Source organism: Streptomyces sp. NPDC059866, from assembly GCF_042731325.1.
Taxonomy (GTDB): domain Bacteria; phylum Actinomycetota; class Actinomycetes; order Streptomycetales; family Streptomycetaceae; genus Streptomyces; species Streptomyces flavusporus.
On record NZ_JBHWJT010000013.1, the window covers coordinates 1 to 111,454 of the forward strand.

Sequence of the window (111,454 nt, forward strand, 5' to 3'; positions counted from 1 at the left end):
CGTGCCTGGCCCCAGCCCACCCGCACCGGCACCCAAGCCATCCTCATCACAAGACCCCAACCCACAGGCCCGTAATGCAACGGCATTGGCCCTAGGGTGTGTCCGGCTCGGCGACCTCGTCTACGTCGCAGCCGGCCACTTCGGCGGCGCGGCTTCTGTTGCTCGACTCGATGTCGACGGTGAGCTTGTCGCGGCCGGGCACTTCGAGGAACCAGGTCTCCTGCTTGACGGTGCCGCCCGTCCGGTTCTCGAAGGTGACGTCGACGGCGAAGGTGGCGGTGCTCGCGTTGGGGTTGGTGATCTCGACCCTGGAGTACGGGGCCTTGCCGGTGACGCACTTGACCGGCTTCACCGAGGCGTTCTGCAGTGTCTCGCCGGAGCCCGAGGAGCCGGAGGGGCCGGTGTTGTCGTCACCGTAGGAGTCGTTGTAGCCGCTGCTGCCGGACGTACCGCCGTAGTCGTCATCGTCGTCGTCCGTGCCCGACCAGGTACCTCCACCGGACGTCGACGACGAACTGTCGTGGTCCTGGCTGGAGCTGCTGCAACCGCCCCCTCCCCCGCCGTCGCCGCCACTGCCGTTGCCGTGGCCGCGTCCCGTCGAGAAACCGGTCAGCGTCAGGACCACCAACGCCGCCATCGCCGTGAGTTTGAGTGTGCGCCCCCGAAGATCCATGCCGTCACGCTACTGGATCTTCTGTCACGGCCATGTCACCGCCTGGCGACCGTCGCGCACCCGCTGTAGCGTCGGGTGTGAGCACGGTGAAGACCGGTTGCTCGCCCGAGCGACGGCCGCCGTCAGGAACCCTTCCGTGCGCCTGGTACGACGGCCGTCCCGCGGCACTAGGCGGTGCGGGCCGTGCCCGTGCCCTTCTCCGCGTCCAGCGCGTACACGCAGCGGTCCTTGCTGCACGCGTACACGATGCCGTCCTTGACGACCGGGGAGCCGGTGATCTCGCCGCCGGTGGCGAGTTTCCAGCGCAGTCGGCCGTCGTCGGCCTTCAGGGTGTACAGCAGGTGGTCGGTGGAGCCGAAGTGGATACGTCCCTCGGCGACCGACGGTGCGCCCACGATGTCGCCGCCCGCCTGGAACCGCCACTTGGGGGTGCCGGTGACCGCGTCCAGCGTGTACAGGCCGGTGCCGCTGCCGACGTGGACGTGACCGGCGGCCACCAGGACCGGTTCGACGGACGCCCGCGACTCGGTGGCGATACGCCAGCGGTCGCGGCCGTCGGTGGCGTCGAGGGCGTACACCGTGCCGAGGTAGTCGGCGAGGTAGACGCCGCCCCCGGTGACCGCGGGGCCGGGCGCGAAGGCGGGCGGGGAGAGGAAGACCGCGGGGGCCTCGAAGTGCCAGCGCACGTGCCCGCCGGCCACGTCGACGGCGAGGACGCGGGTGCCCGCGGACACGTACACGTATCCGTCGGATGCGGGGGCGACACGGACCGGTACGCCGCCGCAGGAGGCCGCGTCGCCGATCGGGTACGACCAGCGCTCGTCGCCGGTGCGGGCGTCCAGGGCGCGCAGCCGGGCGTCCTGCCAGACGTACACCGTGCCGTCGTGCAGGGCCGGCCCGGCCTCCGGGGACTCGAAGTCGCTCTGGCAGCCGGTGATCTCCCACAGCTTCTGGCCGCTGGCGGCCTCCCAGGCCTGCACGCCCCCGCCGCGGGTGCCGGTGACGACGGTGCCGCGGTCGGCCTTCAGGGAGTACACCCAGGCGTCCGTCGACAGCCGCCACAGGTCGGCGCCCTCGCGGGCGTCCAGGGCGAAGAGGGTGGGGCCGTCGGAGGCGTGGATCCGTCCGTCGGCGACCGCCATCGACCAGGCCACGTCCCGGGTCTTGAAGCGGCGCCGGCCGGTGGCCACGTCCAGGGCGTGCACCTCGAAGGAGGTGACGTAGACGAGGTCGTCGGCGACGGCCGGGGTGCCCCAGACGTCGTTGGACATACGGAACCGCCAGGGGCGCCAGCCGGCCGGGTTCTCCGGGGGTGCGGGCTGCGGCGCCGGTACGGCAGGGCCTACGGCAGGGTCTGCGCCGTTGACGCCGGGGCGGGGCTTGGCCCAGGACGCGGCCAGGCCCGCCTCGGGCGGGGGCGCCTTGACGGCGGCGGCACGGGCGTCGGCGACACGCGGGCCGGGGCCGATGGGCACCGCGGCGCCGGCCAGCCGTACGGGGCCGCTGTCGGGGGCGCCGACCGGGGCGGACACGGGTGCCGCGGGCGCGGGCGCCGGGACGACGGGGGCGTGGGGCGGCGGGGGCGGCACGGCGTGCGGCCGGCCGGAGCTGCGGCCCGAGCCGGAGGCGGGTTTGACAGGGGGGCGGCCGCCGCGGCGGGACTCGATCAGGCCGACGGCCTTGTCGGGCAGCCACGCCGACGCCGTACCGCTGTCGTCGTTGCCGGAGCCGAACAGGTGCGGGGCGAGCTGGGCCTGGAGGTCGGCGGGGGTGGGGCGGGCCGAGGGGTCCATCTGCATACAGGACTCGATCAGCGGGCGCAGCTCGTCCGGCAGGCCCTCCAGGTCGGGGCCCTCGCGCAGCAGCATGAAGACGGTCTCGACCGGGTTGGCGCCGTGGAAGGGCGGATGTCCGGTGGCGGCGAAGACGAGGGTGGAGCCGAGCGAGAAGACGTCGCTGGCGCCGGTGACGGAGCGGGAGTCCTTGGCCTGCTCGGGCGACATGTAGGCGGGGGTGCCCACGGCGACGTTCGTCATCGTCAGACGGGTGTTCGAGACGCCGGAGGCGATACCGAAGTCGATCACCCGGGGGCCGTCCTCGACGACGAGCACGTTGGAGGGCTTCAGGTCCCGGTGGACGAGCCCGGCGCCGTGGATGGACTGGAGGGCCTCCGCGACGCCCGCCGCCAGCCAGCGCACCGCCTGGGCCGGCATCGGCCCGCAGTCGTTCACTATCTCCTCGAGCGAGGGCGCGGGAACGTACGCGGTGGCCAGCCACGGCACGGCCGCACGCGGGTCGGCGTCGACCACGGCCGCCGTGTAGAAGCCGGACACCGCGCGGGCCGCCTCGACCTCGCGCGTGAAACGGACGCGGAACAGCTGGTCCTCGGCGAGCTCCGTCCGGACGGTCTTGATCGCCACGCGCCGGCCGGACGCCGAGCGCGCGAGATAGACCAGCCCCATACCGCCGGCACCCAGCCGTCCCAGCACCTCGAACGGCCCGATCCGCCGCGGATCGTGCTGCGTCAGCTGATCCACCACTTGCCTGCCACCTCCCCGTACGAGCCGCGTCACCCACATATGTACGCGACCGCGTGCAGCGTCTCACCACCGCACCGCCGTGGCGGCACGCACCCCGATTCTTCCTGTCCGGGCCACAGGTTGCGAACCCGGCGACATATCGGGTGTCTCGCCTTATAGCGCTACAAAAAGGTGCACGTCAGCGCTGTAGCACCGCGAACGAGGCCCCCTGGTCGTCCGAGGCCACGCCCACCCTTCCGTACGAAGTGTCGAACGGTCCCGCCTGGATACGCCCGCCGAGCCGGTTCACCGTCCCGAGTGCGGCATCGCAGTCCTCCACCCCGAAGTGGACCAGAAAGTGCGGCGGCATCTCGGCCGGGAAGACCTCGGTGAGCGGGGTGCGCCCGAAGTCCGGCTCGGCGTCCGTCCCGAACATGGCCTCGGTGAACAGGCCCCCGTAGAAGACACCCGCGGCCTCGGGGTCGCGGGCGTACAGCTCGACCCGGGCGAAACTGCCGGGCTCGTGGCGCTGCCCGAACCCCTGGTGCGTCCCCGGCTGCCACAGACCGAAGACCGCACCTTCGGGGTCGGCGGCGAGCGCGGCGACGCCCAGTTCGCCGACCGGGATCGGTGCGGTGACGATCTGGCCGTCGGCCGCCAGGATCCGCCGGCACAGAGCCTCGGCGTCCGGCGTCGCGAAGGACACCGTCCAGACCGTGGGCAGGCGGCCGTCCGGCTTGTGCGCGAGCCCGGCGACGGGCTCGCCGTCGTGGTACGCCCACACGGTCCCGCCGTACGACTCCTCGAAGGTCCACCCGAAGAGCTCACCGTAGAACCGTTTTCCCGCCTCGACGTCGGGGAGCTGTGCGTCCACCCAACAGGGGACGCCCTCCGCGTACGCCGCTTCACGCACAGATGCCCCATTTTCAGCCATGCTGTCAAGCTAACGTCCCTCGGCGCACCCTGCCCACCAGCCACACCACCCCCATTTCCCCCGTGCACCCCATTTGCAGTCGGCCGAATCGCGCCCCGATCACGCCTCGGTAAGCTGACGACATGACAGGACAAGTGCGTACCGTCGACGGCCGCGTGGCCGGTCGGCGTGGGCAGGCGACCCGGCAGAAGCTGCTCGACTGCCTCAGCGAGATGCTCAGCTCCTCCCCCTACCGGGACGTCAAAGTCATCGATGTCGCCAGGAAGGCGGGCACTTCGCCCGCAACCTTCTACCAGTACTTCCCGGACGTCGAGGGCGCCGTCCTGGAGATCGCCGAGGAAATGGCCGCCGAGGGCGCCGGATTGACGGAGCTGCTGGCGGGCCGTTCGTGGACCGGCAAGGCCGGCTGGCAGACGGCCCAGGAACTCGTCGACGGTTTCCTGGAGTTCTGGCGGAAGAACGACGCGATCCTGCGCGTCGTCGACCTCGGTGCGGCCGAGGGCGACAAACGGTTCTACAAGATCCGCATGAAGATCCTGAACTCGGTCAACAACTCCCTGGTCGACGCGGTCGCCGAGTTGCAGTCCAAGGGCCGGGTCGACAAGGACGTGAACCCTGCGGCGATGGCCGGTTCGATCGTCGCGATGCTCGCGGCGGTCGCCTCGCACCAGAAGGGCTTCCAGTCCTGGGGTGTCAAACAGGCCGAACTCAAACCGAACCTTGCACTGTTGGTGCACCTGGGCATCACCGGCCGGAAACCGAGCAAGTAGCCCGGAGCAACGGAAGACGCTTTTACCAATCCCAAGTCCTGTCAGGCGGGCGGTGGTTCACCCAAGTGGACCACCGCCCGCCATGTTGTTCGCGGCCACCCTCCCGTCGAACAGCTCCGCCGCGTCGGCGGCGTGCGCGCGCAGCCGGTGGACGGGTCCGAAGAGCAGCTCGTCGCCGGCGGCGCGCTTGAAGTACAGGTGCGCGTCGTGCTCCCAGGTGAAGCCGAGGCCGCCGTGCAGCTGGATTCCCTCGGCCGCGGCGGTGCGCAGCGCCTGGAGGGCCTGGGCGAGGGCGAGCCCGCCGACGACCTCACCGCGACCGGCCGCCCAGGCCGCGTAGTACGCCGCCGAGCGGGCCGCCTGCACCTGGACGTACACGTCGGCCAGGCGGTGCTTGACCGCCTGGAACGAGCCGATGGCCCGCCCGAACTGCACCCGCTGCACGACATGTCCGACGGTCCGCTCCAGGGCGCGGTCGGCCGCCCCGACGGCCTCGGCGGCGAGGACGGCGGCGGCGGTGTTCCCCACGGCGGCGAGGGCGTCGAGGCCATCGGCCTCTTCCTCGCCGAGCAACTCGGCGGATACGTCCCGAAGTTGCAGTCGTCCCTGCGGCCGGGTCGCGTCCAGGGCGGTCTGCCGTACGCGGACCAGCCCGGCGGCATCCCCCGGCACCAGGAACAACAGGGTCCGCGAACGGGCGAACCCCCCGGCGTGCGCGGCCACCACGAGCAGATCCGCACTGTGCCCGTCCAGCACCTGACCGACCTCCCCGTACAACCGCCAGCCGCCCCCGCCCCGCCGCGCCTGCACGCCGCCCGCCCGGCCGCCGCCCGCCCAGTCGCCCCGGTTGGTGCCGGTCAGCGCGAGGGCGGTGGCCAGTGCCCCGGGTACGGCGAGGGCGGCGGTGAGGCGGCCGGAGGTGATGCGGGGCAGCAGGCCGGCGCGCTGGCCGTCCGTGCCGAGGGCCAGCAGGAGGGGGGCGGCGAGGACGGCCGTGGCGAGGAGGGGGGAGGGGGCGAGCGCCCGGCCGGTCTCCTCGGCGGCGAGGGCGAGCTCGGTCGCCGAGCAGCCGACCCCGCCGTAGGCCTCGGGCAGCGCGAGGCCGGGCAGGCCGAGGCGGGCGGCGAGGTCGGTCCAGAGGCGGGGGTCGTGTCCGGCCGGGGTGTCGAGGGCCGCCCGCAGCTGCTCGGGGCCGCAGGTGTGGCGGAGCAGGTCACGGAGGGTGCGGCGGATCTCGTCCTGTTCGGGGGTGAAGCTGGCGTCCATGGGTGGGGCCTCCCTGATCTGACGGTGCGTCATATTAGGGCGGCGGGACGAGGATGCCCAGGCCTGCCGGGGGGACAGCTATCTGATGTACCGTCAGATCCATGCGTACCCGGAGAGTCGCCGTGGTGGGCGTGTCCCTGTCCTCCTGCGGCCGTGTGGACCAGGCAACCCCGTACACCCTGCACGCCCAGGCCGCCCGCCGGGCCCTCGCCGACGCGGGTCTGGACCGCGCGTTGGTCGACGGCTTCGCCTCCGCGGGCACGGGCACGCTCGCGCCCGTGGAGGTGGCCGACTACCTGGGCCTGCGCCCGACCTGGGTCGACTCCACCTCGGTCGGCGGCTCCACCTGGGAGGTCATGGCGGCCCACGCGGCCGACGCGATCGCCGCCGGTCACGCGAACGCGGTGCTGCTCGCCTACGGCTCGACGGCCCGCGCCGACATCAGGGCGGGCCGCCGCACCGGCACCCTCTCCTTCGGCGCCCGCGGTCCGCTCCAGTTCGAGGTGCCCTACGGCCACACCCTGATCGCCAAGTACGCCATGGCCGCCCGCCGCCACATGATCGAACACGGCACGACCATCGAGCAGTTGGCCGAGGTCGCCGTCCAGGCGCGGGCGAACGCCGCCCTCAACCCCGAGGCCATGTTCCGGGACCCGATCACGGTCGACGACGTCCTGTCCGGCCCGCTGATCGCCGACCCCTTCACCAAGCTCCACTGCTGCATCCGCTCCGACGGCGGCGCGGCGGTGCTGCTGGCCGCCGAGGAGTACGTACGGGACTGCCGCACGGCTCCGGTGTGGATCCTCGGCACCGGTGAGCACGTCTCGCACGCCGCCCTGTCCGAGTGGCCCGACTTCACCGTGTCCCCGGCGGCCGTGAGCGGGCGGCTGGCCTTCGAGCGGGCCGGGGTGCGCGCGGAGGAGGTCGACTTCGCGGAGATCTACGACGCGTTCACGTACATGACCCTGGTGACGCTGGAGGACCTCGGCTTCTGCGGGAAGGGCGAGGGCGGGGCGTTCGTGGAGAAGGGGCGGCTCAGGGTCGAGGGCGGGGAACTGCCGGTGAACACCGACGGGGGCGGTCTGTCGGCCCAGCATCCCGGGATGCGCGGGCTGTTCCTGCTGGTGGAGGCGGTGCGGCAGTTGCGGGGGGAGGCAGGCGAGCGCCAGGTCCGTGCCAGGGACGGAGGGCTGCCCCGGCTGGGGGTGGCCTCGGGGACGGGGGGCTGGTTCTGCTCCTCGGGGACGGTGGTTCTGGGACGTGAGTGAGCCGGTCCTGCGTGGGCACGTCCCGGCCCGCGGCTGAAATCCGTCCCGTGTCGACTCACCGGCTGCGCATCCCGGAATACGGGACGGCCCGCGGCATGCTGACACGGACAAGCGGAATCCGCGGACCTGGAGCACTCGAAGGAGAGCGAACATGGCACTGTCCCGTGAGGAACGCGAGCAGTTTCTGGCCGAGCCGCACATCGCCGCGCTCGCGGTGAACGGGGAGGCGGGAAGGGCACCGCTGACCGTGCCGATCTGGTACCAGTACGCACCCGGTGGCGACGTGTGGATCATGACCGGGCTCGACTCCCGCAAGCACCAGCTGATCAAGGCGGCCGGCCGCTTCACCCTGATGGTCGACCGCGTCGAACCCACCATCCGCTACGTCTCCGTCGAGGGCCCGGTCGTCGACACGACCTCCGCGACCGTCGAGCAGCTCCGGGAGCTCTCCGCCCGCTATCTCCCGGCCGAGAAGGTCGACGGCTATGTCGAGTTCGCGCTGAAGAACCACGGCGAGAACGTCATCATCCGCATGCGGCCCGAGCGGTGGGTCTCCTCGGACCTCGGAACGGTGTAGGGGTCCACTCCGTGGGTGCTCCGTCGGCGCGGGGATACTCGGCCCATGGAACCGGATCTTCATGAGCTGCTGAGGTCGCTGCGGGTGTGGGACCCGGAGGTCACCGAGCTGCCGCCGTTCGACCCCGCCACCGCACCCGCCGAACCCCTCCCCCTGTTCACCGGCTGGTTCGCGCAGGCGGTGGCGGCGGGCCAGCCCGAGCCGCACACCATGTCCCTGGCCACGGCGGACGAGGAGGGCCGGCCGGACGTACGCATCGTGATGCTGCATGGCGCCGACGCCCACGGCTGGTCCTTCGCCACGCATGTCACCAGCCGCAAGGGCGGCCACCTCACCGCCCGCCCGTACGCGGCCCTGGGCTTCTACTGGCCCCTCCAGGGACGTCAGATCCGTGTCCGGGGCCCGGTGACGACCGCCCCCGCCGAGGAGGGCCAGGCGGACCTGCACGCCCGCTCCACCGGAGCGCTGGCAGCCGCGCTCACCGGGCACCAGAGCGAACCCCTCGGCTCCCTCCAGGAACTCGCCCTCGCCTCCGAGGCGGCCTGGACCCGGGCGCAGGACGACCCTGACACCCCGGCGCCGACCTGGACGCTCTACCGCCTCCGGCCGGACGAGGTGGAGTTCTTCCAGGGCGACGCCCGACGACGCCACGTACGGCTGGCCTACCGGCGTACGGAGGACGGCTGGAGCCGTCAGCTGCTGTGGCCGTGATCCTCGGTGGAACGCCGGCCGAAGCCCGCGGTCACGGCTCCACCGCCGGGTCGGTCGCCAGACGGCCGTGCAGGTGCACGTCCCGGAACGTGTCGCGCCGCCCGGCCTCCCACATCGCGCCCCGCAGGGTCCCCTCGTACGGGAACCCGCACCGCTCGGCGATACGGCAGGAGGCGTCGTGCCCCAGGGCATGGCCCAGCTCCAGGCGGTGCAGGCCCAGGTCCGTCAGGGCCCAGTGGGCGGCCAGGGTGAGGGCGCGGGTGGCGACCCGGTGGCCGCGGGCCTCGGGGAGGATCCAGTAGCCGACACGGGCGACGCGGAAGACGTGGTCGATCTCGTTGACGCCGATATGGCCCAGGGTCGTGCCCGTGGCGGCGTCCGTGACGCGGAACGACGCGCTCGTGCCGTTCGCCCAGTTCTCCGCCTTGGCCCGGAGGGAGGCGCGGGCGTCGTCGAGGTCCGTGATCGGTTTCAGGGGGGTGTTCCAGCGCTGGAAGTCCGGGTCGGACAGCCCGCGCAGCCAGGTCCCGGCATCGGCGTCGGAGCGGGGGTCCCAGCGGCACAGGCGCAGACCGTGGCCGTTCAGCTCGGGGAAGGGGCGGGCGACTGAGGACTGGGCACGTATGAGGGACATCGGCCCATTCAATCCCGTCGGCCCTGTCGGCTCACCCGGAATCACGGCGGACTCCGGAACACCGGCACACCCTCCCGGAACGCGACCGTCAGCTCCATCCCGGCCCGCAGCTCGCCCTCCGCGCAGTCGACGACCTCCGTCATCATCCGCGGCCCCTCGGCGAGGTCGACGACCGCGGCGACATACGGCGTGCGCTCCCCGAAGGGCGGCAGGTCGTTGCGGTGGACGACGGACCAGGTGTAGAGCGTGCCGCGGCCACTCGCTTCCTGCCAGGTCACGTCCTCGCTCCAGCAGTACGGGCAGAACTCCCGGGGGTAGTGGTGCGCCCGCCCGCACGCCCCGCACCGCCGCACCAGCAGCCGCCCTTGCGCGGCCGCGTCCCAGTACGTCCGGGTGAAGGCGTCGGTCTCCGGGACGTCGTACCTCATCCAAAGAGTCCCAACGCGCTGTCCAAGGACCAGGTCTGCCACGACATCCCGAACAGAGCCACCAGCGAGATCAGCGCCATCATCAGGTTCTGCCCCTGCTCGGCCCAGTCGTGGATCATGAGCGTGAAGTAGAGGGCGTTGAGGAGCAGCCCGCCGACGAGGGCGAGCGGGGTCAGGAATCCGGCGATCAGTCCGAGCCCCAGGGCGAGTTCCGCATACACGACGACGTACGCCATCACCCGTGGCCGGGGCGCGACGACGAGCTCGAATCCCGAACGCACGGCGTTCCAGCGGTGCTTGGCGGCGACGTCCGCAGCCCAGGCGATCCCGGTGCCCCGCTCGAACCAGCCCTTCCTGTCCTTGTGCCGCCAGCTCTCCAGCCACCACAGCCCGAGCCCGATCCGCAGCACGGCCAGCCACTGCGCACCGCTGAGCCAGATCGTGTCCATGGACCTGACGGTACGTCAGATGCCTCGGAGGCGGAAGCCCGGAAGCAGGCCCGCACGCCTCCCCCGCACGCAACCGCTCGCCCTGCGCCACAAGCCTCACCACTCCTCCCCACCCGTGATCGATCCGCAACCAATTCCGGTCTTGACCGAGACCCATCAACCCGGCATCTGATTACGCTCCGAGACATGCCCGACTCCACCGCGCCCGCGCAGGCCACGACAGATCCCCGCCCCGTCTACGTCATCGGCGGCGGCCCCGGCGGACTCGCCGCCGCCCACGCACTGCGCGCCCAGGGCATACGCGCGGTCGTCCTGGAGAAGTCCGATCAGGTCGGCGCATCCTGGCGGGGGCACTACGACCGGCTGCACCTGCACACCACCCGGCGGCTGTCCGCCCTGCCGGGGCTGCCGATGCCGCGCCGGTTCGGACGGTGGGTGTCCCGGGACGACGTGGTGCGGTATCTGGAGAAGTACGCCGAGCACCACGAACTCGAGATCGTGACCGGCGTCGAGGTCTCCCGCGTCGACCGCACACCCGACGGCACCGGCTGGCTGCTGCACGCCACCGGCGGCCGCGAACTGACCGGCGGCGCGGTGGTGGTGGCCACCGGCTACAACCACACGCCCCGCGTCCCCGACTGGCCGGGCCGCGACACCTACACCGGCGAGTTCCTGCACGCCTCTGCCTACCGCAACCCCGAGCCCCACACCGGCCGCGACGTCCTGGTCGTCGGCATCGGCAACACCGGCGCCGAGATCGCCGTCGACCTAGTCGAGGGCGGGGCGAAACGGGTACGGCTGTCCGTGCGCACGGCGCCGCACATCGTCCGCCGCTCCACCGCCGGCTGGGCCGCCCAGTACACCGGCGTCCTGGTGCGCCGGCTGCCGGTCGGCCTGGTCGACCGGCTCGCTCGCCCACTGGCCAAGGTCAGCGTGCCGGACCTCTCCGCCCACGGCCTGCCCCGCCCCGACACCGGCCTGTACAGCCGGGTCACCGAGGGCGCGGTACCCGTCCAGGACGTCGGCCTCATCGACGCGGTGCGCCAGGGCAAGGTCGAGATCGTCGCCGCCGTGGAGGCCTTCGAGGAGGATGAGGTGCTCCTCGCCGACGGCAGCCGAATCGGCCCGGACGCCGTCATCGCGGCCACCGGCTACGTCCGCGCGCTGGAGCCCCTCGTCGGCCACCTCGGCGTCCTCGACCACCGGGGCAGACCCGTCGTGCACGGCGCCCGCACCCCGAAGAACGCCCCCGACCTCTACTTCAGCGGCTACACCAACCCCATCAGCGGGATGCTCCGCGAGCTGGCGATCGACGCGGAGAAGATCGCCCGGACCATCGCCAAGAGAGGCGCCGGACGGGTGTCCCGCCTCCCTGGGTGACCACACCGGTCACGATTGCCGCCTGCACGCCTGTTCCTGACATTGCGTCAGTTCAGTAATCTGACAGTGCGTCAGTTAGTTGTTGCTGGTGGCTGTCACACAGGAGCGGGCGGACCGATGCTTGGATCAACCCACGGCACTCTCACCACCGACTCCCGCCGGGCCCGGGCCATCGCCTGCGGTGAGCAGCGGCCCGGCCCCGCCGTGCACGGCCGTCCGGCCGACGTGGACGACCTCGATGTCAGCGGCCGTCCGCTGTACGCCGACGTCCCCGATCTGGACCGCTTCTTCCGCCCCGAGTCCGTCGCCGTGATCGGCGCCTCGGACGCCGACGGGCGTCCGAACACCGGCATCACACGGCAGTTGGTCGCATGGGCCGGGCGGGTCGGGGCGCGACTGCACCCCGTGCACCCCACCCGCGAGTCCGTCTTCGGCATACCGTGTGCTCCTTCCGTCGCCGACCTGCCCGAGCAGGTGGATCTCGCCGTACTGCTGGTCGCCGACCCCCTTCCCGTGATCGAGGAACTCGCCGAGGCCAAGGCGCGGTTCGCGGTGGCCTTCGCCTCCGGGTTCGCGGAGACCGGTGCGGAGGGCGCGGCCGCGCAGGACCGGCTCGCCGCCGCCGTCCGGCGGTCGGGGATGCGGCTGCTGGGGCCGAACACCAACCTCAACGCGTTCGAGGAGTTCCGCGACGACCTGGACGGGCCGGCGATCGCCCTGATCACCCAGTCCGGGCACCAGGGCCGTCCCGTCTTCGCCCTGCAGGAGCTCGGCGTCCGTCTGTCCCACTGGGCGCCGACCGGCAACGAGGCCGACCTGGAGGCCGCCGACTTCCTCTCCTACTTCGCCGAACAACCGGAGGTCGGCGCCATCGCCGCCTACGTGGAGGGCCTGAAGGACGGCCGCTCCTTCCTGCTGGCCGCCGACCGGGCCGCCCGGCGCGGGGTGCCGGTCGTCGCGGTCAAGGTGGGCCGCACCGAGACCGGTTCCCGTACGGCCGCCTCACACACCGGCAAGCTGACCGGCGCGGACGCGGTGGTGGACGCGGCGATGCGGCAGTACGGGGTGATCCGGGTCGACGGGCTCGACGAGCTGCAGGACACCGCCGCTCTGCTGGCCCGCGCCCGCCCGCCGCGCGCCGACGGTGTCGTCGTCTATTCGATCTCGGGCGGCACGGGCGCGCACGTCGCCGACCTGGCGGTGTCGGCGGGGCTGCGGCTGCCGGTGCTCTCCGAGGCCAGGCAGTCCGAGCTGCACCAGTGGATACCGGAGTACCTCAGCGTGGCCAACCCGGTCGACAACGGCGGTCACCCGGTGGGCGACTGGCGCGGGCGGAAGATCATCGACGCGATCCTGGACGACCCCGAGGTCGGGGTGCTGATCTGTCCGATCACCGGGCCCTTCCCGCCCTTGAGCGACCGGCTCGTGCGGGACCTGGTGGACGCGGCCGAGCGGACGGACAAGCTGGTGTGCGTGGTGTGGGGGTCGCCGGTCGGCACCGAACCGGCGTACCGCGAGGTGCTGCTGGGCTCCTCGCGGGTGGCCACCTTCCGCACCGTCGGCAACTGTCTCACCGCCGTCCGCGCCCACCTCGCCCACCACCGCTTCGCCCGTGACTACCGCTCCCCCTTCGACGAGGCGCCGCGCACCCCCTCGCCCTCCTTCCGCAAGGCGCGGGAACTGATGCGGCCCGGGCAGCGCTTGAGCGAGCATGCGGCCAAGCAGCTGCTGCGGGCGTACGGGATCCGGGTGCCGCGCGAGCAGCTGGTGACCAGCGCGGCGGCGGCCGTCCGGGCGGCGGGGCTGGTGGGCTACCCCGTGGTGATGAAGGCGTCCGGCGCGCAGCTCGCCCACAAGACGGAGCTCGGCCTGGTGAAAATCGGGCTGACCTCCGCCGCCCAGGTCCGCGACGCCTATCGCGAGCTGACCGACATCGCCCGCTACGAGGGCGTCTCGCTGGACGGCGTCCTGGTGTGCCAGATGGTCGAGCAGGGCGTCGAGATGGTCGTCGGCGTCACCCACGACGACCTGTTCGGGCCGACCGTGACCGTCGGGCTCGGCGGTGTGCTCGTGGAGGTGCTGCGGGACGCGACGGTGCGCGTGCCGCCGTTCGGCGAGGACCAGGCGCGGGACATGCTCGGCGACCTGCGCGGGCGGGCCCTGCTGGACGGGGTGCGGGGGCGGCCGCCGGCCGATGTCGACGCGCTCGTCGAGGTGATCCTGCGGGTGCAGCGCATGGCGCTGGAACTCGGGGACGAGCTGGCCGAGTTGGACATCAACCCGCTGATGGTGCTGCCCCGCGGGCAGGGTGCGGTGGCGCTGGACGCGTTGGTGGTGTGCCGCTGACATGGGTGCCGCTGAGATGAACATGCCTGATTTCCCCCGTACAGACGTGAATCCTGCGGAGAATCCGGTGCCGCCGGAAATTTCCGCTGAGTCATTGATACTGCACGCCACTGACAATCAGGTCTGCCGCATCACCCTCAATCGCCCCGAAGCCCTCAACGCCATCACCCCTGACCAGCGCGAACACCTCATCCGACGGTTCTCCGAAGCCTCCGCGGACCCGGACGTACGGGCCGTGGTGATCACGGGCACGGGACGCGGATTCTGCGCGGGCGCGGACCTGCGCAGGGCAGCCGCGGCCGGTGAACCGGTCGTCGGTGACGTGGCCCGTACGATCCGGCTCGGCGCCCAGCGCCTGATCGCCGCCGTCCTCGACTGCGAGAAGCCGGTGATCGCCGCGGTGAACGGCACGGCGGCGGGCATCGGCGCACATCTCGCGTTCGCCTGCGACCTTGTCCTCGCGGCCGAATCGGCCCGGTTCATCGAGGTGTTCGTACGCCGGGGACTCGTACCGGACGGCGGCGGCGCCTATCTCCTCCCCCGTCTGATCGGCCCGCAACGGGCGAAGGAGCTGCTGTTCTTCGGCGACGCGCTCACCGCGGCCGACGCCGAGCGCCTCGGGCTCGTCAACCGTGTCGTCCCGGACGGGGAGCTGGACAAGACGGCCCGCGAGTGGGCGGCCCGCCTCGCCACCGGCCCGACCCGCACCCTCGCCCTGACCAAGCAGCTCGTCAACGCCTCCCTCGACAGCGACCGCGCCACCGCCTTCGCCGCGGAGGCGGCCGCACAGGAGATCAACATGACGACCGAGGACGCCCAGGAAGGCGTGGCGAGCTTCGTGGAGCGCAGGAGTGCGGAGTTCAGGGGCCGTTGAGTCGGTCCCGCGCCAGGATCCACAGCTCCCCCGCGTCGGGGTCGCCGAACAGCACGAACAGCTCGGGCTCGTCTTCCGTGCCGCCGATCGTCCAGTACGTCCGCTGCCCGCACCTTCCGTCGAGGAGTACGACGACACCGTCCCGTTCCTCGGGGCCGTGCCCGGCGTAAGGGTCGTTGCGCCCCTCCCGGTCGAGGGTCCAGGTGCCGGCGCCGTTGCACCTGTCGTAGTCCCAGTCCCGGTCCCAGCCCCGGTCCCAGCCCCGGTCCCAGCCCCAGGACTCGGCGGGCAGCTCCGTGAGTTCGGCCCGGCCATCAGCGCGCAGGGTGAGGACCGCGCCGTCGTCGCCGCGCCAGATGCCGGTGAGCTGCCGGGCAGAGAGCGTCGGAGGTTCGTACTCCTTGATGAGCCCGGCGGCGGTGGCCACCGCGGCGCCGCCGAGGACCAGTACGCACAGCCCGACGGTCGCGCACGCCGAGCGGAACCACATCCCGAAGACCCCCCGCGTCCGCCCCTCGATCCGCGCACGCCGGCGGACACGGGCGACGGCGAGGAGGGGAAGCAGGCCGAACGCGGCCAGGAGTCCGGCGAACCGGAGCAGCCCCGAGAAGGGGCTCAGGCCCGTGAGCACGGCCGCCCACACCGCGCCGAGCAGGGCCACGGACGCGAGCCGCCACAGCCATTCCGGGCCGCGCGCCTGCCGTGCGGCCACGCGCGCGAGGTTGAGCGCCGGCATGGTGAACAGGACCGCGTACAGCGTCGCCAGGAGAGGCAGCACGATCATCGGCAGCAGCACGAAGAGCGCGGCGAGGCCGCCGCCCAGTCCCCTGCCGTAATCGTCGTCGTCGAGGGTCCCCACCCACCAGATCACCCAGAGCACCGGAACCTGCAGCGCGGCCGCTGCGGCCGCCGCGTGCACCTCGGCCCAGTCCCAGGTCAGCCCCGCGCGCGCGAGCCGCTGCCGTCCTTCTCCCCACCCCATGCGCGCAGGGTACGCGGGGTCCTTCGCGCCCCTGCACGACCCTTCCTATCTGACGCTTCGTCAGTTTCAATGGTGAGCGTGATGGGACAAGCAGGCATGGCCGAAGCCGCCGTCCGCTACCTCCGGGCGGCCGGGGCGGCGGCGCCCGTGGAGCCGTTGCCGCGGCCCGAGCTCCGCTGTGTCGGCGAGGACGAGCGCGCGCCGGTCGGGCAGGCCGAGTTCCGGCAGGTGCTCGGGAACTTCGCGACGGGCGTGGCCGTTGTCACCGCACCCGCCGCCGACGGCGAGTCCGGCCCCGCCGGCTTCGCCTGCCAGTCCTTCTCCTCCCTGTCCCTCGACCCGCCCCTCGTCGCCTTCATGGTCGGCCGTACGTCGACGACCTGGCCCCGCATCGCCCGCGCCGGCGTCTTCTGCGTCAACGTCCTGGCGGACCACCAGGGCGAGCTGTGCCGCGGCTTCGCGGTCAGCGGCGCGGACAAGTTCGCGGGCGTCGCCCACGACGCCGCGCCCGCGTCCGGCTCACCGCGCCTCGCGGGCACGCTCGCGTGGATCGACTGCACGATCCACGCGGTGCACACGGGCGGCGACCACCTGATCGTGGTGGGCCGGGTGGACGCGCTGGGGACGGGCGACGAGGACGGCCGCCCCTTGCTGTTCCACAAGGGGCGCTTCCTCTAACCGCCACCACCGCTCAAGCCACCGCCGGCACCGCAGTCGGCCGCCGCCTGATCACCAGCGACATCAGCGCCGCCGCCGCGCACAGCGCTCCGGACGCGACCCAGACCATGTCGTACGACCCGAAGACGTCCCGCGCCACACCGCCGAGGAAGGCCACGAGCGCCGCGCCGACCTGGTGGGAGGCGAGGACCCAGCCGAAGACGATCGCGCTGTCGTCGCCGTACTGCTCGCGGCACAGCGCCACGGTGGGCGGGACGGTGGCGACCCAGTCCAGGCCGTAGAAGACGATGAAGAACAGCATCGGGGGGTGGACGCTCGGTGCGAGCAGCATGGGGAGGAACAGCAGCGAGATGCCGCGCAGGGCGTAGTAGACCGCGAGCAGGCGGCGTGCGTCGAAGCGGTCGGTGAACCAGCCCGAGGCCACCGTGCCGACCACGTCGAACACCCCGATGACCGCGAGCAGCGAGGCCGCCGTGGTGACGGGCATGTGCGCGTCGTGGGCGGCCGGCACGAAGTGGGTCTGGATCAGGCCGTTGGTGGAGGCGCCGCAGATCGCGAAGGTGCCGGCGAGCAGCCAGAACGGGCCGGTGCGGGCCGCCTCCAGCAGCACGGTGACCGCACGGCGTGCGGCGCCCGGCACGGGCGCCGGCTTGGGCACGAACTCCTTCGCCCCGTACGGCTTCAGGCCCACGTCGGCCGGGTGGTCGCGCAGCAGCAGCCAGACGAAGGGGACGACCGCGAGGGCCGCCAGGGCCACCGTCACCGCGGCCGGGCGCCAGTCGTGCGTCTCGACCATCCAGGACAGCACCGGCAGGAAGATCAGCTGGCCGGAGGCCGAGGCGGCGGTGAGGATGCCGGTGACCAGGCCGCGCCGCTCGGTGAACCAGCGGTTGGTGACCGTCGCCGCGAACGCCAGCGCCATCGAGCCGGACCCCAGCCCGACCAGCAGGCCCCAGCACAGCAGCAGCTGCCAGGCGGCCGTCATCCACACCGTCAGCCCCGAGCCGAGCGCGATCACGGTCAGCGCCACGGCGACGACCCGCCGGATGCCGAAGCGGTCCATCAGCGCGGCCGCGAAGGGGGCGGTGAGCCCGTACAGCGCGAGGTTGATCGAGACCGCGGCGCCGATCGTGCCGCGCGACCAGCCGAACTCCTGGTTCAGCGGGCCGATGAGCAGGCCGGGCAGGGAACGGAAGGCGGCCGCGCCGATGATGGTCACAAAGGTGACGGCGGCGACGAACCAGGCACGGTGCAGTGACATTTTGCGGCTCCGCCGCGGGCGCCGCTTCTTGCTGGTCCCGGATTCCTCTACGGCTGTGGTGGCGTCGGTTGTCTGGGTCACGCCATAGAGCATCCGGTCTGCGATCACCCCGATCGAGTGGCCCGAAGGACAGCATTCGCTAGGATCGGGCCATGGCCATCGAGCGGCACACCGAGCAGCCCCCCGGGGAGGACTTCCGCCCGCACCGCGTCGTCGTCCTCGCCATGGACGGCGCGCTGCCCTTCGAGCTGGGCATTCCGCACCGCATCTTCGGACGCCCCAAGGACGCCGCGGGGCGCCATCTGTACGAGGTCGTCACCTGCTCGATCCGGCCGCCGGGCCCGGTCCGGACGGACGCCGACTTCGACATCACGGTCGCGAACGGCCCGGAGACCCTGGCCACCGCCGACACGGTGATCGTCCCGGCGTCGTACGAACTCGGCCCGGTCTTCGAGCAGGGCGTGCTCACCCCCGAGCTGGCCGCCGCGCTCGCGCACATCCGCCCCGGCACCCGGCTCGCCTCCATCTGCACCGGCGTCTACGTCCTCGCCGCCGCCGGCCTCCTCGACGGCCGGCCCGCCACCACCCACTGGTCCGACGCCGAGCGCCTCCAACGTCTGTTCCCGCAGATCAGGGTGGACGCCAACGTCCTGTACGTCGACAACGGCGACGTCCTGACCTCCGCGGGCGTCGCGGCCGGTGTCGACCTGTGCCTGCACATCGTGCGCCGCGACCACGGCACCGCCGTCGCCAACGACGTGGCCCGCCGCACAGTCGTACCGCCGCACCGCGAGGGCGGCCAGGCGCAGTTCATCCAGCGCCCGGTGCCGGAGCCCCAGCTGGCCACCACGACCACGGCCCGCGCCTGGGCCCTGGGCCGTCTCCACGAGCCGATCCAGTTGCGCGACATGGCGGACCAGGAGTCCATGTCGGTCCGCACCTTCACCCGCCGCTTCCGCGAGGAGGTCGGCATCAGCCCGGGCCAGTGGCTCACCCAGCAGCGGGTGGAACGCGCCCGGCATCTGCTGGAGTCCACCGACCTCTCCGTCGACCAGGTCGCCCGGGACGCCGGCTTCGGCACGGCCCAGTCGATGCGGCAGCACCTACAGGCGGCGCTCGGGGTCACCCCCTCCAGCTACCGGCGCACCTTCCGCGCCGGCAGCGACGGCGTCAACGGGCAGGTCTCCAGCGGCACTTGAGCGGTCCCGCCGGACCTCTCCCCACCAGCCGAGCGCCGTCAGCAGCAGGGTCAGCAGCACGCCGGCCAGGATGGCCGTGGACGGCGCCACCAGCTGGAGCAGGCCGCCGGCGAGGGAACCGGTCGCCGCGTACCCGGCGCCCGCGGCCGCGTACATCACGGAGTAGCCCGCGGCCACGGCACCCGGTGGCACGGCCTCGCGCAGGGACAGGTTGCGGGTGATCAGCGCGCCCGACTGAAGCGTGCCCGCCAGCACGAGGGCGACCGCGATCCCGGCCGCCCCCGGTATCAGTGCGGCGAGGGTCACGAAGACCGACATGCCGCACATCAGCACCACGCTGCGCGCCCGGAGCCGCCCCGGCCACGGCCGGAGGCCGTACAGGAACGCGCCGACCGCCGCTCCCACCGCCAGCCCCGCCAGCATCGGCCCGGACCAGCCGACACCGATGCCGCGCTGCTCCAGCAGGGCGGGCAGGGTGAGTTCGGCCAAGCCGAGCAGTGTGAGACTGGCCGCGCCCGTGACGTACACCGGCCAGGCGCGTATCAAGACCCTGAACCGCCCTGCCTCCCCACCCTGCTCCCCCTTGCCCCAGCCGGCCGGCAGCAGCCAGTGGCCCGCGATCGAAGACGCCATCAGGGCGGCCCCGAGGAGCAGCGGCACCCGGGGCGCCACCCCGAGGGCGAGGCCGGCGACCGCGACCGGGGAGACGGCCCACACACCCGACATCAGCATCGACTCGGCGGACAGCGCCTGCGCCACGGCACGCTCCGGGACCAGCGAGGTCAGCAGCGCCCGCTGCCCGCCGGCCGCAGCGGCGGGAGCCGCACCGGCCAGGAACGCGAACGCCCCCAGCACGACGGGGTGTGCCCCGGCCAGCACCCCGAGCCCCGCGAACCCCACCGCCCCGCCCGCGAGTCCGAAGGCCAGGTGCCGACGGCCGCGCGCCGGGTCCAGCCGCATTCCGAGCACCGGCGCCCCGATGATCTCGCCGAGCACATAGGCCGCTGCGAGCGCCGCCCCCAGCGAATAGCCACCGGGCCGCTCCCGCACCAGGAACACCAGGGCCAACGGCGCCATGGCGACCGGCAGACGGGAGGCGACGGCGGTGCAGGCCCAGATCAGGACCTGCTTGGAGGCGACGTCTCGATAGGTCATGCGTCGACGCTAAGGGCTGGGACCGACAGCGCCCCAGGAGTTTTCCGGCGCCTGTGGAAAACCTCTGGCATGTTCAGAACATCAGCACTCCCCGAGCCACCTTCCCCGCCTCCGCATCCGCCGCCGCCCGCTCGAACTCCTCAACGGGATAGGTCTGCGTCACCAGTTCGTCGAGCAGCAGCCGCCCGTCCCGGTACAACTCGGCGTACAGCGCGATGTCCCGCTGCGGACGCGAGGACCCGTAACGGCACCCCAGGATCGACTTGTCCAGGAACATGGACGCCACGACGAAGGACGCCTCCGCCCCGGCCGGCGGCATACCGAGCAGGACCGCCTGCCCATGCCGGTCCAGCAGACCGACGGCCTGCCGGACGAGCTCCACCCGCCCGACGCACTCGAAGACGTGGTCCGCCCCGGTGGGCAGCAGCTCCCGCACCCCCTCCGTCGAGGTCAGGAACTCGGTCGCCCCGAACTGCCGCGCCACCGCCTCCTTGGCCGGATTGGCATCGACGGCGACGATCCGCAGCGCACCCGCGATCCGCGCCCCTTGAAGCACATTGAGTCCGATCCCACCGGTCCCGATCACGACCACGCTGTCCCCGCGGTCCACCTTCGCCCGGTTGAGCACGGCCCCGACCCCGGTCAGCACCCCGCACCCGATGAGCGCGGCCGAAGGCATGGAGATGTCCTTCGGAATACGCACCACCTGCACGGCCTTGACCACGGTCCGCTCGGCGAACGCCGAGTTGCACGCGAACTGGAAGACAGGACGCCCACCTTGGGTGAACGGCTGCCCGGGCCGGCCGATCGCCCGCCGGCACATGGTCGGCCGCCCCCGGTCACAATCCGCGCACGTACCGCAGTTGGCAAGCGTGGACAGAGCCACATGATCCCCGGCCGAGACATGTGTGACCCCGTCCCCCACCGCGTCCACCACCCCCGCACCCTCATGTCCCAGCACCACAGGAACCGGGAAAGGTATGGTCCCGTCCACCACGGACAGATCGCTGTGGCACAGCCCGGCCGCCGAGACCGCGACCCGCACCTCACCGGGTCCGGGATCCCGTACCTCCAGATCGTCCACGACCTCGACCCGCTGCCCGTCGAACACCACGCCCCGCATCACACCGCCCCCTCAGCCCTTCGGTTCCTTCGGCAGGCCGAGCGCGCGCTCGGCGATGATCGTGCGCTGGATCTGGTCCGAGCCGCCGTAGATGGTGTCGGCCCGGGAGAACAGGAACAGGTGCTGCATCGCGTCGAGTTCGTACGGCGCCGAGTCCGACCAGTCCGCCGGGCCCACCCCGGCCGCCGCACCCCGCACCTGCATCGCCAGCTCCCCGAGCCGCTGGTGCCAGCCGCTCCACAGCAGCTTGGCCACGCTCGACGCGCCCGGGTCCGCCGAACCGCCCAGTGTCCGCAGGGCGTTCCACCGCATCGTCCGCAGCTCCGCCCACTGCCGCACGAGCCGCTCCCGTACGACCGGATCGGCCACCGCACCCGAGGCGAGGGCGGCCCGCACCACCCGCCCCAGCTCCTCGGCGAACCCGATCTGCTGGGCCAGCGTCGAGACCCCGCGTTCGAACCCGAGCAGGCTCATCGCGACCCGCCAGCCGCCGCCCTCGCCGCCGACGACATGTTCCACGCGCGCGTGCGCCCCGTCGAAGAACACCTCGTTGAAGTCGCTCGTGCCGGTCATCTGGCGGATCGGGCGGACCTCGATCCGGCCCGGCTGGTCCATGGGCACCAGCAGGAAACTGAGCCCGTGGTGGCGTCGCGAGCCGGGTTCGGTGCGGGCCAGCACGAAGCACCAGTCCGCCTCGTGGGCGAGCGAGGTCCAGATCTTCTGGCCGGTGATCCGGTACGACGTGCCGCCCGGCTCGCGTACGGCCGTCGTGCGCACGCCGGCCAGGTCCGAGCCGGCGTCCGGCTCGCTGTAGCCCTGGCACCACAGTTCGTCCCCGGCGGCGACCGGGGGGAGGAAGCGGGCCTTCTGCTCCTCGGTGCCGTGGGCGATGAGGGTGGGGGCGAGGAGGTTCTCGCCGATGTGGCCGGAGCGCGGCGGTGCGGGCGAGCGGGCGTACTCCTCGGCCCAGGCGACCTGTTGGGTGAGGGTGGCGGTGCGGTTGCCGTAACCGGGTTCGGGCCAGCCGAGGCCTATCCAACCCGCCTTGCCGAGGGTGCGTTCCCAGGTACGGCGGTCCGGGGCGCCGTCGGCATGGGCGGCGAGCCATTCTCGCGCCTCGGCTCGAAATGCCTCGTCCTCTGCCGTGAATCCAAAGTCCACGGGGTCTCCTCTCAGCATGGGGTGCGTCCAGCGACCCCAGGGGCGCGGGGCTGTGACATATGCGGCTCTGCCGTGGGGGCCCGACCGGCCCCAACGAACCCGCAGCCGCCGTACGACGCATCCCCCGGGCTACTGGGCGTTCGGCCGGCCCCCCTCTCGCGCCGCCCTCTCCATCCCCGCCAACTGCGACAGCATCGGCATCGGATCCACCCCCACCGTCCCCGGCAGGAAGTCCGCGATCCGTTCCGGCGTCCAGGAACCCTCGGCGTACGCGGCGCGCAGCTCCCTCGGCTGGGCCCAGACGGCGATCTTCGGGCCGGCGATCGTGTACACCTGCCCGGTGATGCCGGCCTCCCGCGCCCGCTCCGACAGCAGATAGGCCACGAGCGCGGCAACGTCCTCCGGCTCGCCGATCTCCGCCAGTTCCATCGGCACGTTCGCCGACATCCGCGTACGGGCCACGGGCGCCACGGCATTCGCGGTCACCCCGTACTTGTGCAGGCCGAGCGCGGCGCTCCGCACCAGCGAGATGATTCCGCCCTTGGCCGCGCTGTAGTTGGCCTGCGAGACGGACCCCTGATGGTTGCCGCTGGTGAAGCCGATCAGGGTCCCCGACCGCTGTGTGCGCATCACCGCCGAGGCCGCCCGGAACACCGTGAACGTCCCTTTGAGGTGGGTGGCGACGACCGGGTCCCACTCCTCCTCGGTCATGTTGAACAGCATCCGCTCGCGCAGGATCCCGGCGACGCAGACGACACCGTCGAGCCGTCCGTACGACGACAGCGCCGCGTCGACCACCCGCTGACCACCGGCCATCGTGGAGATGTCGTCGGCCACCGCGATCGCCTCCCCGCCCGCCGCCTCGATCTCCTTGACCACGGCCTCGGCGACCTCGCTGGTCGGAAAGGCCCCGTCGACGGCCACCCCGTAGTCGTTGACGACGACGCGCGCTCCCTCGGCGGCCGCCGCGCGCGCGACCGCCCGCCCGATGCCCCGTCCGGCCCCGGTCACGGCGACGACCTTGCCGGCCAAGAAGTTCCCCACGCCCGGCCCCTTCCCGCAGTTTCTGACGACCCGTTAGATTTTTGTCCTGCCAGACGCCTGGAGACAAGCCCCGGGGAGGGCTCATGTCACTGCCGGTCGAGTTCCACGACATCGCGGGGCGCGTGAACAACTGGGGCCGCTGGGGGGCGGACGACGAGCGGGGGACGCTCAACCTGATCACCGACGAGGTCGTCCGCGCGGCCGCCGCCGAGGTCCGCACGGGACGCCGCGTCCCCCTCGCCCTGCCCCTGCAACAGGACGGCGTGCAGACCGGGATGATCCCCGGGCGGGTCAACCCCCTGCACGTCATGGTGCAGATCAACCAGGAACTGTTCGGGCCGGGCACGGTCGCGTGCAGCGACGACGCCGTGACCATGGGCCTGCAGGCGGCGACCCACTGGGACGCGCTGACCCACGTCTCGCACTCCGGCAGGCTCTACAACGGCCGCCCGGCCGGCACCATCACCGCGCACGGCGGGGCGGAGTTCGGCGGCATCGACAAGGCGCGGCACATCGTCTCGCGCGGGGTGCTCCTGGACGTCGCCCGCGCGCGGGGGACGGACCGGCTCCCCGGCGGGCATGCGGTCACTCCGGAGGATCTGGACGCGGCCGAGGAACTCGCCGGTACACGTGTGCGCGCCGGTGACATCGTCCTCGTACGGACCGGGCAGGTGCAGGTCTGTCTCGCCGGTGACAAGCACGGATACGGGTTTCCGTCGCCGGGGCTGTCGATCCGGACGCCGGAGTGGTTCCACGCGCGCGATGTGGCGGCCGTGGCGAACGACACGCTCACGTTTGAGATATTTCCGCCCGAGATCGAGAATCTCTGGCTTCCCGTGCATGCGCTGCACCTGGTGGAGATGGGGATGCCGCAGGGCCAGAACTGGAATCTCGAAAAGTTGTCCACAGCCTGTGGAGAAACGAACCGCTACGCGTTCCTGCTGTCGGCGATGCCCGAACCGTTCGTCGGCGCGACGGGGACGCCGGTGGCGCCGGTCGCGATCCTGTAGGTGATCCGGGGATGAGTCCGGCTGGCGACGCGACAGCGCCCGCCCCGAGCACCGCACCACGCGCCGCCATCCGACTCCGGCGTGCCCTCCCCCGCTCTCGGCTTCTCCCCCACGCTCGACTTCGCTCGAGCGGGGGGACCCCATGAGCGGGAGGGATCCTCATCGGTCCCTCTTGGTCCTGAGAGAACCGACGCCGAATCGCGACCCGCACTCGCCGAGGGCTCCCGTCACCGAAACCCTCGTCGTCCCCTCGCGGCGAATCGCTGAGCAACAGCGTGATCAACCCGTCACGTGACGTCAACACCCGTTCGGAGATTTATGACTTACGCCCTTTTTGGCGCAGGCGCGCATGGAAGCACATCCCGGCGCGCCACCCCTCACCCGACCCGAAAAGCCCGGCGCCGCTGCAACCGTGCCCCCGGCCTGCCCCGACCCTGACCGGGCCCGTCGCGACCTTTACGGAAACCGGCACAACCGGACCCGGTCGGCTCACACCGCCTCGTAGGCCAGCCCCTCGTATCCCTCGAAGCCCTCGTATCCGGGAGCCCGGTCGCCCCCGCACGCCACCGCGGCCGTCCGGGACTCGGTGCAGCGGTCCAGTTCGCACCAGATGCGCTTGCCGACGCCCTCGGGGCTCCAGCCCCAGCGGTCGGCGAGGCCGTCGACGAGCGCCAGGCCGCGGCCGCCGGTCGCTTCGCCGTCCGCCCACCGGGGCAGCGGGGCCCGGGTGCTGCCGTCGGCCACCTCCAGGCGGACGGTGGCCGGTTCGGCGGTCGGCTGGGGCAGGGACAGCCTCAGAACGGCCGGACAGCCGGTGTGCACCACGGCGTTGGTGACCAGTTCGGAGACGAGCAGGACCAGGGTCTCGGCAAGCGGTTCGTCGGCCTCTATACCGGACCCGGCGAGACGTGAACGCGTCCATCTGCGGGCGCGCCCCACTTCCGCGGGGTCGGGCCGGATCTCCAGCTGCACTTGAAGCACCTGCACCGCTCACACCATCCGAACCGGTGGACACAAAGGCTCGCGCCTCACGAGGGCCACGATCGTAGCCATTTTCTGCATGACCAGAACAACAGCGAGGGCAGGGTTCACGGAACGTGACTCCCTTATGAACCAGCATGGTTGACGCACAGTCACCCCAACAAGCGCTTCGGGCATATTCCAGCGCGAAGGAGTATCCATGCGGCATACTGTGCGACGCTCGTCGCGGGGGGTCGAACAGGCGGTGGAACAGGGCCTTCCCACCGGGCGAGCAGCGGCGCGCACCGCTGGATCCGGAGCCGCCCCAGGGGCAACACCGGCACGGCTCGCGCTCGGAACCACTCGCATCCCACACAAGGTACCGGAGCGGACCTTCGACTCCGGGACGTGACGAGTCACACCTGGGACACAAGGCGATATCAACGCTCAGTGATACCGGTATGCCACAATCCGCGACACGCGCGGCGGCCTGTTCACCGAGTCCGCAGCCCAGCGCCGTGTCCGTCCACCCCGGTTGACAGATCCTGCGCCAGGAGCTCCTCACTCTCCGTACCGCCTCCCGCACGATGGGTTCGCACCCAGGCGCGCTTCAGATGCAGATGCACCTCCGCCTCCCAGGTGAAGCCCATGCCGCCGTGCACCTGGAGGCAGTCGCGGGCACCGCGCACGGCCGCCTCGTCGGCGAGCAGCCGGGCCACGGCGATGTCCACGGGGTCGGCGGTGACGGCCGCCGCGTACACGGCTGCGCGGACCACCTCCACGCGGACCAGCATCTGCGCACACAGGTGCTGTACGGCCTGGAAGGCGCCGATCGGACGCCCGAACTGCTCGCGGGTACGGGCGTGTTGCACCGCGAGCTCACAGGTGCGGGCGGCGCTGCCGAGCTGCTCGGCGGCGGTCAGGAGCACGGCCGTCGGATCCGCCGCGCCCAGGGGGGCCGGCTCCGCGTGCAGGGGCGAACCCTTCGCCTCAGGCGGCCTCGTCGCGCCGCGCACGCCTGCCACCACCCCGGCCCCAGCCGCCTCCGGCACACGGTGCAGCGGCGTGAGCGGGTCCACCGACCGCAGGGGTACGGCCCCGTGCGCGTCCCCGCGCACGACGTCGGCCTGCGTCAGCCACTCCACCAGCCCGCTGCCGTCGACCGCCGCCACGACGACCGAGCCGTCGGCCGCCCCCGGCACCGCGCCCGCCGCGAGATGCGTGGCCAGCAACGGGCCCGGCAGCAGGGCCCGTCCGGCCTCCTCGAAGGCCAGCACGGCCTCGGCCGGCCCGAGTCCGACCCCGCCGTCCGCCTCGGGCAGTCGTAGCGCGAAGAACCCCGCCGCGCCCAGCTCGCGCCACAGCCCCCGGTCCAGGACGGACGCTTCCACGGCCGCCCGGAGCGCCTCGCCGTCGAAGCGCCGCACGAGCAGCTGCCGTACGGTGTCCCGCAACGCCCGCTGTTCCTCGGTCAGTCGGAAGCGCACGTCAGCGTCCCTTCGGCAGTCCGAGGATCCGTTCGGCCACGATGTTGTGCTGGATCTGCGAGGTGCCGGCCGCGATGGTGTACGACAGCGAGGACAGCCGGTCGAGCACCCAGGGCCGGTCCAGGTCGAGCGACTCGGCGCCCAGGACGTCGGCCGCGGCGTCGTACAGCTCCTGACGCGCCTGTGAGTACCTCAGTTTGAAAACCGAACCCCCCACGCCGGGCACCCCGCCCGACGCCTCCGCCTCGCTCACGTTCCACTGGGTCAGCCGCCACAGCGCCCGGAACTCCGCGTTCAGCCGCCCGAGTCGCCGCCGCAGCACCGGATCGTCCCAGCGTCCGTTCGCCCGCGCCTGCCGGGCCAGCTCCCCCAGTACGCGCCGGCAGGCCACCACCTCGCCCACGAACGCCGTCCCCCGCTCGAACGACAGCGTCACCATGGTCACCCGCCAGCCGTCGTTCTCGTCCCCCACCCGGTTGGCGACCGGCACGCGCACGTCGTCGAGGAACACCTCGGCGAACTCGGCCGACCCCGCGAGCGTCCGCAGCGGCCGTACGGTGATGCCCGGCGCGTCCATGGGCATGGCCAGCCAGGTGATCCCACGGTGCCTGGGCGCCTCCGGGTCCGTCCGCACCAGCAGTTCGCACCAGTCGGCGACCTCGGCGTGCGAGGTCCAGATCTTGGACCCGCTCACCACGTAGTCGTCGCCGTCCCTGCGCGCGCGCGTGCGCAGGGACGCGAGGTCGGATCCGGCGTCCGGTTCGCTGAAGCCCTGGCACCACACCTCCTCGCCGCGCAGGACGGGCGGCAGCCAGCGCGCCCGCTGCCCGGCCGTGCCCTCGGCGGCGATGGTCGGCCCCGCGTGCAGCAGCCCGACGAAGTTGGCCCCCACATAGGGGGCGCCCGCCTTTTCCGTCTCCTCCAGGAAGATCAGGCGAACACTCGGTGAGCCGTCCCAGTGGACGTCGGCGTATCCGGCGTCGTACAGCATCCGCTGCCACCCGAGGTCGTAGGCCCGCCGGGCGGGCCAGTCGTCGGGGGACGGTTTCGGCGGCAGCGTGGGCAGCACCTTGCCCAGCCACTCCCGCAGGCGCTCCCGGAAGTCCTCCTCCTCGGGTGTGTACGACAGGTCCATCAGCGGTCCAGGTCGAGATCCAGCATGCGGATCGCGTTGCCCCGCATCAGCTTGTACACCGTCTCGTCGTCGAGGCCCTTGACGTGGTCGAGGGCCACTTCCCTGGTGTGCGGGAAGGTGGAGTCGACGTGCGGATAGTCGGTCTCGAAGGTGGCGTTGTCGCGCCCCACGACGTCCAGCGAGGCGATGCCGTGCTTGTCGCGGAAGAAGCAGCAGTAGATCTGCCGGTAGTAGTACGTCGACGGCGGCTCCGGAATGGTGTCGCGGACGCCGCCCCAGGCGCGGTGCTCCTGCCAGACGTCGTCGGCGCGTTCCAGGGCGTACGGGATCCAGCCCATCTGCCCCTCGGAGTAGGCGAGCCTGAGCGTCGGGAACTTCACGAGCACGCCGCTGAACAGGAAGTCCATCATCGAGGCCATGGCGTTGTTGAAGGACAGCGAGGCCTGGACGGCGGGCGGGGCGTCGGGAGAGGCGGCCGGCATCTGCGAGGACGAACCGATGTGCATGTTGACGACCGTCCCGGTCTCCTGGCAGACCGCGAAGAACGGGTCCCAGTAGCCGGAGTGGATGGACGGCAGCCCCAGATAGGTGGGGATCTCGGAGAAGGTCACCGCCCGCACTCCGCGGGCCGCGTTCCGCCTGATCTCCTCCACCGCCAGCTCGACGTCCCACAGCGGGATCAGGCACAGCGGGATGAGCCGGCCGCCGCTGTCCCCGCACCACTCCTCGACCATCCAGTCGTTGTAGGCGCGCACACAGGCCAGCGCGACCTCCTTGTCGTGCGCCTCGGCGAAGGTCTGCCCGCAGAAGCGCGGGAAGGTCGGGAAGCAGAGGGACGCCTCGACGTGGTTGAGATCCATGTCCCTGAGCCGCTCGGCGGGGTCCCAGCAGCCCGGCCGCATCTCCGCGCGCGTGATGCCCTCCAGGGTCATCTCGTCGCGGTCGAAGCCGACGGCGGCGATGTTGCGCTTGTACGGGAACTTCAGGTCCTCGTAGATCCACCAGTCGGTGGGCGGGCCGTCCGGGTCCATGGTGATCTGGTACTTGCCGCCGACGTAGGCGAGTTCGCCGATCCCGGCGGTGAGGGGCTTGGGGCCGCGGTCGCGGTACTTCTTCGGCAGCCAGGTCTCGAAGAGGTGCGCGGGTTCGATCACATGGTCGTCGACGCTGATGATGCGGGGCAGTTCGGTCATGGGTCCCCTCCGCGGAGATACGGATCTGATGCTCCGTCAGATAGCGCGCTGAGGGAAGGCTAGCCCCGCACCCCTGGACCGACAAGGCGCCGAGCCCTACGCTCACCCCACTATCTGACTAGCCGTCAGCTGGACAGGGGGCCGACGTGAACGACACCGCGCACGCGCTCAGCACCTCCCGCACCCTCTGGGACCTGCTCGTCCGCCGCGCCGACCGCACCCCCGACCGCCCCGTCCTGCTCCAGGACGACCGCTCGGTGAGCTTCGGCGCGCTGCGCGAGGGTGCCGAGCGGGCGGCGGCCGGTCTGTACGGCATGGGGGTGCGCCCCGGCACGGTCGTCGCCTGGCAGCTGCCCACCCGCATCGAGACGGCGGTGCTGTCCTTCGCGCTGGCCCGCCTGGGCGCCGTACAGACGCCGCTCATCCCGTTCCTGAGGGACCGCGAGGTCGGCTTCGCACTGCGGGAGTCGCGGGCCGAGTACCTCGCCGTACCGGGCGAGTGGCGCGGCTTCGACCACACGGAGATGGCGCGCCGGCTCGGCGCGAAGGGAATCTTCGAGGCGTACGACGACCTGCCCGACGGCGATCCGTCCGTGCTGCCCCCGCCGCCGGCGCAGGGCACTGAGGTCCGCTGGATCTACTGGACCTCCGGCACGACCTCGGAGCCCAAGGGCGTCCTGCACACGGACCGTTCGCTGATCGCGGGCGGCTCCTGCCTGGCGCACGCCCTGCGGCCCACCGCCGGGGACGTGGGGTCGATCGCGTTCCCGTACGCGCACATCGGCGGTCCCGACTACATGGTGATGCTGCTGCTGTACGGCTTCCCCGCGGTGCTGGTCGAGCAGTTCGCGCTGCCTCAGGCGCTGGCGGTGTACCGCAGGCACGGGGTGACGCTGGCGGGCGGGTCGACGGCGTTCTACTCGATGTTCCTGGCCGAGCAACGCAAGCAGCCGGACACGCCGGTCGTGCCGACCCTGCGGCTGCTGGCCGGCGGCGGGGCACCCAAGCCACCGGAGATCTACCACGCCGTCGTACGCGAGATGGGGGTGCAGCTCACCCACGGATACGGGATGACCGAGGTCCCGATGATCACGATGGGGGCGCCGGACGACACGTCCGAGAACCTGGCCACCACGGAGGGGCGCCCGCCGGACGGCATGGAGATACGGATCGTGGACGGGGAGGTGCGGCTGCGCGGAGAGGCCGTGTGCCGGGGCTATCTGGATCCCGCGCAGACGGCGGAGGCCTTCGACGCGGAGGGCTTTCTGCGCACCGGCGACCTCGGGCATCTGACGGAGAGCGGGCATCTGGTGCTCACCGGCCGCCTCAAGGACGTGATCATCCGCAAGGGCGAGAACATCTCGGCCAAGGAGATCGAGGACCTGCTGCACCGGCATCCGGCGGTCGCGGACGTGGCGGTGATCGGGCTGCCGGACGCCGAACGCGGTGAGCGGGTCTGCGCGGTGGTCGAACAACCGGCGGGGGCGGGTGCGTTGACCCTGGAGGCGGTGACGTCGCATCTGCGCGCGGAAGGGCTGTCCGTGCACAAACTGCCGGAGCAGCTGGAGGTGGTGGACGCCCTTCCGCGGGGCGAGACACTGCGCAAGGTGCTCAAGTACAAGCTGCGGGAACGCTATTCGGGCACGGTGAAGTAACGGGCGAAGGCGGGCACGATCTCCACCTCGCTCACCTTGCCGTCACCGTCCGTGTCGAGCGCGGCGGCCGCGGAGTGCGCGATGTTCTCCGGCACGCCGAGCACCTTCAGGACACGTGCGGTGTCCGCGACGGTGGCGGCTCCGTCGCCGTCGGTGTCCGCCACGGCGATGGCGGCGTGCAGGAACGGGCGGGCGATCTCGGCGAACCGGTCCGGATTGTCGCGCAGTCGCTTGACCGCACCGTTCACGAACTCCTCGCGGGTGATCCGCTGGTCACCGTCCCGGTCCGCAATCCCGGCCATGCCCTGCCAGAAGGCCTCGGCGCCGACGTACAGCGCCTGCCCCTTGTCGGACCGGGCCGCGGTGCCGAACTCCGCGAGCAGCGCCTTGGCCGCACCGCTGAAGTCCTCGCGGTCGATGTAACCGTTGCCGTCCTGGTCGAAGGTGGCGAACCGGGCCGCAATCCTGCGCTCGTACTCGCTGCTGACCATGTCTTTTCGGGCCGCCTCACGTCATCTCGGGGTGCATCTCGCACGGAGCGTACGACGTCGGGGGCGGTCCCGGAGCGGGAAACCCACGGTTGTGCCAAGACCGGGGGAATTCTGGAACAACGATGTGAACGACGTGGCAGAGGTCACGCCGAGAGGGGGCGCGCCTCGTCGGACGTCGCGGACGGCAGATCCGCGTGCACGTCGAACAGCCTGCGCACGCCCAGCGCGCCGAGGACGCGGTTGACATGGGAGCCGTCGGCCGCCCCCTGAGCCGGAAGTATCAGACGGAGCCGTCCCTGACAGGAGCGCAGCAGACGGCGGGCGGCGATGAGCACGCCGACACCGCTGGAATCGCAGAACCAGACCTCGGAGAGGTCGAGGACGAGACTGTGGCGGCCCTCGGCCACCAGGTCGTGCACCCGCTGACGCAACACGGGTGACGTCACCAGATCCAGCTCGCCCGACACCTGGAGCACGGCCCATCGGCCCTGCTCGCCGCCGGTCACATTGAACGCCACCACCATGCCCTTCGCTCGCCGAAACGGAAGCAACTCCTACACTTCCTCGCAGCGCGGCTGCCCAGCGGCCGTTCCCTGAAACACCTCACCGAAAACGAAACCCGAACGAAAAAGGCTTGTTTCAGTCGCATTCGATCCTGTTCGATCAGGCCTGAGTGCATGGTGACGGGGTAGACGCGGCGTAAGTCCACTATCACCAGCGGCTTGTCGGGGAGCGCACATTGCCACAAAGGGGCGTGCATTGTCGGACGTGCCGACTACATTCGAGGTGGCGACGGACACACGCTGGACACCGGGACGGAGCACGGGGAGGGGGCCGCATGGCGAAGAAGGACGCACCGCCCCGCTGGGACCGCAAGATGCAGCAGCGCCTCGCCCGCGGTGAGGCCGCCGCCCTCGGCGAGCTCTACGACCGGTTCGCCTCCCTCGTGCACGGCCAGGCCCACCGTGTGCTCGGCGACGAGCACGCCACCGACGGCATCATCCATGAGGTCTTCGCCCACCTCTGGGAGCACCCGGAGGCCTACGACCCCGAGCAGGGCCCCCTGCGCTCCTGGGTCGCCGCGCTGACCCACCGGCTCGCCGTGCAGCGGCTGCGCGCCACCGAGGCCGCCGCGCTCGCCGAGAGCGGCCACGACTCCTCCGAGGACCTGGAGCGCAAGGTCCGCCACGCCTACGTCGCCGCCCGCGCCGACTACATCGTCCAGTCCATGCCGGCCCCGCTGCGCGCAGCCCTGGAGCGTGCCTACTTCCAGCGCCGCGACTACCGCCAGACCGCGACCGACCTCGGCGTCACCGAGGACGAGGCCCGCCGCAGGCTCCGCCTCGGCCTGCAACTGCTCTCCACGGCCCACGACGCCGGCATGCCCGGGGCGCCGCCGGGATACGGGGGTGCGGTGTGACGGAGGCGGACCGCTTCGGGGCGTACGACGAGCATGAGGGGTTCGGGGAGCAGGAGGACGTCGGGAAGGACGAGGAGTACGGCGAACACGAGAGGTACGGCGGACACGAGGAACACGGCGAGCACGGCGATTCCGGAAACGGAAAGAAGGGCGACCCGGATCCGGACCCGCCCCACGGCATCCGGGACGGCGGCTCCCCGCCGGGGCCGGCCGGCCCCGGCGACGGCGACGACCACGCCCCCGTACCCGGCCGGCAGCCGCCCCGCATACCCATGCCGCGCGCCTCGGTCGAGGACAGCGGACGGCCGCTGCCCGCCCTCGACGACCTGCGGGCGGCCATGCCGGACCCCGCACCCCTCGTACTGGAGCACCACGTCCTGAAGTCCCTCCTCGGAGCGTGGGCGCTGGCCGCCTGCTCGGCCGAGGAGACGGCGGCCGTCGAGGAACACCTCGGCACCTGCGGAAGCTGCGCGGACGAGGCACGACGGCTGCGCGAGGCGGTCGGCCTGCTGCAGCGCCCGGACAGCCTCGACCTCGACCCCGGCCTGCGCACCCGCGTCCTGGCCGCCTGCCTCGACCGGCGGCCACCGCGCATCCCGGTTCCCGAGTGGGCGAGGCCGTACGACGCCGAGAGTGCGCGGCTCGACGCCCTGCTGCAGGACTTCGGGGACTCCGAGTGGCACGCGCCGGTACGGCTGCGCTGGTTCGACGGTGCGCAGGCCCTGAGCCGCCGCACCACCGTCGCGGGAGTCATCGCGCACCTGCTGGCGGTCGACGGGATCGTCGCGCTCGCCCTCGGGCTCGACGACCCTCTCGGCGGCACCGACGCCGATGCTCCGACGCCTGCCGGCCGCACGGAGGCGTACTGGCGCGCCTCGCACTTCCCGCCGACCCGCTCGGTGCGGGGGCCCTGGCGGGAGCAGAGCCACGGCATCGTGCGGACGGTGTCCTTCACCGGCGGCGCGGCGAAGCCGGCGGTGTCGTACGGCGACTTCGAACTGCCGCTGCACGACGCGATGATCGACCGGGCGTTCGAGTGCTGGGTACATGCGGAGGACATCGCGGACGCGGTGAACTACCCGTACGAGCCGCCGTCCCCGCGCCATCTCCACCGCATGATCGACCTCGCGGCGCGCCTGCTGCCGGGTGTGCTGGCCGAGCGGCGCCGGTCCGGTCTCGCCGCGCCCGCCCGCACGCCGCGGCGGCTCGTACCGGCCGGTGAGCCCGGCCGGACCCTGCGCCTGGAGATCGAGGGCTCCGGGGGCGGGGAGTGGCTGATTCCGCTCGACTCGCCGGCGGCGGTGGGCTCCGCGGAGCACGAGGTGGCCCATGTCGCACTGGACGGCGCCGAGTTCTGCCGACTGGCCGCGGGCCATGTCCCTCCGGAGGAGGCGGCAGCGGGGCAGGGCGGCGACCGGGAGGCGATCAGGGACGTGCTGCTTGCGGCGGCGTCACTGAGCCGTATGTAGACGCCGGTCAGCCCGCGGGCAGTCGTGCCTCCCCCGGAGGGGGGACCCCCAGGGCGGCACGGGTGGGCGCGGGCAGCACCCCGTCAACGCCGGGCTGCGCGCCCCCCGGCACGACTGCCCGCAGCTGAGTGCCTACGCGAACACCACCGTCCGCCGCCCGTTCAGCAGAATCCTCCGCTCCGCATGCCACTTCACCGCCCGCGCCAGCGCCTGGCACTCCACATCCCGCCCGATACCGACCAACTGCTCCGGCGTGACGCCATGGCCGACCCGCTCGACCTCCTGCTCGATGATCGGCCCCTCGTCGAGATCGGCGGTGACGTAGTGCGCCGTCGCACCGATCAGCTTCACGCCCCGAGCATGCGCCTGGTGGTACGGCTTCGCGCCCTTGAAGCTCGGCAGGAAGGAATGGTGGATGTTGATGATCCGCCCGCTCAGCTGCTTGCACAGGTCGTCGGAGAGGACCTGCATGTAGCGGGCCAGCACGACCAGCTCCACACCCTCCGAGTTCACGATCTCCAGCAGCCGCGCCTCGGCCTCGGCCTTGTTGTCCTTCCCCACCGGAAGGTGGTGGAAGGGAATGTCATAGGAAGCCACGAGCTCGGCGAAATCGGTGTGATTGGACACCACCGCCGCGATCTCCACCGGCAGCGCCCCGATCCGTGCCCGGAACAGCAGGTCGTTCAGGCAGTGCCCGAACTTGCTGACCATCAGCAGGACCCGCATCTTCTCCTCGGCCCGGTGGATCTGCCAGTCCATCCGGAAGGAGTCACCGATCGCCGCGAAGCTGGCCCGCAGCTTGTCCACCGTCACCGGAGCGTCCGCCGAGAAGTGGACGCGCATGAAGAACAGACCCGTGTCGTGGTCACCGAACTGCTGGCTGTCCTCGATGTTGCAGCCGGTCATGAACAGGTAGCTCGACACGGCGTGCACGATGCCCTGCTTGTCGGGGCAGGACAGGGTGAGGACGTACTGGTCGGCCGGGGCCGCGGCTCGGTTGGACTGCTCGTTCATGCAGGACAGGGTCCCACACCGGCCTCGGCGCCGGGCAAGTCGTCCGGCGGTCGGACGAGCTACGCCGACCGCGTGAGTATCCGCAGCACCTCGAGCGTGCGGGGCGGCGCGGCCGGGTCCTCGCCGTCGCTCACCGCCATCCGCACATGGGCGTCCCGCGCGGCCCGCACCGCCTCCGGCCACGCCGGGTGGTCGACGTAGGAGGACACCGGCGCGTCCGGCCCGACCTGGTGCATGATCCGCAGCACCCGCAGTACGGCGGTGTCGACGAGCGCCGCCTCCTGCGAGTCGCGGAAGATCGTGCCGACGTACTTCTCGGCGGACCAGTGGTCGAGCCAGGTGTCCTCGACGAGCCGGTACACGGCGTCGGTGACGTCCCCGTACCCCTCGACTCCCGCCAGCCAGACGTCCCGCTGGAACGCCGGATCGGAAAGCATGTGCAGCGCGGAGCGCACGTTGCTGCGCCAGCGCCACCACGGCATGTCGTTCTGAGGCATGTCGCCCATGGTGGATGAGCGACGCCCGCGGCGGGAAGAGTTCGCCGAACCTTGTACACCTTGCACACCTTGCACGGTCATCGATCGTACGTTCCTCGCCACGCGCCGTTCACCGGCCCCCGCAATTCACCTTTACGTCACCAAGCGTTGACCAAGGGTCACTCCCGGGTTAGCAATGTGACGGAATCGTGCGGGTGCATGACCGGCAGGCGACGCATCCGCAGCACCTTCCTCCCCGCCCTCATCAGGCGGCCCGCCAGAGCCATCCGCACAGCGGGCGCCCTGGTGGCGTGCGCGTCGCTCGCCGCCGGTTGCGGGATCATCCCCGGCGCGGGGGGCGCCGGGGACGATCCCATCACCGTCATGACGTGGGCGCCGGAGAAGACCAACGCCACCAACAAGCCCGGCATGCCGGCCCTCGCGCTCGCCTACGCCCGCTACGTCAACTCCAACGGCGGCATCAACGGCCGCAAGCTCCGGGTCCTGCCCTGCAACGACCACAACGACAGCGTGGACGCCGCCAAGTGCGCCCGCCGTGCGGTCAAGGAGAAGGCCGTCGCGGTCGTCGGCTCCTACAGCCAGCACGCCGACTCCTTCTTCCCGATCCTGGAAGGTGCGGGCATACCGTACATAGGGGGCTACGGCATCACGAACGGCGAGTTCACCAGTCCCCTCTCCTACCCCGTCAACGGCGGCCAGCCCGCGCTGCTGGCCGGCCTCGGCAGGGAGCTCGCCAGGGTCTGCGGTCCGGTCTCGCTGGTCCGGCCCGACACCATCGCGGGCGACGAACTGCCCACCCTGATCAACTCGGGCCTGCGGGCGGGCGGCCACAGCACGGTGAGCGACCTGCGCGCCGCGGAGGACGCCACCGAGTACTCCACGCCCTCCGAGCGGGCGCTGGACCAGGCCACGACGGACCCGACGCAGACGGGCTGCGTGGTGCCCGCGCTCGGTGACCGCACCAGCACCTTCATGGACTCCTTCCGGCGCGCCCGTGAGAACTACCCCGAGGTGCGGACCGGCACCGTCCTCGGCAGCGTCGACCAGACGGTCATCGACGCGACCGGCGGCGCGTCGAGCCCGTACGAGGGGGCGTACATCACCGGCTGGTACCCGGTGGAGACCGACAAGCGCTGGGACGAGATGAAGAAGGTGATCCGCGAGAAGGCCTTCACCGACACCCGCATCGACCCCGCGGACGCCGGTGTGCAGACCACCTGGATCGCGTACACCGTCCTCGAGGCCGTGGTGAAGTCGCTCGGCGACAGCGACGTGACCGCCGAATCCGTACGGCGCACCCTGGACGACGGTTTCAAGGTCACCACGGGCGGGCTCACGCCGACGCTGCAGTGGCAGTTCCAGGACGTGCTGGCCTCGGTGGGCTTCCCGCGCCTGGTCAACACCGACGTGACCCTTCAGGTCGTGCGGGACGGCCAGCTGGTCGCGGCCCGCAAGAGCGCCCTCGACGTGACGAAGACCCTGCAGGGCGCTGAGGCGAGCTGAGCCGCGGGTCGCGCCCCGCACCGGCCTCACAGCTGGGTCGGCTGCCGCTCGGTCAGGCCGTACGTCTTCGCGATCGCGTTCCACAGCTTGGCCGCCTCCGCCTTCTGCGTGCTGGCGGTGCCGCTCTCCCGGTTGCCCGCCGCGGTCTGGCCGGTGCTGCGGGCCTGGCCCTTCTTGCAGAGCTTGTCCCGCTGGTCGGCGACCTGGTCGGCCCACGCGGCGTAGTGGTTGTCGGCGGCGGCGGACGCCTTCCACGCCTTGTTCAGGGCGGCGGTCAGCGCTGCGTTGTCGGGCAGCTTGTCGACGGACAGCTCGGACAGCTGGGTGACCAGGCCACCTCGCTGCCCGGCCGCGTCCCGCAGGTCCTTGGCCGCCTGGGCCAGGTTGCTGCAGGTCTTCACGTCGTTGACCGCGTTGATCACCGTGGTCCGGCTGTCACCGCTGTCGGCGAGCAGCTTGTCCAGGGCGATGGCCTGCTGCTCGGCGGGATCGACGGACGGCGAGGCGGATGTCTCGCCGGTCGTGGGCGCCGTGGCGGAGACGGTCTTGGGGTCCTTGTCCTCCTCGCCGCCCCCGGTGGCCAGCAGCGCACCGGCGCCGATGCCCACCACGGCGATGCCGATGCCGCAGGCCGCGATGAGCGGCACGCGCGAGCCGGTACGGCCGCCGCCGTCCCGGGCAGCACGCCGGCCACCGGCCGGGCCGGGACCGTCGTACGACGGCTGCGCGGCGTGACCCGCCGGCTGCGGTTCCTGGAAGCGGGGCAGCTGCTGCGTCGCCGCGGCCGGACTGTCGCCGCCCGGACCGCTGCGGAAGAGGTTGTCGAACTCGGCGGGCGGCTGCCGGTCCCCGTACGGGGCACCGGGCGTCTGACCGGGCACGGGCGCGATGTACTGCGTGGCCTCGGCGTCGGGACCGGACGCCGACGGCAGCGGGCCGGGCGCGCTCTGCCGGGCCCGGCCGAGGTACTGGGTCGTCTCCGACGACGGCTGCGCGGACCCCTCGGCAGGTATCTCCGGCGGCAGGGCCCCGGGCCCGACCGGCGGCAGGTACTGCGTCGCCCCCTCGTCCCCGCCCGCGGCAACGGGCGGCAGATACTGCGTGGCCCCTTCGTTCCCGGGCGCGGACGCGACGGGCGGTATGTACTGGGTGGCGCCTTCGTCGGGGCCGGAGGCGGGCGGCAGGGCGGCACCGTGCGCGGGCCGCCGGTGGGTGCCCTGACCTGCGGGTGGCAGCGAGGCGCCGGGGCCGCTCGTCGGCGTGGAGTACGTGTCCCCTCCGGTGCCGGGGGTCGGGTACGTGCCGTACGCGCCCTGTGCGTCGGTGCCGTACGCCTGGCCCGGTGCCCCCTCGGGTGGGAGCGGGCCCGGCTGGGACGGTACGGCGGGCGAGGTGTCCGGTGCGTTCCAAGGAGCCGGCTCCGGTGTGCCCCACGCCTCCGTGGGCGGCGTCTGCCAGCCCTGGCCCGGCGGTGGGGCCGGGGCCTGGTGCTGGTCGGGGCCCCATGGCCGGCCCCAGGCCTGGCCGCCGGGCGGGGCCGAGGCCGGGATCCGACCGCCGGGGGCAGCCTGCTGCGGGCCGGCAGGCCGGTCGGCTGGTCCGCCCGTCATGCCCGGCAGCAGCGGCTCGCCACCGTCGGAGGGCAGCACGATGCCTTCGTGCGCGGGCCGCGCCGAGGGCTCCTCGCCCTGTCCACTCTGCGTCACCGGGACTCCTACGAATGGGGGACCTTCGGAATCGTCGGCTCACGCTACCGGGTCCCCGGAGCCCGGTGCCACGCAGCACAGGACCTGACCTCCTGCCCTGTGACCGCGGTAACAAAACCGGCCCGCGGCACGCCGCTTGTGTCACCTCCTGCTCGCCGCCCCTTCGTTTCCCGCACGTTCACGCACGCGCAGGGCACTTGTTCACGCCGCCGCCTGCAGCTCCAGCCGCGCCCCGAACTCCCGTACCACTGCCTCCTCCTGGAACGGCTCCAGCCGCTGCTGGAAGTCCTCCAGGTACTCGGCGCCCCGGTTGGAGCGCAGGGTCTCCAGGAGGTCCACGGCCTTCAGCCCCGTATGGCAGGCCTGCTCGATCTCACGCTGCTGCACCTGCGCTGTGGCGAGCAGCACATAGCCGATGGCGCGCCTGCGGGCCCGGGACTCGGGGTGCCCGTCGAGGGACTCCTGCGCGTAGCGCGCCGCCGCCTCGGCCTGGCCCAGGTCGCGGTGGCAGTGCGCCAGCTCGTCGGCGAGGTAGGCCTCGTCGAAGTGCACGATCCACGCCGGGTCGTCCCCGGACGCGGCGTCCGCCTGCTCCATGGCGCTCACCGCACGCCCGGCCGCCGACTCGGCGGCCCGCGCATCGCCCATCAGCGCGTGCCCGCGTGCCTCCGCCGCGTGGAACATCGCCTCCGCGCGCGGGGTCACGCGCCCGCGCGCCCCCTCCTGCGCCGCACGCGCCAACTGCGCGATCTCGCGCGGGTTCCCGAGCTGCGCGGCGAGGTGGCTCATGGACGCGGCGAGTACATACCCGCCGTATCCGCGGTCGCCGGCGCCCTGCGCCAGCCGCAGCGCCTGGATGTAGTAGCGCTGGGCGAGCCCGGGTTGCCCGGTGTCGATGGCCATGTACCCGGCGAGCTCCGTCAACCGCGCGACGGACGCGAAGAGTTCACGACCGACGGCTTCCCGGTAGGAGCCGGCGAGCAGCCCGGAGACCACGCTGTTGAGGTAGTGCACGACGACCGGGCGTACATGCCCGCTGCCGTACTGGTGGTCCAGGTCGACCAGCGCCTGCGTCATCGCACGCACCGCGGCCACGTCGGACTGGCCCACGCGCGGTCCCGCCGCACGCGCCACCTGCGCGTCGGGCGCGGAGATCAGCCAGTCGCGGCTCGGCTCGACCAGCGCGGAGGCGGCGACGGAGGAGCCGGACAGGAAGTCCCGGCGGCCCACGTCACTGCGCCACAGCTCACACACCTGCTCGATGGCTCCCAGTACCGTCGGCGAGAACTGGAGGCCGACGCCCGAGGCGAGGTTCTTTCCGTTGGCCATGCCGATCTCGTCGATCGTGACCGTACGGCCGAGTTTGCGGCCGAGCGCCTCGGCGATGATCGCCGGGGCCCGTCCGCGCGGCTGCTGTCCGCGCAGCCAACGGGCCACGGACGTCTTGTCGTAGCGCAGGTCGAGACCGTGCTCGGCGCCGCACATGTTGACCCGGCGGGCCAGCCCGGCGTTCGAGCAGCCCGCTTCCTGGATGAGCGCCTGCAGCCGTTCGTTCGGCTGCCGCGCAACGAGAGGCCTTGCGGCCATTGGCGTACCCCCTGTGGCTGCGGTGCCTGCCCACGCACCGAGTTGGTCGGTCTTCCCGACCGGAACCTCCGCCTTCGTCCTTCGTCCGGAGGCGAATAAGTTCCGGCCGTGAAGATCAATGCCCCGCGGACATGCGCAAAATGCGAGTCATGCGGGGATTACTGAGGATTGCCGGGGTGACGGCGGGTGCCGTCCTCACACCTGGCTACCCAGCTCCCACCGCGGATCCTCCCGCGCGCCCCCACACGTGCATCCATGCGCCCCGAACGGCGAATCAATGCTCCTCCCCCGCGCGCGGGCCGGCCGTAACCCCAGGTTGGTGCGGGAGTTGAGTGGAGCGTGGAAGAGACGATCCCGGCCACCGAAGCCGCCCAGATTCCGAAGCAGCGCGGGGAATCGCTGCTGGACACCGCCGTTCGCTACGCCGAGGAGCGCCACTGGGACGTGTTCCCGGGCACCTGGCTGGAAGCCGTCGACGGGGTGCAGCGCTGCTCCTGCGGTGACGCCGCGTGCGGTGCGCCCGGGGCGCATCCGACGCGCCCGGACTGGGAGACGCTGGCGACGGGCAGCGCGACCGTCGCACGCCGGATGTGGCAGAAGCAGCCGCATGCGTCGATCCTGCTGCCGACGGGCCGTACGTTCGACGCGATCTGTGTGCCGGAGACGGCCGGGTTTCTCGCGCTGGCCCGGATGGAGCGGATGGAGCTGACGCTCGGGCCGGTGACGTTGACGCCGGACCGGCGGATGCAGTTCTTTGTGCTGCCGGGTGCGTCGGTGAAGGTTCCGGATCTGGTGCGCAAGCTGGGGTGGTCGGTTGCCTCGCTCGATCTCGTGGCGCTGGGCGAGGGGGCGTGGGTGGCTGCGCCGCCTACGCGGTTCGGATCGCGGGGGGCCGTGCAGTGGGCCTGCCGGCCTACGGCTGCGAATCGGTGGTTGCCGGATGCGGAGGAGCTGGTCTCGCCGTTGGCCTATGCGTGCGGTAGGGATCGGTAGCGGTTCGCCCAAGGAGCTGCTTGGTTGGTCCTTGTTCGGCGGCTGCGGGTTGTCTTTGGCTGGTCGCGCCCACGGTGGGGGTCCCCCCGCTCGAGCGAAGCCGAGAGTGGGGGAGGAGCCGCATATGTCAACGTCCCGCGCCCCTTGGGACGTTGGTCCGCCGTAGGGTTTCCGCATGACCGAGGGAGCAAAGACGGGGACGGCCGCCGTGCGGGTGCGGGGGCTCTGGAAGCGGTTCGGGGAGCAGGTTGCTGTCGGGGGGATCGATCTGGAGCTGCCTGCGGGGCGGTTCATCGGCCTTGTCGGGCCCAACGGAGCCGGGAAGACCACCACGCTGTCGATGGTGACCGGGCTGCTGCGGCCCGATCAGGGGAGCGTCGAGGTGGTGGGGCACGACGTGTGGCGGGACCCGGTGGAGGTGAAGGCCCGGATCGGGGTGCTGCCCGAGGGGCTGCGGCTGTTCGAGCGGCTGTCGGGGCGGGAACTCCTGGCGTACACGGGCAGGCTGCGCGGACTGCCCGGCGCCGAGGTCGACAAGCGGGCCACCCAGCTGCTGGACGTCCTCGATCTGGCGGGCGCCCAGCACAAGCTGGTCGTCGACTACTCGACCGGTATGCGCAAGAAGACCGGGCTGGCGTGCGCGCTGCTGCACAATCCCGAAGTGCTCTTCCTCGACGAGCCGTTCGAGGGCGTCGACCCGGTGTCCGCGCAGACCATCCGGGGCGTACTGGAGCGGTACACGGCCTCCGGCGCCACCGTCGTCTTCTCCTCGCACGTGATGGAGCTCGTGGAGTCGCTGTGCGACTGGGTGGCTGTCATGGCTGCCGGGCGGATCCGTGCCCACGGGCCGCTCGCCGAGGTCCGCGGCGATGCCGCCACCCTCCAGCAGGCCTTCCTCGAACTCGTCGGCGCGGGCGTCCGCGATGCCGGCTCCGACCTCGACTGGCTCGGCGGCGGCGCGCGATGAGCACCGTCACCGGCACTCTGGTCCAGCTGAAACTGTCCCTGCTGCGCAACGGGCTCCGGCAGTCCGCCGGCCGGCGCGCCGCCTACATCGCTTCGGCGATCGTCACGCTGCTCTTCGCCGTGCTGCAACTGCTCGGCCTGGTCCTGCTGCGCGGCAACGCGCACGCCGACGCCGTGGTCGTCCTGCTGGTGGCGGTGCTGGCGCTGGGCTGGGCGGTGATGCCGCTGTTCTTCCCGGGCGGCGACGAGACCCTCGACCCGACCCGGCTGGTGATGCTGCCGCTGCGGCCCCGGCCGCTGGTGCGGGCGCTGCTCGCGGCCTCGCTGGTGGGGATCGGGCCGCTGTTCACGGTGTGCCTGTTCGCCGGTTCGGTGATCGCCGTGGCGCGGGGGGCGGCGGCTTACGTCGTCGGTGTGGTCGCCGTCGGGCTGGCGCTGCTGGTGTGCGTGGCCCTCGCGCGGGCCGTCGCCACTGCCAACATCCGGCTGCTGACCAGCCGCAAGGGCCGCGATCTGGCGGTGCTGAGCGGGCTGGTCATCGCGGTCGGGGCACAGGTGGTCAACTTCGGGGCGCAGCGCCTTGGTTCGTCCGGGCTCGGACAGCTCACGCCGGCAGCCGACGTGCTGCGCTGGGTGCCGCCCGCCTCGGCGATCGGGGCGGTGGACGCGGTCGGCGAGGGCTCGTACGGAATCGCGGCGGCCCAACTCACGCTGTCCGTCCTGGCGTTGGTGGCGCTGCTGGCGATGTGGGCGCGGCATCTGACCCGGCTGATGACCTCACCGGACGGATCCACCCTCCAGGCCGCCGGCGACACCACCGTCCGCGACCGGCCGTCGACGGGCCTCGCCCGGCTGCTGCCCTCCGGACGCACCGGCACCGCCATGGAGCGCAGCCTGCGCTATGTGTGGCGCGACCCCAAGACCAAGGCGGCCTGGGTGACCTCGCTGGCCATCGGGCTGATCGTGCCGGTGTTCAACGCGTTGCAGGGCACCGGCTCCATCTACTTCGCCTGCTTCGCCGCCGGCATGCTCGGCATCCAGATGTACAACCAGTTCGGTCAGGACACGTCCGCGTTCTGGATGGTGGCGATGACCATCTCCTCGACGCGTGACGCCTACGTCGAACTGCGCGCGCGGGCCCTCGCCCTGCTGGTGATCACGCTTCCGTACGCCGCGCTCGTCACCGTCCTGACGACGGCGATGCTCGGCGACTGGGCCCGGCTGCCCGAGGTGCTGGGGCTGTCCTTCGCCCTGCTCGGCGCGATGCTGGCGACCGGCGCCTGGACGTCGGCGCGCTTCCCGTACTCCATCCCGCAGGAGGGCTACAAGAACGTCGCCCCCGGGCAGGCCGGACTCGCCTGGATCGCGATCTTCGGCGGGATGGTGGCCGCGGCCCTGCTGTGCGCCCCTGTCATCGCCGTGACGATCTGGATCAACACCAGCGCGGGCGGGGACGCGTGGAGCCCGCTGCTGCTGCCGGTGGGCACCGTGTACGGGGCGGCGATCGCGTATCTGGGGCTACGCCTGGCGGCGCCGCGTACGGCAGAACGGCTGCCGGAGATCCTGACGGCGGTCAGCAAGGGGTGACGGACCGGGGGTGTCCGACTCCGGGCACCCCCCTGGCGAGCACCGTGCGTGTCAGGTGCCGAGTACGTCGTCCAGGAACGGTTCGATCGCTGCGCGCCATGCGTCCGGCTGGTCGTAGTGCACGAGGTGGCCGGCGTCGGCCACCTCCGCGTACTCGCCGCGGGGCAGGACGCGGACCATTTCCTGCGCCTCGGCCCGGCCGAGCTCGCCGTCGAGGCCGCGGACGACCAGAGCGGGGCACTGGACCTGGGCGAGCTCCTCCCAGTGCGCGTCGTAGACCCAGGTCTCGCGGGACTTCAGCATCTGGTCGGGTTCGAAGACGGGCCGCCAGCCGTCGGGCGACTCCTGCATCACCTCGGCGTAGAACTCGCCGCGGGCCGGGTTCGGCCGCTCCACCCAGGGATCGTCCTCGCCGAACCACTTGCGGACGTCGGCGAGGGTGGCGAAGGGCACGGGCCAGGCCTTGAACCAGGCGGCCCACTCACGCTGCGAGGCCGCGCCCAGCGCGGAGGCCCGCATGTCGCAGATGATCAGCCCGCGCACCAGGTCGGGGCGTTTGGCCGCCAGCTGCCAGGCGGTCAGGGCGCCCATGGCGTGGCCGATGAGGACGGCCGGGGTGAGACCGAGCTGTTCGAGCGCGGCCTCGGCGTCGTCCACGTACGCCTCACGGGTGAAGGAGACCTGCGGGGACTTGTCGCTCTGGCCGTGGCCGCGCTGGTCGAGTGCGACGGCGCGGTGGCGTTCGGAGAGCCAGCGGGCGGTGGAGGCCCAGTGCGAGGCGCGGGCCATCAGTCCGTGGAGTAAGAGCACTCCTGGTGAGGGATCGCCGTCGGACGGGGCCGGATCGGGATCGGCCCCGGCCGGATCGAAGCCCGCCCTGGCCCGGTCCGGGTCCGCTTTGGGCGGGTCGCCGAACTCCCAGGCCGCGAGTCGTACGCCGCCCGCCCCGGTCACGTCGATGCGTCGCGCCATTGATGCTGGCACCCCCCAAGCTTCGCTCGGCCTGCCTGCCGTCGTAGGTACCGCCCGTGCCTGCCTGTCATACCGGTACTGCCTGTACTACCGCACTACTCGCGACTCGCGCCGCCCTTGCCCCCCTGTGGGCCTCACCCACACCCGAAGACTATCGAATAGCTTTTCGAGAATGGGCTTTCTGCGAGCAACACCCCTCCTTCGAGTGACACCGCTCAAGGAATGATCCCCGCCGTCGAGGGGAGATGTTCTGCGGGGGGCGGACCGCTCGGGGAAACCGGTCCGTGAGGAATGACCCTGAGAGCTCGGGGCTCCGGGTCAGCACAGGGGAGGACAGGCCCCGGCGCCGCACGGCGCCGGGGCTCTCCACTCGACTCCGGCCCATCCACCCGCCCCCTCCGGCCCTACGCCCGGTCATATGCCTCACGCGACAGCCTCGCACGCGGAACGCCCGTGCGCTGCAATTCGGCACAGGGAGACCCGGATTCGACGAGATCGACGGCGCGAGGACCCCCAACTCCCCGTGAATTCCCCGGAGTTGAACGGTCGCCGCTCAGCGCTTGGCGACGAAGACGTGGGAGGCGACGTCCGACTCCAGTTCGGCAGCCTCGCCGCCGCTGCCCACCAGCACACCGCCGGCCGACTCCGTCACGCTCACCACCGAACCGGGCTGCACACCCGCCCGGCGCAGCGTGTACATCAGCTGCGCGTCCGTCTGGATCGGCTCACCGATCCGGCGGACGACCACGGTCTTGCCCTCCACGCCCGGGTCGAGGTCGGCCAGCGAAACCATCCCCTCGTCCAGGAACGGGTCGGCGCCGTCCTTCTCGCCCAGCTCCTCCAGGCCCGGGATCGGGTTGCCGTACGGCGACTCGGTGGGGTGGCGCAGCAGCTCGAGCACCCGCCGCTCCACGGCCTCGCTCATCACATGCTCCCAGCGACAGGCCTCCGCGTGCACCTGCTCCCACTCCAGGCCGATCACGTCGACGAGCAGACACTCGGCGAGCCGGTGCTTGCGCATCACGCGGGTGGCCAGCCGACGGCCCTCGTCGGTGAACTCCAGGTGCCGGTCGCTGGCCACGGACACCAGACCGTCGCGCTCCATCCGCGCCACCGTCTGGCTCACCGTCGGCCCGCTCTGGTCGAGCCGCTCGGCGATCCGGGCGCGCATGGGGACCACGCCTTCCTCCTCGAGCTCGAGGATGGTGCGGAGATACATCTCCGTGGTGTCGATCAGTCCGGACATACGTGCCCCTCGATGAGATCTGCCGAAGGCTCGACGGCTCTCCGGCGCGTGCGCTGGCCCTGGCTTCAATTCTGCCGGATACCACCGCCAACCGTGCCGCGCCGTTCGAACCAGACGGTTACATGCTGGTATGCGGCGGCCGTGAGCACATCGTCGACGCCGCCGTCACCCCCGTATTGACATCCCACTGGTCCAGACCGCACCGTGATCCGCGACACCGGCACGCACAGCAGCGCAGCGAAGGAGCTCGCATGGGCGACAGCAAGCTGGCCGACCAGTACCTCGACGCCGCGATCGGCCTGCTGCACCGCATCCGCGACGAGGAGGCCGAGCCGATCACGGCCGCCGGCACGCTCCTCGCCGACACCGTCGCCACCGGCGGCCGCCTCTTCGCCTTCGGCGCCGGACACTCCTCCCTCGCCGCCCAGGACATCGTCTACAGGGCCGGCGGACTCGCCCTGATGAACCTGCTGGCCGTACCCGGAGTCGTCGGCGTCGACGTCATGCCCGCCACCCTCGGCTCCGCCCTCGAGCGCGTCGACGGCCTCGCCACCGCCGTCCTCGACTCCTCCCCGCTCCGCGCCGGCGACGCCCTGGTGATCATCTCCCTGTCCGGCCGCAACGCCCTCCCCGTCGAGATGGCGATGCACGCCCGCACCCTCGGCGCGAAGGTCATCGGCGTGACCTCCGTGGCCTACGCCGCCCGGACGACGTCCCGCCACGCGTCCGGCACCTACCTGAAGGACCACTGCGACATCGTGCTGGACTCGAAGATCGCGGTCGGCGACGCCGAGCTCACCCTCGACACCGTCCCCGCCCCCTTCGCGCCCGCCTCGACCGTCGCGACCACGGCCCTCCTCCAGGCCGTCATGGCCACGGCAGCCGGCACCCTCGCCGACCGCGGCATCGAACCCCCGCTGCTGCGCTCCGGCAACGTCGACGGCGGCCACGACTGGAACGCCCGCGTGCTGGAGGAGTACGGGGACCGGATCTTCTACCGGCACTGAAGCGCCCCGAAGGGGCGCGAGCAACTGCGCGACCAGCCACGACGCACCCGCAGATGACATACCGGACTTCCGGCGGAGCGCTTCAGTCCCCGTCCGGCGGCAGCAGCCCCGCCAGGTCCAGCGCCGTCGCGATCCGTACGGCGACATCCTCGGCGTACGCCGTGTCCGACCGCTCGAACGCGCTCCGCCCGCTCCCCCGCAGGAACGTCACGACACCCAGCGTCCGCGCCCGGCTGCGCAACACCGCGCACAACGCGTGCACCGCGTCCGCCGGCCACTGCCGGGACACCGCCCACGCGCGCGCCTGCTCGGCCGCCACGCTGCCGACACTGGCCCGCACCGTGCCGATCCGCTCCACACACTGCAACGCCGGATGCCCCTCGGCATACCGCACCGGCAACCCCGCCGCACCGGCCGGCAGGCTCGGCCCCGGCGCACCCGCCGGCGTGGCGGTCACCCGCACCAGCCGTACCTGCCCCGCGGGCTCCGTGTCGGACAGCGCACCACCCGCCACCCGGTCGATCAACGCATGGTCGGCGAAACCGGCCAGCGCGAAGTCCAGATGGACGGTCGCCGCCTCCGCCGGATCCTCGCACTCGGCGGCCGCACGGGCCGCCCGGTGCAGCTGATTGCTGCGGAACCGCAGCAGCGCCGCCTCCTGCTCGCCCTGCTTGGCCTCCGTCACGTCCTGGAACAGCCAGCCCACCCCGAGCGGCACCGGCTCCTCCGCGAGCGGCGAGGCCAGCCGCAGAAACCCACTGCGCCAGCAGCGCCGCTTGGCGCCCTCCGGCGTGCGCACACTCACCCAGATCTCGGCGGGCGCCGGCGGCGCACCCTCGGCCAGGACGTGCGTGAAGGCACTCTCCAGCTCCTCCACGCCCTGCGCGAGCAGCTCACCGAGCGGCCGCCCCAGCACGGACGTACGCCCCGTGCCCAGCGCACGGGCCGCATGCGCATTCACCACCGCCGGCCGCAGATCGGCGTCGACGAGGACCACACCCCAGCTCGCGTCCTCGAACAGGGCCTCGCTCAGCGCGATGGACCGCTCCAGGTCGATCTGCGCGTGCACCTCACTGAACGCGCAGTACACCCCCGCGGGCTTCCCGTCCGGCCCCCGGACGGCCGCGGACTGCGTCCGTACGAGCACCCGCCCGCCGTCCTTCGTCAGCAGCGCGAACTCGTGCACCTGACGGCCGGGCGCTTCCATGGCGGACATCAGCCGCCCCTCGACCTCCTCGGCGTCGGCGCTGCGCACCGCCCACCCGGCGAAGCCCTGCCGCCCGACGGCCTCCTCCGCCGACCACCCGAGAATCCGCTCGGCCTCGCGGTTCCAGTGCGTCACGACCCCGTCGGCGTCGAAAGCGCACAGCGCCGCATCCATGCCGTCCAGCAGGGCGGCAAGCAGATCCGAACCACCCGAACCCTCCGGGCCGTCCGGCCCGGGCTCGTCCGGTCCCAGTTCGTCCGTGGTCCCACTACGCCGGGAAGCACTCACCTGGACCCCCTGCAGGCTGCGTCCGCACGTACGGCACGTCGCTTCGCTCACTTGCAATCATTCAACTCGAACGTGATGCAGCCCACACCTGGTTCCCGCAAGATTGCAGGAATCGTTGTGCGGCGGAAACCGGACGACAACCCACCGCTAACTCCCGGTGACCGACAGTCGAAGATCGACCCACTCGTCCCGCTCACCGTCCAGCACATACCGCTCCACCTCGACGAACCCACGAGCCCCCGCGAACCGCAGCCCGTCCTCATTGACCGCCAGTACGCACGTCTCGACCGCGTCGGCACCCAGCACGCGCGCGTGCGCCAGCCCGTTCTCGTAGAGCAACGTCCCGATCCCCCGCCCCCGCCACTCGGGCAGCACCCGCGCGATCACGGTCACCGCCCCCGTCTCCCCCTCCGGCGGCCGCACGGTCGAACACCCCACGAGCACATCACCGACGTACGCATTCTCCAGCCGATAGCGCCCGCTGCGCTCCCGCACCTCATCGAGAGAGAGAGCGGCCGGCGGCACGATCACGTTGTGCACATGCCGCCACCCCTCGAGCATGGCCTCGCCCTCGACGGCCTCGATCCGCACCCCGGAGACCGGCCCCCGTCGCGCACACACCTCGATCTCGATCTTCATACGAGGATCCGCGAGCCCGCACACCATCATCGTGGCCGCCGGCCGCACCTCCCCGAAACACCGGCGCAGCACCGGCCAGCACGGCTCGAAGTCCTCCCGCTCGGGCAGCAGATACCGCACCCGCACCACATCGGCAAAGCTGCACCCCGCCTCCGCCAACGCGGCACCTATGTTCCGCAGACACTGCTCGGCCTGCTCCACCACGTCGTCCGAGATGGTCATGCTCGCGTAGTCGAACCCCGTCGTCCCCGACACATGCACCCAGTCCCCGTCGACCACGGCCCGGGCATACCCGATCCGCTCCTCGAACACCGACCCACTGAGCACCACCCGCCGCTTTGTCATGCACGGAACGCTACGTGGCCATGGAGGGATACGTCTCACAGTCGACGATCACTCTCAGCCTCACGGATTGGACTTTCGGCAGTGTCGAGCGGCCTCCGAGGTCCGTACCGTCGCCTCCGTGGACAGTACGGTGATCAAAGGTGGGGCGGCTGTTCCCCGACGGGCTCCGGATCCGGGGAACCTTCTGACAGCGGCCGCGGTGATGTCCGCCGGTCTGAGCATGGTGAGCCTGTGGTGGGCTGTCCCCGCTGCGGCCGCCGCGTTCCTGGCGGGACGACGGCCCGGACGGACCCGATCGACGGCGCTCGCTCTGGTCTCGCTTGTCTCCGTCGGTGTGGTGGCACTGTCCGTCGTACCTGGCTGGCTGCCGCTGGGAAGCCGGTTTGTGGCGGTGGTGGTGGCCGCCACGATGCTTCCCTGGTTCGCAGGCCGGTTCTGGCGTCAGTACCAGGAACTCGTCCGGGCCGGTTGGGAGCGGGCCGAGCAATTGCAACGCGAGCAGCGGCTGGTCGCCGACCAGGCCCGGCTGCGCGAGCGGGCCCGCATCGCCCAGGACATGCACGACGTACTCGGCCACGACCTCAGCCTCATAGCGCTGTCGGCCGGCGCGCTGAAACTCGCGCCCGGGCTCGAAGAACACCATCGACGGGCCGCAGGGGACATCAGAACCAGAGCGGCGGCTGCGGTGGAGCGTCTCGGAGAAGTGATCGGTGTCCTGCGCGAGGAGACCGAAGACGCGCCGACACAGCCGTCCGCGTCCAGCCTCGCGCATCTGACCGCCGAGGCGTCCGCGTCCGGGCTCGTGGTCGAACTGCACGTAGACGGCGAGGCGGACGGCCTCGCCACGGTGGTCGAACGAGCTGCTCACCGCGTCGTACAGGAGGCACTGACCAACATCGCCAAGCACGCACCCGGCGCAAAAGCGACCGTCCGTGTGACGCATAGGCCCACCGAGACAAAGGTGGTGGTGGAGAACGGCCCGCCGTCCATCAGGACCGCTGTCCGCCCACCAAGTGGGGGACGCGGCCTCATCGGCCTCGACGAACGCGTGCGGTTGGCCGGCGGCTCTTTCGAGTACGGCCCGCGCGAGGAGGGCTTCGCGGTCGTCGCACGCATTCCGCACACTCCCCCGCCGCAGCTGCCCCCGCCCACCACCGCCGCGGCCTCTCCCCCGGGCAGCGAACTGCTGCCCGAACATCGCCAGGCCCGACGCCGCATCCGCCGGGCCCTCGTTGCCACGGTCATGCTGCCCCTGTTGACAGGCGCCTTGTTGAGCGGAGCCCTGACGGGGTGGGAGATGCTGTCGGCATCGCAGTCGGTCCTGGAACCGGGCGACTACGCACGCCTGCGCGTGGGGCAGGATCGCTCCGAGGTGAAGCGCCTCCTGCCCAACCGTCAGACAAGCCACCGGCCCCTGGCACCGGAACCGAGAGGACACGGCACGACGTGCGAGTACTACGCCATGACGGCCGACCGCTTCGACGATCGTTCCGGAGACGTCTACCGGATCTGCTTCCGGGACAACACACTGGTGTCCCTGGACGCCCTCACCCCATGAGCGTCCGATGATCCGGGTGCTGATCGCCGACGACGAAGCGATGATCCGCGCGGGAGTGCGGGCCGTTCTCTCCAACGATCCGGACATCGACGTCGTCGCCGAAGCCGTCGACGGGCACGAAGCCGTGGAACTCGTTCGGCGCCACCGCCCTGCGGTGGCCATACTCGACATCCGCATGCCAGGAATCAACGGCATCGAGGCGACGGCCGAAATCCGGAGCACAGCGCCGGCCACAAACGTCATCATCCTGACGACGTTCGGTGAGGACGACTACATCCTCCAGGCACTCGGCGGCGGCGCAGCCGGCTTCCTGATCAAGTCGGGCGAGCCCGAAGAACTGATCACAGGGGTCCGGGCAGTCGCCGAAGGCGCCGCCTACCTGTCACCGAAAGTCGCGGCCCGAGTCGTCGCGCACCTCGCGGCGACCAGCGCGGGCACCCTGGCCGGCCGACGAGCCGCTGCCCGTGACCGGGTCCACTCCCTCACCGCTCGGGAACGGGAGGTACTGGCCTACCTCGGCAGCGGACTGTCCAATGGGCAGATCGCCCGACGGCTGCACGTGGTGGAAGGGACGGTCAAAGCCCATGTGAGTTCCATCCTGGCGCGTCTCGGCGTGGACAACCGAGCTGCTGCCGCGGTCGTGGCTCACGAGGCCGGGATCGTTCCTCCGCCAATGCCGCCCCAACCGTGACACCGCCCGTTCAGCAAGGGGCATGGACACGAGCAGCACAGCCGCCACCACTGCGCCGCCGAGAATCCCACCAGCGAGCACATCGTGCGGGTAGTGCACCCCGACGAGGACGCGCAACAGCGCCGCCACCCCGGCCAGCGGCAGCGTGACCACAGCGAGGCGCGGCCACAACAAGGCCAGCCCGACAGCCAGTCCGACGGCCAAGGTGGCGTGATTGCTCGGGAACGACCAGTCCCCTGCAGGAGGGCATTCCGCAATCGCTTCGGCCCCCGCGCGCAGCGCACGGCAAGGCCGCTCCTCGTCCACCACCAGCTTCACCGCTTCGCTGAACACATACGCCGCCACGGTTCCGACGCCGATCAACACGGCCCCCGCGGCCCCGCGTACGTCGCGGCGGCGGATCCCGACCCACCACCCCCATGTCAGCAACACTCCGAGCACCACCAGAGTGCCCTCGCCGAGTACTTCCAGCACCGGACCCAGCCACGACGGTGCATCCGCCACCATCCCGGTCACCGACCGGTACACCGACGCCGACGCTCCCCCCGTGATCTCAACCGCGCCAGCCTCACCCAGCCCGCCCGGGGAAAGCCAGGCAACCACACCCGCCGCAACACCCAGCATCCCCACGGCCGTCGATAACCGACCGATCCAGGTCATCTCTCGCTGTTCTCGCTCCATGAGACCGAACGTAAAAGCGAGAGCAGCCCCAGAACCCGAGCCGAACGGCAACCCCCGATCTTGACGATCGTCAGGGTTGACACAGTGCAACGCGGCGACGGCTACGGCACCCGGCCGGAATCCGCCCCGTCAACGTCTCGGAAAAACAGTTGAGCTATCGGAGGCTGCTTCTTAGGGTGGCTATTACTTCGGAGAGGAGGTGGTTCGGCAGATGTATGCATACCGGACGGAAGAGGTGACTGCGGGCTAGCGGCCCGCCGTCGTACTCGGTTCGGCGCCGGACCAGCGTGTGAGAAACACGCAGCCGGCCAATCCAACGCAGTCACCCGACCCGCGAGTCGCCGGTACGTCCGGCCGGCTCCTCCGCTGGAGGAACCAGACTCGCGGGTCGTCTGCGTTCAGGGACCGTTTCAGGCGGTCAGTGGGCGATGTCCTCGTAGCCCTCGATCGCGCGCGGGTCGCGGGGGCCCGGGCCGACGTAGCGGGCGGAGGGGCGGACCAGGCGGCCGGTGCGCTTCTGTTCGAGGATGTGGGCGGACCAGCCGGCCGTGCGGGCGCAGGTGAACATCGAGGTGAACATGTGGGCGGGGACCTCGGCGAAGTCCAGGACGATGGCCGCCCAGAACTCCACGTTGGTGGCCAGGACACGGTCCGGGCGGCGGTTGTGGAGTTCTTCGAGGGCCGCCTTTTCGAGGGCCTCCGCGACCTCGTAGCGGGGGGCGCCCAGCTCGCGGGCCGTGCGGCGGAGGACTCGGGCGCGCGGGTCCTCGGCGCGGTAGACGCGGTGGCCGAAGCCCATGAGGCGTTCGCCCTTGTCGAGGGCCTGCTTGACGTATGCCTCGGCGTCGCCGGTGCGCTCGATCTCCTCGATCATGCCGAGGACGCGGGAGGGGGCGCCGCCGTGCAGCGGGCCGGACATGGCTCCTACGGCGCCGGAGAGGGCCGCGGCCACGTCGGCGCCGGTGGAGGCGATGACGCGTGCGGTGAAGGTGGAGGCGTTCATGCCGTGTTCGGCCGCGCTCGTCCAGTAGGCGTCGACCGCTGCCACGTGCTTCGGGTCGGGCTCGCCGCGCCAGCGGATCATGAAGCGTTCGACGACGGAGTGCGCCTTGTCGATCTCGCTCTGCGGGACCATGGGCAGGCCCTGGCCGCGGGCGGACTGGGCGACGTAGGACAGGGCCATGACGGCGGCGCGGGCGAGGTCCTCGCGGGCCTGGGCGGCGTCGATGTCGAGGAGGGGTTTGAGGCCCCAGACGGGTGCCAGCATGGCGAGTGCCGACTGGACGTCCACGCGGATGTCACCGGAGTGCACGGGGATCGGGAAGGGCTCGGCGGGCGGCAGGCCGGGGTTGAAGGCGCCGTCGACGAGCAGGCCCCAGACGTTGCCGAACGAGACGTGACCGACCAGGTCCTCGATGTCGACGCCTCGGTACCTGAGGGCGCCGCCCTCCTTGTCCGGTTCGGCGATCTCCGTCTCGAACGCGACGACTCCTTCGAGTCCGGGTACGAAGTCGGACATCAGGCGGCTCCTCGTGATGTGTGGGACGGGTGGTGTTGTGGTGGTGGAGGGTTGAGCTTTGGGGCTGGTGGGGGTGGTGGGGCTTTGGGGGTGGTGAGGGGGCGGTCTTCAGCATGTGGGTGGTGCTGGTGCGGCGACCATGAGGTGGTGCGGGTGTGGTGATCGCCCGGTGGATCCGCGGTCGTGTGCGTGGCGTTCGAAGACTCGCGGTCCTGGGCGGTCACTGGGGTGATGCCCGGCTGGCGGTCACCCAACCGGAAGGCCTCTCAGCACGATATCTCCGAGTGCCACCCTTGGGGAGAGTCTGCGGCACTCAGTGCCAGTCAGTGACGAAGACCACCGTCCGCCGTGCATACGGCAAGATGATCGCGTGACCGACGAAGCCGCCGTTCCCGCCGCGCACCCCGATCCCGCCGCCATGCGCAAGCACTACCGGGCCGAGGGTCTCGCCGAGACCGATCTGGCCGCAACGCCCTTCGAGCAGTTCGCGCGCTGGTTCAGGCAGGCCGCGACGGAGGGCCACATCTTCGAGCCGAACGCCATGGTCGTCTCCACGGCCGACGCGGAGGGCCGGCCCGGTTCTCGTACGGTGCTGCTGAAGCACTTCGACGAGACCGGTTTCGTCTTCTACACGAACTACGACTCCCGCAAGGCCCGCGACCTTGCCGAGAACCCGTACGTCTCGCTGCTCTTTCCGTGGTATCCGATGGCCCGGCAGGTGATCGTCACCGGCATCGCGCGGCGCACCGGGCGGGACGAGACGGCGGCGTACTTCCGTACCCGGCCGCACGGGTCGCAGCTCGGGGCGTGGGCGAGCGCGCAGTCCTCGGTGGTCGCGACCCGTGCGGATCTCGAGGCCGCGTACGCCGAGCTGGCGGCCCGTTACCCGGACGGTGAGCAGGTGCCGGTGCCGCCGCACTGGGGTGGTTTCCGGGTGGCCGCGCAGGCGGTGGAGTTCTGGCAGGGGCGGGAGAACCGGTTGCACGACCGGTTGCGGTACGTGGCGCAGGCGGACGGCAGTTGGCGGGTGGAGCGGCTCAGTCCGTGACGCGCGGCTCAGTCCAGGACGCGGCTCCGTCCGTCCCGTGGCTCAGCCCCTGACGTGGCCCAACGCGTCGTCCAGGAGTGTCGCCCACTGGGTCACCACGCCTTCGCGGCGCTGGGCGTCGTCGGTGAGGAGGTTGGCCAGGCCCAGGCCGCGGGCCATGTCGAGGAGGCCCTGGACGGTTTCGCGGACGCCGGGGCGGGATTCGTCGGCGGCGAGGAGGTCCACGGCTATGCGGTGGGTTTCGCGGCCGACGCGGGCTTCGAGTTCCGTGACGCGGGGGCGCAGCTGGTCCTCGTTGGAGGCGGCGACCCAGAGGTGGAGGGCGGCGCGGAACAGCGGCCCTGTGTAGAGGTCGACGAGGGCCGCCACGACGGCGCGGTGGTCGTCGGCGGCGCCTTGGGGGAACAGGGCGCGCAGGGCGAGGGAGCGTTCCTCGGCGACGTATTCGACGGCGGCGGTGAAGAGGTCCTCGCGGGTCGGGAAGTGGTGCTGGGCGGCGCCGCGGGAGACTCCGGCGCGTTCGGCGACGACGGCGACGGTGGAGCCGGCCCAGCCGTGTTCGGCGAGGCAGGCGACGGCGGCTTCCAGGAGCCGTTGCCGGGTGGCGCGGCTGCGGTCCTGTTTGGGAGCGCGGTCGGGGCGGTCGACGGTGGTCACCGTGGTGTTGACCGGGTTCACAGCACCCATGGGGGATCCCGTCGTTCGAGGAAGGCGGTCATGCCTTCGCGGGCGTCGGCGGAGGCGAACATGCGGGCCGAGAGTGCGGTCAGGTGGGCCGCGTCCCGGTCGAATGTCTCCAGCACCCTAGCTGTGAGCAGGCGTTTCGTCTCGGTCAGGGCCTGGGGGGCCGCTTTGCGCAGGCTGTCCAGGACGGGGGCCAGTACGTCGTCCACGTCGTCGCCCGTCGCTGTCAGCAGGCCGATACGGGCGGCCTCGGTGGCGTCGAAGCGTTCGCCGGTGAGGTAGTGGCGGGCGAGGGCGCGGGGGTCGGTGCGGGGCAGGAGGGTGAGGGAGATGACGGCGGGGGCGACTCCGATCCGTACCTCCGTGAACGCGAAGGTCGCCTCGCCGGATGCGACCGCGATGTCGCAGGCGGCCAGCAGGCCGAGACCGCCCGCCCGTACGTGTCCGGTGACCCGGGCGACGACCGGCTTGGGCAGCTCCACGATCTGCCGCAGCAGGCCGACCAGCGCGTCCGGGTCGGGAGGGTCGCGCAGGTCGGCGCCTGCGCAGAAGGTGGTGCCGGTGTGGGTGAGGACGACGGCGCGGATGTCGCTGTCCTTGCCGCAGTCGGTGAGGGTGTCGGCGAGTTCGCCGACGAGCGCTGCCGAGAGGGCGTTGCGGTTGGCCGGGGAGTCGAGGGTGAGGGTCTCGACTCCCCGCGTGCGGGTGCGGCCGATCAGGGTCACGTGGTCTCCCTCAGCTGCCGGCGCAGGATCTTGCCGGAGGCGGCGCGGGGCACGGCGTCGATGAAGGTGACCTGGCGGACCCGCTTGTAGGGGGCGACGCGTTCGGCGACGTACATCATGATCTCTCCTTCGGAGAGGTCGGGTGCGGACGGCTGGCGGACCACGTACGCGCGCGGGATTTCGTTTCCGTCCTCGTTGTAGACGCCGATGACGGCGGCGTCGGCGATGCCCGGGTGGGTGAGGAGCAGGGCTTCCAGTTCGGCGGGGGCCACCTGGAAGCCCTTGTACTTGATGAGTTCCTTGACGCGGTCGACGACGAAGAGCCAGCCGTCGGCGTCGACGTGCCCGATGTCGCCGGTGTGCAGCCAGCCGTCGGTGTCGATCATCGCGGAGGTGGCGTCGGGGCGGCCCAGGTAGCCCTTCATGACCTGGGGGCCGCGGATGAGGATCTCGCCGGCCTCGCCGACGCCGAGGTCCTTGTCGGGGTCGTCGAGGGAGACGATGCGCATCTCGGTGCCGGCGATGAGGCGGCCGACGGTCCCGGGCGGGGCGTCGTGCATGGCGTCGAGCGGGACGACGTGCGTGCCGGGGGACAGTTCCGTCATGCCGTAGGCCTGGCCGACGGGCGGCAGGTTCAGACGGCGCGAGCAGGCGGCGGCGAGGTTCGCGTCCAGCGGGGCGGCGGCGCTGATGACGTACTTCAGGGACGACAGGTCGTACTGCGCGACCGCCGGGTGTTTGGCGAGGGCGAGGACTATGGGCGGGGCGACGTACAGGCCGGTGATGCGGTGGTTCTGGATGGCGGCGAGGAACTGTTCCAGGTCGAAGCGGGGCAGGACGACGACTGTGGCGCCCACCCTCAGGGGCGCGTTCATCAGGGCTGTCAGCCCGTAGATGTGGAAGAAGGGCAGGACGGCGAGGACACGGTCGCCGGGGCCGGCGGAGATGGCGGGTTCGAGCTGGGCGAGGTTGGTGGCGATCTGGCGGTGGGTGAGCATCACGCCCTTGGGGATGCCCGTGGTGCCGGACGAGTACGGGAGGGCGGCGACGTCCGTCACGGGGTCGATGTCGATCTGCGGTTCGGGGGCCGTGGACGCGAGCATGTCGATCAGCGAGCGGTGGCCGGTCGCGCTGTCGCAGACGAAGATCTCCCGGACGCCGCCCGCGAGTTCGGCGGCCCGGCGGGCGATGTCCAGCAGCGGCGAGATGGTGACGATCCAGCGGGCGGCCGAGTCGCGGAGCTGCTTGGCGAACTCCTCGGCGGTGGCGAGCGGGTGGACGGTCGTGACGGAGGCACCCGCGCGCGTGGCGGCGTAGAAGGCCGTCGGGAAGGCGATGGTGTTGGGGCTGTGCAGGGCGAGGACGTCGCCCTTGCGGACGCCGGCCTCGGCGAGCGCGGCGGCGATCCGCCGGTGGAAGCGGTCCACCTGCTCGTAGGAGAGGGTGGTGCCGTCGGTGCCGTCGATGAGCGCGGGCGCGTCACCGAACTCGGCGGCCCGGCCGAGCACGGCCTCGTGGATGGGCAGTTCGACGGGTGGGACGTCTGCGTACTCGCTGCGGAACATCGGTTCCTCCTCGCACAACGCTGTGCCGGATCAGTACGACTTGGGCAGGCCCAGGGTCTGATGGGAGACGTAGTTGAGAATCATCTCCCGGCTCACCGGTGCTATACGAGCCACGCGTGCGGCCGTTATCAACGAAGCGAGCCCGAACTCGCGCGTGAGGCCGTTTCCGCCGAGGGTGTGCACGGCCTGGTCGACGGCCTTCACGCAGGCCTCCCCGGCCGCGTACTTGGCCATGTTGGCGGCCTCTCCCGCGCCGGTGTCGTCCCCGGTGTCGTACAGGTGGGCCGCCTTCTGCATCATCAGGCGGGCCAGTTCCAGGTCGATGTGCGCCTGGGCGAGAGGGTGGGCGATGGCCTGGTGGGCGCCGATGGGCGTGTTCCAGACGCTGCGGTCGCGGGCGTACTCGATGGCTTTCGCGAGTGCGTAGCGGCCCATGCCGATCGCGAAGGCGGCCGTCATGATGCGTTCCGGGTTGAGGCCGGCGAAGAGTTGCAGCAGGCCGGCGTCCTCGTCGCCGACGAGTGCGTCGGCGGGCAGCCGTACGTCGTCCAGGACCAGCTCGAACTGCTTCTCCGCGGCGTTCAGTTCCATGGCGATGGGGTGCCGGGTGAAGCCGGGCGCGTCGCGCGGGACGATGAACAGGCAGGGCTTGAGGCGGCCGGTGCGGGAGTCTTCTGTGCGGCCGACGATGAGGGTGGCGTCGGCTGTGTCGACGCCGGAGATGAAGACTTTGCGGCCCGTGAGGAGCCAGTCGGGGCCGTCTTTGCGTGCCGTGGTGGTGATGCGGTGGCTGTTGGAGCCGGCGTCGGGTTCGGTGATGCCGAAGGCCATCGTGCGGGTGCCTTCGGCGATTCCGGGGAGCCATTGTTGTTTCTGGTCGTCGGTGCCGAAGCGGGCGATGACCGTGCCGCAGATCGCGGGGGATACGACGAGCATGAGGAGGGGGCAGCCGGCTGCGCCGAGTTCTTCGAGGACGATGGAGAGTTCGGTGATGCCGCCGCCTCCGCCTCCGTACTCCTCGGGGAGGTTGACGCCCAGGTAGCCGAGTTTTCCGGCTTCTGACCAGAGTTCGTGAGGGTGGCGGTTTTCGGCGACGGCTTTGGTGAGGTATTCGCGGCCGTAGCGGTTGCCGAGGGCGGCTACTGCGGATCGTAGGGCCTTGTGTTCTTCGGATTCGATCGTGGGGGTCATGTGCGTCCTCCGGGTGCGGGTTGTGGGTGGCTGGTCGCGCAGTTCCCCGCGCCCCTAATCGGCGTTGTTGTCCACGACCGCCAAGAGGGAGCCGACCTGGACCTGCTGGCCCGGGGTCGCGTGGAGTGCGGTGAGCGTGCCTGTGGTCGGGGCCGAGATCTTGTGCTGCATCTTCATCGCCTCCAGCCACAGCAGGGGCTCTCCGGCCCGTACCGGGGCCCCTACGGACAGGCCCTCGGCGACGCGGACGACCGTGCCGGGCATGGGGGCGAGGAGGGATCCGGGTGCGTGCTGGGTGGTCGGGTCGGGGAAGCGGGGCAGGGCGGTGAGGGTGGTGGTGTTCACGTGCACCTGGTCGCCGTACCGCGCCACCTCGAACTTCCGCCGCACTCCATCCACTTCCAGTACGACGAGACGCGCGTCGGCGTGCACCACCCGCACCCCGTCGGCCGTCAGGCCGCCTCCGCGCGTGTGCCGGTAGCGGGCCTCGTGTTCCTCGCCGGCCATCAGGTACCGCTTGATCTGCGGCTGTGAGGGCACGTTGCGCCAGCCGGCGAAGCGGGAGCGGCCGTGGGCGTCGGCGAGGGCGGCGGCCAGGGGGGCGTACGGGTCGGGGGTGGGGTCGGTGAGTTCGGGGAGGTGGCGGTCGTAGAAGCCCGTGTCCATGCGGGCGGTGGTGAACTCCTTGTGCCACAGGGAGCGGATCAGGAGGTCGCGGTTGGTGGTCGGGCCGTGGATGACGGTTCGTTCCAGGGCGCCGGCGAGTTTGCGGAGGGCTTCCGCGCGCGTGGGGGCGTGGGCGACTGCCTTGGCGAGCATGGGGTCGTAGTGGATGCCGATGTCGTCGCCGTCGGTGTAGCCGGTGTCCAGGCGGATGCCTTCGGGGGCGGTGAGGCGGTGCAGGGTGCCGGTCTGGGGGGCCCAGTCGCGGGCCGGGTCCTCGGCGTAGAGGCGGGCCTCCATGGCGTGGCCACGCGCGCGTGGGGGGTCGGTTTCGAGGGCGTGGCCCTCGGCGACGCGGAGTTGGAGGGCGACCAGGTCGATGTCGAACACGGCTTCCGTGACGGGGTGTTCGACCTGGAGGCGGGTGTTCATCTCCAGGAAGTGCGCCCTGTCGTCGGCGACCAGGAACTCGACGGTGCCGGCGCCGACGTAGCCGACGGCGCGGGCGGCGCGTACGGCGGTGTCGTACAGCTCCTGGGTGAGCTCGTCGGTGAGGCCCGGGGCCGGTGCCTCCTCGATCACCTTCTGGTGGCGGCGCTGGAGGGAGCAGTCGCGGGTGCCGAGCGCCCACACCGTGCCGTGCGTGTCGGCGAGGATCTGCACCTCGACGTGGCGGCCGTTCTCCATGTACGGCTCGACGAACACCTCGCCGTCGCCGAAGGCGCTCGCTGCCTCGGCGCGGGCGCCCTCCAGCGCGGCGGGCAGGTCGTCGAGCCGGCGCACGATCCGCATCCCGCGCCCTCCGCCCCCCGCGGCCGCCTTGACCAGCACCGGCAGGTCGTCCGCGGTGACGTCACCCAAGGGCGCCAGCCCCAGCAGCTGTTTGGCACGTGTTTTGGACGCCATCGCCTCGATGGCCTGCGGGGGCGGGCCGATCCACACCAGGCCCGCGTCCAGGACCGCTCGGGCGAAGTCGGCGTTCTCGGAGAGGAAGCCGTAGCCGGGGTGGACGGCGTCGGCGCCGGCCGCGACGGCCGCCTGCACGATCAGGTCGGCGCGCAGATACGTGTCGGCGGGCGCCGCGCCCGGCAGCCGTACGGCCGTGTCGGCCACGCGCGCGTGGAGGGCGTTTTCGTCGGCATCCGAGTGCACGGCGACCGTCCGGATTCCCAACTGACCGCAGGTGCGGAAGATCCGGCAGGCGATCTCGCCCCGGTTGGCGACGAGCAGAGTGGAAATCATGGACCTCACATCCGGAAGACGCCGAAGCCGCCGCGTACGCCCTCGTAGGGCGCCGTGTGGATGGCGGACAGGCACAGGCCGAGGACGGTGCGGGTGTCGCGGGGGTCGATGACGCCGTCGTCGTAGAGGCGGCCGGACAGGAACATCGGCAGGGACTCGGACTCGATCTGCTGCTCGACCATGGCCCTCAGCGCGGCGTCGCCCTCCTCGTCGTACGGCTGCCCCTTCGCGGCGGCCGACTGGCGGGCCACGATCGAGAGCACGCCGGCGAGCTGCTGCGGGCCCATGACGGCGGACTTGGCGCTGGGCCAGGCGAAGAGGAAGCGGGGGTCGTAGGCGCGTCCGCACATGCCGTAGTGGCCGGCGCCGTAGGACGCGCCCATGAGGACGGAGAGGTGGGGGACCTTCGAATTGCTCACCGCGTTGATCATCATCGCGCCGTGTTTGATGATGCCGCCCTGCTCGTACTGGCTGCCGACCATGTAGCCGGTGGTGTTGTGCAGGAAGAGCAGGGGGATGTCGCGCTGGTTGGCGAGCTGGATGAACTGGGCGGCTTTCTGGGACTCCTCGCTGAACAGCACCCCTTGGGCGTTCGCCAGCACACCCAGGGGATAGCCGTGCAGGGTCGCCCAGCCGGTGGCCAGGCTGGTGCCGTAGCGCGGCTTGAACTCGTCGAAGTCGGAGGCGTCGACGATCCGGGCGATCACCTCGCGCGGGTCGAAGGGGGTCTTCAGGTCGCCGGGGACGATGCCGAGGAGTTCGTCCTCGTCGTACTTGGGGGGTGCGGCCGGGCCCGGATCGTCGTACGCCTTGCGGTGGTTGAGGCGGGCGACCACGCGCCGGGCCTGGCGGAGTGCGTCCTGCTCGTCGACGGCGAAGTAGTCCGCGAGACCCGACACGCGCGCGTGCATGTCGGCTCCGCCCAGGGACTCGTCGTCGCTCTCCTCGCCGGTGGCCATCTTCACCAGCGGCGGACCGCCGAGGAACACCTTCGCGCGTTCCTTGACCATGATCACGTGGTCGGACATGCCGGGGATGTACGCGCCGCCCGCGGTCGAGTTGCCGAAGACCACGGCGACGGTGGGGATTCCGGCGGCCGAGAGGCGGGTGAGGTCGCGGAAGACGGCGCCGCCCGGGATGAAGATCTCCTTCTGTGAGGGCAGGTCGGCGCCGCCGGACTCGACCAGGCTGATGCAGGGCAGCCGGTTGGCGAGGGCGATGTCGTTGGCGCGCAGGGCCTTCTTCAGGCTCCAGGGGTTGCTGGCGCCGCCGCGCACGGTCGGGTCGTTGGCGGTGATCAGGCACTCGACGCCCTCGACGACCCCGATGCCGGTGACGAGCGAGGCGCCCACGGTGTACTCGCTGCCCCACGCGGCCAGCGGCGACAGCTCCAGGAACGGTGTGTCGGGGTCGAGGAGCAGCTCGATGCGCTCACGGGCGAGCAGTTTGCCGCGCCCCCGGTGCCGTTCGACGTACTTCTCGCCGCCGCCCGCGAGGGCCTTGGCGTGTTCGGTGTCGAGGTCGGCGAGCTTGGCGAGCATCGCGTCGCGGTGGGCGCGGTAGTCGGGGCCGGTGGTGTCCAGGGCGGAGGACAGGACGGTCAAAGGAGGGCCTCCGGGATGTCCAGGTGGCGGGAGCGCAGCCATTCGCCGAGGGCCTTGGCCTGCGGGTCGAAGCGGTGCTGGGCGGCGACGCCGGCGCCGAGGATGCCCTCGACGACGAAGTTGAGGGCGCGGAGGTTGGGCAGGAGATGCCGGGTGACCTTCAGCCGACGGCTCTCAGGTATCAGCTGCTGGAATCTGTCAGTGGTCAGCTCATGGGCGAGCCACCGCCAGGCGTCGTCCGTCCGCACCCAGACCCCGACGTTGGCGTTCCCTCCCTTGTCCCCGCTGCGGGCGCCGGCGACAAGGCCGAGAGGGGCGCGCTTCGTGGGCGCGGGTGGCAGCGGCTGCGGCAGGGCAGGCTCCGGTACGTCTTCCAGTACGAGGGTGCCGGCGGCCGGAGCCACAGGAACCCGGCGTCCGTCGTAGAGGACGGCCACATGGCCGACGGCACCATGGGGGACGTACACATCCTCGAAGACCCCATAGGGCGCGCCCTTTCCAGGTGGCGCCAGCATATGGAAGCCGGGGTAACTGGCCAGCGCCAGCTCGACGGCGGCTCCGCTCAGCGCCCGCCCGACCGCATCCTGCTCCGGGTCCCGTACGACCAGCCGGAGCAGGGCGCTCGCGGTCTCCTCGGTGTCCGCGTCGGGCCGGTCGGTGCGGGCCAGTTCCCAGCGCACCTCGGTGACCTTGCCGAGGGCCGCCTCCATCTGCTCCCGCACGAGTGCGGCCTTCGCCTCGATGTCGAGGCCCGTGAGGACGAAGACGACCTCGTTGCGGAAGCCGCCGAGCCGGTTGAGGCCGACCTTGAGGGTCGGGGGCGGGGCCTCGCCGCGGACGCCCTCGACGCGGACGCGGTCCGGGCCGTCCTGCGTCAGCCGTACGGTGTCCAGCCGGGCGGTGACGTCCGGTCCCGCATACCGCGCGCCGCCCGTCTCGTACAGCAGCTGGGCCGTCACCGTGCCGACATCCACGAAGCCGCCGGTGCCGGGGTGCTTGGTGATGACGCAGGTGCCGTCCTCCTGGAGCTCGGCGAGCGGGAAGCCGGGGCGCCGGACGTCGCCCTCCGCGAAGAACGCATAGTTGCCGCCGGTCGCCTGCGCCCCGCACTCCAGGACGTGCCCGGCGACGACAGCGCCCGCGAGCCGGTCGTAATCCCCCGGCCCCCAGCCGAAGTGAGCGGCGGCGGGCCCGGTGACCAGGGCGGCGTCCGTCACCCGCCCGGTGACGACGATGTCCGCGCCCTCCCGCAGGCAGGCGGCGATTCCGAAGCCGCCGAGGTAGGCGTGGGCGGCGAGGCTGTCCGGATACCGGGCCTTGAGGTCGTCGCCCTCGACGTGTGCGACGTGCACGGGGATGCCGAGGCGTTCGGCCAGCTTGCGTACGGCGTCCGCCAGTCCGGCCGGATGGAGACCGCCCGCGTTGGCGACGATCCTGACGCCCCGCTCGTGGGCGAGCCCGAGGCACTCCTCCAGCTGCCGCAGGAAGGTACGGGCGTATCCGGCGCCGGGATCCTTCAGTCGGTCGCGGCCCAGGATCAGCATGGTCAGCTCGGCGAGGTAGTCGCCCGTCAGGACGTCCAGTTCGCCGCCGGTGAGCATCTCGCGCATGGCGTCGAAGCGGTCGCCGTAGAAGCCGGAGGCGTTCCCGATGCGGAGGGTCATCCGGCGGCTCCCTTGGGCGGGCGGCCGGTGCCGGGCGGGCCCGCGAAGGCCTGGGCGATGTCCAGCCAGCGGTCGGCGTCCGGGCCTTCGGCGCGCAGGGCGAGGTCGGCGCGGTGGGCGCGCTGGGTGACCAGGAGGCAGAAGTCGAGGGCGGGGCCGGTGACGCGCTGGGCGGCGTCCTCGGGGCCGTATGCCCACAGGTCGCCCGAGGGGCTGCGGAGTTCGACGCGGAACTCCTCGGCGGGCGCCGTGAGACCGTGCACCCCGAAGGCGAAGTCGCGGGCCCGTACCCCGATGCGGACCACATGCCTCAGTCGGTCCGTGGGGGGGCGCACCACACCCAGGGCGTCCGCCACGTCCTGGCCGTGGGCCCAGGTCTCCATGATGCGGCCCGTGGCCATGGAGGCGGCGGACATGGGTGGGCCGTACCAGGGGAAGCGGGCGCCGGGCGGGGCGGCGCGCAGGGCCTTGTCGAGGGCGGTACGACCCTCCCGCCACCTCGACAACAGCTCGGCGGGCGGGAGGTGGGCGCCCTCGTCCGCGCCGTCGTCGACGAACGTGTCCGGCGCGGCGAGCGCCTTCTGCGCGGCCGCCCGGAAGCCGTCGGCGTCCGTGACGGCCAGGTGGGCCTGCCGGTCGGTCCAGGCGAGGTGGGCGATCTGGTGGGCGACGCTCCAGCGGGGGGCGGGGGTCGGGAGCCTCCACTGCTCGGGCGGCAACTCGGCCACGAGCGCGTCGAGTTCCTCGCTCTCCTCGCGCAGATCGTCGAACACGGGCGTCGGATCGGACACGGGGCGCTCCCTCGGGGCACGGCGGTGTGCGGCGCGGTGTGGGGAGCATGGCAGCGACGCCAGAAACAATCAAGCGTGCTTGCATGAAAATATGGCCGCGCTGCACGGAAGTGCTCCGGCGGGCGAGGGGACATGGAAACGGCCCCCCGCCCGGAAGGGCGAGGGGCCGTGGTCGGCCGCAGCGGCCCGGACCGTCAAGAGGCGGCCTTGCCCCTCAACTGTCGCGTCTGCGTCCGCACCGCCCCCATGCTCGCCGCGATGACGAGCGCGATCGCGGCGGCCTCCATGGCGGTGAGGGCCTGGTCGAGGACGAGGAAGCCGGCCGTCGCCGCGAGGGCCGGCTCCAGGCTCATCATGACGGCGAAGGTGGGGGCGGGCAGGCGGCGCAGCGCGAGGAGTTCGAGGGTGTAGGGGAGGACGGAGGAGAGAAGCGCCACCGACGCGCCCAGGCCGAGCGTCACCGGGTCGAGGAGTTTCGTCCCGGACTCGGCGATGCCCAGCGGCAGGAACAGCAGGGCCCCCACCGCCATCGCCAGGGCGAGTCCGTCGGCCTGCGGGAAGCGGCGGCCCGTACGGGCGCTGAAGACGATGTACGCCGCCCACATCGCGCCCGCGCCCAGCGCGAACGCCGCCCCCACGGGGTCGAGGTCGCCGAAGCCGCCGCCGCTGAGCAGGACGACACCGGCGAGGGCCAGCCCGGCCCACACCAGGTTGAGCGCCCGGCGGGACGCCAGGACGGACAGGGCGAGGGGGCCGAGGACCTCCAGCGTGACGGCCGGGCCCAGCGGGATGCGGGCGACCGACTGGTAGAAGAGGCCGTTCATCGCGGCCATCGTGATGCCGAAGACGATCACCGTGCCCCAGTCGGTACGGGAGTGACCGCGCAGCCGGGGGCGGCAGACCAGCAGCAGGACCACCGCCGCCACCAGCAGCCGCAGCGCCACCACGCCGAGCGCACCGGCCCGCGGCATCAGGGTGACCGCCAGGGCGCCGCCGAACTGCACCGAGATCCCACCGGCGAGCACCAGTCCGACGGGACCGAGTGAGCCCCAGCGGCGTCCGGTGCCGTTCGTCGACGCGGGTGCGGCCCGAGCGGGGGTGGGCGAAGGCGTGGTGGTGGCGTCGGGGGTGCTCACGGGCGGTCCAGGGGCTCGGCTCGAGGTTCGTTCATCATGATGCACTGTCGAGTCCAGGGTAGTGGACTACGTCAGGTGTGTGAACCCATTATGCGACTGTCCCGGAGTCAGGGCCCGGACGCCTCCAACGCCTCCGCCAACACCTCGGCCAGGTGCCGCCCCCGTACCCCGGCCAGCTGCTCCAGCTGCGTCCGGCAGGAGAATCCGTCCGCCAGCACCGCCGCCTCCTCCCCCGCGCCCCGCACCGCCGGCAGCAACTGCTCCTCCGCGCACGCCACCGACACCTCGAAGTGCCCTTTCTCGAAACCGAAGTTGCCCGCGAGGCCGCAGCAGCCGCCGCTCAGTTCCCCGGAGAGCCCCGCGGCCTCGCGCAGTCGGCGGTCGGCCGCGTCCCCCAGCACGGCGTGCTGATGGCAGTGGGTCTGCCCCACCACCGCCCGGTCGACCCGGGGCGGCCTCCAGCCGGGGGCGAGTCGCTCAAGGGCCTCCGCGAAGGTCAGAACGCGGCCGGCCAGGCGGCGGGCGCGCGGATCGTCGTGCAGCAGCTCGGGGAGGTCCGCGCGGAGGGCGGCCGCGCAGCTGGGCTCGAGGACGACGACCGGGACGCCGGTCTCCAGCACCGGCTCCATCAGGTCGAGCGTGCGGCGCAGCACCGCACGGGCGCGGTCGAGCTGCCCCGTGGAGAGGTACGTCAGCCCGCAGCAGACGCGGCCCCTGCCTCGCAGGAGGGACACCGGGTCGAGGGCGACCGTCACACCGTCCCCCACCGGCGCCCTCCTGAAGTGCACCGTCGGCGGCAGCGCCACCCGCAGCCCCGCCGCCTCCAGCACGCGTACGGCCGCCTGCCCCACGGACGGCGAGAGGTGCTCGGTGAAGGTGTCCGGCCACAGGATGACCAGGTCGCCGCCGTCGACGGCCTTGTCCCGCCGCTCCCACCACCGGCTGAACGTCCTCGTCGCCAACCGCGGAATCTCCCGCTCCGGCGCGATCCCGCCGAGCCGCTTCGCCGCCCACGCGAGCGGCCGTACGGCGGCCAGGGCGTTGACCACCGGCGCCGTACGCGTGCGTGCCACCGCGCGCAGCCACACCGGCAGCCGGCCCATGCTGTAGTGCGCGGCCGGTCGCCGCCGGCCCTCGTAATGGTGGTGCAGGAACTCCGCCTTGTACGTGGCCATGTCGACCTCGACCGGACAGTCGGACCGGCACCCCTTGCAGGACAGGCACAGATCCAGCGCGTCGCGCACCTCCGTCGACCGCCATCCCTCGGTCACCAGCTCCCCGGCGAGCATCTCGTGCAGCAGCCGGGCACGCCCGCGCGTGGAGTGCTCCTCCTCACCGGTCACCCGGAAGGACGGGCACATGACAGCGGAGCCGGTTGCCGACGTCGTACGGCATTTGGCGACCCCGACGCACCGCCGTACCGCCGCCGAGAAGTCCCCGCCGTCCGCCGGGTATCCGAAGGCGACATCCACCGGCTTCCCGGGCAGGACGGCGAATCGCAGGTTCGCGTCCAGGGGCGCGGGGCGCACCAGCATGCCTGGGTTGAGCAGATCGTCCGGGTCCCACACACCCTTTGCCCGCTCGAAGAGACCGACCGTCTCCGCGCCGTACATCTTCGGCAGCAGCTCGGCACGCGCCTGCCCGTCCCCGTGCTCCCCCGACAACGAGCCCCCGTGCGCCATGACGACCTCGGCGAGCTCCTCCGAGAAGCGCCGGAAGCGGCCGATGCCCGTCTCCGTCAACAGGTCGAAGTCGATACGGACGTGGATGCAGCCGTCCCCGAAGTGCCCGTACGGAGTGCCGCGCAGGCCGTGCGCGGACAGCAGCGCCCGGAAGTCCCGCAGGTAGGCGCCGAGCCGGGCGGGCGGCACCGCGCAGTCCTCCCAGCCGGGCCAGGCCTCGCTCCCGTCCGGCATACGGGTCGCCGTACCGCTCGCGTCCTCCCGTATGCGCCACAGCGCCCGCTGTCCGGCCGGATCGGTCACCACTGTCGAATCGACGACATCGGCCGCCCGCACGATCGCCTCCGCACGCGCGCGTGCCTCCGCCTCCGACTCCCCGCCGGTCTCCACGAACAGCCAGGCCCCGCCCCCGGGCAGCGCGGCCGGCGAGGGCACCAGGTCGGCGGCCATGCCTTCGACGGTCAGGGGGTGGTACGGCAGCAGCCCGGCCGCCGCCTCCGCCGCCGCGCTCTCGTCGGCGTACGCCAGCACGGCGAGCGCACGCGCGCGTGGCGCCTCCACCAGCCGTACGACCGCCTCTGTCAGCACGCCCAGCGTGCCCTCCGAGCCGCAGAAGGAGCGGGCCACGTCGGCGCCCTTCTCGGGCAGCAGGGCGTCCAATGCGTACCCGGAGATACGGCGGGGCAGCTCGGGAAAGCCGGTCCGCAACCGCGCCAACTCCCCCTCCACCAAGGCCCGCAGCCCGTCCGGAGCCCCCGCCCAGCCCTTCCCGAGCCGCAACCGCTCCCCGCGCGCGGTGACCACCGACAGCTCCCGCACGCTGTCCGCGGTCGTCCCCCACGCCACCGAGTGCGAGCCGCACGAGTTGTTGCCGATCATCCCGCCCAGCGTGCAGCGGCTGTGGGTGGAGGGATCAGGGCCGAAGCGCAGGCCGTGCGGGGCGGCGGCCTCCTGGAGGCGGTCCAGGACGAGCCCCGGCTGGACGACGGCGGTGTGCGCCTCGGGGTCCAGGGAGACCAGCCGGTTCATGTGCCGGGTGAAGTCCAGCACCACGCCCGTGCCCGTGGCCTGCCCCGCGATCGACGTGCCCCCGCCCCGCGGCACCACCGGAACTCCGTGCTCCCGGCACACCGACAGCACCGCCGCCACGTCGTCGGCGTCACGCGGGGCGACGACACCGAGCGGGACACGCCGGTAGTTGGACGCGTCCATGGTCGTCAACGCCCGGGACGTGACATCGAACCCGACGTCGCCCCGAACAGCACCGCGCAGCTCCGCTTCCAGATCCCGCATGCGTCCAGCAAACCAAAACGCCGTCTCACCCGACGGACGAGGTTTCGCCCAGGTTTCCCGTACCGGATAACCTCGCCGCGTGGCTGAGATCCAGATTCCCTCTGACATCAAGCCCGCGGACGGACGTTTCGGCGCGGGTCCCTCCAAGGTGCGGACGGAGGCGCTGGACGCCCTCGCCGCCACCGGCACCTCCCTCATGGGCACCTCCCACCGCCAGGCCCCCGTCAAGAACCTGGTCGGCCAGGTGCGCGAGGGCATCCGCGAGCTGTTCCAGCTGCCCGACGGCTACGAGGTGATCCTCGGCAACGGCGGCTCCACCGCGTTCTGGGACATCGCGACGCACGGCCTGATCGAGAACAGGTCGCAGCACCTCACGTTCGGCGAGTTCTCGTCGAAGTTCGCGAAGGCCGCCAAGCTCGCCCCGTGGCTCGCCGAGCCGGACGTCATCTCCACCGACCCGGGCACGCACCCCGAGCCGGTCGCCGAGGCGGGCGTCGACGTCTACGCCTTCACCCACAACGAGACCTCCACCGGCGTCGCCATGCCGATCAAGCGCGTGGCGGGAGCCGACGAGGGCGCCCTGGTGCTCGTGGACGCCACCTCCGGCGCCGGCGGCCTCCCGGTCGACGTCGCCGAGACCGACGTCTACTACTTCGCCCCGCAGAAGTCCTTCGCCTCCGACGGCGGCCTGTGGATCGGCGTCTTCTCCCCGGCGGCGATCGAGCGTGCCGAGCGCGTTCACGCGTCCGGCCGCCACATCCCGGAGTTCTTCTCGCTCCCCACGGCGATCGACAACTCCCGCAAGAACCAGACGTACAACACCCCGGCCCTCGCCACCCTCTTCCTGCTGAACCAGCAGCTGGAGTGGATCAACGGCCAGGGCGGCCTCGACTGGGCGGTCCGCCGTACGGCCACCTCCGCCCGCACGCTGTACGGCTGGGCCGAGGACATCAAGTACGCCAACCCGTTCGTCACCGACCCGGCCAAGCGCTCCCAGGTCATCGGCACGATCGACTTCACCGACGAGGTGGACGCCGCCGCCGTCGCCAAGGTCCTGCGCGCCAACGGCATCGTGGACACCGAGCCCTACCGCAAGCTCGGCCGCAACCAGCTCCGCGTCGCGATGTTCCCGGCGATCGAGCCGGCGGACGTCGACGCGCTGACGAAGTGCATCGACTACGTGATCGAGAAGCTGTAGCGGCTTCCCGTACGACGACGAGGGGCGCCCGGAACTCTCCGGGCGCCCCTCGTCGTTGATCCGTCAGCGGCTCGACACAGGCACCGTCAGCGGCTGAGCTTCTGGAAACGACGGACCGCCAGCGGCAGGAAGATCACCGTCAGCACCACCGGCCACACCCCCGCCATCAGCAGCGCGTTCTGCTCGACCCAGGAGTCGCCGCCGCCGATCGGCGTGCCGAACAGTTCGCGCGTGGCCGCGGCCGTGGACGAGATCGGGTTCCAGGCCGCCACCCAGCCCAGCCAGTCGGGCATCAGCTGGGGCGCGACGAAGATGCTGGAGATCATCGTCAGCGGGAAGGCCACCGCGAACAGTCCGCCCGCCGCCTCCGGGTTGGGCACGATCAGTCCGAGCCACACCCCGATCCAGATGAGCGCGAACCGCAGCCACAGCAGCAGCCCGAACGCGGCGAGGAAGCCCCACCCCCCGTCCGGCCGCCAGCCCATGGCCAGCGCCGTCAGCATCATGATCCCCAACTCGGCGCAGGCGACGATCAGATCGGTCACCCCGCGCCCGGCGACCACCGCGGACGAGGCCATCGGCATCGAGCGGAACCGGTCGATGACGCCCTTGGTGGAGTCGTACACCACGACCGTGGCGGTGTTGATGAAGCCGAACGCCATGGTCATCACGAGCATGCCCGGCATCAGGAAGTCCTGGTAGTCCCCGCCGCCGGGCACCTTCATCGCGCTGCCGAAGACATAGCCGTACAGCAGCACGGACAGGATCGGGAAGCCCAGCTGCCAGGCGATGTTGACGGGCTGGCGCTGGTAGTGGGTCAGACCCCGCCGGACGATGTTCCAGCAGTCGGCGAGCAGCCAGTACGCACGCCCGCGCGCAGCCGGGCCGGTCAGGTCCACGGCGCTCATGCGGCGGCCTCCTTCTCGGTGCGGTGTCCGGTCAGGCGCAGGAACACGTCGTCGAGGCTGGGCCTGCGCAGCCCGATGTCCTCGACGCGGACGCCCTCGTCCTGGAGCGTGCGGGCCACGTCCGTCAGCGCGGACACCCGGTCGGCGACCGGTGCGTGCACCCTCAACTCGGTCTCGTCGGCCTCGGGTTCGCCGTCCGAGACCCGGGCCACCACCTTCACCACCCGGGGGATCTCGGACCGCTCGGCGACCACGACCTCGATACGGTCGCCGCCGACCCGGTTCTTCAGCCCGTCCGGCGTGTCGTCGGCGATGGCCCGCCCCTGGTCGATGACGGTGATGTGCGAGGCGAGCTTGTCGGCCTCCTCCAGGTACTGCGTGGTCAGCAGCACCGTCGTCCCACTCGCCACCAGCGCCCGCACCGACTCCCAGACCTCACCGCGGCTGCGGGGATCCAGCCCCGTCGTCGGCTCGTCGAGGAAGAGGACCGCCGGGGCCAGGATCATCGAGGCGGCGAGGTCGAGGCGGCGCCGCATGCCGCCGCTGTACTTGCCGACACCCCTGTCGGCGGCATCGGTCAGGTCGAACTGCTCCAGCAGCTCGGTGGCGCGCAGCCTGGCCCGCTTCCCACCCAGGTGGAACAGCCGGCCGAACATCTCCAGGTTCTGCCGCCCGGTGAGCACCTCGTCCACCGCCGCGTACTGCCCGGTGAGTCCGATCCTCGCCCGCACCTCGCGCGACTGCCGGGCCACGTCGAGTCCGGCCACCGTCGCGCGCCCGCCGTCCAGCCGGACGAGCGTGGAGAGGATGCGTACGGCGGTGGTCTTGCCGGCGCCGTTCGGCCCGAGCAGTCCGTGCACGGTGCCCTCGCGCACGGCCAGGTCGAAGCCGTCGAGGGCGCGTTTCTCGCCGTAGCGCTTCTCCAGGCCCTCGGCCCGGACCGCGTATCCGTCCATGGTCGTCCCTTCCGATACCCGCACCAACCGAGTACACCGTACCCTTTTTCGCGTACAACGTACTCAGTTTTTCTCCGGGGACATAAGCTGAGGTCATGACGAGCGGCAAGAGCGGCACCGGTGGGCGCACCGGCGCCACGGAGACCAGCGGCAGCGGCGATATCGTCCGCACCCTCGAACTCCTGTGGGACACCGGCCGACGGCCGAGTCGCGGTCCCAAACCCGGGCTGACCCTGGACCGGATCGTGGAAGCGGCCGTCCGGGTCGCGGACACGGAGGGCCTGGACGCCGTGTCCATGCGCCGCCTCGCCGCCGAACTCGGCACCGGTGCCATGTCGCTGTACCGCTACGTCCCCGGCAAGGCCGAGCTGCTCGACCTGATGCTGGACCGCGTCCAGCGCCCCTCCGAGAACCCCGCCGACCTCGGCGACGGCACCTGGCGTTCCGCACTGGAGGCCCTGGGCCGCGCCACCCTCGCCCTCTACCGCCGCCACCCCTGGCTGCTCCACGTCAACCAGGCCCGCCCGATCCTCGGCCCCAGTGCCCTCGACGGCCTGGAGAAGGTCCTCTCCCGCATCAAGCCCATGGGCCTGACCGACCCGGAGCTGGTCTCGGCGATCATCATGGTCGACTCGTACGTCATCGGCGCCGCGCGCACCCAGGTGTACCAGGAGGAGGCCGAGCACCGGTCGGGCCTGACGGACGCGGAGTTCTGGCAGGCACAGGTGCCCGTCCTGGAGAAGGTCATGGCCACCGGCCGCTATCCGGTCATGGCCTCCCTCGCGGACGACACCTGGAGCGCCGACTTCGACCACTTCGAGTTCGGCCTGCAACGCATCCTCGACGGCCTCGAGGTGCTGGTCGCACAGCGGGGCAGCGAGCAGTCTTAGCTAACCCTTGCGCCGCAGCACCCGGAAGCCGAGCAGGACGGCACAGGCGACGACCACCGCGAGCGCCCCGGTCCGGGCCGAGAAGCCCCCGCCCTCATCCTGGCCACCAGCACTCGAACTCCCCTTCCCGGACGGCGACTTCGACTCCGACGACCCCCCGGGCACATCCTCCGGCTCCACCGAACTCCCCTCCCCCTCACTGCCGTACATGAGCTTCGTCCCGTCGGCGGAGTAGGTGACGGACTCCCCCTGCCCCAGGAACGGCACGCTGAGCCGCCCGGTCCGCTCGATCTGCCCGCCGTTCCAGTCGTACGCGATACCGCCGAAGTAGCTGCGTACGGCGAGTTGTTCGCCGTCCGGGGACAGCGCGGCGTCGGTGGCCTCCAGTTCGGGGACGGCGGCAATGGGCTTGAAGACGTTCGTTCCGGAGGAGGACAGCTTCGCCGGCCCCTCGTACAGGTGCCCGCCCTCCTCCTTCTTGTCGATGACGTAGACCCGCCCCGTCTTCGGATGCACGACGAGCGACTCGGCGTCGCGGGCGCCGTCGGAGTACTTCACGACGTACTGCGTGGCCCGCACGGTCCGGTCCTGGAGCTCCTTGGGCTCGGGCAGCTGGTAGATCCAGACGTGGTCCCAGGTGCCGCCGAGGTTGTCGCCGATGTCGCCGACGTAGATCTGGTTGCCCGGGCCGATCGAGACGGCCTCGACGTCACGGGGCGTTCCGACGCCGGTCAGGGTGAGGGTGGCGACGGTCTCGCCGGTCGAGCTGTCCACGGCGTACAGATAGGCCCCGTCGTCGCTGTCGTTGTGGGTCCAGTAGACGCCCGGGTGCTGACGCGATGCAGCCAGCCCGCTGGACTCGGTGATACGCGGGTCCTTGATCGTGAACCCCTCGTCCCCGTCGGCGGCGAAGGCGGACGGCACGGCGAGCGCACCCGTGAGCAGGACAGCGGCGAGAACGGCGAAGGATCGGCGCATGCCCCAAGCCTGCCATCCCGCACGCCTGTTCTGGGCGCGTGGCAGGCTTCACACCCCACCGGCCCCGCCGATCATCCATCATGAGCGGATGCTCAGGTTCATGCCCGTAGGCGACTCCATGACCATCGGCAGCGCGGGCGAACACACCTGGCGTTACCGAATGTGGCGCCACCTGTGCGCGACGTACGGCGGCCCGTTCGGGATCGTCGGCCCGCGCGAGACGCTGTACGACAAGGCCGCCGACGCGCCGACCTCGTACGCCTACGCGGACCCGGACTTCCCCCGTTCCCACCTGGCCGGCTGGGGCGAGGGCTGGCTGCACATGGCACCGCTGATCGGCGAGACGGTGCGGTCGTGCCGCGCGGATGTGCTCCTGGTCTCCTTGGGCCTGATCGACCTGGGCTTCTATACGAACGCGGAGCAGACGGCGGAGAACGTACGGGAGTTTGTGGCGCAGGCGCGGTCGGCAAATCCGCGGGTCCGCATGGTCGTACTCCCGGTGATCCCGAACGTGCGGGCAGAGTCGGACGCGTTGTTCGCCGCCGAGGTCACCCGCTTCAACGAACTGCTGGCGAAGACGATCGCGGACCTGGACGAGCCACGCTCCCCCCTGCTCCTGGCCTCCCCTCCCCCCTCGTACGACATCCACCTCGACACCTACGACGGCACACACCCGAACGCGAACGGCGAGCACAAGATCGCGGCGACGTTCGCGGACACCATGCACCAGGCGTGGGGCGTGGGCGACAGCTACGGCGCCTGACCGCCGACAGCCCACACGAGGAACCCGGCACGGCCCCGCCCACCGCACCCCGCAGATGATGGGAGGATCTGTGCCACCAGCAGGCTCCGCCACCTGGGCTTTTCTCCCGCTGGGTGACACAAATCTGCCAATCCCTGTTCCAGCGCCCGCCCTCGAACCGGCCCCGGCGTGCCCGCGCGCACCCCGGCGACGATCGCCCGCCACGGTCGGCGTGCGGGACGGCGTCGAGGACGCTTACCGGGGTCTGCTGTCCAGGCAGCAGCGGACGAAGTCCTGAACGACGGGGTTGGTGTCGTCGGCGGGGGCCCAGGCGACGCCGACCTGACTGGGGCTGACGCCGATGACCGGGCGGTAGGTGATGCCGGGGCGGGCGTAGTAGCGGGCGGCGGATTCGGGGGCGAGGGCGATGCCGTAGCCGTTGGCGATCGCGCTGAGCCATTCGTCGGGCTGGTCGGTGACGGCGCCGATGCGGACGGGGTGGCCTTCACGTTCCTCGGTGGCCAGCCAGTAGTCCCGCCATCCGCCCGATTCGGGCGGGGCTGCCACGAACGGCTCGTCCCACAGGTCCCGGAAAAGGATCGCATCGCGCTCGGCGAAGGGGTGCGCCGTGGGGAGCACAACACACCGAGGCTCGGTGAACAGCACCGCCACCCGCAACGCGTCCTGGCCGGGGAAGGGCAGCCGCACCAAGGCGGCGTCGACGTCCCCGTCGGCGAGCCCGGCGGACGGGTTCGACCAGGCGGCCTGCCGCATGTCGGCCCGCCAGCCCGGCCGGCGCCGGGAGAACTCCGCGACGATGTGCTGGGTCGCCTCGTTGGCGGCGCTGGCCAGGAAACCGACCCGCAGCACACGAGCCGCCCGGCTGGCCGTGCCCTTCGTCTCCCGCAGTATCCGGTCCCACTCGGCCAACAGCACAGGCACCCGCTCCGCCAGCACCCGCCCCGGCTCGGTGAGCGCCATTCCCGCCCTCGACCGAGTGAACAGCGGCACTCCGACCCGAGCCTCCAGCTGCTTGATCTGCTTCGTCAGCGCCGGCTGGGACACGAACAGCCGCTCCGCCGCACGCGTCAGACTCCCCTCCTCCGCCACGGCGACGAAGCAGCGCAGCAGCCGGGTGTCGACATCCATACCCAAAGGTTATAGACGCAGGTATTGGACGCCAAGCGCACGTTCCGGTGAGGCTTGACGTAGCGATCGGGTCGCGCCTCGCCCACGCTCACCACCTGCTTGACCGAGAGGGAAGGCACATGTTCACCGCCTACCTGCTGATCACCCTCATCACGATCGCGGCCAACGCCGGGATCGCCGTCGCGGACCTCTCGAGGGCCAGGTTCGTCCTCGCCAACTCGGCCGAGGTAGGTGTCCCGGAGTCCTGGATCCCCTGGCTCGCGGCACTCAAGGCCTCCGGCGCCGCCGGACTCCTGCTCGGCCTCCTGGGCGCCCGGTTCCTCGGCCTGGCCGCCGCGCTGGGACTCACCCTGTTCTTCATCGGCGCCATCGCCGCACACATCCGCGCCCGCGTCTACTACAACATCGCGTTCCCGGCCGCCTTCTTGACCCTGGCCACCGCATCCCTCGCCCTGGCGGCCATCGCACGATAGCCGCCACACAATTGGCCGCTTTGGGTCACCAACAGCCCACCCCACCTGAGCTTTCCGCGCCCCAAGGTGAGCCAAAGCGGCCAATTACCGGCCCGGCCCACTGGTCCGACACCCTTCCGCACCCCCACCCACCGGAATCCGCGCAGCGTAAGCGGAGCGCCCTTTACTCGGCTCACGGAAGCACGACACTGACCAAGAAGCGGGCGGCCCCCACGGTCACCGTCGGACGCCGGACACCCGTCCCACCACTTCCCGCAACAGCTCCCCATCCACGAACGGCATGTCAGCCGTAGGCACCGACCTCCAGCCCAACGGCCACGTCGTTCCCGTCAGCGCCGGCACACCCACGTACGCGAGGCTCCGGTCACCCCGGGTCAGGGTGCGGATGGCCGGCGGCCACTTGAACGAGGACGCGGTTTGCGGGGCAACAGGAAGTACACGCTCCGCTCCCCTGCCGCCTCCATCACGATCGGGCCGGCATTGAAGTCCGTACAGCACATCATTTCCGACGCGATCCGTTCAGCGAGCTTCCCCCTGATCCGAACGGCGTCGAAGTGGATACCGGCGTGACAGAGGGCGTGCCCTCTGGCGGGGATCCAGGAGTGGATCCGCGGGGAGTACGTTTCGGCGTTCATGACGCAAACGATTCCCTGCGCTCACATACTGTGACCAGAGGTACGCAAGGTCGGTGCGGGGCTGTGCACTTGGGGAGGTCGTTGTGCACTGCGGTGATCGTGGATCGGAGTCCTTCGGCGCGCTGCTGCGGTTCTTCCGCGAGCGGTCGGGGATGACGCAGGAAGCGTTGGGGAAACACGTCGGCTACTCCAAGTCGCAGGTGGCGATGGTGGAGCGGGGCGAGCGGTCCCCCAAAGGGCAGTTGGTCGAGATCGCAGACCAGGTGCTCGGTGCACAGGGTGCACTACTGGTGCTGGCGGAGAAGGAGTTCGGAAGCGCGGGGCTCCGCCCGTGGACGGAGGACTACTTGGCGGAGGAGAAGAAAGCCGCCGCTCTGCACGTGTACCAGACCCATCTGATCCCGGGTTCGCTCCAGACGGAGGCGTACGCACGGGCCGTCTACGCCTCCAACCGCTACCCCACCCTGGACGACGAAGAAATCGAGAAACGGGTGGCCTCCCGCGTGGAACGCCAGCGGCTCTTCGAGCGCAAGCCGACGCCGAGCGTCAGCTACGTACTCGAAGAGAGCACGCTGACACGTCCGTTGGGCGGCGAAGCCGCGCTCAAGGAGCAGCTGCACCACATCCTCGACATCGGCGAACTCCGCAACGTCGAGATCCAGGTGATGCCGCACGACCGGCAGGTGCACGCGGGGCTGAACGGCGCCATGATCTTGTTGGAGACGGCCGAGCGACAACTGCTCGGCTATATCGAAGGCCCGAGCGGCGGCTACTTCGTCGGCGAACAGCCGGACGTGGGAGACCTGTTCGGCAAATATGGCATTCTGCGGGCTCAGGCCCTCAGCCCCGAGGAGTCCACGAAGGTGATCGAAGAGGTGGCGCGGAAGCTATGAGCACGGACCTCGACTGGTTCAGGAGTAGCTACAGCGGCGGCGAAGGCGAATGCGTCGAGATCGCGCTGAAGTGGACCAAGTCGAGCTACAGCGGCAGCGGGGGCGGCGAATGCCTAGAAATAGCCCCCACCCCCACCACCATCCACATCCGCGACTCAAAGACCCCCACCGGCCCCACCATCACCCTCTCCTCCCCCGCCTGGACCGCCTTCCTCCCCCATGTCACGGCGTAAACCTCACGAACAGCCCCGCCGCGAGAACCGCTGCTGCACATGTCTGGAAGGCTGCCTGGACATCCGGCTCTGGTGGTCGACCGTCACCGCGCCCTGCCGTGAAATCGCCGCGCTGACGGCGTTGTTGACCCTGTTCGGGACCGCACCCGGCGTCGCCGACCCGGCTGCCCCCACGCCTCGGGGTGCGGCCGCGCGCGACCTCTACTCAGCCGTCGCGCGCTACCGCTACGAGATCAGCCCGAAGCTGCCCGCCCGTTGCCCGTACACGCCCACCTGCTCGACGTACGCGATCAAGGCGCTGCACACGCACGGGGCGCTGCGCGGCGGCCTGCTGGCGGTGCGCCGCCTGCTGCGCTGTACGCCCGAGCGGGCGCGGCGGCGGGGCGGGCTGGACCCGGTGCCGCCGGCGCGGTCGCGGTAACTCCTTGCATAGAGCGAACTCCAAGCCGTTGGCTTGACCCCCATGAAGTACACGCAGCTCGGACGCACCGGACTCAAGGTCAGCCGACTGGTCCTCGGCACGATGAACTTCGGACCGCAGACGGACGAAGCGGACAGTCACGCGATCATGGACGCGGCGCTGGACGCGGGGATCAACTTCTTCGACACCGCCAACGTCTACGGCTGGGGCGAGAACAAGGGCCGTACGGAACGCATCATCGGGAACTGGTTCGCCAAGGGCGGCGACCGGCGCGACAAGGTCGTCCTCGCCACCAAGGTGTACGGGAACATGGGCCTGGACGACAACGAGCCGTGGCCCAACCACAACAAGCTCTCCGCGCTCAACATCCGCCGGGCCGTGGACGCCAGCCTGAAGCGGCTGCAGACCGACTACATCGACGTCTACCAGTTCCACCACATCGACCGGGCCACGCCCTTCGAGGAGATCTGGCAGGCCATCGACGTCCTCGTCCAGCAGGGGAAGATCCTGTACGTCGGCTCCTCCAACTTCCCCGGCTACAAGATCGCCCAGGCCAACGAGATCGCCGCCCGCCGCGGCGGCACCATCGGCCTCGTCAGCGAGCAGTGCCTGTACAACCTTGCCGAGCGTCGCGCCGAGATGGAGGTCATCCCGGCCGCGCAGGACTACGGCCTCGGTGTCATCCCCTGGTCGCCGCTGCACGGCGGCCTGCTCGGCGGCGTGATCAAGAAGGAGGTCGAGGGCGGCCGACGCGCTTCCGGGCGGGCCGCCGACACCCTCGCCGACCCGGCCGTACGCGCGCAGATCCAGGCGTACGAGGACCTGCTCGACAAGCACGGCCTGGAACCCGGCGAGGCCGCCCTCGCCTGGCTGCTCACCCGCCCCGGCGTGACCGGCCCGATCGTCGGCCCGCGCACGGCGGAGCAGCTGACGTCGGCCCTGCGTGCCGTGGAGCTGGAGCTGTCGGAGGAGCTGCTGACCGGGCTGGACGAGATCTTCCCGGGACCGGGACCCTCTCCAGAGGCGTTCGCCTGGTAAGGCACAGCACTGCACGGGCGTGGCGGCGGCCTACCCTCCGAACGCCGCCGCCACCGCAACCACCACAAACATCAGCACAAGCGCACCGGCCATGATCCGGTTCCGGGTTTTCGGGTCCACGTATCGAGACTAACCGGCGCCGCCGAGCGGCCAGCGGCCGACCGCCTCGTACCGGGGCTGCTCGGCCGGCACCCCGGACTTCGGCAGGTTGCTGCGCACCAGGACCAGCTCGTCCACCGTCCAGGTACGGCTCCCGAACCCGGCCAGCGCGTCGACGTACGCCCGCACGTTCACCCCGTACCGGCTGCGGGCCACCGTCAGGTGGGCCTTGTAGCGGCGGTGCTCCCCCATCGGCACACCCGCCTTCCGCGCGGCCGCCTCGGTGCGGTCGGCCAGCAGCCCCAGCGTCACCAGATCACCCTCGGCGCCCGCCCACAGCGCCCGCCCGTGCCCGAACTGCCCGCCCCCGCGCAGCGCCAGCGGGAAGGCCGGCGTGCGGTGCGCGGCCCGCTCCAGCCGCGCCGACAGTTCCGGTACGAGGTCGTCCTCGACCTCCCCGTAGAACGCGAGCGTGAAGTGCCACCCGGGCCGCCCGGTCCAGCGCAGCCCGTCCGCGCCGGGCAGCTTCTTCAGCTCGGCCACTTCCGAGGCGAGCTCATGGACGACCTCGTCGGGCGGCAGCACGGCGGCGAAGAGTCTCATGAAGCCAGTCTGCCTCGCGTGTCACGAACTCCGTCGTGCCCTCGTCACCGTACGTATCGTTGTACTGCGCGGCTGCATTCGTGGGAGCGGCAGCCGGGGAGGAGCGCCACGATGACCGTCCTTGAAGACAGGATCGAGATGGCCGAGAGCAGCGGCGAACTCACGCTCGACATGATGTTCGAGTGGCTGGAGAGGATGCCCGTCCCCGAGGGATACAAGGTCGAGATCGTCGGGGGGAACATCTTCATGTCGCCGCAGCGGGACACGCACTGGGAGATCATCGCGGCAATCTACGACCAGTTGCGCACCAAGTACCCCCGGCAGCGCGTGAAGTCCGGCGTCCGTATCGACTACCCGGGCCACCTCAACGGCTTCGCCTCCGATGTCACCCTGATGACCGAAGGCGCCGAGAAGCAGTCCAACGGGCTGTGGCGCCACGAGGACGTCGAGTTCGTGGCCGAGGTCATCTCCAAAAAGACCGCCGCCAACGACTACGGCCCCAAGAAGGACGCGTATGCCGCCGCCGAGGTGCCGGTGCACCTGATCGTCGATCCGTACACCGGCCGCTGGCACCTGTACACGCAGCCGAAGGACGGCGAGTACCGGGGCGAGCTCAGTTTCGACTTCGGAGACGGGATCGACCTCACCGGCACAGTCGTCGGCCTCGTCCTCAAGACCGACGAGTTCCCCCGCGACTGACGCCGTCGGCCCGCCGCGTCACGCCGCCGTCGCCAGCTCCTCCCGCTGCTCCCGGGGAACGAACCGCACCCGCGGATGCCCCGCATTCCACCCCACCGACAGCCGCAGGCCACCCGCGCGGGCCAGTATCAAGCCGATCACGACGGCAGCCAGCGCGGCCACCGCACCGCCGGCCGCAAGACCGACCCTCGCACCGTACGTGTCCGTGATCCACCCGACGATCGGCGCGCCCACCGGCGAACCGCCCAGGAACACCATCATGTACAGGGCCATCACCCGCCCCCGCATCGCCGGATCCGTGGCCATCTGGATGCCGGTGTTGGCGGTGACGTTGACCGTCATGCCGAAGAGGCCGAGCGGGATCATCAGCAGGGCGAAGAGCCACAGCGACGGGGTCACCGCGGCCACTATCTCCACCGTGCCGAAGACCAGCGCCGCCGCGGCCAGGAGCCGCAGCCGGGCCGTGCCGCGTCGGGCGGCGAGCAGGGCACCGGTCACCGAGCCGACCGCCATCAGCGTGTTGAACAGGCTGTACGTGCCCGCGCCGACGTGGAAGACCTCGTCCGCGAAGGCCGACAGGTAGACCGGGAAGTTGAAGGCGAACGTCCCTATGAAGCCGACCAGCACGATCGGCCAGACCAGCTCGGGGCGGCCGGCGACATAGGCCAGGCCCTCGCGCAGCTGTCCCTTGCCGCGCGGGGCGCGCTGGACGGGGTGCAGTTCGCGGGCGCGCATCAGCAGCAGGCCGGCGATGGGGGCGACGAAGGACAGGCCGTTGAAGAGGAACGCCCAGCCGGTGCCCACACCGGTGATCAGGAGACCAGCGACGGCGGGGCCGATCATGCGGGCGGACTGGAAGTTGGCGGAGTTCAGGCTGACCGCGTTCTGGAGCTGGTCGGGGCCGACCATCTCGGAGACGAAGGACTGCCGGGCCGGGTTGTCGACGACCGTGGCGAGACCGACGGCGAAGGCGGCGACGTAGACGTGCCAGACCTCGACATGGCCGGTGATCGTGAGGAACGCCAGCGCCAGACCCGTCATCGCCATCGCGGTCTGGGTGACCAGCAGGGTGGGGCGCTTGGGGAGGCGGTCGACGAGGACGCCGCCGTAGAGGCCGAAGAGCAGCATCGGCAGGAACTGCAGCGCCGTCGTGACGCCGACGGCCGTCGCGGAGCCGGTGAGGCTGAGGACCAGCCAGTCCTGGGCGATGCGCTGCATCCAGGTGCCGGTGTTGGAGACGACCTGGCCGATGAAGAAGAGGCGGTAGTTGCGGATCTTCAGCGAGCTGAACATCGAGGACTTACGGGTGTCCTCCACGGGGTCTTCGGGGGTGTCGTGGGTGGCTGGTGCGGGGGTGGAGTGTGCTCCGGGTCCCGAACTCAAAAGGGTTCGCCTCCTCCGGTGGTGCGGTTACAGATGTGCGAGCTTCTCCAGTACGGGGGCGGCGGCGCGCAGTTTCGCCCACTCGTCCTCGTCGAGGTCCTCGACCAGCGAGGCCAGGAACGCGTTCCGCTTGCGGCGGCTCTCCTCGAGCATCGCCTCGGCCCGCTCGGTCTGCGTGACGACCTTCTGGCGCCGGTCCTCGGGATGCGGCTCCAGCCGGACCAGTCCCTTGGCCTCGAGCAGCGCCACGATGCGGGTCATCGACGGCGGCTGCACATGTTCCTTGCGGGCGAGCTCGCCCGGGGTGGCCGTGCCGCAGCGGGCCAGGGTGCCCAGCACCGACATCTCGGTGGGGCTCAGCGACTCGTCGACCCGCTGGTGCTTGAGCCGACGGGACAGCCGCATCACGGCGGAGCGAAGAGAGTTCACGGCGGCCGCGTCGTCGCCATGGGTAAGGTCCGGCATGTTCTTTAGGGTAACTCATTACCCTAACTAAAGACCAGTGGCGACACGCACAGGTGCCCGTGATCCCCGCCACTGAAACCGGATCATCACCCGTACGAGTGAGTCACTTCCGGAAAGTGACGCACCACTGGGTCGCCTTGCAACCCTCGTGTCCATGGGGACCAGTGTGCTCAGCCTGCGGATCGACGGGGAGCTGCTCGAACGGCTCCGGGATCATGCGGCGAAAAGAGGAATGAGCGTCCAGGACTATGTGATCCGGACGCTCATTCGGGACGACTTCGACGAACGCTTCAAGTCGGCGGTCGAAGAGACGGAGAGGTTCTACGGGGTCACCTGACGGCCCCCGTGCGGCATCAGGTCAGACCCAGTGCCGGCATCAGGTAGTAGAAGGCGAACACCGCCGCCACCACGTACATCGCCGCCGGGACCTCCCGGCCCCGTCCGGCCGCCAGGCGCAGGACGACGAAGGTGATGAAGCCCATGCCGATGCCGTTGGTGATCGAGTAGGTGAACGGCATCATCAGCATCGTCACGAAGGCCGGAACGGCGATCGTGTAGTCCGCCCAGTCGATCTCCTTGACCGAACCGGCCAGGATCAGGAAGCCGACCGCGACCAGCGCGGGGGTGGCCGCCTGGGACGGGACCATCGTGGCGACCGGGGTCAGGAACAGCGCCACGGCGAACAGCGAGCCGGTGATCACGTTCGCGAAGCCGGTCCGGGCGCCCTCGCCGACGCCGGCCGTGGACTCCACGAAGCAGGTGGTGGCCGAGGAGGAGCTGGCGCCGCCCGCGGCGACCGCGATGCCGTCGACGAAGAGAACCTTGTTGATACCGGGCATCTGGCCCTGGGCGTCGGTCAGCTTGGCCTCGTCGCTGACGCCCATGATCGTGCCCATGGCGTCGAAGAACGTCGACAGCAGGACCGTGAAGACGAACAGGGTGCCGGTCAGCACACCGACCTTGGCGAAGCCGCCGAACAGGCTGACCTCGCCGATCAGGCCGAAGTCGGGGGTGGCGACCGGGTTGCCGGGCCAGGTCGGGGTGGTCAGGCCCCAGGAGGGGATGTCCGCGACCGCGTTGATGATCACCGCGAGGACGGTCATCGCGACGATCGAGATCAGGATCGCGCCGGACACCTTGCGCACGATCAGCGCCAGCGTGAGCAGCACGCCGAGGATGAAGACCAGGACCGGCCAGCCGTTGAGGTGACCGGTGGCGCCGAGCTGGAGCGGGACCGTGGTCTGGGCGGCGTCCGGGATACGGGAGACGAAGCCGGCGTCGACGAGGCCGATCAGCATGATGAACAGGCCGATACCGATGGCGATGGCCTTGCGCAGGCCGTAGGGCACGGCGTTCATCACGCGCTCACGCAGGCCCGTGGCGACCAGCAGCATCACGACGAAACCGGCGAGCACCACCATGCCCATGGCGTCCGGCCAGGACATCCGCGGGGCGAGCTGGAGCGCGACGACCGAGTTCACGCCGAGACCGGCGGCCAGCGCGATCGGCACGTTGCCGATGACACCCATGAGGAGCGTGGTGAACGCCGCCGTCAGGGCCGTCGCGGTGACCAGCTGGCCGTTGTCGAGCTGGTTGCCGTACATGTCCTTCGCGCTGCCGAGGATGATCGGGTTCAGCACGATGATGTAGGCCATGGCGAAGAAGGTGGCGAAACCGCCGCGGATCTCGCGCGGCAGCGTGCTGCCCCGCTCGGAGATCTTGAAGAAACGGTCGAGTGCGCCGTATGCGGGCCTGGCTCCCGGCTGTTCAGGGGCGGGGACCTTGGCGGGGGCCGAGGTGGGCATGTTTTTGGTGGTTCCTACGAAGAGAAGTGGTCAGACACAAACCGTTTCAGTATGAACATATGAAGCCGAGATCGGCCATCTCCGCGCGTAGACCTGATCGCCTCGTAAGCTGTCCTCCATGGCGAAGTGGACCCCCAAGCACGAGGCACCGGAGCCCCTGGAGGGCCCCGTCGTCGGCACCATCACCGGCGGCACGATCGTCTGGTTCGTCCTCTTCCTGGTGCAGCTGCCGTTCTACGGCTGGTTCGACGACCACGGGCACACCTGGTGGCTGTGGACCTGCCTGGCCGGCGGAGGGCTGGGGCTGCTCGGCATCTGGTACGTCCGCCGGCGGGACGCGGCGATCAAGCGGTCGGCGCGCGAGGAAACCCCGGCGACACCCTGAGCCCCCCGTACGCCCAGGGCACTACGGCAGTCCTCCCGTAGTCGGATCTTCCGCCCACTCCGGGGGTGAAGCCCCACATCCGCACGTACCGTCGAATGCATGACGCACATCGACGCGGACGCCGAGCTCGGTCCCGCGCACCCCGCACCCGTGCCGTCGGTGACGACCGGGCTGACGGCCGCCGAGGTCGCCGAGCGGGTGACGCGCGGACAGGTCAACGACGTACCGGTGCGCAGCAGCCGGTCGATGGCCGACATCATCCGCGCGAACGTCTTCACCCGCTTCAACGCGATCATCGGCGGGCTCTGGGTGATCATGCTGTTCGTCGCGCCGATCCAGGACAGCCTGTTCGGCTTCGTGATCCTCGCCAACACCGGGATCGGCATCATCCAGGAGTGGCGGGCGAAGAAGACCCTCGACTCCCTCGCCCTGATCGGCGAGGTACGGCCGACCGTGCGACGCGAGGGGGTCACCGCCGAGGTCAGTACGTCCGAGATCGTGCTGGACGATCTGATCGAGATCGGGCCGGGGGACAAGGTCGTCGTCGACGGGGTGTGCGTCGAGGCCGACGGGCTGGAGATCGACGAGTCCCTGCTCACCGGTGAGGCCGATCCGGTCGTCAAACGGCCGGGGGACCAGGTCATGTCCGGAAGCTTCGTGGTCGCGGGCGGTGGCGCGTTCCGGGCGACCAAGGTGGGGCGTGAGGCGTACGCCGCCCAGCTCGCCGACGAGGCCTCCCGCTTCACTCTCGTCCACTCCGAGCTGCGCTCCGGGATCTCCACGATCCTCAAGTACGTGACCTGGATGATGGTCCCGACCGCGATCGGCCTGATCATCAGCCAGCTCGTGGTCAAGGACAACGACCTCAAGGACTCCCTCGCCCGCACGGTCGGCGGCATCGTGCCGATGGTCCCGGAGGGGCTCGTCCTGCTCACCTCCGTCGCCTTCGCGATCGGTGTCATCCGGCTCGGCCGGAAACAGTGCCTGGTGCAGGAGCTGCCCGCGATCGAGGGCCTCGCCCGCGTCGACACCGTCTGCCTGGACAAGACGGGCACCCTCACCGAGGGCGGCATGGACGTCACCGCGCTGCGCCTGCTGGACGGCCACGACGAGACCTACGTACGGCAGGTCCTCGGCGCCCTCGGCGAGTCCGACCCCCGGCCGAACGCCTCCCTCCAGGCGATCATCTCCGCCTACCCGGACGGCGAGGAGTGGCGCGTCACCGAGGCGCTGCCCTTCTCCTCCGCCCGCAAGTACAGCGGGGCGTCCTTCAGCGAGGGCAACGGCGAGGCCAGTACGTGGCTGCTGGGCGCCCCCGACGTGCTGCTCGCGGAGGACGATCCCGCCCTCGCCGAGACCGAGCGGCTGAACGAGGAGGGCCTCAGGGTCCTGCTGCTCGCCCGCACCTCCGGCGACCTCGACTCCCCCGACGTCACCCGGGACGCCAGGCCCGCCGCCCTCGTCGTACTGGAGCAGCGGCTGCGGCCGGACGCCGCCGACACCCTGCGCTACTTCGCCGAGCAGAACGTCCGCGCCAAGGTCATCTCCGGCGACAACGCGGTGTCGGTGGGCGCGGTGGCGAGCAAGCTCGGGCTCGACGGCGGCACGGTCGACGCCCGTCGGCTGCCCGCCGACCGGGACGGCATGGGCCGGGCCCTCGACGAGGGCACGGTGTTCGGGCGGGTCACCCCGCAGCAGAAACGGGACATGGTGGGGGCGCTCCAGTCCCGCGGGCACACGGTCGCCATGACCGGCGACGGCGTGAACGACGTTCTCGCCCTGAAGGACGCCGACATCGGGGTCGCGATGGGCACCGGCTCGGAGGCGACCCGGGCGGTGGCGCAGATCGTGCTGCTGAACAACAGCTTCGCCACCCTGCCGTCGGTGGTCGCGGAGGGCCGGCGGGTGATCGGCAACATCACCCGGGTCGCCACGCTGTTCCTGGTGAAGACGGTCTACTCGGTGCTGCTGGCCGTCCTGGTGGTGTGCTGGCAGGTCGAGTACCCGTTCCTGCCGCGTCATCTGACCCTGCTGTCGACGCTGACGATCGGTGTCCCGGCGTTCTTCCTGGCCCTCGCGCCCAACAAGGAGCGCGCGCAACCCCACTTCGTGCGGCGGGTGATGCGGTACGCGATACCGGGCGGGGCGCTGGCCGCGCTGGCGACCTTCGGGACGTATCTGATCGCCCGTCAGTACTACACCGGTCCGGGCGCGTTGGACGCGGAGACCAGCGCGGCGACGCTGACGCTGTTCCTGATCGCGATGTGGGTGCTGGCGATCATCGCCCGGCCGTACACCTGGTGGCGGATCGGGCTGGTGGCGGCGATGGGGGCGGGGTTCCTGGTGGTGCTGGTAGTGCCGTGGCTGCAGGAGTTCTTTGCGCTGAAGCTGGTGGGCGTGACGATGCCGTGGATCGCGGTGGGGATCGCCGCGGGTGCGGCGGTCGCCCTGGAGTTCCTGTGGAAGTGGGTCGACCGCCGGGTTCCCGCCTAGGGCCCGCCCAGGGCCTAGTTCACGTCGACGTAGTCACCGGCCACGGTGGCCGGCGCGGTGCTGGTGATACCGGCGTAGGTGAAGCGCCAGTAACCGTCGACCGAGGCCTTCACCGTGGTCTTCAGGGCGCCGCCCGCCGCGGTCTGGATGCCCTTGACGTTGGTGTAGTTGGTGGTGCCCGCCTTGCGGAACTGCAGCACCACCTTCTGGCCGCTGGGCAGACCGACGTACGTGCCCGTCTCCCAGTTGGCGCGGGTCAGCTTGCCCGTGATCGTGAGGGTCGCGTCCTTCTTCACCGGCTCCGGCGAGGCGTTGACCGTCAGCTTGGAGTTGCGCTGCACCAGTGTGGTGCCGAGGTCGCCCTGGTCGGCGTACCCGACCTTGGTGATGTCGAAGTTCTCGCCCGCCGGGTCCTGGCCGTTGTACGCGATGGCCAGCGCCGCGCCCTTCCAGGTGCCGGCGTCGGTGTTGAGCAGGTCGCCCTCGCCCGGGTAGACGTCGATCTTGCCGGTGCAGGTGGCGGTGGTCGCCGTGGCGGTCGTGCAGGTGGCCGGGTTCACGCCGAACAGGGTGGTGTCGGGCGTGGCGAACGCGCCCCGGTAGAGGTAGGGGCCGGTCAGGAAGTCCTGCGCGGTGATGTCGACGTCCGCTCCATGGGTCAGCGTGTAGGTGACCGTCGTGGAGTAGTGGCCGGTGGTGCCGACCTTGACCGCCTTGGCGATCTTGAAGTTGGAGAAGGAGGCGTCCAGGGCGTACGGCTCGTCCTGGGCGGCCTTGGTGCTGAACGCCGTCGCACCGGAGGGGGCGTGGGCGGCCTGGCGGATCTTCGCGACGGCCTCGCGGTAGTCGGCGCCGAAGACGCCGGAGACATCGGCGGCCTGAGCGGCCGGTACGGCGAGGGCGGAGAGGGCCAGGGCGCCGGTCACGGCGGCGACGGTGGCTCGTATACGCATGCGTTCCCCAGTGAGTGGTCGTGGAGCCTGTTGGCTCACCTGATCAGATAGGCGAACGCCGGTAACGGTTGCTCCGGCAGGGAAAGTTGGGAAAAAAGCACCCGGCCCCGGATGGCTTCCGGGGCCGGGCGTCGGGTGATGCGCCTGCTGCTTACTGCACGTCGATGTAGTCGCCCGCGGCGTTGACGGCCGCGGTGCTGGTGATGCCCGCGTAGCTGAAGCGGTAGTAACCGTCGGCGGAGGCCGTGACGGTCGTCTTCAGCGCGCCGCCCGTGGCGGTCTTGATGCCCTTGACGTTGGTGTAGGTGCTGGAGCCCGCCTTGCGGAACTGCAGCACCACGCTCTGGCCGCTGGGCAGGCCGGAGTAGGTGAGGGTCTCCCAGTTGGCGCGGGACAGCTTGCCGCTGACCGTGATGGTCTTGCCCTTCACCACCGGCTCCGGCGAGGCGTTGACCGTCAGCTTCGACGCGCGCTGGACCTTGTGGGTCTTGTAGTAGTCGTTCCAGTAGATCTCGCCGTCGTTGGAGAGCACGCCCGCCGTCACGTGCCAGTTGCCGGCCAGCGAGTTCTTGAGCAGGTCGACGTAGGTGTCACCGGTGATGGTGAGCTTGCAGGTCGACGTCGTGGCGCTGGAGGCGGTGCAGGTGGCGGCCTCCTCGTTCGGGCCGAGGTAGCCGTCGACGTCGGTTTCGACGTCGGTGCCGTGCCACAGGTCGATGTAGGCGTCCGCGATGCCGCTCTCGTGGGTGGCGGTCAGGGAAACCGTGAAGGTCTTGACGGTGGTGGTGCCGAACACGAGGTTCTTGCCCGCGTTCACCGTCACGTTGGAGACGGTGGGCACGGCGGCGGCCGTGCTGAACGCCGACTTGGCGGAAGAGGTGCCGAAACGCTCGGCAGCGCTCGGCCGGTCCAGGCTCGCGGCATCCCGCGAGTCGGCCTGCGCGAACGGCACGGCGAGAGCGGACAGGGCCAGGGCGCCGGTGACGGCGGCCACGGTGGCTCGTATGCGCATGTGTTCCCCACGTGGAGAGGGGCCCCGACTGTGGTCGTTCCCTACGGCTCGTCGTCGGCCGGGGCCCAAGTGATCGTGGAGCCTGTTGGCTCGCATGATCTGACATGTGACCGGTGTGGATGGTTGCACGTCGTACGAAAATTTTGTGGGAGAAATTCTGAGGCTCTGTGAACGCTCAGTCGAACCACCGGTCCCGCGCCAGCTCCGCCGTCCGTGACGGGTCCTCCAGCAGCGCCGCCACCTCGAAGCGCCGCGGCCACTGGCCCGCCGCCCAGGCCAGACCGGCGGCGACACCCTCCAGCGTGGCGGCGTGCAGTACGCCGTCGGAGGTGACCCGCCAGTCGATCTCCACACCGTCGACGACGAGTTCCTCGTGCTCGACGTACGTGCCGGGCGTCCGCGGGCCCAGCAGCACCCGCACCGGCTCCGGCACCTCGTGCTCGGTGCCCTCGGAGTCCACCTCACCGGTGACGGACTCGCTCAGCCGCCGCACCTGGAACAGCTCCGCCAGCTCGGCGGCCCGGGCCGGCGGCACCGGCAGCAGGGGCACACCCTCGGTGAACGGCAGCAGGTCCGGCGAGTCGACGACCACCGCGTCGGCCGCGTCCACGACCTCGACCCGTCCGTCGACGACCGCCCGCAGCTCGTCCGGCAGGGTCACCTGGTCCGGGTCCAGCTCGGCCAACGCGCCGTACAGTCCGTGCAGTTGGGCGCCGGTGACCGGCCGCTCGGGGTCGGCGAGCCGCTCCAGCAGCTCGGCGGCGCCGCCCGGCTCGTCCAGGAGGGCCGCCACCGACGTCCGTACGCCGAGCGCCCGCAGCACCTGCTCGTCGTCGAAGCCGGTGGCGTCGGCCTCGTCGTACAGGCCGCGCAGCAGCGGATCCCCACCGGCGGCGAGCAGCCCGGCGGGGCGGCGTCCGTCGAGCACCGGGTGCCCGCGCAGCCACCACGCCGTGTAGGGCCGTACGACCTCATGGGTGCCGTCGGGCAGCAGGATGCGCACCGGCTGGACGAGCGCGTCGCGCAAGGGGGGTTTCGACAGCAGAGAAAGAGCCTGTGACCACTTGTCGTCGTCCACGAGATCCAGATCCCGTACGGCGATGAGTTCCGTCGCCACCGGCGGCACCGGCGAGTCCGGGAAGCGGTCGAGGATGTCCTCGCACCAGACGTCCACGGCGTCCAGCAGACCGGGGTCGTCGGGCTCGGCGAAGTCCCCTTCGCGGGGCTCGAGTTCGTCGGGATCGAGGACGACGTCGGTGGCGCGGACCAGCGCGAAGTCGGCGAGGACGCCACAGGCGGCGAGCGGCTGCTCGCCGAAGCGCTCGGCCAGCTCGGCGTCGACGAAGGCGAGTTCACCCTCACGCATGACCTGGGAGAAGGGGCTGCCGGGGAAGACGAGTTCGCCTGCCGGGGCCAGTTCCCCTTCCTCGTCCGGGAGGGCGAGGGCGCCCAGCCAGGGCTCGTCACCGGGTTCGAGCCCGGCGTCCCGCACGAGCGCGAGGACGGTGTCCGCCAGCTCCTCGGCGTCGGGGGCGTCCTCCTCCCACAGGGCGCCGCCCTCGTCGTCGAGGGAGACGGCGACGGCGGCGCGCACCTGCGGGGTGGTGAGCACGGCACGCGGGGTCGCGGGCAGGGCGCCGAGCTTCTCCAGGAGCGGGTGCGCGGCGTCCGGGTGGGCGACCTTGAGGCCGAGCCGGGCGAGGACCTCGGGGTCGATGCGGGCGGCGTCCGGGGTGGGCAGGAGGACCTGCCGGGGCCCGATCGTCGTGCGCCGGTCGGCCAGCGGCACGGGAAGCCCGGTGAGCCGGTCCGGATCCACTCCCGCCAGGCTGTCGTACAGCCGCCGCCACCAGCCGGGCTCCTTCTCCAGGCCGGCCAGCCGGTCGACGGCGTCGCTCAGCCGGACCCGGGCGACCCCGAGCGTGCGCAGTTCGACCCGCCGTTCCAGCCCGGCGGGCAGCAGCGTGGGCAGCACCTCGGCGAGGACCCGTACGGTGTCGGCGCCGGCGCCCTCGACGACCTCGGCGTCGCGCGGCCGGAGGGACTCGGGCAGCTCGTCGGAGCCGTCGCCGGAGGGCGGAACGGCCGGCGGCAGGAAGGACGTCCGCGGCAGCCGCTCGAGAATCGCCTGCCGCAGCGCCCCGTCCAGCTCGCCCTTCCCCAGCGGGCCGGGCACGAGGTCGATGATCGCCTCGGTCACCGGCCGCCATTCGGCGAGGAGTTCGGCGTACGCGTCCGCCGCGCGCTGCACGACGAAGTCGGTCAGCGGGCCGGGCGCGGCGTGCCGGCGGGTGGTGTCCAGCGGGAACGACGCGATGAGCAGGGCGGGCACGCCGAGGGGCTCGTCGCTGGGGGTGGGGGCGTGCACGACGGGGCTGGTGCGGGGCCGGACGGGGGTGCCGTGGGCGGCGTCGATGGGCACGGCCCAGGTGACGGACCAGTGGGGGCGCAGCCGCTCCTCGACGGGGCGGCCGGCGAGCAGATCGGGCGTGAGGGGGCCGTGGGCGGAGGAGGTGCGCCAGTGGGTGACGCCGTCGCGGGAGTCCTCCACGACCGTGAAGGCGCCGTCGGTGCTGCGGCGCACGGCGCGGGGGGCGTCGCCGTCGATCTCGACGACGACCTCTTCCAGTCCCGGCAGGGTGAGCAGCAGGGAGTCGTCGACGGCGCGCAGCAGCCGCTCGGCGAGATCGGCGGCGGCGGTGTCGCGCAGCGGCAGGATGACGACGGTGTCGTACGGATCGGGCGCGGTGCCCTCGGCGGCGAACGGCAGCCGCAGCAGGGGCACGTGCCCGTCCCGCCGGCGGATCTCGTCACCCAGGCCCGGGCTGTGCCGGGCGGTGTCGGCGGCGAGGTCACGGGCCTCGGCCAGGGACCAGCGGACACCGCCGTGCCGGCCGACGACGGCGGGCTCGTCGGTGACGGCCAGTACGGCGGCGAAACCGACGCCGAAGCGGCCGATGGACGGCGTGTCCCGCTTGGCGGAGGCGCGGAGCGTGGCCAGCGACTCGACGCCGGCGGCGTCCAGGGGGGCGCCGGTGTTGGCGGCGAAGAGGACGCCGTCGCGGAGGGTGAGCCGGAGCCGGCCGGGCACGCCGGCGCGGGCGGCGGCGTCGGCGGCGTTCTGCGCCAGCTCCACGACGAGCCGGTCCCGATAGCCGCCGAGGACGAGATCCTCCTCGGCGTTCGCGTCCTCACGGAACCGCGCCGGGCTGGTCGCCCAGGCATCCAGCACTCCGCGCCGCAGACGAGCCGTCCCGAAGGGGTCCGCACCTTCGGCGGCAGGCCGCACGAACTTGCTCACGTTCACTCTCCTCATCGCCGTGAGGAGAAGGTATCGCGCGGGAGCGACGACCGTGACGTCACGATCTCGGCCGGCCCCGGAGTCGGGACGCTACGAATGCCCCAGCTCGGCCGCCGACTCGTCGGGCACCTCCGGAACCGACCCGGAATCCCGCGCCGGCCGCAGCGGGAACGGATCCACCCGCGTCTCGTCGATCACCGGCGGAGTCGGCTGCGGCGGCTTCGGCATCACCGCGGCCTCGGAGTGCCCACCGCACCCGTACGCCAGCGACACCACCCGGCCGTCGGCCGGTGAGAACTCGTTCGCACAGACCCCGAAGGCCTGCCCCAGCGACCCTCCGATCGGCACCAGGAAGCCGCAGCTCGCGCAGGACGCCGGCGCGGCCTGCGCCATCGGCGTCTTCGGGCCGAAGCCCTCCTCCCAGCGGTCGGCGGCCACATGCAGCCCGTACCGGGACAGCACCCGGGCGCGGCGCATGCCCAGCTCCTCGGCGACCGCCGCGATCGAGCCGCGCGTGGGTGCCGTCGGGAGGGCAGCCGGCGGGCCCGCCGTGACCTCGGCGTCCTCGGCCTCCACCAGTTCCGCCATGTCATGGGACACCGCGGAGTTCGGCGGCGGCTCCTCCTCGCCGGTGAAGCCCGGCTCCAGCCGCAGATCCTCGGCGTCCGTGGGAAGCAGGTCGCCGGGCCCCATGTCGCCGGGGCGCAGCCGCTCGCTCCACGGCACCCACTCCGGCGCCAGCAGCGCGTCCGGGCCGGGCAGCAGGACGACCTCGTCCAGCGTGACGATCTTCGCGCGGGACGCCCTGGCCACCGTCACGGCCCAGCGCCAGCCGCGGTACCCGAGCTCCTTGCACTCGAAGAAGTGCGTGACAACGCGGTCGCCCTCGGAGGCCGTGCCGACGTGCTCCCCGACGACCCCGGGCGCGGCAGCCTCCTCGGCTGCGGCGCGGGCGAGGTCGACGGCCTCGGCGCACAGGCGGTCGGGGGTGCGGCTTCGCGTGGTCGCTGCGCTCACAGGTATCGCTTCTCTCCTACGCCGTCTCTCGGGTGCGGTGCCCTGAGGCGTCGGGGCGGACGGAGCGGACCTGGGGACCGCGTCGACGTCCGCGCGCCATCGCGCTCGGGCGCACCTGTCACCATCCATTCTGCGGGATGGCCGAGATATGCACGCTACCTGTTGTCCGGCGCTGGGCCTACACCGGCGGGAGTCTTCGCTGCTTCCCGGCGGTCTTTCCGGCCCGCCCACCGGACGCGGCGACCTGTGAAGTGCACGCCCATACGCGCCGTAACCACACTACGGACGCCGCTCTCGGGGCACTATGACGGGGTGGCAAGCGGCATCAAGGGCAGCAGCGGACGCAGCGGAACGGGCCGGACGCGTGGCTCACTCCGTTCGCTCGGCCGTGCCCTGCACTTCCCGCTGACGGGTACGGCCCGCGGTATCCGCAAGGCGACCCACGCGCACGGCGCCGGTGAGTCGGGGCTCGGCAAGCTGATCGAGCTGCACGGCGTGAACGGCGCGGGCGATGTCATGATCACCGTGGCGCTGGCCTCCACCGTCTTCTTCTCGGTGCCGACCGACGAGGCCCGCGGGCGCGTCGCGCTCTACCTCGCGATCACCATGGCGCCGTTCACCCTGCTCGCGCCGGTGATCGGCCCGCTGCTCGACCGGCTCCCGCACGGCCGCCGCGCGGCGATGGCGGGCGCGATGCTGGCCCGGGCGCTGCTCGCGCTGGTGCTGTCCGGGGCCGTCATCACCGGCGGTATCGAGTTGTATCCGGCGGCGCTCGGCGTGCTCGTCGCGTCGAAGGCGTACGGGGTGGTCAGAAGCGCCGTGGTGCCCCGGCTGCTGCCGCCCCGGTTCTCCCTGGTGAAGGCCAACTCCCGGGTCACCCTCGGCGGGCTGCTGGCGACCGGTGTGGCGGCGCCGGTCGGGGCGGGGCTCCAGGCGATCGGGCCGCGCTGGCCGCTGTACGGCGCATTCGTGATCTTCATGGCCGGAATGTTCCTGTCGTTCACCCTGCCGCCGAAGGTGGACTCGGCCAAGGGCGAGGACACCGCGCTGCTCGCCGCGGACGCGGACCATCTGCACGGACCGCACCTGCGGCCGGTCAAGCGGCCGGGGCTCAGGACGGTCGGGACGGCGGTCACCCACGCGCTCGGCGTCAACGCGGCGGTCCGCTGCCTCGCCGGGTTCCTGATCTTCTTCCTGGCCTTCCTGCTGCGCGAGCACCCCATGACCGGGCAGAGCGCGGCGGTGTCGCTGGGCATGGTGGCGGTCGCGGCGGGCGTGGGCAACGCGCTGGGTACGGCGGTGGGGGCGGCCCTGCGGGCACGGGCGCCGGAGCTGATCATCGTGACCGTCGTGGCGGTCGAGCTGGGCGTGGCGATCACGGCGGCGGTGTTCTTCGGCGCGTTCCTGGTGGCGTGCCTGGCGGCGGTCGCCGGGTTCGCCCAGGCACTGGCCAAGCTGTCCCTGGACGCGCTGATCCAGCGGGACGTACCGGAGCTGGTGCGGACGTCGGCGTTCGCCCGCTCGGAGACCCTGCTGCAGATGTCGTGGGTGATCGGCGGCGCGATCGGCATAGCACTGCCCCTGAACGGCACCCTCGGCCTCGTCGTGGCCGCCTGCATCGTCGCCGCCGGCTGGCTGACGACCGTCCGCGGCCTGCTCGGCTCGGCGCGGCGCGGGGGTGCGGCCCGGGCGCGGGTGGTGTAGGGGTGGGCGTGGCGGGTGGTGCAGGGGGTGGGCGAGTGGCGTAACGCACGGCATGGCCTGTACCCCACGTGGGGAGCGGGTCGCGCGTGACCGATAGCCTTCGGACATGACCACGATGCAATCCGTTGTGCGACGCCGCCGCGCCGTCGCCGCCGCCGGCGCCGTTTCCGCCGGACTGCTCGTCCTGTCGGCCTGCGACAAGCCGTCGCCGATGTCGACGATCACCGTCGGTTCGAGCTCGGTCAGTTCGGAGGCCACCTGCTACCACGAGGGTGACGCTCTCACGGCCGAAGAGCGGTCCGGGTGCCTGAAGGAGGAGGACATCAAGTCCATCTCCGTCGATCCGGCCGAGACCGTGCGCTTCGGTGTCGACCCCGAGATCGCCGACCAGGGCTGGACGATCCTGATGAACGGCCAGCCGCTCGTCGAATCCAGCAAGAAGACGTACCAGACGATCCCCGGCAGCGTGTTCTTCAACGCCCAGTACGGCGCCCAGGGCAACTCCACGCTGGTCTCGATCATGGGCGGCGAACAGCAGGCCCCCACCGGCCTGTGGAACTTCAGGCTGAAGAAGGACGCCTGACCCTCGCCGCAGTGTCCCCCGCAGGCATCCTCGTAGCCACCGCCGTCCCCGCCGAACGGGACGCGGTGGCACGTGCGTTCCCCGGCCCGGTCACGGACGTGGCACTCCCCGGAGCCGTCCTGCACCGGCCCCCCGCCGGCCCCGACCTCCTCGCCGCCGGCGTCGGCCCCGCCCTCGCCGCCGCCTCCACCGCGGCCGCGCTCACCGCCGCAGCCCTGGCCGGCACCCCGTACGCCCTGGTCGTCTCGGCCGGGATCGCCGGCGGCTTCGCACCCGAAGCTCCCGTCGGCTCGCTCGTCGTCGCCGACGAGATCACCGCGGCCGACCTGGGGGCCGAGACCGCCGACGGCTTTCTGCCGGTCACGGAGCTGGGCTTCGGCACCGTCACCCACCGTCCGCCGCACACCCTCGTACAGGCCGCCGCCGACGCCACCGGAGCCCGCGTCGGCCCGGTCCTCACCGTGTCGACGGTGACCGGCACCGCGGCCCGTGCCACCGCCCTGCGCGCCCGCCACCCGCGCGCCCTCGCCGAGGCCATGGAGGGCTTCGGCGTCGCCGAGGCCGCCGCCGCGCACGGCACACCCGTCCTGGAGCTGCGCGCGGTGTCCAACCCGGTCGGCCCGCGCGACCGCGCCGCCTGGCGGATCGGCGAGGCTCTGGCGGCGCTCACCGAGGGGTTCGGGAAGCTCGCGCCCGTACTGGAGAGTTGGAAGCAACCATGAGCCCTGACATGCGTTCGCTGCAGATCGCGTACTCCCCCTGCCCCAACGACACCTTCGTCTTCGACGCCCTCGCCCACGGCCGCGTGCCCGGCGCTCCCGCGCTCGACGTGACCTTCGCGGACATCGACATCACCAACGGCATGGCCGAGCGCGGCGAGTCGGACGTGCTGAAGGTGTCGTACGCGGTGCTGCCGTACGTCCTCGGCGAGTACGCGCTGCTGCCGTGCGGCGGGGCGCTGGGGCGGGGGTGCGGTCCGCTGGTGCTGACGCGGGAGCCGGGCGTCGATCTGGCGGGCCGTACGGTCGCGGTGCCCAGCGAGAGGTCGACGGCGTATCTGCTGTTCCGGCTGTGGGCGGCCGACACGCTGTCCGGTGGGGTGGGCGAGATCGTGGTCATGCCCTTCCACGAGATCATGCCCGCCGTGCGGGACGGGAAGGTCGACGCGGGACTGGTGATCCACGAGGCGCGGTTCACGTACCAGAACTACGGGCTGCACAAGCTCGCGGACATGGGCGAGCACTGGGAGAACACCACCGGGCTGCCCATCCCGCTGGGCGCGATCATCGCCAAGCGGTCACTGGGGGCGGACACGCTGACGCTGCTCGCCGAGTCCGTCCGTGCCTCTGTACGGGCGGCCTGGGACGACCCCGAGGTGTCCCGTCCGTACGTCATGGAGCACGCCCAGGAGATGGACCCGGACGTCGCCGACCAGCACATCGGGCTGTACGTCAACGAGTTCACCGCCGACCTCGGCGAGGACGGCTACGCGGCCGTACGCGGACTGCTCACACGCGCGGCGGCCGAGGGGCTGGTGCCGCCCCTCGGGCCGGAAGCGCTGGATTTCCCCTAGTCGGGGGCTTGTGTCGGGATTTACACGTCGAGCTGGTCGGCGACCGCTCGGAGCAGGCCGGCGATCTTCTTGCCGGAGGCCTTGTCGGGGTAGCGACCCTTTTCGAGCATCGGGGTGATGTTCTCCAGGAGGGTCGTCAGATCCTGGACGATGGAGGCCAGCTCGTCCGGCTTCTTGCGCTGTGCGGCCGCGACCGACGGGGTCGGGTCCAGGATGGTGACCGAGAGGGCCTGGTCGCCGCGCTGTCCGGCGACCACCCCGAACTCCACGCGCTGACCTGGCTTGAGCGTCTCGACTCCGGCGGGGAGAACGGAGGAATGGACGAAGACGTCACCGCCGTCGTCGCGGGAGAGAAAGCCGAAGCCCTTCTCACTGTTGAACCACTTGACCTTGCCGGTAGGCACGTCTGTCCTCGTCCTCGTACTCGTCGGAAAACTGCTTCTGAAACGGCTCTTGATAGCACTCGGGCGGGTCGTCCGTGACCCGCCGGTACCAAGGCTAATGGTCTTCAGGCCGGTGACAAGACGTCGCCCGGTTGTTCCTTCGCGCTGGGAACTACCCTGGTCGGGTGCGTGACAAAACCCAACCGAATTCCGCCGCGCCCGGTGACCGACTGATCCGTGCCGGTGCCGTCGTCTTCGTCATCGGGGCCGTGGCCACTCTCGTCACGGTGGCCCCGCTGTTCCTCGGGACGACGCCTTTTCCGACCTACATGTTCGTATTGAGCATGCTCATGGGGGTCGGCTTCCTCATCGCCGGGGCGGGGGTGTTCCAGGCGATCGCGGCGGGGCGGCGTCAGGCGCGCGGTGCGTCGGCCGCTTCCGGTGCGGCTTCGAGATAGGCCGAAAGCCACTCCGGGAACTCGCCGAGGCCGGCGAGGACGACGTCCGCGCCCGCGGCGTGCAGTTCGTCGGCGTCGCACGGGCCGGTCGCCACGGTCACCGACAGCGCGCCGGCCGCGCGGGCGCCGCGTATGTCGCCGGTGTGGTCGCCGACGTACACGCTCGCGGCGTGCTCGCGCAGTGCCTCCGCCTTGGCCTCCGCCCACAGGTTGCCGATCACCGCGTCGGGCTCGATGCCGAGGTGGGTGAGGTGCAGCTTGGCGTTGGGCTCGTACTTGGCGGTGACGACGACCGCGCGTCCGCCGGCCGCCCGGACGGCCTCTATCGCCTCGTGGGCGCCGGGCAGGGCGGGCGTGGCGGCGATGGCGATCGTCGGGTACATCGCGCGGTAGACGTCGGCCACGGCGGGCACGTCCGCGGCCGGGAACCAGTTGCGCAGTTCCTCCTCCAGCGGCGGCCCCAGGCGGGTGATCGCCAGGTCGGCGTCGATGTACGTTCCGGTCCGCTCGGCCAGTGCCAGGTAGCAGGCGTGGATGCCGGGGCGGGAGTCTATGAGCGTCATGTCGAGGTCGAAGCCGACGGTGGGCGGGCGCGAAATCATATGGGCCATTGTGCGGGGTGCCTCCGGCGGTTGGGCAGGGGGGTTTGTGCCGGTGGGCGGGGCGTGCGCCTTGAGCCGGTGGGCGGGGCGTGCGCCTTGAGCCGGTGGGCGGGGCGTGCGCCTTGGGCCGGTGGGCGGGGGGGGTCGGGGCGGCGTGGCGAGTCCGCCGCGGGTTGCGCCCCTCCGCTTGCTGCCACAGTGGGCCGAGTGGGGACCAGCTAAGCGGCGGACTGCGCCACACCGCCCCGACCCGCTTCCGTGGTACGGCGGCTTTCCCGTCGTCCGGCTAACGGTCCTTCTGGGAGCGCCATACCAGGAACAGGGCCGATGCCAGAGCCGCGCCTCGTAGGACCCAGGGCCAGGTTTCGGCGAGGGCGTCGTTCATGTGGCCCTCGGGGACGGGGGTGCCCCAGCGGCCGTCGGTTCTGCCCCAGAGCCAGACGAAACCGGCGGTGACCGCCAGGGCGGGCAGGCCCATGACCGCCCATTTCACTTCTGCACGGGTCAGGCGGCGCGAGGCGTAGGCGATGAGCCAGCCGAAGGCGAGGGCGAGCAGGTTGCCGAGTACCGCGCCGGCGACCAGGAGGGCGGCGGCGAGGAGCAGCAGGGGGTTGCTCCAGGTGCCGGGGGACGGGAGCAGGCGGCGGCGGGGGGCGGGTTCGTCCGCGTCCGGGTCCGGGTCCGGTGGGTGCTCGACCGTCGGCTCGGGCGCCTTCGGCGGTGGCTTCAGCAGCTCCGGGATCTCCACTCCGCCCACGAAGCCGGGCACGCTGTCGCCGACGCCGAACGGGCTGTTGTCCACCCGCCACCAGTCGGGCTGCGTCGCGCTGTCGCCGAGTTCGTGCTCGCCGGCGCGGTGGGGCGGGGACGGGGCGTCGGAGGGTGCCGGTGCGGGGGGTTCGGCGGGGCGGGGGCGGGGCAGCATGCTGCGCTTCGGTTTCTGGTCCCGTTGTGCAGGTACGGCCGTCGGCGGTGGCTCCGGGCGGGTGCCGGCGTCACCTGCGGCGGCGACCACCTCGTCGGGGCTGCCGAGGCGGTCGATGATGCGGCGCACGGCGGCGGGGCTGTCGACGACGGCCTTGGCGCGGCGCCGGTCGATCTCGTCGCGCAGCTGCGAGACCAGGCGCATCCGGGTGGCGGAGGACAGCTGCCGCTGCTGAGCCACGTCACCGACGCGGCTCAGATACTCGTAGACGACCTTGTCGCTCTCGATCCCCACGCTGTCCCCTCCGGGGCGGGTGTGCCGGATTCCCCGTGGGACGACGGTAGCGCAGGCCACCACCCGCTACCGTGGAGCGGATGAGCAGCGATGAGAAGCCGGTGGCCCCGCGGTCCCTCGCGGAGGCGCTGCGCGCGCGGGACGACGCCTCTCTGGCCGTGCTGCTGCGCAGCCGGCCCGATCTCATCACGCCCGTGCCGACGGACCTCACCCAGCTTGCGACCCGGGCCGGCACCCGTGCCTCGGTCGTGCGCGCCCTGGAGCGGCTCGACCGGTTCGCGCTGCAGACGGCTCAGGCGCTGGCGGTGGCGGCGGATCCGGCGACGTACGAGGAACTGCTCGGGCTCATGGCCGGGGACGAGGGCGATCCGCTCGTCGCCGCCGCGCTGCCGCGCGCCCTCGGCACGCTGCGCGAGCAGGCCCTGGTGTGGGGCGACGACGAACGGCTGCGGCTGGTGCGCACGGCTCGGGAGCTGCTCGCGCCGTCGCCGCAGCATCCGTCGCCGACCGGGCTCGGTCCGACGGTCCAGGAGGCGTCGGCGGGCATGTCTCCGGGACGTGTCCAGGAACTCGTGACGGCCGTGGGGCTGCCTTCCACGCACGACTCCGTCTCCGCGGTGGCCGCCCTCACCGCCCTGTTCACCGACCGGGCGCGGATGGCGGCGCTGCTCGTCGGCGCCCCGGCCGAGTCGCTGGAGGTGCTGGAGCGGCTGGTGTGGGGGCCGCCGTACGGCCAGGTCACCGCCACTCCGGCACCCCGACTGCGCTGGCTGCTCGACCGCGGGCTGCTGCTGCCGACGGCGCCCGGCACGGTCGTACTCCCCCGGGAGGTCGCCCTGCACATGCGCGGCGGCCGCGCGCACCGCCTGCCGGAGCCCGTGCCACCGCCCGTGGAGGTGGCGGCCACGCACCGTCCACAGGTTGTGGACGCCACGGCGGCCGGGCAGGCCTACACCGCGCTGGCCACCGTCGAGGAGCTGCTGAAGGACTGGGACGAGGGCGGGCCCGCGGTGCTGCGCGCGGGCGGGCTCAGTGTGCGCGACCTGAAGCGGACCGCCGTCGCGCTGGACGTGTCCGAGCCGGTCGCCGCGTTCTGGGTCGAGCTCGCCTACGCGGCGGGCCTGGTGGCCTCGGACGGCGAGGCCGACGAGCGGTACGCGGCGACTCCGGCGTACGACGAGTGGCTGGAGCAGCCGGCCGCCCAGCGCTGGACCCGGCTGGCGGAGGCGTGGCTCGCCGCGACCCGGACGGCGGGACTGGTCGGCGGGCGGGACGCCAAGGAGCGGACGCTGGCGGCGCTGGGACCGGGCCTCGACCGCTCCGCGGCGCCGGAGGTACGGCACCGGGTGCTGAGCCTGCTGGCGGGACTGCCGGAGGGGGCCGCGCCGACGGCGGAGTCGGTGCAGGCGCGGCTGTGGTGGGAGCGGCCGTTGCGGGGGCGGCAGGACGGCGGGGGGCGGGATGCCGCGCGTGATTCCCTCCAGGGCGGGGTGACGGACTCCGCGCGTGATCCCTACCGGGACGGCGGGACGGGCGGGCGCGATGCCGGGCGGGCCGCCGGGCAGGGCGGCATGCGCGACGACGATCTGCGGGCCCGGCTCGCCCAGTGGGCCCTGGCCGAAGCCGAGCTGCTCGGTGTGACCGGGCGGGGAGCGCTGTCCGCGCACGGGCGGGCGCTTCTCGGGGCGGGTGCCGCCGCGCACCTGGCGGACGAGGAGCCGGAAGGCCCCGGTGACAAGCTTCCCGTCCACCATCGCCCGCCCACTGCCCCGGAGCCCCTGTCGCCCGGCGAGCAGGCCGTCGCCTCCGCCACGGCCGCCCGGCTGCTCGCCCCGCTGCTGCCCGAACCGCTGGACCAGGTCCTGCTCCAGGCCGACCTCACCGCGGTCGCGCCGGGACCGTTGCAGCGGCCGCTGGCCGACATGCTGGACGTGCTCGCCGACGTGGAGTCGAAGGGCGGCGCGACCGTCTACCGCTTCACGCCCGCCTCCGTACGCCGCGCCCTGGACGCCGGCCGCAGCGCCTCCGACCTGCACGCCTTCCTCGCGGAACACTCCCGTACGCCGGTGCCGCAGCCGCTCGCCTACCTGATCGACGACGTGGCCCGCCGGCACGGCCGACTGCGCGTCGGCGCAGCCTCGGCGTATGTGCGCTGCGACGACGACGCCCTGCTGGGCGAGATCCTCGCCGACAAGCGGACCGCCGGCCTGCGGCTGCGCCGCCTCGCGCCGACCGTGCTGGCCGCGCAGGCCGACCCGGCGGCGCTGCTGGAAGGGCTGCGCGCGATGGGCTTCGCGCCCGCCGCCGAGTCCGCCGAGGGCGACGTACTGATCACGCGGGCGCACGCCCACCGCACCCCGCCGCGCACCGCACCCGAGCCGGTGCCGGACGGCCCGCCCGCCCCCGACGCGACGCTGCTGACGGCCGCGATCCGGGCCATCCGGGCGGGCGACCTGGCCTCCACCGCCCCACGCAAGCCCGCCGGCACGGCCCCGGTGACCGGCGGTGAGCTGCCGCGGACCAGCTCCGCCGACACCCTGGCCACCATGCAGGCCGCCGTCCTGACCGGCCAGGCCCTGTGGATCGGGTACGTCAACGCCGAGGGCACCGCCAGCCAGCGGGTGATCGCGCCGGTACGGGTGGAGGGCGGTTTCGTGACGGCGTACGACCACACCGCGGACGAGGTCCGCACCTATCCGCTGCACCGGATCACCGGGGTCGCTGAGCTGGCCGACGACCAGATGTGAGCACCCGTCACCCACACGGGCGTACGCCCGCGTTCATGCACGCCACGCCGGACACTTCCCACCCATGAGGGAGCTTGCAGGTCACGGCGCATTCCGCTGCGGGCCGCCGGGCAGCCACCGGATGTCCTGATCAAGCCCGAGCCGCCCGGCAGGGGGCTCGGGCGAACACAGCTGAAAGGAAATCCCACCCATGCGTGCTGCCCGTCGTTTCGCCGCCGTCCTGGCCGCCACGGCCCTGATGCTCGGCGCCTTCACCACCCAGGCCGCGGCCGTCGGCATCGATGTCGCCGGCCTTGTCATCGAGACGCCGCCCGTCTGACGCGCCCGGCGCTCCATCGGGCCGGTCCCGGCACCCCCGGGTCCGGCCCTCCCCTCGACCTCCTGTGAAAGGCCCAGACGTCCCATGCGCTCCAAGCTCACCGTCCGCGCCCACTCCGCCGTCGCCGTCTCCGCCGCCGCGCTGGTGACCGCCGCCGCCCTCGTCGCCGCGCTCGCGCCCGAGGCCTCGGCGGTCCCGGCCGCGCCGCTGCCGCTCCCGGCCGCCGGGGCCGGAGGCGAGCCCCTCCTCGCCAACATCGACGGGCACATCTTCGCTCAACCGCTGGTCAACAACCTCACCCTGCCCACTCCGAAGTAGCCCGGCGCATCCGGTAGCTCTCCCCTTCGAGCCGCACGATCTCGGCGTGGTGGGCCAGCCGGTCCACCATCGCCGGGGCGGCCGGGCCGCCGAACACCTCGTCCCACCTGTCGAGCGGGCGGTCGCTGGTCACGATCAGCGACCCCCGTTCGTAGCGGTGGGCGACCAGTTGGAAGAAGAGGCGGGAGGTGGCCGCGTCGAGGGGGACGTACCCGACCTCGTCGACGATCAGCAGCGGGCAGTCGTCGAGTGCGGTGAGCTCCTCGGTGAGCCGGCCCGCCGACTGCGCCCCGGCCAGCCGCGCGGCCCAGCCGGCGGCCGTGTCGAACAGCACCCGGCGGCCGGCCTGACAGGCGCGCACCCCGAGTCCGACGGCCAGGTGCGTCTTGCCGATGCCGGGCGGCCCCACGAACACCACGTTGCCGTGCGCCGCGACGAAGTCCAGCTTGCCGAGCCTTGCCACGGTCTCCCGGTCGAAGGCCCGGGGGTGTTCCGCGTCGAACTCCTCCAGCGCCTTCCGGGCCGGGAAACCGGCGGCCCGGATCCGCTCCTCGGCTCCCGTCTCGGCGGGGGGCGGCCCGGCCTGGGCCGGGATCGGCACCGCCGCCGAGGGCCGCGCGGGTTCGGGGTCGTCGGCCCGGTGGTCCCGGTGGTCCCGGTGGTGGGCGCGTTCGGCGTGCGCGGCCATCGGCCCCGACATGTACGCCAGGATCGCCGCCGACACGATGAACGCCATGTGGATCACCGTGCCCCACAGCAGGGAGTGCCGGGCGGTGTGGTGCACATCCACGAACATCTGCAGCAGATGGACCGAGGAGATGCCCACGATGGCGGTGGCCAGCTTCACCTTCAGCACGTTGGAGTTGACGTGCGAGAGCCATTCCGGCTGGTCACGGTGGCCCTGGAGGCCGATGCGGGAGACGAACGTCTCGTAGCCGCCGACGATCACCATGATCAGCAGGTTGGCGATCATGACGACGTCGACCAGCTTGAGCACGGCGAGCATGACGTAGGTCTCGGTCGCCTGCCCGGTGATGCACCGGAGGATTAAGGCCCACAGCTCGTTGAAGAACTTGTAGACGTACACCCCCTGCGCGGCCACGAGGCCGAAGTACAGCGGGGCCTGCAGCCAGCGGGTGGCGAACAGGGCGTAGCCGAGGGTGGTGGTGGGCGGGGACGGATCACGCGTGATGGCCTGCACGGTCGGCCATTCTTCGCAGCCGGAGCCGTACAGGTGAAACCGTTCCACCCCCAGGAATGAATAGACATCCTGTACGACGGGACGTGCGCACCTTCGTGACCAGGAGCCGACCAGGAGCCGACCAGGAACCGATCAGGAATCGATCAGGCACACTGGACGTTTGGCCGTACCGTCCGGCCGTACGGAAAGGGTGCCCGCGTGAATGGTCCGCTGATCGTCCAGTCCGACAAAACTCTGCTCCTGGAAGTCGACCACGAGCGTGCCGACGACTGCCGTCGGGCCATCGCGCCGTTCGCGGAGCTGGAGCGGGCGCCCGAGCACATCCACACCTACCGGGTGACGCCGCTCGGCCTGTGGAACGCGCGCGCGGCGGGGCATGACGCGGAGCAGGTCGTGGACGCGCTGGTGCAGTACAGCCGCTACCCGGTGCCGCACGCGCTGCTGGTGGACATCGCCGAGACGATGGACCGCTACGGGCGGCTGACGCTGAGCAAGCACCCGGCGCACGGGCTGGTGCTGACCACCACCGACCGACCGGTCCTCGAAGAGATCCTGCGCTCCAAGCGCGTCGCACCGCTCGTCGGCACCCGGATCGACCCCGACACCGTGGCCGTGCACCCCTCCGAGCGGGGGCAGATCAAGCAGGTGCTGCTGAAGCTGGGCTGGCCCGCCGAGGACCTCGCCGGGTACGTCGACGGCGAGGCGCACCCGATCGAGCTGCACGAGGACGGCTGGGCGCTGCGCCCCTACCAGAAGCAGGCGGTGGAGAACTTCTGGCACGGCGGCTCCGGCGTGGTGGTGCTGCCCTGCGGCGCCGGCAAGACGCTGGTGGGCGCGGGCTCGATGGCGCAGGCGAAGTCGACGACGCTCATCCTCGTCACGAACACGGTCTCGGCCCGGCAGTGGAAGCACGAGCTGGTCAAGCGCACCTCGCTGACCGAGGACGAGATCGGGGAGTACAGCGGCACGAAGAAGGAGATCCGCCCGGTCACCATCGCCACGTACCAGGTGCTGACGACCAGGCGGAAGGGCGTCTACCCGCACCTGGAGCTGTTCGACTCCCGTGACTGGGGCCTGATCCTCTACGACGAGGTGCACCTGCTGCCGGCGCCGGTCTTCAAGTTCACGGCGGACCTCCAGGCGCGGCGGCGGCTGGGCCTGACGGCGACGCTGGTGCGGGAGGACGGGCGCGAGTCGGACGTGTTCTCGCTGATCGGGCCCAAGCGGTTCGACGCGCCGTGGAAGGAGATCGAGGCGCAGGGCTACATCGCGCCCGCGGACTGCGTCGAGGTCCGCGTCAACCTCACGGACGCCGAGCGGCTGGCGTACGCCACCGCCGAGACGGAGGAGAAGTACCGCTTCTGTGCGACGACCGACACCAAGCGCAAGGTGACGGAGGCGATCGTCCGCCGGTTCGCCGGGCAGCAGATCCTCGTCATCGGGCAGTACATCGACCAGCTGGACGAGCTGGGGGAACATCTGGGTGCCCCGGTGATCAAGGGCGAGACGTCCAACGCCCAGCGGGAGAAGCTGTTCGACGCGTTCCGGGAGGGCGAGATCAGCGTGCTGGTGGTGTCCAAGGTCGCCAACTTCTCCATCGACCTGCCGGAGGCCACGGTCGCCATCCAGGTGTCGGGCACTTTCGGCTCGCGCCAGGAGGAGGCGCAGCGCCTGGGCCGCGTCCTGCGCCCGAAGGCCGACGGGCACCAGGCGCACTTCTACTCGGTCGTGGCCCGGGACACGATCGACCAGGACTTCGCCGCCCACCGCCAGCGGTTCCTGGCGGAGCAGGGATATGCGTACCGGATCGTGGACGCGGACGAGATCCTCGCGGAGAGCTGAGCGGCACGTGTCGTAGCGCGGCGGGCGCGAGGTGCTCCTGCTGCCGGAGGAGGGCTGACGCGAGCACGGCCAGCCCCAGCAGCGGGTAGGGCGAGGCCAACGGCTGTTGCCACCACGGGAGTCGGAGGTCCAGGTCGCCCTCGTGGGGCAGCAGCCACATCGTGCGGGCCGTGAAGAGCAGGGCCGTGAGCGCGGCCAGGCGGGTGCGGCCCTCGGCCAGGAGCACGGCGATCAGCGGCACGCACCACACCCAGTGGTGGGACCAGCTGACCGGGGAGACGAGCAGCGCGGTGACGGCCGTGACGACGATGCCCCTCCGGTCGTCACCGGCCCGGCACGCGAGCCACAGCCCGGTGGCGGCGAGCAGCAGCGCCGGGAGCATCCAGGCCGGGCCCGGTGACGGCTCGCCGAGCGTACGGGCGAGCAGGCCCTGCAGGGACTGGTTGTCGACGATCCAGGGCTTGCCCACGCGGTCGGTCTCGTAGAGGCGGTGGAGCCAGAAGTCCGCGCCCGCCGAGGGGAGGACGAGAAGGCCGAGCAGGACCGTGGCGGTGAGGGCGGCGGTCGCGGTGAGCGCCTCGCGGGTGCGGCGGGTGAGGAAGAGATACGCGATGAAGACGGCCGGGGTGAGCTTGATCCCGGCCGCGATGCCCACGGCCACGCCCTTGCCGGGGGCGCCGGGCGGGCGGGTGAGGTCCCACAGGACCAGGCAGGCGAGCAGCAGGTTGATCTGGCCGAAGAGGAGGGTCTGGAAGACCGGTTCGAGCCAGAGTGCCAGGGCTGTGCCCGCGCACAGGGCCGGAAGGCGCAGGGGCCGCCCCGCCAGCCGGGCGGAGAGGTGGACGAGGCAGGCGACGAGCAGGGTGTTGGCTGCGAGGAACGCCGCCTTGAGGGCCGTGACCGGAATCCAGGCCGTCGGGACGAACAGGAGCGCCGCGAAGGGCGGGTAGGTGGCGGGCAGCTGCCACTCGGTGACCCTGAAGCCGTACAGATCGCTGCCGCGCAGGACCGCCTCGCCCTGGGCCCGGTAGACCAGCGCGTCCGCCATCGGCAGGCCCTGTACGGCGCACAGGGCGACGAAGGCCCCCAGGGAAACGGCCAGGAGGAGGAAGGGAGTTGCGGAGTGTGATCGGAAGGTCACGCGGTGACCCTAGTCGGTCACTTCCGGCGTACGCCCGCCTCCTCGCCGTACTCACCGAGGATGATGACGTCGAACGCGGCCCCCGCGAACACCCGCACGGCGCGCAGGGCCTCGCCGAGCCGGTGCCGGTGGCTGCCGCCGAGGGCGGTGGCGCCGGACGGCCGGGCCGGGGCTGGGGTGATGGTCGCTGCACTCATGTCTCCATGGTGGATTTCCGCACCCGAGAACGGAATCGGTCTCGGGGCCGAACCTCGACCGCTCCCGCGTAGCCCTCCGGGTGGACCGCCTCCCCTGAGGGGGGACTACCCGCCCCCTAGGGGAAGGAGAGGCGCTGGAAAATTCATTGGCACCGCTCTCCCCCGATTACCTAGAATCTCCGCTCTTGCCCGCCTCCCTCACGGAGTGCCGCCGTCCGGCCGGAACCGGACGGCATCGATCGCCCCACACTCACGCAGGTCCCCGACGGAGGCACCCCCTTGTCCACGCCCGCCGACGGCCCCCTCTTCCGCGAGCGCGCCCATCTCTCCGCGTCCCGTGCCGCGCTGCGCGCCATGCGGGAGGACGTCGAGTCGCTCGACATCAGTGACGTCACCGCGAACTGGGTCAACGCCCAGATCCTGGAACACCAGATCGGCGAGCGGATCAAGGCCCTCGCCGATCTCAGCGACACGCCACTGTTCTTCGGCCGGCTCGACTATCTGCATGCACCGGGTGCGGAGCAGGCGGAGGGCGCGGAGGGGGAACGCTTCTACATCGGGCGTCGGCATGTGCACGACGCCGATGGCGACCCGATGGTGATCGACTGGCGTGCGCCGGTGTCGCAGCCGTTCTACCGGGCGTCCAAGAAGGACCCGATGGACGTCGGCCTGCGCCGCCGCTTCGGCTACACCGGCGGCGATCTCACGGCCTACGAGGACGAGCACCTGTCCGACCCCGCCGAGGCGGCGAAGGCCAGCAGGCTGCTCCAGCAGGAGATCGAGCGCCCGCGTGTCGGCCCGATGCGGGACATCGTGGCGACCATCCAGCCCGAGCAGGACGAGATCGTACGGTCGGGACTCTCCGGGACCGTCTGCGTACAGGGTGGTCCGGGCACCGGGAAGACGGCGGTCGGCCTGCACCGGGTCGCGTACCTCCTCTACGCCCACCGGGAGCGGCTCGCCCGCACCGGCACGCTCGTCATCGGGCCGAACAGCTCCTTCCTGCACTACATCGAGCAGGTGCTGCCCGCGCTGGGTGAGCTGACGGTGCGGCAGGCGACGGTCGACGACCTCGTGGCGCACGTCGAGGTGCGCGGCACGGACGACGCGGCGGCCGCGATCGTCAAGGGCGACGCACGGATGGCCGAGGTCCTCCGCAACGCCCTCTACGCGCACGTCACGCTGCCGACCGAGCCGGTCGTCGTCGTGCGCGGCTCCCGGCGCTGGCGGGTCCCGGCGTACGAACTCGAGGAGATCGTGCGGGAGTTGCTGGACCGAGGCATCCGCTACGGCGCCGCCCGCAAGGCGCTGCCGCAGCGGATCGCGCACGCCGTGCTGGTGCAGATGGAACGCTCGGGTGAGGCGCCGGACGACCGGGTGCAGGACGCGGTGGCCCGCAACGCCGCGGTGAAGGCGGCCGTCAAGGCGGTCTGGCCGCCCGTCGACCCGGCGAAGCTGGTGCTGCGGCTGCTGACCGACGCGGACTTCCTCGCCGTCCATGCGGACGGGATCCTCACCGAGGAGGAGCAGAAGACGATCCTGTGGGCGCGGCCGGTGCGGTCGGTGAAGTCCGCCAAGTGGTCGCCCGCCGACGCGGTGCTGATCGACGAGGCGACGGACCTCGTCGACCGCACGCCCTCTCTCGGCCATGTCGTCCTCGACGAGGCGCAGGACCTCTCGCCCATGCAGTACCGGGCGGTCGGCCGGCGCTGCACCACCGGCTCCGCGACCGTCCTCGGCGACCTCGCGCAGGGCACCACGCCGTGGGCGACGCGGAGTTGGGACGAGGCCCTCACCCACCTCGGCAAGCCGGACGCGGTGATCGAGGAACTGACGGCCGGTTTCCGCGTCCCGACGGACGTCATCACCTACGCCTCACGTCTCCTGCCCCACATCGCACCGGGGCTGGCGCCGGTGGCGTCGGTCCGCGAGAACCCGGGGTCGTTCGAGGTGCGGCCGGTCACCGGCGATGCGGACGTGGTCGCGGCGTGCACACAGGCGCTGCGCAACGAGGGCTCGATCGGCCTGATCGCCGCCGACGCCCGCGTACCGGCCCTCGCGGAGGCCCTGACGGCGGCGGGCATCCCGTACCTCTCGCCGGGCGAGGAAACAACCCCCGACTGCCGCCTGACCCTGGTCCCGGCCTCCCTCGCCAAGGGCCTGGAGTACGACTACGTCGTCCTCGACGAGCCCCGAGCCGTGGTCGACGGAGAACCGGACGAACGCACCGGCCTACGCCGCCTGTACGTGGCCCTGACCCGAGCGGTGTCGGGCCTGACGGTGACCCACGCGGCACCGCTGCCGCCGCAGCTGGCCTGAAATCGGTCCGCGGGCAGTCGTGCCGCTGGGGCGATGGGGGTCCCCCCGCTCGAGCGAAGCCGAGAGTGGGGGAGGGTGGGCGCGGGCGGCACCCCATCAGCGCCGGGCTGCGCCACCCACCCCGCCCGGCCCCACGCCGGTCCCGTCACACCCCGTCCAACACCCGCCGCCACTCGGCGACGGCCTCCACCGCGACCGGCCCGTCCCAGCCCTGCGGCCGAGCCGCCCCGCCGATGTGGAAGGCGTCGATCCCGGCGTCCAGCAGGGCCGGCACGTGGTCCAACCGCAGCCCCCCGCCGACGAGGAGTTGTTGCTCGTATCCCGGCTCCCCGCGCCGCCGCGCCTCGGCAAGCAGCGTGGGGAGGCCGTCGTCGACGCCCGCGGCCGACCCGGCCGTCAGGTAGGTGTCCAGCCCCGGGAGGTCCGCGAGTTGCTTACGCAGCGCGTCCCGGTCGGCGGCCCGGTCGATCGCCCGATGGAACGTCCACCGGCAGCCCTGCAGCACCCCGGCGACCCGTTCCACCGCCGCCAGGTCCACCCCGCCGTCCGGGTCCAGGAACCCGAGCACGAACT

Annotated in this window: 99 protein-coding genes and 2 pseudogenes (1 of these 101 cut by a window edge); 43 read left to right on the forward strand and 58 right to left on the reverse strand. The window is 71.6% G+C overall.

Features of this window, described 5'->3' with window-relative positions; all coding sequences use genetic code 11:
• Positions 1-91: 91 nt before the first annotated feature.
• The 3 genes from ACFV7R_RS20720 to ACFV7R_RS20730 form a co-directional block, all read right to left on the reverse strand.
• Positions 92-673, reverse strand: coding sequence for a hypothetical protein (locus ACFV7R_RS20720; protein ID WP_385265332.1), 582 nt, complete (start codon positions 671-673; stop codon positions 92-94).
• A gap of 167 nt (positions 674-840) precedes the next feature.
• Positions 841-3,213 (reverse strand): PQQ-binding-like beta-propeller repeat protein, encoded by a 2,373-nt coding sequence (locus tag ACFV7R_RS20725; protein ID WP_385265335.1) that lies wholly within the window; start codon positions 3,211-3,213, stop codon positions 841-843.
• A 178-nt stretch (positions 3,214-3,391) separates the two neighbouring features.
• Positions 3,392-4,126, reverse strand: a complete 735-nt coding sequence (locus ACFV7R_RS20730; RefSeq protein ID WP_385265337.1) for a VOC family protein — start codon at positions 4,124-4,126, stop codon at positions 3,392-3,394.
• 134 nt (positions 4,127-4,260) lie between these two features.
• On the opposite strand from ACFV7R_RS20730, the gene ACFV7R_RS20735 reads away from it, so the two are divergent.
• Positions 4,261-4,896: a TetR family transcriptional regulator gene (locus ACFV7R_RS20735; protein WP_385265846.1), complete on the forward strand. Its 636-nt coding sequence runs from the start codon at positions 4,261-4,263 to the stop codon at positions 4,894-4,896.
• 57 nt (positions 4,897-4,953) lie between these two features.
• Here the strand turns inward: ACFV7R_RS20735 and ACFV7R_RS20740 are convergent, their stop codons facing one another.
• Positions 4,954-6,162, reverse strand: a complete 1,209-nt coding sequence (locus tag ACFV7R_RS20740; protein ID WP_385265340.1) for an acyl-CoA dehydrogenase family protein — start codon at positions 6,160-6,162, stop codon at positions 4,954-4,956.
• A gap of 101 nt (positions 6,163-6,263) precedes the next feature.
• On the opposite strand from ACFV7R_RS20740, the gene ACFV7R_RS20745 reads away from it, so the two are divergent.
• The 3 genes from ACFV7R_RS20745 to ACFV7R_RS20755 all read left to right on the forward strand — a co-directional run bounded on the left by ACFV7R_RS20745 (position 6,264) and on the right by ACFV7R_RS20755 (position 8,718).
• On the forward strand, positions 6,264-7,430 hold the full coding sequence (locus ACFV7R_RS20745; RefSeq protein WP_385265343.1) for an acetyl-CoA acetyltransferase: 1,167 nt from the start codon (positions 6,264-6,266) through the stop codon (positions 7,428-7,430).
• A 151-nt stretch (positions 7,431-7,581) separates the two neighbouring features.
• Entirely contained in the window at positions 7,582-8,007 is a 426-nt protein-coding gene (locus tag ACFV7R_RS20750; protein ID WP_129796362.1) for a pyridoxamine 5'-phosphate oxidase family protein, read from the forward strand.
• Between the two features lie 45 nt (positions 8,008-8,052).
• On the forward strand, positions 8,053-8,718 hold the full coding sequence (locus ACFV7R_RS20755) for a pyridoxal 5'-phosphate synthase (RefSeq protein ID WP_385265346.1): 666 nt from the start codon (positions 8,053-8,055) through the stop codon (positions 8,716-8,718).
• Positions 8,719-8,749: 31 nt separating this feature from the next.
• Here ACFV7R_RS20755 and ACFV7R_RS20760 read toward each other — a convergent pair whose 3' ends face one another.
• The 3 genes from ACFV7R_RS20760 to ACFV7R_RS20770 are packed head-to-tail and all read right to left on the reverse strand — an operon-like array spanning position 8,750 to position 10,229.
• Complete coding sequence (locus ACFV7R_RS20760; RefSeq protein ID WP_385265349.1) at positions 8,750-9,352, reverse strand: GNAT family N-acetyltransferase; 603 nt, start codon at positions 9,350-9,352, stop codon at positions 8,750-8,752.
• A gap of 41 nt (positions 9,353-9,393) precedes the next feature.
• On the reverse strand, positions 9,394-9,780 hold the full coding sequence (locus ACFV7R_RS20765) for a Zn-ribbon domain-containing OB-fold protein (protein WP_385265352.1): 387 nt from the start codon (positions 9,778-9,780) through the stop codon (positions 9,394-9,396).
• A complete protein-coding gene (locus ACFV7R_RS20770) occupies positions 9,777-10,229 on the reverse strand; it encodes a DoxX family protein (protein ID WP_385265355.1) in 453 nt (150 codons plus the stop codon). The genes ACFV7R_RS20765 and ACFV7R_RS20770 overlap by 4 nt, the downstream gene beginning before the upstream one ends.
• 186 nt (positions 10,230-10,415) lie before the next feature.
• Between ACFV7R_RS20770 and ACFV7R_RS20775 the strand changes: the two genes are divergently transcribed.
• From ACFV7R_RS20775 to ACFV7R_RS20785, 3 genes are all read left to right on the forward strand, one after another.
• The gene (locus ACFV7R_RS20775; protein ID WP_385265358.1) at positions 10,416-11,609 is read left to right on the forward strand and encodes a flavin-containing monooxygenase; all 1,194 of its coding nucleotides are present in this window, start codon (positions 10,416-10,418) and stop codon (positions 11,607-11,609) included.
• 117 nt (positions 11,610-11,726) lie between these two features.
• Positions 11,727-13,955, forward strand: coding sequence for an acetate--CoA ligase family protein (locus ACFV7R_RS20780; protein ID WP_385265359.1), 2,229 nt, complete (start codon positions 11,727-11,729; stop codon positions 13,953-13,955).
• A gap of 16 nt (positions 13,956-13,971) precedes the next feature.
• Positions 13,972-14,829 carry an enoyl-CoA hydratase/isomerase family protein gene (locus ACFV7R_RS20785; protein WP_385265362.1) on the forward strand — a complete coding sequence of 286 codons (858 nt, stop codon included), beginning with the start codon at positions 13,972-13,974 and terminating at the stop codon, positions 14,827-14,829.
• Here the strand turns inward: ACFV7R_RS20785 and ACFV7R_RS20790 are convergent.
• The gene (locus ACFV7R_RS20790; protein ID WP_385265364.1) at positions 14,816-15,811 is read right to left on the reverse strand and encodes a hypothetical protein; all 996 of its coding nucleotides are present in this window, start codon (positions 15,809-15,811) and stop codon (positions 14,816-14,818) included. The two genes, ACFV7R_RS20785 and ACFV7R_RS20790, sit on opposite strands and share 14 nt — an antisense overlap.
• 81 nt (positions 15,812-15,892) lie before the next feature.
• Between ACFV7R_RS20790 and ACFV7R_RS20795 the strand changes: the two genes are divergently transcribed.
• Positions 15,893-16,489, forward strand: coding sequence for a flavin reductase family protein (locus tag ACFV7R_RS20795; protein WP_385265367.1), 597 nt, complete (start codon positions 15,893-15,895; stop codon positions 16,487-16,489).
• A 13-nt stretch (positions 16,490-16,502) separates the two neighbouring features.
• Here the strand turns inward: ACFV7R_RS20795 and ACFV7R_RS20800 are convergent, their stop codons facing one another.
• Positions 16,503-17,831, reverse strand: coding sequence for an MFS transporter (locus tag ACFV7R_RS20800; protein WP_385265370.1), 1,329 nt, complete (start codon positions 17,829-17,831; stop codon positions 16,503-16,505).
• 71 nt (positions 17,832-17,902) lie between these two features.
• Here ACFV7R_RS20800 and ACFV7R_RS20805 point away from each other — a divergent pair, with 71 nt between their 5' ends.
• On the forward strand, positions 17,903-18,949 hold the full coding sequence (locus ACFV7R_RS20805; RefSeq protein WP_385265373.1) for a GlxA family transcriptional regulator: 1,047 nt from the start codon (positions 17,903-17,905) through the stop codon (positions 18,947-18,949).
• On the opposite strand, the gene ACFV7R_RS20810 is transcribed toward ACFV7R_RS20805, so the two are convergent.
• The 4 genes from ACFV7R_RS20810 to ACFV7R_RS20825 all read right to left on the reverse strand — a co-directional run bounded on the left by ACFV7R_RS20810 (position 18,854) and on the right by ACFV7R_RS20825 (position 23,432).
• Complete coding sequence (locus ACFV7R_RS20810; protein WP_385265376.1) at positions 18,854-20,104, reverse strand: MFS transporter; 1,251 nt, start codon at positions 20,102-20,104, stop codon at positions 18,854-18,856. The two genes, ACFV7R_RS20805 and ACFV7R_RS20810, sit on opposite strands and share 96 nt — an antisense overlap.
• Positions 20,105-20,177: 73 nt before the next feature.
• Positions 20,178-21,227, reverse strand: a complete 1,050-nt coding sequence (locus tag ACFV7R_RS20815) for a Zn-dependent alcohol dehydrogenase (protein WP_385265378.1) — start codon at positions 21,225-21,227, stop codon at positions 20,178-20,180.
• A gap of 12 nt (positions 21,228-21,239) precedes the next feature.
• Complete coding sequence (locus ACFV7R_RS20820; protein WP_385265381.1) at positions 21,240-22,388, reverse strand: acyl-CoA dehydrogenase family protein; 1,149 nt, start codon at positions 22,386-22,388, stop codon at positions 21,240-21,242.
• A 129-nt stretch (positions 22,389-22,517) separates the two neighbouring features.
• Positions 22,518-23,432, reverse strand: coding sequence for an SDR family NAD(P)-dependent oxidoreductase (locus ACFV7R_RS20825; protein ID WP_385265384.1), 915 nt, complete (start codon positions 23,430-23,432; stop codon positions 22,518-22,520).
• Positions 23,433-23,515: 83 nt separating this feature from the next.
• Between ACFV7R_RS20825 and ACFV7R_RS20830 the strand changes: the two genes are divergently transcribed.
• Entirely contained in the window at positions 23,516-24,442 is a 927-nt protein-coding gene (locus ACFV7R_RS20830) for a cyclase family protein (RefSeq protein ID WP_385265387.1), read from the forward strand.
• A gap of 489 nt (positions 24,443-24,931) precedes the next feature.
• Here ACFV7R_RS20830 and ACFV7R_RS20835 read toward each other — a convergent pair whose 3' ends face one another.
• The 4 genes from ACFV7R_RS20835 to ACFV7R_RS20850 all read right to left on the reverse strand — a co-directional run bounded on the left by ACFV7R_RS20835 (position 24,932) and on the right by ACFV7R_RS20850 (position 29,217).
• Positions 24,932-25,414 carry an ATP-binding protein gene (locus tag ACFV7R_RS20835; RefSeq protein ID WP_385265848.1) on the reverse strand — a complete coding sequence of 161 codons (483 nt, stop codon included), beginning with the start codon at positions 25,412-25,414 and terminating at the stop codon, positions 24,932-24,934.
• A 482-nt stretch (positions 25,415-25,896) separates the two neighbouring features.
• On the reverse strand, positions 25,897-26,889 hold the full coding sequence (locus ACFV7R_RS20840) for an acyl-CoA dehydrogenase family protein (protein WP_385265390.1): 993 nt from the start codon (positions 26,887-26,889) through the stop codon (positions 25,897-25,899).
• 1 nt (position 26,890) lies between these two features.
• Positions 26,891-28,024, reverse strand: a complete 1,134-nt coding sequence (locus ACFV7R_RS20845) for an acyl-CoA dehydrogenase family protein (protein WP_385265393.1) — start codon at positions 28,022-28,024, stop codon at positions 26,891-26,893.
• Positions 28,024-29,217, reverse strand: a complete 1,194-nt coding sequence (locus ACFV7R_RS20850; protein WP_385265396.1) for an amidohydrolase family protein — start codon at positions 29,215-29,217, stop codon at positions 28,024-28,026. The genes ACFV7R_RS20845 and ACFV7R_RS20850 overlap by 1 nt, the downstream gene beginning before the upstream one ends.
• A 146-nt stretch (positions 29,218-29,363) precedes the next feature.
• Here ACFV7R_RS20850 and ACFV7R_RS20855 point away from each other — a divergent pair, with 146 nt between their 5' ends.
• Positions 29,364-30,872 carry a class I adenylate-forming enzyme family protein gene (locus ACFV7R_RS20855; RefSeq protein ID WP_385265399.1) on the forward strand — a complete coding sequence of 503 codons (1,509 nt, stop codon included), beginning with the start codon at positions 29,364-29,366 and terminating at the stop codon, positions 30,870-30,872.
• Here ACFV7R_RS20855 and ACFV7R_RS20860 read toward each other — a convergent pair.
• Both ACFV7R_RS20860 and ACFV7R_RS20865 read right to left on the reverse strand, forming a co-directional pair.
• Complete coding sequence (locus ACFV7R_RS20860) at positions 30,851-31,363, reverse strand: EF-hand domain-containing protein (protein WP_385265402.1); 513 nt, start codon at positions 31,361-31,363, stop codon at positions 30,851-30,853. The genes ACFV7R_RS20855 and ACFV7R_RS20860 overlap by 22 nt on opposite strands.
• A 143-nt stretch (positions 31,364-31,506) precedes the next feature.
• On the reverse strand, positions 31,507-31,887 hold the full coding sequence (locus tag ACFV7R_RS20865) for an STAS domain-containing protein (RefSeq protein WP_129797461.1): 381 nt from the start codon (positions 31,885-31,887) through the stop codon (positions 31,507-31,509).
• 314 nt (positions 31,888-32,201) lie between these two features.
• Here ACFV7R_RS20865 and ACFV7R_RS20870 point away from each other — a divergent pair, with 314 nt between their 5' ends.
• Positions 32,202-32,783 carry an RNA polymerase sigma factor gene (locus ACFV7R_RS20870; RefSeq protein ID WP_385265405.1) on the forward strand — a complete coding sequence of 194 codons (582 nt, stop codon included), beginning with the start codon at positions 32,202-32,204 and terminating at the stop codon, positions 32,781-32,783.
• Positions 32,780-34,252 carry a zf-HC2 domain-containing protein gene (locus ACFV7R_RS20875; protein WP_385265408.1) on the forward strand — a complete coding sequence of 491 codons (1,473 nt, stop codon included), beginning with the start codon at positions 32,780-32,782 and terminating at the stop codon, positions 34,250-34,252. Before ACFV7R_RS20870 ends, ACFV7R_RS20875 begins: the two co-directional genes overlap by 4 nt.
• 132 nt (positions 34,253-34,384) lie before the next feature.
• Here the strand turns inward: ACFV7R_RS20875 and purU are convergent, their stop codons facing one another.
• On the reverse strand, positions 34,385-35,266 hold the full coding sequence (purU, locus tag ACFV7R_RS20880) for a formyltetrahydrofolate deformylase (RefSeq protein ID WP_385265410.1): 882 nt from the start codon (positions 35,264-35,266) through the stop codon (positions 34,385-34,387).
• A gap of 59 nt (positions 35,267-35,325) precedes the next feature.
• Positions 35,326-35,772 carry a hypothetical protein gene (locus ACFV7R_RS20885; RefSeq protein WP_385265413.1) on the reverse strand — a complete coding sequence of 149 codons (447 nt, stop codon included), beginning with the start codon at positions 35,770-35,772 and terminating at the stop codon, positions 35,326-35,328.
• Positions 35,773-35,961: 189 nt separating this feature from the next.
• Here ACFV7R_RS20885 and ACFV7R_RS20890 point away from each other — a divergent pair, with 189 nt between their 5' ends.
• Positions 35,962-37,266, forward strand: coding sequence for an ABC transporter substrate-binding protein (locus ACFV7R_RS20890; protein ID WP_385265416.1), 1,305 nt, complete (start codon positions 35,962-35,964; stop codon positions 37,264-37,266).
• A gap of 26 nt (positions 37,267-37,292) precedes the next feature.
• Here ACFV7R_RS20890 and ACFV7R_RS20895 read toward each other — a convergent pair whose 3' ends face one another.
• Positions 37,293-38,972, reverse strand: a complete 1,680-nt coding sequence (locus ACFV7R_RS20895) for a hypothetical protein (protein WP_385265419.1) — start codon at positions 38,970-38,972, stop codon at positions 37,293-37,295.
• 201 nt (positions 38,973-39,173) lie between these two features.
• A complete protein-coding gene (locus ACFV7R_RS20900; protein WP_385265422.1) occupies positions 39,174-40,559 on the reverse strand; it encodes a transcriptional regulator in 1,386 nt (461 codons plus the stop codon).
• A 339-nt stretch (positions 40,560-40,898) separates the two neighbouring features.
• Between ACFV7R_RS20900 and ACFV7R_RS20905 the strand changes: the two genes are divergently transcribed.
• From ACFV7R_RS20905 to ACFV7R_RS20915, 3 genes are all read left to right on the forward strand, one after another.
• Positions 40,899-41,552 (forward strand): bifunctional DNA primase/polymerase, encoded by a 654-nt coding sequence (locus ACFV7R_RS20905; RefSeq protein ID WP_129796322.1) that lies wholly within the window; start codon positions 40,899-40,901, stop codon positions 41,550-41,552.
• 175 nt (positions 41,553-41,727) lie between these two features.
• Positions 41,728-42,519 (forward strand): ABC transporter ATP-binding protein, encoded by a 792-nt coding sequence (locus ACFV7R_RS20910; RefSeq protein WP_385265425.1) that lies wholly within the window; start codon positions 41,728-41,730, stop codon positions 42,517-42,519.
• Complete coding sequence (locus ACFV7R_RS20915; RefSeq protein WP_385265428.1) at positions 42,516-44,105, forward strand: transporter; 1,590 nt, start codon at positions 42,516-42,518, stop codon at positions 44,103-44,105. The genes ACFV7R_RS20910 and ACFV7R_RS20915 overlap by 4 nt, the downstream gene beginning before the upstream one ends.
• A gap of 51 nt (positions 44,106-44,156) precedes the next feature.
• On the opposite strand, the gene ACFV7R_RS20920 is transcribed toward ACFV7R_RS20915, so the two are convergent.
• Both ACFV7R_RS20920 and ACFV7R_RS20925 read right to left on the reverse strand, forming a co-directional pair.
• Positions 44,157-45,077 carry an alpha/beta fold hydrolase gene (locus ACFV7R_RS20920; protein ID WP_385265431.1) on the reverse strand — a complete coding sequence of 307 codons (921 nt, stop codon included), beginning with the start codon at positions 45,075-45,077 and terminating at the stop codon, positions 44,157-44,159.
• Positions 45,078-45,630: 553 nt separating this feature from the next.
• Positions 45,631-46,323, reverse strand: coding sequence for a metal-dependent transcriptional regulator (locus tag ACFV7R_RS20925; RefSeq protein WP_385265434.1), 693 nt, complete (start codon positions 46,321-46,323; stop codon positions 45,631-45,633).
• A gap of 251 nt (positions 46,324-46,574) precedes the next feature.
• On the opposite strand from ACFV7R_RS20925, the gene ACFV7R_RS20930 reads away from it, so the two are divergent.
• Positions 46,575-47,330 (forward strand): SIS domain-containing protein, encoded by a 756-nt coding sequence (locus tag ACFV7R_RS20930; protein WP_385265436.1) that lies wholly within the window; start codon positions 46,575-46,577, stop codon positions 47,328-47,330.
• An 82-nt stretch (positions 47,331-47,412) separates the two neighbouring features.
• Here the strand turns inward: ACFV7R_RS20930 and ACFV7R_RS20935 are convergent, their stop codons facing one another.
• Together ACFV7R_RS20935 and ACFV7R_RS20940 are read right to left on the reverse strand one after the other, a co-directional pair.
• Positions 47,413-48,825: a PAS domain-containing protein gene (locus tag ACFV7R_RS20935; RefSeq protein WP_385265438.1), complete on the reverse strand. Its 1,413-nt coding sequence runs from the start codon at positions 48,823-48,825 to the stop codon at positions 47,413-47,415.
• Positions 48,826-48,972: 147 nt separating this feature from the next.
• Positions 48,973-49,809 carry a GNAT family N-acetyltransferase gene (locus ACFV7R_RS20940; RefSeq protein WP_385265440.1) on the reverse strand — a complete coding sequence of 279 codons (837 nt, stop codon included), beginning with the start codon at positions 49,807-49,809 and terminating at the stop codon, positions 48,973-48,975.
• Between the two features lie 202 nt (positions 49,810-50,011).
• Between ACFV7R_RS20940 and ACFV7R_RS20945 the strand changes: the two genes are divergently transcribed.
• Positions 50,012-51,367: a sensor histidine kinase gene (locus ACFV7R_RS20945; protein ID WP_385265443.1), complete on the forward strand. Its 1,356-nt coding sequence runs from the start codon at positions 50,012-50,014 to the stop codon at positions 51,365-51,367.
• 7 nt (positions 51,368-51,374) lie between these two features.
• Positions 51,375-52,058 (forward strand): response regulator, encoded by a 684-nt coding sequence (locus ACFV7R_RS20950; RefSeq protein WP_385265446.1) that lies wholly within the window; start codon positions 51,375-51,377, stop codon positions 52,056-52,058.
• A gap of 39 nt (positions 52,059-52,097) precedes the next feature.
• On the opposite strand, the pseudogene ACFV7R_RS20955 reads toward ACFV7R_RS20950, so the two are convergent.
• Positions 52,098-52,739: pseudogene (locus ACFV7R_RS20955) on the reverse strand (phosphatase PAP2 family protein); the annotation flags it as partial.
• A 418-nt stretch (positions 52,740-53,157) separates the two neighbouring features.
• Positions 53,158-54,258, reverse strand: a complete 1,101-nt coding sequence (locus ACFV7R_RS20960) for a citrate synthase 2 (RefSeq protein ID WP_129796312.1) — start codon at positions 54,256-54,258, stop codon at positions 53,158-53,160.
• Positions 54,259-54,628: 370 nt separating this feature from the next.
• Between ACFV7R_RS20960 and pdxH the strand changes: the two genes are divergently transcribed.
• Positions 54,629-55,306, forward strand: coding sequence for a pyridoxamine 5'-phosphate oxidase (pdxH, locus tag ACFV7R_RS20965; protein ID WP_385265448.1), 678 nt, complete (start codon positions 54,629-54,631; stop codon positions 55,304-55,306).
• A gap of 42 nt (positions 55,307-55,348) precedes the next feature.
• Here pdxH and ACFV7R_RS20970 read toward each other — a convergent pair whose 3' ends face one another.
• The 10 genes from ACFV7R_RS20970 to ACFV7R_RS21015 form a co-directional block, all read right to left on the reverse strand.
• Positions 55,349-55,993, reverse strand: a complete 645-nt coding sequence (locus tag ACFV7R_RS20970; RefSeq protein WP_385265450.1) for a TetR/AcrR family transcriptional regulator — start codon at positions 55,991-55,993, stop codon at positions 55,349-55,351.
• The gene (locus ACFV7R_RS20975) at positions 55,981-56,715 is read right to left on the reverse strand and encodes an enoyl-CoA hydratase family protein (RefSeq protein ID WP_385265452.1); all 735 of its coding nucleotides are present in this window, start codon (positions 56,713-56,715) and stop codon (positions 55,981-55,983) included. The genes ACFV7R_RS20970 and ACFV7R_RS20975 overlap by 13 nt, the downstream gene beginning before the upstream one ends.
• Complete coding sequence (locus ACFV7R_RS20980; protein ID WP_385265455.1) at positions 56,712-58,280, reverse strand: 4-coumarate--CoA ligase family protein; 1,569 nt, start codon at positions 58,278-58,280, stop codon at positions 56,712-56,714. Before ACFV7R_RS20980 ends, ACFV7R_RS20975 begins: the two co-directional genes overlap by 4 nt.
• 30 nt (positions 58,281-58,310) lie before the next feature.
• Complete coding sequence (locus ACFV7R_RS20985; RefSeq protein ID WP_385265457.1) at positions 58,311-59,471, reverse strand: acyl-CoA dehydrogenase family protein; 1,161 nt, start codon at positions 59,469-59,471, stop codon at positions 58,311-58,313.
• A gap of 54 nt (positions 59,472-59,525) precedes the next feature.
• Positions 59,526-61,376: a biotin carboxylase N-terminal domain-containing protein gene (locus ACFV7R_RS20990; protein WP_385265458.1), complete on the reverse strand. Its 1,851-nt coding sequence runs from the start codon at positions 61,374-61,376 to the stop codon at positions 59,526-59,528.
• A gap of 5 nt (positions 61,377-61,381) precedes the next feature.
• A complete protein-coding gene (locus ACFV7R_RS20995; protein WP_385265460.1) occupies positions 61,382-62,980 on the reverse strand; it encodes an acyl-CoA carboxylase subunit beta in 1,599 nt (532 codons plus the stop codon).
• Positions 62,977-64,644 (reverse strand): acyclic terpene utilization AtuA family protein, encoded by a 1,668-nt coding sequence (locus ACFV7R_RS21000; RefSeq protein WP_385265463.1) that lies wholly within the window; start codon positions 64,642-64,644, stop codon positions 62,977-62,979. Before ACFV7R_RS21000 ends, ACFV7R_RS20995 begins: the two co-directional genes overlap by 4 nt.
• On the reverse strand, positions 64,641-65,435 hold the full coding sequence (locus tag ACFV7R_RS21005; RefSeq protein ID WP_385265465.1) for a TIGR03084 family metal-binding protein: 795 nt from the start codon (positions 65,433-65,435) through the stop codon (positions 64,641-64,643). The genes ACFV7R_RS21000 and ACFV7R_RS21005 overlap by 4 nt, the downstream gene beginning before the upstream one ends.
• 194 nt (positions 65,436-65,629) lie before the next feature.
• Positions 65,630-66,571 (reverse strand): DMT family transporter, encoded by a 942-nt coding sequence (locus ACFV7R_RS21010; RefSeq protein ID WP_385265468.1) that lies wholly within the window; start codon positions 66,569-66,571, stop codon positions 65,630-65,632.
• Positions 66,572-66,678: 107 nt separating this feature from the next.
• Positions 66,679-69,546 (reverse strand): FAD-binding and (Fe-S)-binding domain-containing protein, encoded by a 2,868-nt coding sequence (locus tag ACFV7R_RS21015; RefSeq protein WP_385265471.1) that lies wholly within the window; start codon positions 69,544-69,546, stop codon positions 66,679-66,681.
• A 79-nt stretch (positions 69,547-69,625) separates the two neighbouring features.
• On the opposite strand from ACFV7R_RS21015, the gene serC reads away from it, so the two are divergent.
• Positions 69,626-70,744 carry a phosphoserine transaminase gene (serC, locus tag ACFV7R_RS21020; protein WP_385265474.1) on the forward strand — a complete coding sequence of 373 codons (1,119 nt, stop codon included), beginning with the start codon at positions 69,626-69,628 and terminating at the stop codon, positions 70,742-70,744.
• Between the two features lie 86 nt (positions 70,745-70,830).
• On the opposite strand, the gene ACFV7R_RS21025 is transcribed toward serC, so the two are convergent.
• Complete coding sequence (locus tag ACFV7R_RS21025; RefSeq protein WP_385265477.1) at positions 70,831-71,652, reverse strand: ABC transporter permease; 822 nt, start codon at positions 71,650-71,652, stop codon at positions 70,831-70,833.
• A complete protein-coding gene (locus ACFV7R_RS21030) occupies positions 71,649-72,608 on the reverse strand; it encodes an ATP-binding cassette domain-containing protein (protein WP_385265480.1) in 960 nt (319 codons plus the stop codon). The genes ACFV7R_RS21025 and ACFV7R_RS21030 overlap by 4 nt, the downstream gene beginning before the upstream one ends.
• A 95-nt stretch (positions 72,609-72,703) precedes the next feature.
• On the opposite strand from ACFV7R_RS21030, the gene ACFV7R_RS21035 reads away from it, so the two are divergent.
• Positions 72,704-73,498, forward strand: a complete 795-nt coding sequence (locus tag ACFV7R_RS21035; RefSeq protein ID WP_385265483.1) for a TetR/AcrR family transcriptional regulator — start codon at positions 72,704-72,706, stop codon at positions 73,496-73,498.
• On the opposite strand, the gene ACFV7R_RS21040 is transcribed toward ACFV7R_RS21035, so the two are convergent.
• Positions 73,499-74,476 (reverse strand): WD40 repeat domain-containing protein, encoded by a 978-nt coding sequence (locus tag ACFV7R_RS21040; protein WP_385265485.1) that lies wholly within the window; start codon positions 74,474-74,476, stop codon positions 73,499-73,501.
• Between the two features lie 88 nt (positions 74,477-74,564).
• Here ACFV7R_RS21040 and ACFV7R_RS21045 point away from each other — a divergent pair, with 88 nt between their 5' ends.
• Positions 74,565-75,239 (forward strand): SGNH/GDSL hydrolase family protein, encoded by a 675-nt coding sequence (locus ACFV7R_RS21045; RefSeq protein ID WP_385265488.1) that lies wholly within the window; start codon positions 74,565-74,567, stop codon positions 75,237-75,239.
• A 234-nt stretch (positions 75,240-75,473) separates the two neighbouring features.
• Here the strand turns inward: ACFV7R_RS21045 and ACFV7R_RS21050 are convergent, their stop codons facing one another.
• Positions 75,474-76,367 (reverse strand): LysR family transcriptional regulator, encoded by an 894-nt coding sequence (locus tag ACFV7R_RS21050; RefSeq protein WP_385265490.1) that lies wholly within the window; start codon positions 76,365-76,367, stop codon positions 75,474-75,476.
• A gap of 119 nt (positions 76,368-76,486) precedes the next feature.
• On the opposite strand from ACFV7R_RS21050, the gene ACFV7R_RS21055 reads away from it, so the two are divergent.
• From ACFV7R_RS21055 to ACFV7R_RS21075, 5 genes are all read left to right on the forward strand, one after another.
• The gene (locus tag ACFV7R_RS21055; RefSeq protein WP_385265492.1) at positions 76,487-76,840 is read left to right on the forward strand and encodes a DoxX family protein; all 354 of its coding nucleotides are present in this window, start codon (positions 76,487-76,489) and stop codon (positions 76,838-76,840) included.
• Between the two features lie 718 nt (positions 76,841-77,558).
• On the forward strand, positions 77,559-78,368 hold the full coding sequence (locus ACFV7R_RS21060; protein WP_385265495.1) for a helix-turn-helix domain-containing protein: 810 nt from the start codon (positions 77,559-77,561) through the stop codon (positions 78,366-78,368).
• Positions 78,365-78,601, forward strand: coding sequence for a DUF397 domain-containing protein (locus ACFV7R_RS21065; protein ID WP_385265497.1), 237 nt, complete (start codon positions 78,365-78,367; stop codon positions 78,599-78,601). The genes ACFV7R_RS21060 and ACFV7R_RS21065 overlap by 4 nt, the downstream gene beginning before the upstream one ends.
• On the forward strand, positions 78,588-79,022 hold the full coding sequence (gene yidD / locus ACFV7R_RS21070) for a membrane protein insertion efficiency factor YidD (RefSeq protein ID WP_385265499.1): 435 nt from the start codon (positions 78,588-78,590) through the stop codon (positions 79,020-79,022). Before ACFV7R_RS21065 ends, yidD begins: the two co-directional genes overlap by 14 nt.
• A gap of 42 nt (positions 79,023-79,064) precedes the next feature.
• Positions 79,065-80,060 carry an aldo/keto reductase gene (locus ACFV7R_RS21075; protein WP_385265502.1) on the forward strand — a complete coding sequence of 332 codons (996 nt, stop codon included), beginning with the start codon at positions 79,065-79,067 and terminating at the stop codon, positions 80,058-80,060.
• A gap of 129 nt (positions 80,061-80,189) precedes the next feature.
• Here ACFV7R_RS21075 and thpR read toward each other — a convergent pair whose 3' ends face one another.
• On the reverse strand, positions 80,190-80,762 hold the full coding sequence (thpR, locus tag ACFV7R_RS21080; RefSeq protein WP_385265504.1) for an RNA 2',3'-cyclic phosphodiesterase: 573 nt from the start codon (positions 80,760-80,762) through the stop codon (positions 80,190-80,192).
• Positions 80,763-80,873: 111 nt separating this feature from the next.
• Between thpR and ACFV7R_RS21085 the strand changes: the two genes are divergently transcribed.
• A complete protein-coding gene (locus tag ACFV7R_RS21085) occupies positions 80,874-81,461 on the forward strand; it encodes a Uma2 family endonuclease (protein ID WP_385265506.1) in 588 nt (195 codons plus the stop codon).
• A gap of 18 nt (positions 81,462-81,479) precedes the next feature.
• Here ACFV7R_RS21085 and ACFV7R_RS21090 read toward each other — a convergent pair whose 3' ends face one another.
• A complete protein-coding gene (locus tag ACFV7R_RS21090) occupies positions 81,480-82,844 on the reverse strand; it encodes an MFS transporter (protein WP_385265508.1) in 1,365 nt (454 codons plus the stop codon).
• A 27-nt stretch (positions 82,845-82,871) separates the two neighbouring features.
• Complete coding sequence (locus ACFV7R_RS21095; protein ID WP_129803609.1) at positions 82,872-83,309, reverse strand: MarR family winged helix-turn-helix transcriptional regulator; 438 nt, start codon at positions 83,307-83,309, stop codon at positions 82,872-82,874.
• Positions 83,310-83,457: 148 nt separating this feature from the next.
• Between ACFV7R_RS21095 and ACFV7R_RS21100 the strand changes: the two genes are divergently transcribed.
• The gene (locus tag ACFV7R_RS21100; RefSeq protein ID WP_129803610.1) at positions 83,458-83,646 is read left to right on the forward strand and encodes a ribbon-helix-helix protein, CopG family; all 189 of its coding nucleotides are present in this window, start codon (positions 83,458-83,460) and stop codon (positions 83,644-83,646) included.
• A 16-nt stretch (positions 83,647-83,662) separates the two neighbouring features.
• Here ACFV7R_RS21100 and ACFV7R_RS21105 read toward each other — a convergent pair whose 3' ends face one another.
• Positions 83,663-85,114, reverse strand: a complete 1,452-nt coding sequence (locus ACFV7R_RS21105) for an NCS2 family permease (protein ID WP_385265510.1) — start codon at positions 85,112-85,114, stop codon at positions 83,663-83,665.
• Between the two features lie 118 nt (positions 85,115-85,232).
• On the opposite strand from ACFV7R_RS21105, the gene ACFV7R_RS21110 reads away from it, so the two are divergent.
• Entirely contained in the window at positions 85,233-85,499 is a 267-nt protein-coding gene (locus ACFV7R_RS21110) for a DUF2530 domain-containing protein (protein WP_129803612.1), read from the forward strand.
• A 99-nt stretch (positions 85,500-85,598) separates the two neighbouring features.
• Positions 85,599-87,992, forward strand: coding sequence for an HAD-IC family P-type ATPase (locus tag ACFV7R_RS21115; protein ID WP_385265513.1), 2,394 nt, complete (start codon positions 85,599-85,601; stop codon positions 87,990-87,992).
• Positions 87,993-88,006: 14 nt separating this feature from the next.
• On the opposite strand, the gene ACFV7R_RS21120 is transcribed toward ACFV7R_RS21115, so the two are convergent.
• From ACFV7R_RS21120 to ACFV7R_RS21135, 4 genes are all read right to left on the reverse strand, one after another.
• Positions 88,007-88,945 (reverse strand): hypothetical protein, encoded by a 939-nt coding sequence (locus tag ACFV7R_RS21120; protein WP_385265515.1) that lies wholly within the window; start codon positions 88,943-88,945, stop codon positions 88,007-88,009.
• A 151-nt stretch (positions 88,946-89,096) separates the two neighbouring features.
• Positions 89,097-89,957, reverse strand: a complete 861-nt coding sequence (locus ACFV7R_RS21125) for a DUF5707 domain-containing protein (RefSeq protein WP_385265517.1) — start codon at positions 89,955-89,957, stop codon at positions 89,097-89,099.
• A gap of 175 nt (positions 89,958-90,132) precedes the next feature.
• Positions 90,133-93,258, reverse strand: coding sequence for a sacsin N-terminal ATP-binding-like domain-containing protein (locus tag ACFV7R_RS21130; RefSeq protein ID WP_385265519.1), 3,126 nt, complete (start codon positions 93,256-93,258; stop codon positions 90,133-90,135).
• A gap of 90 nt (positions 93,259-93,348) precedes the next feature.
• Positions 93,349-94,275 carry a DUF3027 domain-containing protein gene (locus tag ACFV7R_RS21135; protein WP_385265521.1) on the reverse strand — a complete coding sequence of 309 codons (927 nt, stop codon included), beginning with the start codon at positions 94,273-94,275 and terminating at the stop codon, positions 93,349-93,351.
• A 312-nt stretch (positions 94,276-94,587) separates the two neighbouring features.
• Between ACFV7R_RS21135 and ACFV7R_RS21140 the strand changes: the two genes are divergently transcribed.
• The 4 genes from ACFV7R_RS21140 to ACFV7R_RS21155 all read left to right on the forward strand — a co-directional run bounded on the left by ACFV7R_RS21140 (position 94,588) and on the right by ACFV7R_RS21155 (position 98,135).
• A complete protein-coding gene (locus tag ACFV7R_RS21140) occupies positions 94,588-95,979 on the forward strand; it encodes an MFS transporter (protein WP_385265523.1) in 1,392 nt (463 codons plus the stop codon).
• Positions 95,980-96,085: 106 nt separating this feature from the next.
• On the forward strand, positions 96,086-96,562 hold the full coding sequence (locus tag ACFV7R_RS21145; RefSeq protein WP_385265525.1) for a DUF2771 domain-containing protein: 477 nt from the start codon (positions 96,086-96,088) through the stop codon (positions 96,560-96,562).
• Between the two features lie 11 nt (positions 96,563-96,573).
• Positions 96,574-97,284, forward strand: a complete 711-nt coding sequence (locus tag ACFV7R_RS21150) for a futalosine hydrolase (RefSeq protein WP_385265527.1) — start codon at positions 96,574-96,576, stop codon at positions 97,282-97,284.
• Complete coding sequence (locus ACFV7R_RS21155; protein WP_385265529.1) at positions 97,281-98,135, forward strand: 1,4-dihydroxy-6-naphthoate synthase; 855 nt, start codon at positions 97,281-97,283, stop codon at positions 98,133-98,135. The genes ACFV7R_RS21150 and ACFV7R_RS21155 overlap by 4 nt, the downstream gene beginning before the upstream one ends.
• A gap of 20 nt (positions 98,136-98,155) precedes the next feature.
• Here the strand turns inward: ACFV7R_RS21155 and ACFV7R_RS21160 are convergent, their stop codons facing one another.
• Positions 98,156-98,539, reverse strand: a complete 384-nt coding sequence (locus ACFV7R_RS21160) for a cold-shock protein (protein WP_186284442.1) — start codon at positions 98,537-98,539, stop codon at positions 98,156-98,158.
• Positions 98,540-98,703: 164 nt separating this feature from the next.
• Between ACFV7R_RS21160 and ACFV7R_RS21165 the strand changes: the two genes are divergently transcribed.
• Positions 98,704-98,976 carry a hypothetical protein gene (locus ACFV7R_RS21165; protein ID WP_385265531.1) on the forward strand — a complete coding sequence of 91 codons (273 nt, stop codon included), beginning with the start codon at positions 98,704-98,706 and terminating at the stop codon, positions 98,974-98,976.
• On the opposite strand, the gene ACFV7R_RS21170 is transcribed toward ACFV7R_RS21165, so the two are convergent.
• Positions 98,931-99,578, reverse strand: a complete 648-nt coding sequence (locus tag ACFV7R_RS21170; RefSeq protein WP_385265533.1) for an HAD family hydrolase — start codon at positions 99,576-99,578, stop codon at positions 98,931-98,933. The genes ACFV7R_RS21165 and ACFV7R_RS21170 overlap by 46 nt on opposite strands.
• 286 nt (positions 99,579-99,864) lie before the next feature.
• Positions 99,865-100,797, reverse strand: a complete 933-nt coding sequence (locus tag ACFV7R_RS21175; protein ID WP_385265536.1) for a hypothetical protein — start codon at positions 100,795-100,797, stop codon at positions 99,865-99,867.
• A gap of 80 nt (positions 100,798-100,877) precedes the next feature.
• On the opposite strand from ACFV7R_RS21175, the gene ACFV7R_RS21180 reads away from it, so the two are divergent.
• From ACFV7R_RS21180 to ACFV7R_RS21190, 3 genes are all read left to right on the forward strand, one after another.
• Positions 100,878-103,544, forward strand: a complete 2,667-nt coding sequence (locus tag ACFV7R_RS21180; RefSeq protein ID WP_385265539.1) for a helicase-associated domain-containing protein — start codon at positions 100,878-100,880, stop codon at positions 103,542-103,544.
• 190 nt (positions 103,545-103,734) lie between these two features.
• Complete coding sequence (locus ACFV7R_RS21185; RefSeq protein WP_276322820.1) at positions 103,735-103,863, forward strand: hypothetical protein; 129 nt, start codon at positions 103,735-103,737, stop codon at positions 103,861-103,863.
• Positions 103,864-103,947: 84 nt separating this feature from the next.
• A complete protein-coding gene (locus ACFV7R_RS21190; RefSeq protein ID WP_385265541.1) occupies positions 103,948-104,181 on the forward strand; it encodes a hypothetical protein in 234 nt (77 codons plus the stop codon).
• Here the strand turns inward: ACFV7R_RS21190 and istB are convergent.
• On the reverse strand, positions 104,159-105,382 hold the full coding sequence (gene istB, locus ACFV7R_RS21195; protein WP_385265851.1) for an IS21-like element helper ATPase IstB: 1,224 nt from the start codon (positions 105,380-105,382) through the stop codon (positions 104,159-104,161). The two genes, ACFV7R_RS21190 and istB, sit on opposite strands and share 23 nt — an antisense overlap.
• 198 nt (positions 105,383-105,580) lie before the next feature.
• Between istB and ACFV7R_RS21200 the strand changes: the two genes are divergently transcribed.
• Positions 105,581-107,224, forward strand: coding sequence for a DNA repair helicase XPB (locus ACFV7R_RS21200; protein ID WP_385265544.1), 1,644 nt, complete (start codon positions 105,581-105,583; stop codon positions 107,222-107,224).
• Here ACFV7R_RS21200 and ACFV7R_RS21205 read toward each other — a convergent pair.
• Positions 107,196-108,272, reverse strand: a pseudogene (locus ACFV7R_RS21205) (glycosyltransferase 87 family protein); the annotation flags it as partial. The gene ACFV7R_RS21200 and the pseudogene ACFV7R_RS21205 overlap by 29 nt on opposite strands.
• 110 nt (positions 108,273-108,382) lie before the next feature.
• Positions 108,383-108,562, reverse strand: a complete 180-nt coding sequence (locus tag ACFV7R_RS21210) for a hypothetical protein (protein WP_129798469.1) — start codon at positions 108,560-108,562, stop codon at positions 108,383-108,385.
• Positions 108,563-108,841: 279 nt separating this feature from the next.
• Between ACFV7R_RS21210 and ACFV7R_RS21215 the strand changes: the two genes are divergently transcribed.
• Positions 108,842-110,881: a HelD family protein gene (locus tag ACFV7R_RS21215; RefSeq protein WP_385265548.1), complete on the forward strand. Its 2,040-nt coding sequence runs from the start codon at positions 108,842-108,844 to the stop codon at positions 110,879-110,881.
• Between the two features lie 145 nt (positions 110,882-111,026).
• Here the strand turns inward: ACFV7R_RS21215 and ACFV7R_RS21220 are convergent, their stop codons facing one another.
• Positions 111,027-111,454, reverse strand: the 3' portion of a protein-coding gene (locus ACFV7R_RS21220) for a copper homeostasis protein CutC (RefSeq protein WP_385265551.1). It continues 265 nt past the right edge of the window; only the last 428 of its 693 coding nucleotides appear in the window; its start codon lies beyond the right edge, outside the window; the stop codon is at positions 111,027-111,029.

Excerpts from the sequence above, each read along its gene's own strand:
- ACFV7R_RS20720 (WP_385265332.1), bottom strand. The coding sequence starts at position 673 with ATGGATCTTCGGGGGCGCACACTCAAACTCACGGCGATGGCGGCGTTG.
- ACFV7R_RS20730 (WP_385265337.1), bottom strand. The coding sequence starts at position 4,126 with ATGGCTGAAAATGGGGCATCTGTGCGTGAAGCGGCGTACGCGGAGGGC.
- ACFV7R_RS20740 (WP_385265340.1), bottom strand. The coding sequence starts at position 6,162 with ATGGACGCCAGCTTCACCCCCGAACAGGACGAGATCCGCCGCACCCTC.
- ACFV7R_RS20745 (WP_385265343.1), top strand. The coding sequence starts at position 6,264 with ATGCGTACCCGGAGAGTCGCCGTGGTGGGCGTGTCCCTGTCCTCCTGC.
- ACFV7R_RS20750 (WP_129796362.1), top strand. The coding sequence starts at position 7,582 with ATGGCACTGTCCCGTGAGGAACGCGAGCAGTTTCTGGCCGAGCCGCAC.
- ACFV7R_RS20755 (WP_385265346.1), top strand. The coding sequence starts at position 8,053 with ATGGAACCGGATCTTCATGAGCTGCTGAGGTCGCTGCGGGTGTGGGAC.
- ACFV7R_RS20760 (WP_385265349.1), bottom strand. The coding sequence starts at position 9,352 with ATGTCCCTCATACGTGCCCAGTCCTCAGTCGCCCGCCCCTTCCCCGAG.
- ACFV7R_RS20765 (WP_385265352.1), bottom strand. The coding sequence starts at position 9,780 with ATGAGGTACGACGTCCCGGAGACCGACGCCTTCACCCGGACGTACTGG.
- ACFV7R_RS20770 (WP_385265355.1), bottom strand. The coding sequence starts at position 10,229 with ATGGACACGATCTGGCTCAGCGGTGCGCAGTGGCTGGCCGTGCTGCGG.
- ACFV7R_RS20775 (WP_385265358.1), top strand. The coding sequence starts at position 10,416 with ATGCCCGACTCCACCGCGCCCGCGCAGGCCACGACAGATCCCCGCCCC.
- ACFV7R_RS20780 (WP_385265359.1), top strand. The coding sequence starts at position 11,727 with ATGCTTGGATCAACCCACGGCACTCTCACCACCGACTCCCGCCGGGCC.
- ACFV7R_RS20785 (WP_385265362.1), top strand. The coding sequence starts at position 13,972 with ATGAACATGCCTGATTTCCCCCGTACAGACGTGAATCCTGCGGAGAAT.
- ACFV7R_RS20790 (WP_385265364.1), bottom strand. The coding sequence starts at position 15,811 with ATGGGGTGGGGAGAAGGACGGCAGCGGCTCGCGCGCGCGGGGCTGACC.
- ACFV7R_RS20795 (WP_385265367.1), top strand. The coding sequence starts at position 15,893 with ATGGGACAAGCAGGCATGGCCGAAGCCGCCGTCCGCTACCTCCGGGCG.
- ACFV7R_RS20805 (WP_385265373.1), top strand. The coding sequence starts at position 17,903 with ATGGCCATCGAGCGGCACACCGAGCAGCCCCCCGGGGAGGACTTCCGC.
- ACFV7R_RS20810 (WP_385265376.1), bottom strand. The coding sequence starts at position 20,104 with ATGACCTATCGAGACGTCGCCTCCAAGCAGGTCCTGATCTGGGCCTGC.
- ACFV7R_RS20815 (WP_385265378.1), bottom strand. The coding sequence starts at position 21,227 with ATGCGGGGCGTGGTGTTCGACGGGCAGCGGGTCGAGGTCGTGGACGAT.
- ACFV7R_RS20830 (WP_385265387.1), top strand. The coding sequence starts at position 23,516 with ATGTCACTGCCGGTCGAGTTCCACGACATCGCGGGGCGCGTGAACAAC.
- ACFV7R_RS20845 (WP_385265393.1), bottom strand. The coding sequence starts at position 28,024 with ATGGACCTGTCGTACACACCCGAGGAGGAGGACTTCCGGGAGCGCCTG.
- ACFV7R_RS20850 (WP_385265396.1), bottom strand. The coding sequence starts at position 29,217 with ATGACCGAACTGCCCCGCATCATCAGCGTCGACGACCATGTGATCGAA.
- ACFV7R_RS20860 (WP_385265402.1), bottom strand. The coding sequence starts at position 31,363 with ATGGTCAGCAGCGAGTACGAGCGCAGGATTGCGGCCCGGTTCGCCACC.
- ACFV7R_RS20865 (WP_129797461.1), bottom strand. The coding sequence starts at position 31,887 with ATGGTGGTGGCGTTCAATGTGACCGGCGGCGAGCAGGGCCGATGGGCC.
- ACFV7R_RS20870 (WP_385265405.1), top strand. The coding sequence starts at position 32,202 with ATGGCGAAGAAGGACGCACCGCCCCGCTGGGACCGCAAGATGCAGCAG.
- purU (WP_385265410.1), bottom strand. The coding sequence starts at position 35,266 with ATGAACGAGCAGTCCAACCGAGCCGCGGCCCCGGCCGACCAGTACGTC.
- ACFV7R_RS20885 (WP_385265413.1), bottom strand. The coding sequence starts at position 35,772 with ATGGGCGACATGCCTCAGAACGACATGCCGTGGTGGCGCTGGCGCAGC.
- ACFV7R_RS20890 (WP_385265416.1), top strand. The coding sequence starts at position 35,962 with ATGACCGGCAGGCGACGCATCCGCAGCACCTTCCTCCCCGCCCTCATC.
- ACFV7R_RS20900 (WP_385265422.1), bottom strand. The coding sequence starts at position 40,559 with ATGGCCGCAAGGCCTCTCGTTGCGCGGCAGCCGAACGAACGGCTGCAG.
- ACFV7R_RS20910 (WP_385265425.1), top strand. The coding sequence starts at position 41,728 with ATGACCGAGGGAGCAAAGACGGGGACGGCCGCCGTGCGGGTGCGGGGG.
- ACFV7R_RS20915 (WP_385265428.1), top strand. The coding sequence starts at position 42,516 with ATGAGCACCGTCACCGGCACTCTGGTCCAGCTGAAACTGTCCCTGCTG.
- ACFV7R_RS20920 (WP_385265431.1), bottom strand. The coding sequence starts at position 45,077 with ATGGCGCGACGCATCGACGTGACCGGGGCGGGCGGCGTACGACTCGCG.
- ACFV7R_RS20925 (WP_385265434.1), bottom strand. The coding sequence starts at position 46,323 with ATGTCCGGACTGATCGACACCACGGAGATGTATCTCCGCACCATCCTC.
- ACFV7R_RS20930 (WP_385265436.1), top strand. The coding sequence starts at position 46,575 with ATGGGCGACAGCAAGCTGGCCGACCAGTACCTCGACGCCGCGATCGGC.
- ACFV7R_RS20940 (WP_385265440.1), bottom strand. The coding sequence starts at position 49,809 with ATGACAAAGCGGCGGGTGGTGCTCAGTGGGTCGGTGTTCGAGGAGCGG.
- ACFV7R_RS20945 (WP_385265443.1), top strand. The coding sequence starts at position 50,012 with ATGTCCGCCGGTCTGAGCATGGTGAGCCTGTGGTGGGCTGTCCCCGCT.
- ACFV7R_RS20950 (WP_385265446.1), top strand. The coding sequence starts at position 51,375 with ATGATCCGGGTGCTGATCGCCGACGACGAAGCGATGATCCGCGCGGGA.
- ACFV7R_RS20960 (WP_129796312.1), bottom strand. The coding sequence starts at position 54,258 with ATGTCCGACTTCGTACCCGGACTCGAAGGAGTCGTCGCGTTCGAGACG.
- ACFV7R_RS20970 (WP_385265450.1), bottom strand. The coding sequence starts at position 55,993 with ATGGGTGCTGTGAACCCGGTCAACACCACGGTGACCACCGTCGACCGC.
- ACFV7R_RS20980 (WP_385265455.1), bottom strand. The coding sequence starts at position 58,280 with ATGTTCCGCAGCGAGTACGCAGACGTCCCACCCGTCGAACTGCCCATC.
- ACFV7R_RS20985 (WP_385265457.1), bottom strand. The coding sequence starts at position 59,471 with ATGACCCCCACGATCGAATCCGAAGAACACAAGGCCCTACGATCCGCA.
- ACFV7R_RS20990 (WP_385265458.1), bottom strand. The coding sequence starts at position 61,376 with ATGATTTCCACTCTGCTCGTCGCCAACCGGGGCGAGATCGCCTGCCGG.
- ACFV7R_RS21000 (WP_385265463.1), bottom strand. The coding sequence starts at position 64,644 with ATGACCCTCCGCATCGGGAACGCCTCCGGCTTCTACGGCGACCGCTTC.
- ACFV7R_RS21015 (WP_385265471.1), bottom strand. The coding sequence starts at position 69,546 with ATGCGGGATCTGGAAGCGGAGCTGCGCGGTGCTGTTCGGGGCGACGTC.
- ACFV7R_RS21025 (WP_385265477.1), bottom strand. The coding sequence starts at position 71,652 with ATGAGCGCCGTGGACCTGACCGGCCCGGCTGCGCGCGGGCGTGCGTAC.
- ACFV7R_RS21030 (WP_385265480.1), bottom strand. The coding sequence starts at position 72,608 with ATGGACGGATACGCGGTCCGGGCCGAGGGCCTGGAGAAGCGCTACGGC.
- ACFV7R_RS21035 (WP_385265483.1), top strand. The coding sequence starts at position 72,704 with ATGACGAGCGGCAAGAGCGGCACCGGTGGGCGCACCGGCGCCACGGAG.
- ACFV7R_RS21040 (WP_385265485.1), bottom strand. The coding sequence starts at position 74,476 with ATGCGCCGATCCTTCGCCGTTCTCGCCGCTGTCCTGCTCACGGGTGCG.
- ACFV7R_RS21045 (WP_385265488.1), top strand. The coding sequence starts at position 74,565 with ATGCTCAGGTTCATGCCCGTAGGCGACTCCATGACCATCGGCAGCGCG.
- ACFV7R_RS21050 (WP_385265490.1), bottom strand. The coding sequence starts at position 76,367 with ATGGATGTCGACACCCGGCTGCTGCGCTGCTTCGTCGCCGTGGCGGAG.
- ACFV7R_RS21055 (WP_385265492.1), top strand. The coding sequence starts at position 76,487 with ATGTTCACCGCCTACCTGCTGATCACCCTCATCACGATCGCGGCCAAC.
- ACFV7R_RS21065 (WP_385265497.1), top strand. The coding sequence starts at position 78,365 with ATGAGCACGGACCTCGACTGGTTCAGGAGTAGCTACAGCGGCGGCGAA.
- yidD (WP_385265499.1), top strand. The coding sequence starts at position 78,588 with ATGTCACGGCGTAAACCTCACGAACAGCCCCGCCGCGAGAACCGCTGC.
- ACFV7R_RS21075 (WP_385265502.1), top strand. The coding sequence starts at position 79,065 with ATGAAGTACACGCAGCTCGGACGCACCGGACTCAAGGTCAGCCGACTG.
- thpR (WP_385265504.1), bottom strand. The coding sequence starts at position 80,762 with ATGAGACTCTTCGCCGCCGTGCTGCCGCCCGACGAGGTCGTCCATGAG.
- ACFV7R_RS21085 (WP_385265506.1), top strand. The coding sequence starts at position 80,874 with ATGACCGTCCTTGAAGACAGGATCGAGATGGCCGAGAGCAGCGGCGAA.
- ACFV7R_RS21095 (WP_129803609.1), bottom strand. The coding sequence starts at position 83,309 with ATGCCGGACCTTACCCATGGCGACGACGCGGCCGCCGTGAACTCTCTT.
- ACFV7R_RS21105 (WP_385265510.1), bottom strand. The coding sequence starts at position 85,114 with ATGCCCACCTCGGCCCCCGCCAAGGTCCCCGCCCCTGAACAGCCGGGA.
- ACFV7R_RS21110 (WP_129803612.1), top strand. The coding sequence starts at position 85,233 with ATGGCGAAGTGGACCCCCAAGCACGAGGCACCGGAGCCCCTGGAGGGC.
- ACFV7R_RS21115 (WP_385265513.1), top strand. The coding sequence starts at position 85,599 with ATGACGCACATCGACGCGGACGCCGAGCTCGGTCCCGCGCACCCCGCA.
- ACFV7R_RS21120 (WP_385265515.1), bottom strand. The coding sequence starts at position 88,945 with ATGCGTATACGAGCCACCGTCGCCGCCGTGACCGGCGCCCTGGCCCTC.
- ACFV7R_RS21125 (WP_385265517.1), bottom strand. The coding sequence starts at position 89,957 with ATGCGCATACGAGCCACCGTGGCCGCCGTCACCGGCGCCCTGGCCCTG.
- ACFV7R_RS21145 (WP_385265525.1), top strand. The coding sequence starts at position 96,086 with ATGACCACGATGCAATCCGTTGTGCGACGCCGCCGCGCCGTCGCCGCC.
- ACFV7R_RS21155 (WP_385265529.1), top strand. The coding sequence starts at position 97,281 with ATGAGCCCTGACATGCGTTCGCTGCAGATCGCGTACTCCCCCTGCCCC.
- ACFV7R_RS21170 (WP_385265533.1), bottom strand. The coding sequence starts at position 99,578 with ATGATTTCGCGCCCGCCCACCGTCGGCTTCGACCTCGACATGACGCTC.
- ACFV7R_RS21180 (WP_385265539.1), top strand. The coding sequence starts at position 100,878 with ATGAGCAGCGATGAGAAGCCGGTGGCCCCGCGGTCCCTCGCGGAGGCG.
- ACFV7R_RS21185 (WP_276322820.1), top strand. The coding sequence starts at position 103,735 with ATGCGTGCTGCCCGTCGTTTCGCCGCCGTCCTGGCCGCCACGGCCCTG.
- ACFV7R_RS21190 (WP_385265541.1), top strand. The coding sequence starts at position 103,948 with ATGCGCTCCAAGCTCACCGTCCGCGCCCACTCCGCCGTCGCCGTCTCC.
- ACFV7R_RS21210 (WP_129798469.1), bottom strand. The coding sequence starts at position 108,562 with ATGAGTGCAGCGACCATCACCCCAGCCCCGGCCCGGCCGTCCGGCGCC.